Below are 115,343 nucleotides of genomic sequence, written 5' to 3' on the forward strand. Positions count from 1 at the left end.
GGAATGGACAGTATTTTCCATGGATTTTCCAGGATAGATGATGAGTTTTATGAAGAGCTGGAGGAGACGCTCATCATGGGCGATCTTGGAGTCCGGGCCACAGAGAATATCCTGGACGAACTGAAGGAGAAGGTGAAAGAACGGCATATAAAGGAACCGTCAGAGTGCAGACAGATCCTGATCGACAGCATTAAGAGCCAGATGGATGTAGGGGAGACTGCTTATGAGTTTGAGAACAGGACTTCTGTGGTGTTTGTCATCGGCGTCAACGGAGTAGGAAAGACTACCACCATCGGGAAGCTGGCCGGCAAGCTGAAGAGTCAGGGGAAAAAAGTGATCCTGGCAGCCGCGGATACCTTCCGGGCGGCAGCCGGTGAACAGCTGAAGGAATGGGCGGACCGGGCAGGCGTAGATATGATCGGAGGTCAGGAGGGCGCGGATCCGGCATCGGTGGTTTTTGACGCAGTATCTGCGGCCAAAGCACGAAAGGCGGATGTCCTTTTGTGCGACACCGCGGGCAGACTCCATAACAAGAAAAATCTGATGGAAGAATTAAAGAAGATCAATCGGGTCATCGAGCGGGAATATCCCGAAGCGTTCAAAGAGACGCTGGTAGTACTCGACGCGGCGACCGGACAGAACGCGCTGGCACAGGCAAGGGAGTTCAATGAAGTGGCAGACATTACCGGGGTGATCCTGACAAAGATGGACGGGACCGCGAAAGGCGGGATTGCCGTCGCGATTCAGGCGGAACTGGGGATTCCGGTGAAGTATATCGGCGTCGGAGAGACCATTGACGATCTGCAGAAATTTGACTCAGATGAATTTGTAAACGCGTTGTTCTATCAGGAGGAAGAAAGATGATGACATTAGAGAAGTTTGAGGAAGCCAGCGAGCTGGTAAAGAAAGTGACGAATCCCACAAAGCTTATATACAGCGACTACCTGAGCGGAATGAGCGGCGGTAAAGTTTATCTGAAACCTGAGAATATGCAGCATACGGGAGCATATAAGATACGCGGAGCCTATTATAAGATCAGCACTCTTTCAGAGGAAGAGCGAAAACGCGGACTGATCACTGCGTCAGCGGGTAATCATGCCCAGGGGGTTGCCTTCGCGGCGAAGCAGTTTGGCTGCAGGGCCGTGATCGTCATGCCTACAGTTACTCCGCTGATCAAAGTCAACCGGACAAAGAGTTACGGGGCAGAAGTGATCCTCTACGGAGACGTGTATGATGACTCATACGCATATGCCTGTGAGCTGGCGGAGAAAGAGGGATACACGTTCGTACATCCTTTCAATGATATCGATGTAGCTACAGGCCAGGGCACCATCGCCATGGAGATCGTGCAGGAGCTGCCCACGGTGGACTATATCCTTGTCCCTGTGGGTGGAGGCGGCCTGCTCTCAGGAGTGGCCACTCTGGCCAAGATGCTGAATCCGAAGATCAAGGTGATCGGAGTAGAACCCGCAGAGGCGGCAAGCATGACAGCAGCTCTTAAGGCCGGGGAAGTGGTGGAGCTGGAGAGTGCCAATACGATCGCAGACGGGACAGCGGTGAAGGCAGTAGGTGAAAAAATCCTTCCCTATGTCCGGGAGAATGTCGATGACATGCTTCTGGTAGAAGATGACGAACTGATCGGCGCTTTCCTTGATATGGTGGAAAATCACAAGATGATCGTGGAGAATTCCGGACTTCTTTCTGTGGCGGCTCTGAAACAGATGGACTGCAGAGGGAAAAAGGTGGTCTGTATCCTGAGCGGCGGCAACATGGATGTGATCACAATGTCTTCTATCGTACAGCATGGTCTGATCCAGAGAGACCGTATCTTCTCTGTATCTGTGCTCCTTCCCGACAAGCCCGGAGAGCTGGTCCAGGTGGCCAAGACCATCGCGGATGAGCAGGGAAATGTCATTAAACTGGAGCACAATCAGTTTGTCAGCACAAACCGCAATGCCGCGGTGGAACTGAGGATCACGATGGAGGCATTCGGTACAGAACATAAAAACAGGATCCTGGATGCGCTGGAGCGGAAAGGGTTCCGGCCGAAACTGATCAGCGCGAAGTTGTATTAATTGAGCCGAAATTGCATCGGGGACGTAGTCATTTTCAAAATGACTACGTCCCAAACCGGAAATGACTATGTCCCAAACAGGACCAGACAGGACGACAGAAGGAAAGGAGCTGCACATGGCGAGGCGAATTCCGAAACCGGGAGAAATTTACAGACATTTCAAAGGGAAAAGTTATAAGATCCTCTATATCGCTACTTGTACGGAAACCGGGGAAGATATGGTGATCTTTGAATCTGTGGAAGGAGAGCATCGGGTTTACGCAAGTGAGCTGGACGCGTTTCTGACGCCTCTTGATCCCCGCAGATATCCCCAGGAGGAGCAGAAATACCGCTTCGAACTGTGCCGGGATTTGAAAGATAACAGCGGGCTCCGGCTGAAGCATTATGGGAATACAACGGAAATGATTCTGGAATTCCTTGATCTGGACAGCAATGAAGAGCGGATAAAATTTCTTCAGAGCCATCAGTCTGAGATTGACGCACGTTTTCTGACCGCCGCGGCGGAGAGCATGGAATTTGCCGAAACCGGTGAGAGCGTGGAGGAAAGGTATGCGTCGTTTATCAGATTCCTGAAAATGAAGATGAAATACGAAAGCCGGAGGCAGAATTAAATCTGCCTCCGTATCTTTTTCTATATTTTTTCTCCGCGGGCCCTTTTTTCCAGCAGAGCATGGATCTTGTCCGTCGGATTGAGGACGGATCCGATGGTGATGTCATGATTCAGGGAATCGATGATCAACGCCAGGAATTTGCTCATGTCAGCCAATACAAAATAAGGTTTTTCGTATAGCTCCGGCGGAAGATATGTAAGGTTTGTGGTGATCACCTTGTTGATGTAACCTTTGTTATAGTATTCATCAAATTTTTCAAAGCCGTCCGTGAACAGGCCAAATGTAGTACACACGAAGACCCGGCCGGCTTTCCGGTCTTTCAGCTGTTTTGCCACATCCAGCATACTGCCACCGGAAGAGATCATGTCATCGACGATGATCACATCTTTCCCGGACACATCATCTCCCAGAAATTCATGAGCGACGATGGGATTTTTCCCGTTTATAATAGTAGAATAGTCACGGCGCTTATAGAACATACCCATGTCCACGCCGAGAACATTGGAGAAATAGACGGCACGGTGCATGGCCCCTTCATCCGGGCTGATGATCATCAGATGTTCTTTGTCAGGAACAAGATCCGGGACAGCGCGGAAGAGCGCCTTCATAAACTGATAAGGCGGATTGAAGCTGTCAAATCCGCTCAGTGGGATAGCGTTCTGCACACGGGGATCATGGGCGTCAAAGGTGACAATGTTGGTGACTCCCATATTGGTCAGTTCCTCCAGGGCGAGGGCGCAGTCCAGAGACTCTCTCTTGGTCCGTTTGTGCTGGCGGCTTTCGTAGAGAAACGGCATGATCACATTGATGCGGCGGGCTTTGCCGGTGGCCGCGGAGATGATCCGCTTCAGATCCTGGTAATGATCATCCGGCGACATATGGTTCAAATGTCCGTTTACCGTGTATGTAAGGCTGTAGTTGCAGACATCTGTCATGATAAAGAGGTCGGTTCCCCGGATCGTTTCCCGGAGGACACCTTTTGCCTCTCCCGTTCCGAAACGGGGACAGCAGCAGTCCACGAGATAATTGTTCGATTTGTAATTGACATACAGGGATGATTCAGAGGCTTCATTGATCGTGTTTTCCCGGAAGGAGACAATATAATCATTGACTTTTTTCCCCAGCGCCCGGCAGCTCTCCATTGCTACGATTTTCAGGGGAGCGGCAGGCAGAGTTCTTTCTAAGAGTTCGATATTGGACATGGTTTTCTCCTGTTGGTGAATTTATTCTGATTTTACATCTCTTTTATAACACCTTTCCCGGGGAAATTCAAGACGTTTTCAGCGTGGATGCTTTGCGGGAGACGGGAATTATGTTATACTTGATAAGTGTCCGGGAAAGAACGGGCAGAAGAACAGGACGAGGAGCTTTTGGCAGACGGATGGGAAAGCGTCAACATACAACAAAGACACATAAACATATCGTGCAGACAGTGGAACAGGGAAGTATCGCGGAAGAGATGGGGATCGAGCCCGGTGATGTGCTGCTGTCAGTCAATGGGAATGAAATCGAGGATATTTTTGACTACCAGTATTATGTGGAGGACGAGGAGATCCTTCTTCTCATAGAAAAGCCCGACGGCGAACAGTGGGAGCTGGAAATCGGGAAAGATGCGGATGAACAGCTGGGCATCGGATTCGGGGAAGGTCTGATGGATGAGTACCGATCCTGCTGTAACAGGTGTATCTTCTGCTTCATTGACCAGATGCCGCCGGGAATGCGGGATACGCTTTATTTTAAAGATGATGACTCCCGTCTGTCTTTTCTTCAGGGAAACTATGTTACGCTGACCAATATGACGGACCATGATGTAGAACGGATCATAAAGTACCGTCTGGAGCCGATTAATATTTCGTTCCATACAACCAACCCGGAGCTTCGGTGCCGGATGCTGCACAACCGGTTTGCGGGGGACGCGCTGAAAAAGGTGGACGCGTTCTATCAGGGCGGGATCGAGATGAACGGACAGATTGTACTGTGCAGGGGGATCAATGATAAAGACGAGCTGGAACGTTCCATCCGGGATCTGACCAGATATATCCCTCTTTTGAAAAGTGTGTCGGTTGTCCCTGTGGGGCTTACCAGATTCCGGGACGGCCTCTGTCCGCTGGAACCGTTTACCCGGGAGGACGCCAGGGAGGTGCTCGCGGTTATCCACAGATGGCAGGAGAAACTGTTTGAGGAATATGGGATGCATTTTATCCACGCAGGAGATGAATGGTACCTTCTGGCCGGGCAGGAAGTCCCGGAAGAAAGACGATATGACGGATATCTCCAGCTGGAGAACGGAGTGGGGATGCTGCGCCTTCTGATGGATGAATTTGAAGAGGGTTACCGGTCTCTTACAGGAGACAAAAGAGAGGAAGAACTGTCCATTGCCACCGGAAAGCTGGCGTACCCTTATATCCGGAAGATGGCAGCCAGGATGGAGGAAAGATTTCCCGGGATACGGATCCATGTGTATGCCATTGAAAACCGGTTTTTCGGGGAACGGATCACAGTGGCCGGCCTGATCACCGGACAGGATCTCACCGGACAGCTGAAAGGAAAGAATTTGGGGAAACGGCTTCTGATCCCGTGCAGTATGCTCCGGGCGGACGAAGATGTGTTTCTGGATGATTACACGGTGGAACAGGCAGCAGAAGCTTTACAAGTTCCTGTCGATATTGTAAAATCAAGCGGACAGGATCTGATCGACGCAATTTTAAATTAAGATAGAAAGGCTGAATAAGAGATGAGCAAACCGGCAGTTGCCATTGTAGGACGTCCCAACGTGGGAAAGTCAACATTGTTCAATGCACTGGCAGGAGAAAAGATATCTATAGTAAAAGACACCCCGGGGGTGACCAGGGACCGGATCTATGCAGACGTGACATGGCTGGACAAAGAGTTTACGATGATCGACACCGGCGGCATCGAGCCGGACAGTAAGGATGTGATCCTTTCCCAGATGAGAGAACAGGCGCAGATCGCGATTGAGACGGCGGATGTGATCCTGTTTATGACCGATGTAAGACAGGGGCTGGTGGACGCTGATTCTAAAGTGGCGGACATGCTCCGGCGTTCCGGAAAACCGGTCGTCCTGGTAGTGAATAAAGTAGACAACTTTGACAAATATATGGCGGATGTGTACGAATTCTACAATCTTGGGATCGGAGATCCCATCCCCATATCGGCCGCATCCAGGCTCGGACTGGGAGACATGCTGGAAGTCATCGCAGAGCATTTTCCACAGGCGGACGCCGGGGAGGAAGAGGATGACCGGCCTCGGATCGCCATTGTAGGAAAGCCCAATGTCGGAAAATCTTCTATTATCAACCGTCTTCTGGGAGAAAACCGGGTGATCGTCTCTGATGTGGCAGGGACAACAAGGGATGCCATTGATACAGAGATCGTCCATAACGGAAAGGAATATATCTTCATTGACACAGCCGGGCTTCGGAGAAAGAGCAGGATCAAGGAAGAGCTGGAACGGTACAGCATTATACGGACTGTGACCGCGGTTGAGCGTTCGGACGTGGTGCTGATGGTCATCGATGCCACAGAGGGCGTGACAGAGCAGGACGCCAAGATCGCCGGCATTGCCCACGAGAGGGGAAAAGGCGTGATCATCGTGGTGAATAAGTGGGATGCCATTGAAAAGAACGACAGGACCATGCGGGAGTATGAGGGCAACATCCGGCAGGTACTGTCCTATATGCCCTATGCGGAGATCATGTATGTGTCCGCCCGGACAGGGCAGAGACTGAATAAACTGTACGATATGATCGATATGGTGATCGAGAACCAGACCCTGCGCGTGGCCACCGGTGTTTTGAACGAGATCATGACGGAGGCCGTCGCGCTTCAGCAGCCGCCGTCGGACAAAGGAAAACGTTTGAAACTGTACTACATCACTCAGGTTTCCGTAAAGCCTCCTACTTTTGTCATTTTTGTAAATGACAAAGAGCTGATGCATTTCTCCTACACAAGATATCTTGAGAATAAGATCAGAGAGGCATTCGGGTTTCGGGGGACATCATTGAAGTTTTTTATAAGGGAGAGAAAGGAAAAGGAGCAGTAAAGGTATGGAACGGTTGATCTGTCTTGCGGTCGGGTATGTGTGCGGGCTTCTGCAGACGGGGTATCTGGTCGGGAAAATGAGCCATGTGGATATCAGAAAGAAGGGAAGCGGCAACGCGGGCACTACAAACGCGCTGCGGGTCCTGGGCTGGAAGGCCGGCATCATGACATTTGCGGGGGATGTGCTGAAATGTGTGGCGGCGTTCCTGATCACGTATTTCATGTACCGCGGGAGCGATTATTTTCCGCTTCTTGCTATGTATGCAGGGGCGGGGGTCACCCTGGGGCACAATTTTCCGTTCTATATGAGTTTCAAAGGAGGAAAGGGGATCGCAGTGATGGCGGGCCTGGTAGTTCTCAACAGTTTCTGGCATCTTCCCGGGAGCCTGCTGATGATCCTGGTCACACTGGCATTTTTCCTGGTTCCGGTGGTGATCACAAGATACATATCTGTCGGTTCCCTGTCGGCCTATACAGTATTTCTGATCGAAATGATCCTGATGGGACAGATGGGCTGGCTGGATATGGAGGCGCCCAGGTGTTATGAGCTCTATGTGGTGCTTTTCCTGCTGACGGCTCTTGCGTGGTACCGTCACCGGGCAAATATCGGGCGGCTGATCAGTGGAACGGAAAACAAATTCGGGTCTAAGAAACAGTAAAGGAGTAGCAGATTATGGCAAATGTAGGTGTGTTTGGCGCCGGAAGCTGGGGCACGGCGCTCTCTGTCCTTCTCCATGATAACGGGCATCACGTGGAAGTCTGGTCCATTGACGGAGAAGAAGTGAAGATGCTCAATGAAAAGAAAGAACATGTGCTGAAACTGCCGGGAGTGAAGCTGCCGGACGACATGAAGGCCACAACGGATATGGAGTCCGTGATCGCGGGGAAGGATTTCCTGGTACTGGCAGTACCGTCTACGTTTACCCGGGAGACGGCACGGAAGATGAATCCATATGTGAAAGAGGGACAGATCATCGTAGATGTGGCAAAAGGGATCGAAGAGGCCACCCTTATGACCCTCTCACAGCAGATCGAACAGGAAATCCCGCAGGCGGATGTGGCAGTCCTTTCAGGGCCCAGCCATGCGGAGGAAGTGGGGCGCAGGCTGCCTACAACCTGCGTGATCGGGGCCAGAACAAAGAAGACGGCGGAATATCTGCAGTCGATGTTTATCAGCAGGGTGTTCCGCGTGTACACCAGTCCGGATATCCTGGGGATGGAACTGGGCGGCTCTCTGAAAAATGTTATTGCCCTTGCGGCAGGTATCGCTGACGGTCTGGGGTATGGGGATAATACAAAGGCTGCCCTTATCACAAGGGGGATCGCGGAGATCGCCCGCCTGGGTGTTAAGATGGGCGGAAAGATCGAGAGCTTTACGGGACTGACAGGGATCGGAGATCTGATCGTTACCTGTGCCAGTGTCCACAGCCGGAACCGCAAGGCAGGATATCTGATCGGACAGGGCCGGACCATGCAGGAGGCCATGGATGAGGTGAAAATGGTGGTAGAAGGCGTCTATTCCGCAAAAGCGGCGGCGCGGCTGGCGCGGAAGTATGATGTTTCCATGCCTATTGTGGACGAGGTCAACGCAGTGCTGTTCGACGGGAAATCTCCGGCAGAGGCTGTGGATGATCTGATGCAGAGAGAATCCCGGAGCGAGAGCCTGGCTCTGAAATGGGAGAACTGAAAAAAAGAGTGTCATACCCCCTTTGGTATCTGCATACACTGTATCAGCAGAACAAGGGGGTATTTTTATGGATTCATTTCAGGTATACAGAGATATGAAAGCACGAACGAACGGGGAGATCTATATCGGGGTAGTCGGTCCGGTGCGGACAGGCAAGTCAACATTTATCAAGCGCTTTATGGATCTCCTGGTCCTGCCCAACATGACAGATGAACATGCAAGAGAACGGACACAGGATGAGCTTCCCCAGTCTGCGTCGGGGACGACGATCATGACAACAGAGCCGAAATTTGTGCCGAAGGAGGCGGCCTTAGTTCACCTTTCTGATGATGTGGAAGTAAAGATCCGGCTGATCGACTGTGTGGGCTATATGGTGGAGGGCGCTTCCGGGCATACGGAGAATGACGCAGAACGGCAGGTGAAGACCCCCTGGTTTGAGTATGAGATCCCGTTTACCAGAGCGGCGGCCATCGGTACCCAGAAAGTGATCCATGACCATGCCACCATCGGGTTTGTCGTGACAACAGACGGAAGCGTGACAGATCTGCCCCGGGAAAACTATGTGGCGGCTGAGGAAAAGACAGTGAAAGAGCTGCAGTCCATCGGAAAACCGTTCCTGATCCTGCTGAACTGCCAGAAGCCGTATACAGAGGAGGCAAAAAAGATGAAGGAGGAGCTGGAACAGAAATACAAAGCCTCGGTTATTCTCGTAAACTGTGAGCAGATGAAGACCGAGGATATCCATGAGATCATGCGGCAGATCCTCTACGAATTTCCCATTACAGAAGTGGAATTCTATGTACCCAAATGGGTGGAGATGCTCTCCCGGGATCACCGGATCAAACAGGACCTTCTGGACAATGTCCGGTCAGTGATGGAGGATCTGGACGACGTAAGGAGCATCGTGTCCCGTGATATCGGCACAGAAAGCCCGTACATAGACAGTATTTCCGTAGACCGGATCGACATGGACTCGGGACGGGTGGCCATACGGATCGGATTTGAGCAGAAATACTACTATGAAGTACTCAGCGAGCTGACCGGGGCTGATATCAGAGGAGAATATGAGCTGATATCAACCATGAAGGAACTTGCGTCCATGCGGGAAGAATTCAGCAGGATCCGGGACGCATTTACAGATGTGAAGATGAAAGGATACGGCGTGGTGACACCGTCCAAGGAGGATATCCGGCTGGAGGAACCGGTGATCATCAAGCAGGGCAGCAAGTACGGGGTGAAGATCCGCTCCGAGGCTCCTTCCATCCACATGATCCGGGCCAACATAGAGACAGAGATCGCGCCCATTGTGGGCAGTGAAAAGCAGGCGGAGGACCTGGCGGAATATATTAAGAAGGAGAGCAGCACTTCGGAGGGTGTCTGGGGAACCAACATTTTCGGGAAGACGGTGGAAGAGCTGGTTATGGACGGTATGAGGAATAAGATTTCCATGATCAACGACGAAAGCCAGGTAAAACTTCAGGATTCCATGCAGAAGATCGTAAACGACTCAAACGGCGGTCTCGTCTGCATTATCATCTGAACCGGTCTGGACGTAACAGAGAAAACAGAGACGCGGCGGGATCTGATCCCGCCGTACTTTTTTTATTTTCCCTCGACTTATAAAGGAGGGGATAGTATAATAAAACAGAATATTGAATTGTAAGAAAGAAGGGAAAAGCAGATGAGCAGACCGTATGAAAAACTGGAGAAATGTTATGAATACTACAGATCTGTGACGGATTTTGCCCCGGTGACAGGGCTGATCCTTGGATCCGGTCTGGGAGGATACGCCCGCAACATGCGGGTCATCAAAGAGATCCCGTACAGCGATATTCCAGGATTCCCTGTATCCACAGTCCAGGGACATGAAGGGAAATTCCTGCTGGGATATATTGGAGACGTTCCGGCGGTTGTCATGAAGGGCCGGGTACATTATTATGAAGGTTATCCGATGGAGGAGGTAGTTCTTCCTGTCCGTCTGATGAAACGGATGGGGATCCGGACTCTCTTTGTGACAAATGCTTCCGGCGGCATGAACCGTCAGTTTCAGGTGGGAGATTTTATGCTGATCACGGATCAGATCTCGAGTTTCGTGCCATCGCCTTTGATCGGGGAAAATGTATCGGAGCTGGGAGAGCGTTTCCCGGACATGACACATATCTATGATCCGGAACTGGCGGATGTAATCCGGAAGACGGCGGAGCAGGAAAAAATCCCGCTGAAGGAAGGGGTATACCTGCAGACTTCGGGTCCCAATTTCGAAAGTCCGGCTGAGATCCGGATGTACGCGGCTCTGGGGGCGGACGCTGTGGGGATGAGCACAGCCTGCGAGGCGATCGCGGCCCGCCATGCGGGGGTACGCGTATGCGGGATCTCCTGTATCTCCAATATGGCCAGCGGGATGTCCGACCAGGAACTGAGTCACCTGGATGTGCAGAATGTAGCGGACAGGCGGGCAGGAGAATTCGAGCGGCTGGTCACAAAGAGCATCCAGAAAATAGGACTATGGGAGAAAAGACAATGAAAACAAGGATCTATAACGCAAGAATACTGACGATGGAGCCCGGACGTCCGGTATTTCAGGGAGAAGTACAGATAGTGGACGGCCGGATCACCTGTGTGGGAACTCCTGACAGCGAGAAGACAGACAGCTGGGACGAGGAGATTGACGCAGAAGGCAATCTGATCATGCCCGGATTCAAGGATGCCCACACCCATTCTCCCATGACGTTTCTGCGCTCGTACGCAGATGACATGAAACTTCAGGAATGGCTGTTTGAGAAAGTATTTCCCGCAGAGGCGGAGCTGACCGGGGAAGATATCTACTGGCTGACCAAGCTGGCGGTGATGGAATATCTGACCAGCGGCATCACTTCTGTGTTTGACATGTATAAGAGGAAAGACAGCAGCGCCAGGGCAGTGGAGGAGACCGGCTTCCGGATGGTATTCTGCGGGGATATCAATGATTACGGCGGGACTCTGGAAGAGATGGAGAGGGATTACCTGGATTATAATAAAGACGGGAACAGCCGGCTTTCTTACCAGATCGGTTTCCATGCGGAGTACACCACCAGTCGGGAGCTGATGGAGGGGATCGCCGCTCTCTCTGAAAAATATAAGGCTCCGGTATACGTCCACTGTTCCGAGACAAAAAAGGAAGTGGAAGAGTGCCGCGGCCGTTCGGGGATGAGCCCGGTGGCCTATATGGATTCGCTCGGACTGTTCCGCCATGGCGGCGGACTGTTCCACGGCGTACACATGGATGAGTCAGATTTTGACCTGATCAGAAAACGAGGTCTTTATGTGGTGACGAATCCGGCGTCCAATCTGAAACTGGCAAGCGGGATCGCCCCGGTAAAACGATATCTGGACATGGGGATCCCGGTGGCTGTGGGCACAGACGGACCGGCCAGCAATAACTGTCTGGACATGTTCCGGGAGATGTTCCTTGTCACAGGACTGCAGAAAGTCCTGCGGGATGATCCCGAGGCCGTGCCGGCAATGGATGTGCTGCGGATGGCCGTCCCCACAGGAGCCCATGCCATGGGGCTTGCAGACTGCGATATCCTGGCGGAGGGGAAGCGGGCAGATCTGATCATGATCGATCTGATGCAGCCCAATATGCGGCCGCTCCACAGCATCGAAAAGAATCTCGTGTACAGCGGGAGCAAACAGAATGTGAAGATGACCATGGTGGACGGGAGAGTACTGTATCGGGACGGGATCTTTTATATCGGAGGGGAGCCGGGGGAGATCTATGAGAACGCGGAAAGAATCGCAGACAGGATCCTGGGGGACAGCTGATCTTAGAAACTGAAAACAGAAAACGGGGGAAACGAAAGGGGTACACAAGATGAAAGCAGCAATATTTACGATCGATACTGGAATATACAGAGCAAAAGCACAGAGTGCCGCGGCGTTCTCGCTGAAACGGATGCTGGAACAGGCAGGCTTTGAGGTGAAGGCGGCGGGAGTGCTCCCACAGGAAAAAGAAGTAGTCTCCTCGGTCATGCGGCAGCTGTCGGATTCCGGGGCAGTGGAGCTGATCCTGACCACCGGGGCGGCCGGATGCCGGCCGGATGACTGCGCGCCAGACGCGGCCGCCAGTGTGGCAGATGTGCTGATCCCGGGGATCCCGGAAGCGCTTAGGGCGTACAATCTGAGATACTCAAAGAAGGCCATGCTGGACCGGCTGACCGCGGGGATCCGGAAAAATACTCTGATCATCAATCTGCCGGAAAGCGCGAAGACGGCAAAGGAGGATATGGAATATATCCTTTCGGAGGCGGTACAGGTTCTGGAGGGGCTTCAGTCATGATGAAAGTGACCTATCTCGAGCACAGTGGATTCCTTGTGGAGCTGGAGGACAGCTGTCTGCTGTTTGATTATTACAGGGGGGAACTGCCCGGACTGGATCCGGACAAAAAGATGCTTGTTTTTGTCAGCCACGCCCACTATGACCACTATAACAGGAAAATATTTGACATGTTCGGCGGACGGCCTGATGTACGGTTTATCATATCATCTGATATATATCCGGCAGGCCTTCCTGACCGGGAAGACATTATTTCCGTGGGGCCCGGAGAAGAGTATCCGGTCCTGGATGCTTCTGTGCGGACGCTGCGTTCCAATGACGAAGGCGTGGCATTTGTGGTACACTGCGAAGGAAAAACCATCTATCACGCGGGAGATCTGAACTGGTGGCACTGGAAGGGAGAACCGGAAGCGTTTAATGTTATGATGCGGCGTTCCTATCAGTCCCAGATCAACAAGCTCCAGAATGAAAAGATTGATGTCGCCTTTGTGCCGGTAGATCCCCGTCTGGGAGAGCAGTACTTCTGGGGTCTGGACTGTTTTATGAAACGGGTATGGAGCAGATGGGTATTTCCCATGCATTTCTGGGGGAATTATGAAATCTTTGACCGCCTGGCGCTTGAGAAATCTACGGAAGAATACAGGGACAGGATTGTAAAGATTGAAAGAGCGGGACAGACATTTGTCCTGCAGGAACCGGAAAGAAAAGGAGAGTAACATGCTGGTCAGAATATATACAGACGGCGCGGCCCGCGGGAATCCGGACGGCCCCGGAGGATATGGGACTGTTCTTGAATACGTGGATACAAAGGGGGAGCTTCATGTAAAGGAGATCTCTCAGGGGTATGTCAGGACCACCAATAACCGGATGGAACTGATGGCTGTGATCGCGGGACTGGAGGCTCTGAACCGTCCGTGTACAGTGGAGGTGTATTCAGATTCCCAGTATGTAGTAAACGCGTTTAATCAGCACTGGGTAGACGGATGGCTGAAGAAAGGATGGAAACGGGGGAAAAATGAGCCGGTCAAGAACGTGGATCTCTGGAAACGCCTTCTGAAGGCAAAGGAACCCCACGAGACCAGTTTCCACTGGGTCAGAGGCCATAACGGACATCCTCAGAATGAACGGTGTGATGAACTGGCCACGTCAGCGGCAGATGGAGAAAACCTTATTGAAGACAAAGGGCTTATAAAACTGGACTGGTAAGAAAAAGGATTTCTGGCTATTTTAAACCAAACCATATTTGATATACTCTTTTGTAAGAATTACAGAAGAGAGGGATATCATTATGAAACGGATCGTAACACTGCAGGATATATCCTGCGTAGGATGCTGCTCTATCACGGTGGCGCTGCCCGTAATATCCGCCATGGGCGTGGAGTGCGGGATCCTTCCCACAGCCGTATTATCCAATCATACAATGTTCCGGCAGTTTACCTGCGTGGATCTGTCTGATCAGATCGGACCGATCTCGGACGCATGGGAACAGCAGGAAATTTCATTTGACGGAATCTACACCGGCTATCTGGCCTCGAAAGAACAGTGCGGCCAGATTATAAAGTTTTTCGAACGCTTTGGAGGGGACGGCGTATTGACCGTAGTCGATCCGGCAATGGCGGATGACGGCAGGCTTTATCCGGCATTTGACGATACGTTCCCGGCGGCCATGGCCGAAGTCTGCAGGAAAGCGGACGTGATCCTGCCCAATATTACAGAGGCGTCACTTCTTACCGGGATGCCCTACCGGACCACATACGACCACTCCTATATCCGGGAGCTTCTGGAAAGACTTCTGGAACTGGGATGCGGTACGGCGGTCCTGACCGGTGTCAGCTATGAGCCGGACCGGCTGGGCGTGGCATATCTTGACCGCAGCGGAAAGGGATTTTCTTATTTTACAAAATACTGCGAACAGTCCTATCACGGGACAGGAGATATCTTTGCGTCCACTGTGACGGGCGCGCTGATGAGAGGGCTTGATCTGGGGGATGCACTGTCTTTGGCCGCGGATTATGTCGTGGCCTGTATCGAGGGAACGGCAGCCGCCGGGGAGGCCAGATGGTACGGGGCAGAGTTTGAGCCTCAGATCCCCTGGCTGTGCAGGACGCTTGACAGATACCTGGATCAAAAGAAACAGTAGCAATTTTTATTTTGATATAGTATAATCAAATACTGTGTTAAGTAAGACAGACGATCGCGGCTGCAAGTGCCGAAAGGCCGCAGACGAGGAAAGTCCGGGCTTCACAGGGCAGGATGCCGGATAACGTCCGGTGGAGGTGACTCCAAGGCCAGTGCAACAGAAATAAACCGCCGGGGCAGGCTCTGAAAGTGGAGAAGAGATGCTCTACTTTCAGAACCTGCCCCGGTAAGGGTGGAAAGGCAGTGTAAGAGACTACCGCCTCGCTGGTAACAGAGAGGGCACATGTAAACCCCATCCGAAGCAAGACCGGACAGAAGCAATGTGGCTGCCCGCCACGCTTCAGGTTGGTCGCTTGAGCGCAGCGGTGACGCTGCGTCTAGACAGATGATCGTCCACGACATAACCCGGCTTATCGTCTTGCTTAACACATTTTTTATATCTTTTAATCGTGTCTGTGATATTTTTCTTCGCAGTACTTGCATCTGTAGATCTGATTTTCCTCATCGGTGAGTACAAAGACATGGTCCAGCCCCTGCTCGATGGAAGTGATGCATCTCGGATTCTTGCACCGGATCACATTGCGGATCTCTTTTGGCAGCGTGAGCTGTTTCTTATCTACGATCTCCTCATTTTCAATAATATTAACGGTGATATTGTGGTCAATGAACCCAAGAATGTCCAGATCCATAAAATCGATCGGGCACTCGATCTTCATGATATCTTTTCGTCCCATCTTGCTGCTCCTGGCGTTTTTGATGATGGCCACACAGCAGTCCAGCTTGTCCAGATGAAGATAGCGGTAGATCTCCATACTTTTTCCGGCTTCAATGTGATCCAGTACAAAACCTTCCGAAATACGTCCGACATTGAGTGTATTTTTTACCATATTGTTTTCCCTTTCTTTGCAGAATAAAATCGTTCTGTTCCGTTCCCTGTCTGTGGATGTGACACAGTGATGTCTGTCCGTCAGTCTACATGAATGTCGAGCAGCGTCAGGATCAGAGCCATGCGTACATAGACACCGTACTGTACCTGGCGAAAATATGCCGCCCGGGGATCATCGTCGACTTCGACAGCGATCTCATTGACCCGGGGAAGCGGATGAAGAACATACATATCCTCAGGCGCCAGTTTCATTTTTGCTTTGTCCAGGATGTAGAAATCCTTCATGCGCACATAGTCTTCTTCATTGAAGAACCTTTCCTTCTGGACCCGGGTCATATAGAGGATGTCCAGTGACGGCATTGCTTCTTCCAGGCGGACGACTTCTTTATATGGAATATTGTTCCGGTCCAGAACGTCTTCCCGGATATATCCCGGAAGTCTCAGCTCCTCCGGAGAGATCAGGATAAAGCGGATTCCCTCATACCGTACCAGCGCATTGATCAGAGAATGAACAGTACGTCCGAATTTCAGGTCGCCGCACAGCCCGATCGTCAGGTTATTAAGACGTCCTTTCACATTCCGGATGGTCAGCAGGTCTGTCAGTGTCTGAGTGGGGTGCTGGTGTCCTCCGTCCCCGGCATTGATCACGGGAATGGAAGAGTGCTGGCAAGCCACCATGGGAGCTCCTTCTTTCGGATGCCTCATGGCGCAGATGTCCGCGTAACAGGAGATGGTGCGGATCGTATCAGACACACTCTCTCCCTTTGCCGCGGAGCTGGAATCTGCGGAAGAAAATCCCATGACGCTTCCCCCGAGGTTCAGCATGGCGGCCTCGTGACTCAGACGGGTCCGGGTACTGGGTTCATAGAAGAGGGTCGCCAGTTTCTTTCCTGTACATGCGTGCGAGTATTTTTTCGGATCCGATTCAATATCCTGGGCAAGATCCAGAAGTTTGTCCAGCTCTTCCACAGAAAAGTCCAGCGGGCTCATTAAATGTCTCATAAATAACCTCCTTGCAGGATGCCTGCGCATCCAGTAAATTTATCATTGTACCTGTATATGTAACTGTTGTTTTCAAAAGCCGGTGTTTTTCAGATCTTCTGATCCGGGAAACTCCGTCACCGGTACCGGAGCAGTTCTTCCACCGGTTTCCGCCCGGGGGCCTCAGGGCTGATGTCGGGGTATCCCACAGCGATGAGGGCAGCAAGCTCCTGATCCTTTGGAAGCTCCAGTAATGCTGAGATCCCATCCTCATCAAACACTCCCATGATCACAGTGCCCAGACCTGCCTCCCATGCGGAAAGGCAGAAGCTCTGACAGGCGATCCCGGCATCAAACATCTGCCAGCGATCTCCTTTTTTGGTCGTAAAAGATCCGTCCCGCTCATAACCGCATCTGCCTTTTATAAAAGTGACGGCGACAAGAACGGGCGCCTGACGGATAATATTTGAATTAAACTCCGGGGTGAATTTATCCGCGATCTCTGCAAGAAGAGAAGAATCTTCGATCGCAGTATAGCGGGTGATCTGAGTGTTTTTCCAGGAAGGGGAATAAGAAGCTGATGAAACCACTGATTCGATCTTTAAGTGATCTACAGGGTCCGTTTTAAACTTACGGATACTCCTGCGGGTCTTCATGCATTCCGTAACGTTCATTTTAGTACCTCCCTAAATTCTCCACCTAATCATATACTAAAATGTTTTGATTTTCAACTCTAATCTGTCCGGCCGGCAGTGATTTTTCCACATGGACTGCAACGAATTTAAATCCAGAAGTAGATTTTGACGGGAAAATGTAATATACTAACTGAGTGTATGTGAACGTATAAGCCGCGCGGAGAGCTGGCGCGAAGTACAAGACCAAAAAGATGCGATACGCAGATAAGGGAAAGGGAGAATTTCAATGGCGGCATTGGATGAACTGAGAGACAGACTGGACAGGATAGATGACCAGATGGCGGCACTTTACCAGGAGAGAATGGAAGTCTGCAAAGAGGTCGGAGAATACAAGGTAAAGACAGGACGGAAGGTATTTGACCGGCAGAGGGAGAAGGAAAAGCTGGCGGACGTGGCTTCTAAAATCACCGGAGATTTCAACAAAAAAGGCATACAGGAGCTGTATCAGCAGCTTATGTCCTTGAGCCGGAAACTGCAGTACCAGCAGCTTGTGGAGGCAGGAGCTCTGGGAAGGCTTCCGTTTATCCGTATCGATGATCTGGACAAGAAGAATGCCAGAGTTGTTTTCCAGGGAACGGAAGGAGCATACAGTCAGGCCGCTATGCAGCAGTTTTTCGGGAAAGAAGTAAAATCCTTCCATGTCCGGACTTTTCGGGAAGCCATGGAGGCTATCGAAGAAGGAGCCGCGGATTACGCGGTGCTTCCTATTGAAAATTCCACCGCGGGTCCTGTCATTGAGATGTATGATCTGCTGGATGAGTTTGAGAATTACATTGTGGCAGAGACGATTCTTCCTGTTGTACATACGCTTTCCGGACTGCCCGGAGCGTCGTTGTCTGATATCCGGAGAGTATACTCCAAGACGGAAGCGCTTATGCAGACGACAACATTTCTTGACGAACATCCGGGATGGGAGAGAATGAGTGTAGTCAACACGGCAGTTGCGGCACAGAAGGTGCTCAAAGATCAGGATATGGCTCAGGCGGCTGTCTGCAGTTCCTATGCGGCGGAAGTATATGGGCTTACCGTCCTTGTGGATGACATCAATGATGACGATGACAATTCGACCCGGTTTATCGTGGTGACAAACCAGAAAATCTTCCTCGGGAACGCGTCGAAGATCAGTATCCGGTTCGAGCTGCCCCATCAAAGCGGATCTTTGTACGGGATCCTGTCACATTTTATCTATAATGACCTGAACATGACAAAGATCGAGTCCCGTCCGATCAAGGGCAGACCTTGGGAATACCGTTTTTTTGTGGATTTTGAGGGAAATCTTGAAGACGCGGCAGTGAAGAATGCCATCCGGGGACTGCGGGAAGAGTGTAAGAATCTGAAGATTCTGGGGAATTATTAAAATTCCGAAAACCCGGGAAGGTTCTGTGTAAGAGATACGCACAGACAAAGAGGCGGGAGAAGAAAAAGGAGAAGAACAGAGACATGCGTACCAATGAGCTGATGTTATATAAAAATATGGATTACGGAAATATACTGGAAGATATGACCTTCCTTATGGAGAACCATGGAAGCGTCCGGTATGATAAAGAAGAATTGAGAAGCCGGCTTTTTATCTGTGTCAATGAACTGCTGGAACTTTCGGTAAGCCATGGATTCTACGGGAATCTTTGGCATACGTATCTGACTTTCCTTCTGGTAAATGACGAAAACGCCTACAGCACTTCCTGTGAGATCGTTGGAGAAGTGGATGGGAGTATCAATGAGATTGCCCTTCATGATTTCGGGGTATTCAAAGAGCTGTTTGATTATGACTTTTCTATTCTTGAAAAGGATCTTCAGGCAGGCTGCATCGGTGTGCTTCTGACTTATGAAAATACATCCGGCAGCGGAAAAGTATTCAACCGCCGGATCCGTGACAGGATCTGTACTCTGGCCGTTTCTCTTAAGAGCGCGGCAGACGCGGAGGATTTCAAGGGGAAAATGACCCAGTTCTACCGGGAATTCGGTGTGGGAAAACTGGGACTTCACAAAGCCTTTCGGGTCGAACATCCGAAGGGACAGAAGATGGAGATCGTTCCCATTACGAATATCGCCCATGTACATCTGGATGATCTGGTGGGATATGAGATCGCGAAGAAGAAACTGATCGAGAATACAGAAGCTTTTGTGAGGGGCAGAAAAGCGAACAACTGCCTTCTGTTCGGGGACGCGGGGACAGGAAAGTCTTCCTCCATCAAAGCAATCCTGAACCAGTATTATGATCAGGGACTCCGGATGATCGAAATCTACAAGCATCAGTTCCAGGATCTGAATGATGTGATCGCCCAGATCAAGAACAGGAATTATAAATTTATCATCTATATGGATGATCTGTCTTTTGAAGAATTTGAAATCGAATACAAATATCTGAAGGCTGTCATCGAGGGCGGGCTTGAGCGCAGGCCGGAAAATGTACTGATCTATGCCACCTCCAACCGCCGTCATCTGATCCGTGAGACGTTTAAGGACAAGGCGGACCGGGATGAAGAACTGCACACCAATGATACGGTCCAGGAGAAACTTTCCCTTGTCGCAAGGTTCGGCGTGACCATCTACTTCGGATCTCCCGACAAGAAAGAATTTCAGGAGATCGTGCGGGTTCTGGCCCGCAGGGGCGGAGTGGACATGCCGGAAGAAGAACTGCTTCTGGAGGCGAACAAGTGGGAGCTCTCCCACGGAGGTCTGTCAGGCAGAACAGCGCAGCAGTTTGTGGACTATCTTCTGGGAAAAGAATGATCAGAACGCGGGATCAGAGAACTTCCTGTATGCCGCTGATATCGCTGTCGATCACCATGGAGTAATTCGTATAATATACGACGAAGCCGGGCTTTGCCCCTCTGGGTTTCTTGACCTGCTTTTTCTCCACATAATCGATCTCCACTTTGCTGCTTCCCCGCATACTGGAATAATAGGCTGCCAGGCGGGCAGCCTCTTCAAAGGTGGAATCCGGAAGCTCTTCCCCGTTGGTCTTTACGATCACGTGGGAACCGGGAGCCTGTTTGGCGTGGAACCACCAGTCATTGCCGACGGCGAAACTGAAGGTGAGCTCATCATTCTGGAGATTATTTTTCCCCACGTACATATGGTATCCGTCACGGGAGATATAGTGCAGAGGGGTATTCTTGATCTTGATTTTTTTGCGGGCCGCTTTCTGCTTCATATATCCGGCATTTACAAGTTCTTCTTTAATGCCGGCAAGATCATCTTCGCCACGGGCGATGTCAAGAGATGTCTGTACGGATTCCAGATAGTCGATTTCTTCCTTGGTTTCTACACAGAGTCTGGACAGGGCCTCAAAGGTGCGCTTTTGCTTATTGTATTTGGCAAAATATCTCTGGGCATTCTCCCGGGCAGTCTTTGTCGGATCCAGAGGAATGGTCACAGGTCTGTCTGTATAATAATTTACGGCACGGAGTTCTTTTGCCCCCTCGGCCGTGTTGTAGCCGTACGTATTGATCAGTTCTCCATAGACTTTGTACTTCTCCCGGCCTTCGGTATCCTTCAGCTGACGGATCTGAAGGTCGTATTTTTTTCTGCTGCGTTCCAGCGCGGTCTGAACGATATGGCGCAGATCGGCAGATTTCTGACGAATGCGGGTGATCGTGCTGCGGGAGGCATAATAGTTACGGATGACTTCCGATATCGAGTCCATTTCCTTTCTGGTATAGGTGGAGAAATGGGTCATCGGCAGAGCGGCAAACTCTTTCGGCTCACGCCCGTCATAATAAATAGCAGGCGAGAAGTTCCCATCCTTTACCGCAGAAAGATAAATCTGGAACTGGGTATACAGATGAAAAAGGATATCTTCCGAGTATTCCTGCGCCGGAACGGAAGGATCCAGTCCCGCCAGATGGCAGATCTCCTCAGCCGTTACAGGGCTGATCCCGGTGAAACTGGTGTAGACCGCTTTGGCCAGCGGCATGGGCTTCCCAGTGAGCAGATCCGGGAATTCCTCCCGGGAGACTGTCAGAGGATCCGCCTTGTGCATGGTGTCCGGAATAAAATATTCCCGTCCGGGCAGGACCTCCCGCACGGAGCTGACATGGGCGGAGACGTGCTTGATGCTGTCAATGATCTTCCCGTCTTCTGAGCAGAAGATGATATTGCTGTGTTTTCCCATGATCTCCGCGATCAGATCTTTGCGGGAGAGATCCCCCATTTCATTCAGGTGTTCAACTGTAATGACGATGATCCTCTCCAGCCCGGGCTGGCGGATATCCACGATCCGTCCGTTGTTGATATGTTTGCGCAGCAGCATGCAGAAATTGGGCGCCGCGGTCGGACCGGGCCTGTTCGTATCTGTCAGGCAGATCAGAGGAAGCGACGCGTTGGCCGAGATCAGGAGGCGCTTCTGACCCGCGGGAGATTTTAAGGTGAGCAAAAGCTCCTCGTTTTCGGGCTGAGCGATCTTTGCGATACGTCCGTTTATCAGTTCTTTTTTTAATTCGTGGACAAGGGATGCCACGACGATTCCATCAAATGCCATAACTATTTCTCCGTTTTTGTTTCTGTTATAGAGTATAACACAACTGTTACAGGAGAAAAAGAGCTGTTGACCATTTGTGCGGCCAGGAGGTATAATACAGAATGTATTCTGGACAGTTATGTATATAGATAAGTAGAATGACAGAGGATGATAAAATATGATAAAGAGCATGACAGGTTTCGGCAGGTGCGAGGTACAGAAAAATGAGAGGAAATTTACAGTCGAGATAAAGAGTGTGAACCATCGCTATCTGGATGTAAACATCCGAATGCCGAAAAAACTGAATTTCTTTGAGACTTCGATCCGGTCGCTTTTAAAATCCTACGCGGCCAGGGGAAAGGTGGATATCTTTATTACTTATGAGGATCTTTCTCAGTCACAGGTCTCTGTGAAATACAATCGGGCTCTGGCGGCGGAATATCTGGGGTATTTAAGACAGATGGAAGAAGAGTTCGGCCTGGAAAATGACGTCCGTGTTTCCATACTCTCCCGCTTCCCTGAAATATTTACCATGGAAGAACAGAGCGAGGACGAGGAGGAACTCTGGAATGGACTGAAAGAAGCGCTTGAAGGAGCTTTTGTCCAGTTTGTAGAGACGAGAAAAGCTGAAGGAGAGAACCTGAAGCAGGATATTCTTGCCAAGCTGGATTATCTGGGCGGGCAGGTCTCATTTATAGAAGAGCGTTCTCCGCAGATTGTCGCGGAATACCGGGCCAGGCTGGAAGAGAAGATGAAAGAGTTCCTTGCTGACACACAGATCGAGGAAGGCCGGATCGCGGCAGAAGTGATCCTTTTCGCAGATAAAATCTGTACAGACGAAGAAGTCGTCCGTCTGAAGAGTCATATCCAGCATATGAAAAATACCCTGGAGGAAGAAGAGGGAATCGGCAGAAAGCTTGATTTTATCGCTCAGGAGATGAACCGGGAGGCCAACACGATCCTGTCCAAAGCAAATGATATTGAAGTGTCCGACTGCGCGATCAGTCTGAAGACAGAGATCGAGAAGATCAGGGAGCAGATCCAGAATATCGAATAAAAGGAAGAGAGTTATGGAAAGAAAAGGAATTTTAACGGTCGTCTCCGGTTTTTCCGGATCGGGCAAGGGAACATTGATGAAAAAGCTTCTGGGAAAATATCCGGATACATATGCGCTTTCTGTTTCCGCTACGACAAGAGCCCCCAGAGACGGAGAACAGCATGGAAGAGAATACTTTTTCATCACAAAAGATGAATTTGAAAAAATGATTGCCAAAGGCGAACTGATAGAGTATGCTAGATACGTGGAAAATTACTACGGGACGCCGAAAAGATATGTCGAGGAACAGCTGGCAGAAGGAAAAGACGTGATCCTGGAGATCGAGATCCAGGGCGCGCTGAAAGTCAGAGGGACATTTCCGGATACGCTGCTTCTGTTTGTCACGCCGCCCAGTGCAAAAGAGCTGAGAAAACGGCTGGTGGGCAGGGGGACGGAGACCATGGAGGTGATCCGATCCAGGATAGCCCGCGCGTGCGAAGAGGCAGAAGGAATGGACCGTTACGACTATCTGATCATTAACGATGATCTGGATACCTGTGTGGAGGAAATGCACGCAATTATCCAGGGAGAACACCACAGAAGCTTCCGTAATGAAGCATTTGTAAAGATAATTAAAGAAGATTTGAGAAAATTGTGACACTGCAAAGTGCGTCCTGTGCCGGGAACAACCCGGCAGAGGAAAGAAAGGAGAAGAGAAAAATATGCTGCATCCATCATACACAGATCTGATGAAAGTAGTAAACAAAGATGTCGAGGAAGGAGAGACTAAGATTGTCAACAGCCGGTATTCCATCGTGATGGCCACATCCAAGCGGGCAAGGCAGATCATAGCGGGCGATATTCCTCTTGTTGACGCGAAAGAGGGGGAGAAGCCGTTGTCTATTGCCATTGAAGAGCTGAATGAAGGCAAATTAAAGATCATGGCGGAGAACGCGGGAGAGTAGAAAAGACAGGGCAGATGCACATGTGGTATCTGCCTTTTTTGGAGGAGTGATATGAAGATACTGTTTATCTCTCTTGGATGCGATAAAAACCTTGTGGATACCGAATTTATGCTGGGTCTGCTGGCATCCAGAGGATATGAGATGACAGATGACGAGGCGGAGGCCGACATCATCGTGATCAATACCTGCTGCTTTATTCATGACGCCAAGGAAGAGAGCATCCGGAACATTCTGGATATGGCAGAATATAAAAAACAGGGGAAGGTGAAAGCTATCATCGTGACAGGCTGCCTGGCGGAGCGGTACAGGCAGGAGATCCTGGATGAGATTCCGGAGGTGGATGAAGTGCTGGGCACGACGGCCTATGACCGGATTCTGGACGCGGTGGACCGGGCGCTTGACGGACAACATTCCGTTATACTCTCTGATATCAATGCCCTTCCTCTGCCGGAGACGAAACGGCTGGTGACCACAGGCGGCCACTTCGCCTATCTGAAGATCGCGGAGGGATGCGATAAGCACTGCACTTACTGTATCATACCGAAAATCCGGGGGAATTTCCGCAGCGTGCCCATGGAACGTTTAATAAAAGAGGCGAAAGCGCTGGCAGAACAGGGGGTCCGGGAGCTGATCCTTGTGGCTCAGGAGACAACGCTCTACGGAATGGACCTGTACGGAGAAAAATCACTGCACAAACTTCTAAGAGAGCTTTGCCGCATCAGCGGATTTAACTGGATCCGCATCCTTTACTGTTATCCGGAGGAAATCACAGATGATCTGATCCGGGTGATGAAAGAAGAACCGAAGATCTGCCATTATCTGGACCTTCCGATCCAGCATGCCAACGATCAGATCCTGAAGCGGATGGGGAGGAGAACCTCCAAACAGGAACTGGTGGATATTATCGAAAAACTGCGGCGCGAGATTCCCGATATCTGTCTGCGTACCACGCTGATCACCGGATTTCCCGGAGAGACGGACGAGCAGCATGAGGAGCTGATGGAATTTGTAGATGAGATGGAATTTGACCGGCTGGGCGTGTTTACGTATTCTCCCGAGGAAGGGACCCCTGCGGCCGGGATGCCGGACCAGATCGATGAACAGGTGAAAGAGGAACGCCAGGCCAGGCTGATGGAACTTCAGCAGGAGATTGCCTTTGAAAATGCCGGGGAAATGACAGGCAGGGAAGTACTGGTGATGATCGAAGGAAAGGTGGCGGATGAGAATGTTTACGTGGGGAGAACTTACCGGGATGCTCCAAACGTGGACGGACTGATTTTTATCAATACGGATGAGGAACTGTTGTCCGGCGACTTTGCGAAAGTGAAAGTAACCGGGGCTGTAGATTATGATCTGATAGGAGAATTGATATGAACTTACCAAACAAACTGACTGTATTAAGAGTAATCCTGGTGCCGTTCTTTGTGTTTTTCATGCTTACGGATGTGGGCGGCGCCGCCAACAAATGGATCGCGCTGGGGCTTTTTATTATTGCCAGCCTGACGGATATGCTGGACGGAAAGATCGCCAGAAAGTATAACCTGGTGACTAATTTCGGGAAATTTATGGATCCGCTGGCAGATAAGCTTCTTGTCTGCTCTGCCATGATCTGTCTGATCCCCGCCGGGAAACTGGACGCGGTCATTGTTATTGTTATTATCGCAAGAGAGTTTATCATCAGCGGATTCCGGCTTGTGGCTTCTGATAATGGGATCGTTATCGCGGCCAGTTACTGGGGCAAATTCAAGACGGTATTCCAGATGCTGATGATTATCGTGCTCATCGCGGACTTTGGCGGTGTGTTTGATCTGGTGGGAACGGTTCTGATCTGGATTGCCACGGCGCTGACAGTTATTTCCCTGATCGATTATGTCTGGAAGAACCGTCAGGTACTTACCCAGGGCGGGATGTAGAATGCCGGTACAGTGACGGAAGAACGAAAAGCCAAGTGGCAGAGATGAATAGAAATTGAAAAAACCGGGAGGAGTCAAGAGATGGATCTTGGGTGGAGACTGGCAGAGCGGGTATCCGAAGAAAAAAGCCTGGAAGAGACAGTGGTGGAGCTCCTGGCAAAGAACAGGCTGTCCGTGACGACCGCAGAATCATGTACCGGAGGTCTGATCGCCGGAACGATCGTCAACGTGGCAGGGGCTTCTGATGTGCTGAATGAAGGGTATGTGACCTACTCCAATGAAGCAAAAGAGCGGCTTGTAGGGGTCAGACACGAGACCCTTGAAAGATTCGGGGCGGTCAGCGAAGAGACTGCCAGGGAGATGGCGGAAGGAGCCGCCCGAAGAGCAGGGGCAGACGCTGCCCTGAGCGCCACCGGGATCGCAGGACCCGGAGGCGGAACAGAAGAAAAACCGGTGGGTCTGGTGTATATTGGCTGCTGTCTGAAGGGAAAGACCATGGTAAAAAAATGTCATTTTGCCGGAAACCGGTCGGAAAACCGGCTGGATACAGTCCGGGCGGCGCTTACCATGCTCAAAGAGGCGATACAGGACATGTGTCCTTCAGGCAAAGATCCGGTGCAGGCTGAAAAGACAGGAAAGGCCGGAAAAGATTGAGAAAAAACAGACAAACTCATGATTGACGAATATTGTAAATTGTGCGAAAATAGCTTATATATGGTGTGGATGAGGCTGTGTGCGGCAGGTGGCGCGCGGCTGGCCCGCGCAGACAGTTCGGTGGAGAAATAACAAAAGCACGGGACTGTCGATTTTTGTGCGAAAATAGTCCTATACCGTATAAGGAAGAAAATCATACATATTGAAAGGAGTTTTAACATGATTTATTCACATGAAGTAGAAATGATGTGCCCGGTAGCACAGGGCGCAAATCACGGACCAGCTCCAATCCCGGAAGAGGCGAAATGGGTACAGGCAAAGGAGATCAAGGATATTTCCGGTCTGACACACGGCGTAGGCTGGTGTGCACCTCAGCAGGGAACCTGCAAACTGACCCTGAATGTGAAAGACGGTATCATTCAGGAGGCGCTGGTAGAGACAATCGGATGTTCAGGCATGACACATTCTGCAGCTATGGCATCTGAGATCCTTCCGGGAAAGACTATTTTAGAGGCACTGAACACAGACCTTGTCTGTGATGCGATCAATACAGCAATGAGAGAACTGTTCCTTCAGATCGTATACGGAAGAACACAGAGCGCGTTTTCTGAGGACGGGCTTCCGATCGGAGCAGGACTGGAAGACCTTGGAAAAGGACTTCGTTCTCAGGTTGGTACAATGTACGGTACATTGGCGAAAGGTCCCCGTTACCTTGAGATGGCAGAGGGCTATGTAACAGGTATTGCTCTGGATGAGAACAATGAGATCATCGGATATCAGTTCGTAAGCCTTGGGAAATTTACGGACTTCATCAAAGCTGGCGATACACCGAACGATGCCTGGGAGAAGGCAAAAGGACAGTATGGCCGTGTGGACGATGCAGTGAAGATCATTGACCCGCGTAAAGAGTAGGCGCGGCAGTTAGATTGTTCTTAATCGAAAATCTCAGGAAAGGTAAATAATCAGGAGGATATATAAATGGCTTTATTTGAATCTTATGAAAGAAGAATTGATAAAATCAATGAAGTTTTAAACAGCTACGGCATCGCTTCCCTGGAAGAGGCTGAAAAGATTACAAAGGATGCCGGACTGGACGTTTATAATCAGATCAAGGGGATCCAGCCGATCTGTTTTGAGAACGCATGCTGGGCATATATTACAGGCGCTGCGATCGCCATCAAGAAAGGCTGTACAAGAGCTGCAGACGCTGCCGCTGCTATCGGAGAAGGCCTGCAGGCATTCTGTATCCCGGGATCTGTGGCTGATCAGCGTAAAGTAGGACTTGGCCATGGAAATCTCGGAAAGATGCTTCTCGAGGAGTCGACAGACTGTTTCTGTTTCCTGGCCGGACATGAGTCCTTCGCAGCGGCAGAGGGCGCGATCGGGATTGCGGAGAAGGCAAACAAGGTCCGCAAGAAACCTCTTCGTGTTATCCTCAACGGACTTGGAAAAGACGCTGCAAAGATCATTTCCAGGATCAATGGATTTACATATGTACAGACAGAGTATGACTACTATACCGGGGAACTGAAAGAAGTTTCCAGGACAGCTTATTCTGACGGACTTCGTTCAAAAGTAAACTGCTATGGCGCGAATGATGTCCGCGAGGGTGTTGCGATTATGTGGAAAGAAGGCGTGGATGTTTCTATTACAGGTAATTCTACGAACCCGACCCGTTTCCAGCATCCGGTTGCAGGCACATATAAGAAAGAGTGCGTAGAGGCAGGGAAGAAATATTTCTCTGTTGCGTCAGGCGGTGGTACAGGACGTACCCTTCATCCGGACAATATGGCGGCAGGACCGGCTTCTTACGGTATGACAGATACAATGGGACGTATGCATTCTGACGCACAGTTTGCAGGATCCTCATCTGTACCGGCTCATGTTGAGATGATGGGTCTGATCGGTGCAGGAAATAACCCGATGGTGGGTATGACTGTTGCAGTGGCAGTTGCCATTGAGGAAGCTGCTAAGGCTGGCAAGTTCTAAAAAATCCAGTAAAATCAAGGGTTTCCGTTGATGCAAAAAGTCAGCGGGAGCCCTTAATTTTGCCACGTAGCACACAGATAGCACACAAGTAGCACACAAGCGGTAGCACACAAATTTTCACATATAAAAAGGATACGGAATTAAGCCGCATCCTCTAGTGTTTGCCTGTTGTATATATGTAGTCTATATAGTCATATACTGATTGTTTATGTTTATCATTAATTTTTTCTATCTTTTCTATACATTCCTCAGTATCATTATCCACTACAAATAAATGAAAATTCAATACATTACATATCTTTGCAATCGTAGATAGTTTGATATCCTTTCTTTCCCCATATAAAATTGATTGTAAATTCCTATATGATATGTCGCACTGAATTGCCATTTCTGTCATGTCCCAGTGCCTTTTTTCCATTTCTTTTATAATAAGACATCTTAGATTTTCAAGGAATGATGACCCTTTTATATCTTCCATTTTCAACCTCTCCTTTTATTCTTTGAGCAATTTAAATTTCATTTTTCCGTTTGTGAGATTAAACTTTCTCATTTCTCTTTCCAATAATTCATTATCATCAATGTCAAATATATCAGCATAAGAGATATGAGCGTTCTCGCAGATTTTAATAAAAGTAGAAAAGTTAATATCGTTTACATTTCCGTTTACAATATTGCACATCCCATGGTAAGAAATATGGCACATAGTTGACAATTGAGCTATACTCCAGTGATTTTCGTCCATTTTACTTATAAGTTCACTACTTAGTCTTGACAAATATTTTTTCATGGCTTATGTATTTCCCCTCTCGTTACTCCGAAATCTTCCGGATTTCTGCCTTTAATTGCTCAACGGTTCTATGGGTATATACGTTTTCGGTTATGTCTGATATAGCGTGTCCCACGATGAGCTTCAAGACATATTCATCCATGTTGCAGGCTTTAGCCTTTGTTATAAATGTGTGTCTGGTTTCATGCGGGCGGTGGTTCATATTCAAGCATTTCATAACCTTTTCAAATCGTTTACGGTATTTATCATATGTCATGTGCGTGCCCTGCTGCCCGTTCGGATCATTAAACAGATACTCAGATTGTAAGCCGGTTGCCTCCTGTAAACGGTTTTTTATTAACGGCTTTATTAATGGATGAATTGGCACAATCCGGTTTTTTCCGGCATCAGTTTTTAATCCGCCTTTCATTGTCTCAGCTTCCAGATCAATATTTTCCACTTTTAAAATAGACAACTCCTGTGGTCTCCATCCGCTGTATATTCCGATCAGCACCATATCAGAAAATGGAATAGTGTCTTTAACCGTCCATAATTGCTCGATTTCTTCAGATGAAAATGGAACAACTTCTTTTGTCCGCTGATGCTTTATCGGATTCCCATTAGCGAACATTACTGAAGCATAGTCCTTATCCACAATGTCGTGTGCTACAGCATATTTATACATCATATTAAATAAACTTTTAATTCTGCTTTTCGTACTGTCTCCGACGTCTGCATTCAAGATTGTACCCTCTAAATGGGAGACTCTTATATCTTTCATACGCATATCATAGAGACCGTTACAATAAGCGTATGCAGCCGTAATTGTTCTGATGCTGGACGGATTCGACAGAGTGGGAAAGTAGCCCTCACTCCATTTGTCGTATACTTCAGAAAAAGTGATACTGTCAGCTTTAATATCGTAAGGATTCTCATTATAATCGGCCAGAGCGATCATGGCTTCCTCTCGAGTAGAGTAATAGCCTATAGTAAAGCGAATCTGCTTACTTTTTCCTGTAACGGTATCTAATACCCATTTATCAGTTTTAACCGCTCTATAAGGCTTAGAACGCTTGCCAGAGAGCTTGTAGACAGTACCAAAGCCATTAGGTAATTTTGTGGGTTTCCCATTTCTTATACGCGGTTTAGTACTTGTGGGGCTATTCATAGGATAACCGCAATGAGGGCAGGCGGCTGCTTTGTCAGATACATCATGTTGACATTCAGGACATTTTAATAACGACATTTAATCACTTCCTTTTTTGTATTCTTTCTTCCATTCGTCAAGTTGTTTTTGAATACAGTGTAGTGCATGAGATTCTAATATAGATACAGGAACGTGTATTGTACCATACGCAGGAGAGCCGAGAACTTCGTAATTCAGCTTTTTACCTATTGTAACTGTCTTTTCTCCATTTGTTAGCATGATGCTTTCTCCTGGTTCTTCTGATTCTACATAGGTCTGAAGATGCTGGTCAAAATGTACGGGAGTATCGTAATCGTTATCTAAATATAGTGATAAGTTACTTAAAAAGCTACCATATATAGCGTAATCTCTCATGATAAAGTTGATGAGATCTACTATATAACCACTTCTTTTTAAAATTTTTAGAGTTTGGATAGCATTATCATCTAATCCAGTTTTTTCGCTTATGTATGAATCTTCAATACGTCTACAATTTGAACGACCAAGTAAATAATCTATGCTTACATTGTAAAGATTTGCTAATTTGCTTGCATATTCAAGAGTAGGATAATTATGTCCTTGTTCATAATTTTGATATGTCTTTAGCACACATCCTATTTTTTCTGATACTTGTGTCTGGTTATATCCAGATTCTTTTCGCAGTTCAACTATTCTGTTTTTTTTATACCAAATAGGAATATCTATTACTTTTCTCATTGATTCAAACCTCTTTTTACGTTTAATTTAGGAATATGAATTCCTTATTGATACTGCTATTATAAGATTACAACGAACGTTCGTCAAGTAATAACTATTGATATTATTATTTTGGAGGTATGGCATGAAGAATCTTGATATAAGAAACTATGCAAAAGAACGCGGGGTCAATCTGTGGGAAGTATCAGAACAATTAGGATATGCACATGAAACAGCTTTTTCAAGAGTATTAAGGCATGAACTCCCAGAGGATAAAAAAGCAGAAATCAAAGCAATAATTGACGAACTGGCAACAGAAGCAGGACGGTGATTTATATGTCAGATATTACATTTGACTGCGCGAATGTTCCGGTATCAGTAGCGGCGCAGGCTCTAAAAATGGATAGTCAGACTGTTCGGCTGCTGCTTCAACAGGGCGTTGTTTCATGGGGGTGTGCATACAAAAGGACACCAAAAAGCCAGCATTATTCTTATCTGATCTATCCTAAAAAATTCTATGAGGAAACAGGCTTTGTTTACAAAGGGGGTGCGGAATCATGACGATAAAGGCAAATAGGATACTGCTAGAGAGACAGGCATCTATAGAGGTAGAATGCATCCATTGGAAAACAATGCAGACAGATTATAGTTATGATCTCGATTTCTACAGATTTTGTGACTGGAAAATAAATTCTTTAAATGAAGAAGCAGAGCAGATACGTTATGTGTTAGAAACGGGGTACTGTGAATGACTGACAATGAAATTTTTGAGAATAACCTGCAGTTTTTTGATGTAAAGAACCGTTACGAGAATAAAGCGCAATGCAGGTGTCCGGCGCATGATGATAAACACGCTTCTTTAACTGTCACAAAGGGGAGAAAATGTACATTGTTTTACTGTCATGCGGGTTGTAAGGTAGATGCAGTTTTACGGGCAGCAGGACTTATGAAGAAAGATACGTTTTATGATGCGGCACCGAGAAGCCCGAACTGGCGAGCCTATGTGGAGGGGAGAGAGAAACGCCGGATTGAAGCAGTTTACCACTACTATTCTATTAACGGTGCATATGCTTTTACCAAGATTAGGCTTGAGGGCAAAAAAATTTTATATGGTAAGTTGGAAAACGGGCGTTTTACTTATGGTATCGGCAGGACAGGAAGGAAGAGCTATAAAGCTATCTATGGTAATGCACAAGCCTTAAATAAGACGATTGCAGAGGGAAATCCTATATTTATACCCGAGGGTGAAAAAGATGTCGATACACTCACAAAACAAGGCTATACAGCGATAACTTACGGCGGGGTTAATGATTGGCAAGCAGATTTCGCACCATTGTTTAAAGATGCCATTGTATATGTCTTGTCAGATAATGATGAGCCAGGGCGTAGAGTTGCAGATAAAATATGTGCTGATCTACAGGAAATTGCTAAGAGCGTAAAAGTAATACTTCCTGTGCCGGATATTGCCAAAGGAGATATAACAGACTACTTTGAAGCAGGGCATAGCAAAGAAGAGTTTGAGAGGCTTCTTCCTTGTGAAATACCCGTTACAGATAACAACCGCATGACAGCAGAAAATCAAGTGAATGATGTCCGTCAAATGCTCATGTACAAGGTTGAATACGACAAGGACGGAAACGAGAAAAGCAGAAAGCTGATCCAGAATGTAAAAAATTTTGAGATAGTGCTAGAGAATGACGGCAGATTCAGAGATAAGATTAAATTTGACGAATTTTCACAGCAAACATATTTAATGGGTAATACACCGTGGGAAGATTCCAGAAATAACTATAGGGCGTGGAGCTCATTTGATGATTCAGCACTGTTTTCTATCTTGCAGTCCGATTATGGACTGACAGGACGTAATGATTATTTTGACGCCGTAAAAAATGTGGCTATGAGGCATAGATTTCATCCGGTCAGAGAATTGCTAGATTCATTTGAATGGGATGAGCAAGAACATATAAGAAAACTGTTACCAGATTATCTGGGGACTGAAGATTCTGACTATAACTATCAGGTCTGGCGGTTGTGGATGCTGGGGGCGGTATCGAGAATTTATCATCCGGGATGCAAATTTGATTACACAGTTATTCTTCAGGGGAGACAAGGGCTCGGGAAGAGCACATTTCTTCAGCTCATGGCTTTAAATGATAGCTGGTTCAATGATTCTCTTGATAGCCTAGATTCGGATAAAGCGGCGCAGTCGCTTATGGGATCATGGATTATAGAACTTGCAGAACTCAAATCTCTCGCACGGACTGCCGGAGGTGTGGATTCAGTGAAGCGATTCTTGACAGCTACACAGGATAAATACCGCGTACCATATGAGCGCAGGGCCGATATATTTCTCAGACAATCGGTATTTGCAGGCACAACGAATAAAAGTGACTTTCTGCAGGATGAAACAGGAAACAGGCGTTTCTTAATTGTTCAGACAGGAGTGAAAGAACCGAAGAAAAGTCTGTTTGATCCGCAAGCCATGGACGATATTAAAGCTGCATGGGCGGAAGCTGTTCATATTTATAAAACTGAGAAACCTAAATTACTGCTGCCTGAATCATGTAAGAAACGTGCTGAAGAATTACAGGCAGAAAGTATGTTAGATGATGGCAAGGTGGGAATCATTCAAGAGTATCTGTCAGACAAACATAGGACGTGTGCAATCGAGATATGGCAGAAAGCATTGAACGAATCGGGACGCCCCGCAAAGTGGCAGGCATCAGAGATTAATAACATTATTCTTAGTTTACCAGATTGGGAGCGCATACCGAATCCAGTTAAATTTGGAGAGTACGGAAGTCAAAGAGGTTTCCGGAGACGTACTACAAACACGTTACTAGAAAAAGATTGTGGTTTCAGTTTGAAAGATTGTAGCAGTGATTTTATGGAAATTTCAGAAACAGAGCTTCCAGGATTACCGTTTGATTAAGATTGTAGCCGAAAATGTAGTAAGAATGTAGACGGCTCAAACCCTTGATTTTCCTATATATTCTACTATTACTACATTCTCTACAAAGAAATAAAAGAGTTATAAGAAATAATAGAGAAGAGGATATATACAGTTATATAAAAGTCTTTGAGATTGTGACCGTAGTTTGTAGTCATTGTAGAAACGGTTTTTATTGTAACGGTTTTTGGAGGTTATTAATGTGAATTACTGGAATTTATACAAAGATGTCTGGGATTTTCACAAGAAGTATGCAGAGGTAAAAAACACGGATGATTATTATTCGGCTCTAGCTGAAGAAAGTTCTGGAATAGCAAAAAAATATGAAAACCATAAATTTGCAGTTGATCTGCTGCTTGCCGTTGTGAATGAGTTGGAGCGTAAGTGTAAGGAGATGGCTAATAATGCAGACAAAACAGTATAAGGATTATATGCGAAGTAATAAATGGAAGCGCAAGAAACAGGAACGCATAGCCATAGATGGTGGCTGTGTGATGTGTGGCAGACCACTTGATAAGATTAGAAGCGTACAGGTGCATCATATCACTTATGCAAGACTGGGGAATGAAAATGTACTTACAGATCTGTGTACATTGTGTGGTTCGTGTCACAAGAAGATTCACGCATATTATAACCGGCGTAGAGCTTAGTGCAACGAATAAGGTGACATCACAAAAAAGGAACTAAAAAACAGCCGTTAAAGGCAGAAAAGAGGTTAAAGATGGGAAAACGTAATTATCCGCAAGCCGGATTAGACAACATGGAACCGTCAACAGTACAGGAAATAGTTGGATCGCTCAAAGAATTGTACGATTTAGGCAGGCCGCAGACGGACGAAGAAACAAAACAGAGAATTGATGATTACTTTTCGTTTTGTGAACGTTCTTCAATTCGTCCCGGGATTGAGTCGCTCTGTATGGCGTTACATATAAGCAGAACAACGCTTTTTCGGTGGAGCCATGGCGAAGACTGTTCGGAATGTAAGAAAGATTTGATTCTTGCGGCAAAGGCTTTTATCGGCGCTTTTCTTGAGCAGGCTATGCTCGGTGGGAAAATTTCTCCACCGTCAGGAATATTCCTTATGAAAAATTGGCTGTCATACAAAGATGCTATCAGTATTGAGGAAAATATACCTGATACACCTACAAGAAAGGTTCTGACTGCTGCCGAATTGCCAACATTAGGAGATACCGCACAGATTAAAACAGAAGAACTTCCGAAGTTGGGGGAGGTACTGGAATGAGTATGAAACGGATTGAAGATATTGTATATTCTGAAATGGAAAATACTATATCTAGTAATGGATACATTCTGGAAACGGTTTTTAGTAACGCTCTTCATATGAAATACGGGTATTCCAGGAGTGCAATAATGCTTGCTATGCGGCGCTTATATGGGAGAATGGCACTAATTAAGCGGAGACTGTCAAATGATTTGAAGAGAGTTTATAAAATTGATCAAAGCGGCTGTCCGATAGTGTATGTGCCAGAAAATGATTTTGACATTAACGAAACTAAATCTATGAATTGAGAAAGGATGGAACACAATATATGCGATACAAGAAATATGTAAAAAAAATTACAGAGACACTGGAGCAGTACAAGAAAGAAGTTGACACATTGGAGGCAGGGCTTTTGTTGGGCAAACAAAAGTTAGATGCAAAAACAAAAGAAATGGAGGGGAAATGGACAGAGGAATATATTCAAAAGTATAGGATAAATAATAACCCTGATATAAATTGTAAGGCTCGATTTCAGGGCTTGAGAGCATGGGCAGAACCTATAATTCTTCATTATCTCGAGGAAATTAAGAAAAGTCTGGATCAGTATTTTAACGCACCAGTAAAGGTCGATTTTGCAAATAAGATTACGACCATAAAATTATCAGGACTGCAGTTGACAGATCTTGAATTCAGCATACTGCAGGAGGGAGCAACGAGTTATATGGAGCGGCGCTTACTTAACCAGTTAGCTGAAAGCAGAACAAAAGAAGCAAGCGTTGCAAAAGCAAAAGATAACGGGCAAATTGAATATGAAAAAGGAACTGTAAAAGATCCGTATATACATCTTGACCTTCCGAATATAGAAGAAATTTATGAAGCCTTTAATAACTATAAGAGGGCGGTTACCGGGTTGCTGTATTCATATGCCGGGCAAAATGCAAAAATGGCGCATTTGCTCGATAATAAGACACCGGATTATGTGGCTATAAACATGGATGTCTATTTTAGAAAAGATGAAGCAGGAAAGTTTTCTACAATTATGGATCAGGCCAATAGTATATTGCCGGAGAATAAGATTAAACGTGAACTCACGGAGAACGACAAACGCTTAATTGATATATTGATAAATCCGCAGTATCCTACTCTTGCAAGAGATAAGGTGATAAAAATTGCTCAGTGCAATGAGGATATTGGAGAACTGTTACGCTTAGATGAACGCTATAAAGATTATCTTCAGGACGAAGAATCTTAAGACGTATGCTTGAGGGAGTAGTGTTATGCTACCCCCTTTTTTTTCAAGTATTAAATCTGACGTATATAAAAATGGTATCAAAAGTAATTGACAACAACAATAATAAGATATAAAATAATAGTATCAAAATTAATGAACGTTAGATTTGATATTAAAAAGGAGCGTCAAATATGTGTATATATGGATATTGCAGGATTAGTACAAAGCAGCAGAGCATTGATCGTCAAATACGGAATATAAAAGCCGAATATGGAGATGCGGTTATTGTAACGGAGATTTACACAGGAACAAAGCAAGATAGACCGGAATGGAATAAATTATACAAAAAAGTAAAGTCGGGAGATACGATTGTGTTTGATAGCGTATCTCGTATGAGCAGGAACGAAGATGAGGGGTTCTGTTTATATGAAGATTTATATACAAAGGGGGTAGAGTTGGTCTTCTTGAAAGAACCGCATATAAACACCGTTACATATAAACACGCATTACAAAGCAATATAGCTCTTACAGGAACGAATGTGGATTATATTTTAGAGGGCGTAAATAAGTATCTTATGGCACTTGCTAAAGAGCAGATAAGACTTGCTTTTGAACAGTCAGAGAAAGAGGTACAGGACTTGCATCAACGTACTAAAGAGGGAATAGAAACAGCAAGATTAAACGGCAAGCAGATCGGACAGCGAAGAGGAGCAAAGCTTACAACAAAGAAATCAATAGAGGCAAAACAACAAATTCAAAGATATAGTAAAGATTTTGATGGATCTTTGTCTGATGTGGATTGTTTAAAACTGACGGGGCTTGCTCGTAACACATATTACAAATACAAAAGAGAATTGAAAGTAGAACTGCAGGGCTGAATGTCCTGCTTTTCTTATGTGTATTTTGGATACCGCCTAGGGGTCTGTAAGGAATGTTTGCATGGCTAGACTAAGTACGTCTTTCTGACTCAAATTTTCAAAAAGGACTATTCATTATTGAATTCAAAATAAAAAGTTGAAAAAGGATATGTTGTGGTAAAATAAAAGAGAAGCTACAAATTATGGAATCAGCTTCTCTTTGGCGAATTGCATCTATCTGTATTATATCAAAAAGGTAGGTGCTGTACAATGACGAATGAACAAATTGTATCCCAGGTAAAAAAAGGTATTTCTGTAACGGAAAATATGCAGCTTTTGTATGAGAAGAATCTGCCTTTAATAAAAAAATTTATACATCCATATATACATTATGAATCAGAAGAGGATTTACTGCAGGAGGCTTATTTTGGATTATGGGAAGCAGTACAGCATTATGAATCTTCGGGAAAGGTTCTATTTATGACTTATGCTCAATATTGGGTGCGTCAGAATGTGCAGCGATATATAGAAAATAATAGCTTCGCAATCAGGATTCCGAGTGCATATAGACAAAAGATAGGTCGTTACAAGAAAGCAGTGCAAGAGCTTAAGCAGGATTTAGGCAGGATGCCAACGGATGATGAAATTTCAGAATATAGTCTGTTGTCTACGTCCGTAATACAGAAGATAAGAATTTATATGCGTGATGTCGTTAGTCTGGATGCTCCGTTAAAAGAAGATGAAAACTCGAGCCTGTCCGATATGGTATCAGATGATTACAACCTTGAAAATGATACAGTTGATAGAATATTCAATGAATATCAAAAAAATGAGATCTGGAATATTGTAGAGCGTTACACAGATAAACAACAAGATCGGATCATTAATGAATATTACAGAAAAGGAAAAACATTATTACAGATTGCTCGGGAGACTGGCTTGAGTTGGGGAAAAGTACGTCAATGCAGGGATGCAGGGATCCAGCGACTTAGAATGACCAAAGCTCAGAGAGAAATAAAACAGAAATTTGAGATTGTTAATGCATCAGTTTATAGAACCGGACTCAATGGATTTAAAGCGCACGGAGATTCAATAGTAGAATATATAGCAGTACGCAATGTAGAATTGGAAGAAAGCTTAAAGCGTGCATATTGACTTAACAAAAGATAAGGAGTATAGTAATAACAGTTGTAAAAAATAGTGGTAAAAGTTGTTTGGTAGCGCGCAGGTAGCACACAAATAATAAGAAAAAGCCAACAAATTAGACATCGACAGTTTCCATTGAGGAAGCAGCAAAGGCAGGTAAGTTCTAGACTGACGATTCATAAATCTGAATCACAGAAACCGCGCTGGCCATATCAGGCCGGTGCGGTTTTTATAAAAGCAAAGAAGCGGGAGGTATGAAATATGAAAGTACTGATGATCAACGGTAGCCCTCACGCCAGAGGAAATACATACATCGCCTTGCGTGAGATGGAAAAGGTATTTGAACAGGAAGGAATAGAGACAGAGATCTTGCATATCGGGAATCAGGCGATCAGGGGATGTGTTGCCTGCGGCTCCTGTGCGAAGGCGGGAAAATGTGTTTTTGAGGACGCCGTGAACGAAGCAGCTTTGAAGTTTGAGAAAAGTGACGGCCTGGTGGTGGCCAGCCCGGTCTACTATGCCTCTGCCAACGCAACACTGGTGGCCTTCCTGGACCGGCTGTTCTACAGCACACATTTTGATAAGACAATGAAAGTAGGAGCCGCTGTGGCGGCGGCCAGAAGGGGCGGGTTATCCGCTGCTTTCGACGAATTGAACAAGTATTTTACGATCTCAGGCATGCCGGTGGCGTCCGGACAATACTGGAACAGTATACACGGCGCTGCTCAGGGAGAGGCCAGTCAGGATCTGGAAGGTCTTCAGATTATGCGGACGCTTGCGAGAAACATGTCCTTTCTTATGAAGAGCATAGAACTGGGAAAAGAAAAATACGGGCTTCCGGAAAAGGAAGAATTCTGCAGGACAAATTTTATCCGCTAGGAAAATAGACAGTATATCGACAGAAATCTGGCTTTTTCCAGAGACATCCGGAGGATTATGAAAAACAGCTGAAAAATTTCGGCTGTTTTTTCTTTACAAGAAGGAAATAAAATGATATCATAAAGATATCAAAAGTATATTCCTTAATCTGAAGGAGGACGTTACAATGGAAGAAAAAGTTCTGAAGAATAAAAAACATGGAATGCTGGCGCTGATCCTGACAACTCTTTTGTATGCGGCGGCGATCGCAGGTTGTGTGTTCGGCGGAATGCTGATCAGTGACGGCGGAAGCGCGGCACTTCTGGTAGTCAGTATCATCTGGCTCTGTATCGGATGGATTCCGTACTGCGGGCTGAAAGTATTAAAACCCCAGGAAGCACTGGTACTTACCTTATTTGGCAAATATGTAGGCACCCTCAAGGATGACGGATTCTATTTTGTGAATCCTTTCTGTACAAGTGTGAATCCGGCCGCGGATACCCATCTGCACCAGAGCGGAGACGTGGACAACAAGGTATCCAAGCCGGCTATGTCGCTGTCATTCAATATGGGAAAGACAGAGGTGGATCTTTCCGGAAAAAGGATCTCTCTGAAGATTATGACTCTGAACAATAACAGGCAGAAAATCAATGACTGTCTTGGCAATCCGGTGGAGATCGGGATCGCAGTCATGTGGCGGGTGGTGGACACGGCCAAAGCTGTGTTCCGTGTGGATAATTATAAGGAATATCTTTCCCTGCAATGTGATACGGCTCTTCGGAATATCGTCCGTATTTATCCGTACGATGTGGCGCCGAATGTGGATACGACAGGAGACGGTATTGCAGATGAGGGCAGTCTGAGAGGCTCCAGCGAGGTTGTGGCAGCCAGAATCCGGGATGAAATCCAGAACAGAGTGAAAGAAGCCGGACTGGAGATTATAGAGGCCAGGATCACCTATCTGGCATATGCTCCGGAGATCGCGGCTGTGATGCTCCAGAGACAGCAGGCGTCGGCGATCGTGGATGCCAGAAAGATGATCGTGGACGGAGCGGTCGGAATGGTGGAGATGGCTCTGGACCGGTTGAGCCAGAATGGAGTTGTGGAACTGGATGAAGAGAGAAAGGCCGCGATGGTATCCAACCTGCTTGTCGTGCTCTGTGGCAATAGGGAGGCGCAGCCGGTAGTGAATTCAGGCAGCCTTTATTAGATTTGAAAGTAGAGATGGTTTTATGGCCGATTCAAAGAAAAAACAGATTCCGTTAAGACTTTCCGCTAAGTTGTACGACGCTCTCGCAGCCTGGGCAGAAGATGATTTCCGTTCCGTCAACGGGCAGATCGAATATCTGTTGACAGAGTGCGTGCGTCAGAGAAAGAAAAACGGGAAATATGTATCCGAACATCTGGATGAACCTCCGGATCTGGATATTAAATGAATTCAACATGTGAAAATGTGAAAAATCTGTGAACGGGGCCGTGTACCTTTTAAAAGGTACACGGCCCCGTTCACAGAATGCTTGTGTGAAAATCCAGAATAAGTTATAATATAAAAGTGTCTGTTTCGGAGAAGTGAGTAAATGATAAAAATATAAGTGGAAAGGAATAGATGAAAATGCGCAAAACAACAATAAATCTGACTTTGACGGCCATGTTCCTGGCTATCGGAATGGTACTGCCGTTTCTGACAGGACAGATCCCTCAGATCGGAAATATGATGCTTCCCATGCACATACCGGTTTTGTTGTGCGGGCTGATCTGTGGATGGCAGTATGGGGCGGTGCTGGGATTTATCCTGCCGATCGTGAGATATTTTGTCTTCGGCATGCCGGTATTATTCCCAACGGGGATTGCGATGGCATTTGAGATGATGACATACGGTCTGGTGATCGGACTGATGTATGGTCTGTCCAGGTGGAAATGTATCGTATCTCTTTACAGGGCGCTGATCACAGCCATGATAGCAGGACGCCTTGTCTGGGCAATTGTTCAGATGATTCTTCTTGGGATATCCGGCGGGGCCTTTACGATGAAGATGTTTCTGGCAGGGGCGTTTTTTAATGCGGTGCCGGGCATCCTCATCCAGCTTATCCTGATCCCTGCCGTTATGGCGGCTCTGAACCGCACCGGACTGGTAACGTGCCAGATGCGGCATTCACCAAGGCCGGAGGAGTCATAGTTTCAGGATCCTGTCAGGAGAAGTATCTGCGGATAAGGCACGATACAACTCCGGCAGCGCACAGTCCAAAGAGGGCATTGTGCATGGAGCCGTATACTTCAAGAGCCCCTTTGAGGCCGTACAGAAATTCCGGAGATTCCGGAAGAAAACGATAGAGCAGGAAAGAAAGATAGGAGGACAGAAATACCAGAAGAAAAGAGAAAAGTCCTCTTCCAGTATCTTCTTTCCATGTATCCCTGCCATCTCTTACGCGCACTTTGGTCATGGACCACAGAAGAGAAATAAATTCGAACAGAAGGAAAATAGCCATAATACAGACATAGGGTGCAAGAGACGGAGAAAGTTGCCGAGTATTGAATGCCTCTGCAATATCTCCGTACGGAGCGCTGGCTCTCCAGAAAGTATAGGTTACATATATGGCGACAGCCAGGATCAAGGCAGCTGTCAGGCTCCGTATAGCGGCTGCCGTGACTCGTGACAGAACACGGCCGCCTTTTTGGATGGGAGCGGCGAGCGGGACTAAGCGGCGGCGTTTCTGACGTCTGCTGTCCCTTATATCAGTTCTTTTGTTATCTTCCGGATCGTATTCGTTAAGAGGAGCAAAAGAATCTGTTCTGTCTTGATCATTTCTTCTGTTTTTTGTGATGATTTCATCAGTATCCGCCCAATCCGTTTTCGTTTCGTCGTAGACGACTTCAAAATCATCATCAAAAAAATCCGAAATGTTTTTTCTATGCCTCATAGAAAACCTCGCTTTCTGAAGATCTCTTCATCCGAAGATGATTTACATGGGAAATATCTCTAATGGTATAACTTTTTAGCCTATTGTACAAGTAAAGACCAGTAATTTAAAAAAATTTTTATTTTTCGATAAAGTATTACAAAAGTGTAAGCCGGACTGAGGAAATTGTAAGCTGTCTCGATGGAAATCCGGAAGAGCCCCTGATAGGATAGAGTTGTAAAGATAAAACAGGATTTCCGGACAGGAGGGACAGAAATGGAAAAAGGGGAAATCAGAGAGAAAAGGAGCAAAAGCAGGAGGATACCGCGTATGCTCAGCTGGGTTATGCTGGCACTTCTGGTCATGATCGTAGTTCCCGTCGGCGCGCTGATGTTTGTAATATCCGGAGTCTGGTCCGCGGTGGACCGGGTTCTCCTTAAGTTCAGTAAGTAGATTTAACAGGATATACATTCTTTTTACAGGATTATAGAATTCTTTTCAAAATCTTAAGAAATACCTTCCTGTTATCTTAAGAACACTTTTTTACAATAGGACCATATGATGAAAGGAAGGATTTACATTATGAAATATATTACATTTGCCGTTCCCTGCTATAATTCTCAGGACTATATGAGACGGTGCGTGGATTCCCTCCTTCCGGGAGGAACAGATGTAGAGATTATTCTGATCGATGATGGTTCTTCAGACGGCACCGCGAAGATCGCGGATGAATATCAGTTGTTGTATCCTGACATTGTCAGGGTCGTACATAAGGAAAACGGCGGCCACGGTTCCGGAGTAAACAAAGGGTTGGAGCTGGCAGAAGGCCTTTATTATAAAGTGGTGGATTCTGATGACTGGCTGGATGTGGAGGCATGCGGTAAGCTTCTTGACAGGATCCGGCTGTTATGCACCCGAATTTCCGGAGGCATTGGCTGTGAAAAGGAAGAAAACGTTCTGTCAGAGATTCCGGATCTTTTTGTCTGTAATTATGTTTATGACCATCTGGATGAAGGAACCTGTCGTGTGATGGACTACCGGAATATCTTTCCGGTGGATCAGATGTGTTCCTGGGATGAGATCGGCCGCTTCAGACCCTCTCAGTATCTGATCATGCATTCGCTGATGTTTCGGACAGAAGTGCTGCGCAGATCAGGAGTCAGGCTTCCGGAACATACATTCTATGTAGATAATCTGTTTTCCTACCAGCCGCTTCCATACGTAAAAGGGATCTATTACATGGATATCGATCTGTATCATTACTATTTGGGGCGGGAAGATCAGTCTGTGAATGAAAAGGTACTGATGAAGCGCATTGACCAGCAGATCCGGGTAACAGAACTTGTAGCCCGCAGTGTGGATCTGGCTCAGGTGAAAAAACAATATCCGAAACTGGCGTCCTATATGACCAGGAATATTTCTATCATGCTGGCTATATCCTCTATCCATCTGCTTCTCATACAGACCGCGGAGGCGGAAAAAAAGCGAAAGGATATGTGGGAGAATATCCGGAGATATAATGCCGCGCTTTATTACAGGCTGCGTTATTCAACTCTGAGCGGGCTGACTTATCTTCCAGGAAAGCTGGGAGGGAAGCTGACGGTAGGAGGATATCGTTTCGCCAGAAAGATTTATCAGTTTCAGTGATGATATTACAAAATATACAGAAGAGGGAGATTGGAAGTTATGGCACAGATTTATATTGCTTTTGTAGATACTCCCGGCTTTTTTGCCGGTATTATACGCAGAGTTATAAAGCAAAAGTATATTCATGTGGTCCTGTCACTTGATCCATATCTTGAAGAGGCTTACAGTATCGGCAGAAGACATCCCAGCGTTCCCCTTATTGCCGGATTTGAAAAGGAAGATAAAAAGAAGATTTTGCGGGCATTCCCTACGGCCGATTATATGATCTGCAGTGTGGAGTGTACAGTGGAACAGAAGAAATATATTGAACAAGAGCTGAAAAAAGCGATGAAGAGGCGATTCCAGTATCATTATGCGGTGATCGGACTTCCGTTTATTCTTATGCAGCGTCCTTTTTTTCAGAAAGGGCATTATACATGTTCCTCCTATGTGGCCAAACTGCTGGAAGAAGCGGGAATCTGCAGTCTGGGAAAACATTTTTCCCTGGTGACTCCAAAAGATTTCTATGAGTATGAGAAAAAAGAAAAGATTTTCGAGGGAAGGCTGAGTGAGCTTGTGGGATCCAAAAGACCGGTGTATGCTCCGGGATCCGGCCCGGTCCTGCCTGCGGTACGTCCTGCGTTCGCAGGATCTGTTTACATGCGTGGCCCCGTAAGTCGGAGGGAGAAAGCATGAGTGTAAAAAAGCGGGCCCTGCAGATCGTGCTGTTCCTTGTAATTATGCTGCTGACATTTTATGCCTTGTTCAGCGGCCGCAATTTGACGCAGATTGCCCGTTCAGTGTCGGAAATGTCGCCGCTGTATCTCATTCCCGCGGTGGGACTGGCTGTTTTTTTTGTGTGCGCTGAAGGTTACATGATCTGGTATCTTCTTCGTTCTATGAAAGCTCAGAAAAACGGCGGAAGGGCAAGCACACTTTTCCGTTGTATTCAGTATTCTTTTATCGGATTCTTTTATTCCGGAATTACTCCCTCCGCATCAGGGGGACAGCCGATACAGCTTTATTATATGAACAAGGACGGAAACCGCGGGTCTGACAGTACAGTCGTCCTTATGACCGTGGCGGTGGCCTATAAATTTGTGCTGGTGGTGATGGGATTCGGGATCCTCTTGTTCTGGTTTCGTCCGCTTACGGGAGAACTAGGGAAATATTTTCCACTGTATCTTCTCGGACTGGGACTGAATGTGATCCTTGTCATCGTGATCCTGGGGGTGATGCTGTTCCCGAAGATCATGTTGAAAGCGGCGCTGTTTTTTGAACGGCTTTTTATCCGGATGAAGATATGGAAGCCATCCGATCAGAGAGAAGAGAAGATCCTGACATTTATTGACAGTTATCAGAACGCCGTGGCCTGGCTGAAGGAACATAAGGGAAAACTTCTCATTGTGATACTTGTTACTTTTATCCAGAGATGCAGTGTGTTCGTTCTGACGTATATGGTCTATCTTGGATTCGGCCTGGAAGGAACCGGCGCGGCAAAAGTGATCCTTCTGCAGGCATCTGTGTATATTGCCGTGGACATGCTTCCTCTGCCAGGAGCACAGGGGATTACAGAGCTTATGTATCAGGCGGTGTTTGCCCGTGTGTTTACCGGAACATACCTGATCCCGTCGATGCTGGTCAGCCGGGGAATTAATTTTTATTTTCTTCTTGTGGTGAGCCTGGCAGTAGTAATTGCCGTGCGAGTCGCAGAAAAGAGGAAAAAACATTAAGGGAGGTTTTGCGATGCAGTACAGAGAACTGGGAAGGACGGGTTTAAAAGTCAGCGAGATCGGTCTGGGAGCTGAGTGGCTGGAGCGCCATAACGCAGAAGAAGTCAAAGAAGTCATTGACTGCTGCGAAAGGTTCGGGATCAATATCCTGGACTGCTGGATGTCAGAGCCCAATGTCCGCACAAATATTGGAAAGGCACTGGAGGGGAAAAGAGACCGGTGGATCATACAGGGGCACTTTGGCTCCACATGGCAGCAAGGCCAGTACGTCCGGACCAGAGAGATGGACAAAGTCAGAATAGCGTTTGAAGATCTTCTGATCCGCCTTAAAACAGATTATATTGATCTGGGAATGATTCATTTTGTGGATGAAGAGACAGAATTTCACCGCATTATGGAAGGAGAATTTCTGGACTATGTAAAAGAACAGAAGGAGAAAGGAGTCATCCGCCATATCGGGATGAGTACCCATAATCCGAGGGTGGCGAAGCTGGCGGCTTTAAGCGGGGAGATTGAAATGATCCTGTTCAGTATCAATCCGGCGTTTGATCTGCTTCCCGCAAGCGAGGACCTGAATACATATTTTGCAGAGACCTATGAGGAAAATCTGGGAGGCATCGATCCCGAGAGGCAGGAACTTTATCAGATCTGTGAGCAGAGAGGAGTCGGCATTACAGTGATGAAAGGATATGCGGGAGGAAGACTGTTCTCTGCGCAGACGTCACCTTTCGGTGTGGCTCTCACTCCGGTCCAGTGCATCCATTATGCCCTGACAAGACCGGCAGTGGCCAGCGTACTGGCAGGATATGATACGCCGGAACATGTAAAAGCGGCAGTCGCGTACGAGACTGCTTCGGAAGAGGAGAAGGACTATGCCAGCGTTCTCGCAAATGCGCCGCATCATGCCTATTCAGGGCAGTGTACCTACTGCGGTCACTGCGCTCCTTGTCCTGCGGGAATCGATATCGCCATGGTCAATAAGCTTTATGACCTTGCCACAATGCAGGAAGAAGTTCCCGAGGCCGTCCGAGGGCATTATACTGCTCTCTCCGCAAACGCAGGAAACTGTATTGCCTGTGGCGGATGTGAAGAGCGCTGCCCCTTTGACGTGCCTGTTATCGACAGGATGAAAAAAGCAGACGCGTTATTTCAATAGACGCGGAGGGGGAGTGCATGAAACAGAGGATCCTGGTCGTGGATGACGAGAAAGGCATCGTGTCTCTTCTGAAAGATTATTTTGAGATTCAGGGATATGAGGTGATAACAGCAGGCGGAGGTCTGGAGGCGGTAAAGAAGGCTGACGCCGGCCCGGACATGATCCTGCTGGATATCAATATGCCGGATCTGGACGGCTTGAGTGTCTGCCGCCAAATCCGGGAAAAGGTTTCCTGTCCGATCCTGTTCCTGACGGCACGTGTGGAAGAAAAAGACCGGATCACCGGGCTGATGACAGGAGGGGATGATTATATCATAAAACCCTTCAGCATAGAGGAACTCGGGGCGCGGGTAATGGCGCATTTTCGCAGGGAGGAACGGAAAAGGCATCCGGGAGCGGTCAAAAAAGAGGGAGAACTGACGATTTATTATCAGGAACGGACTGTGTTCTGTGGTTTGCGCAGAATTGAGCTGACGCGTACGGAATACGATATCCTGGCGTTTCTTTCCCTGCATTCTGGACAGGTATTCAGCAAGGAGAAGATTTATGAGAGAGTAAGGGGGTATGACGCTGCCGGCGACAGTTCCATTGTAGCCGAGCATGTCCGGCGGATCCGGGGCAAGATCGCGCAATACACAGATCAGGAAGTGATACGTACAGTGTGGGGAGTGGGCTATCAGTGGATTGGCTGGACGAAAAAATAGAACAGATAAAAAAGAGAATACAGGATCTGTCTTTAAAATGGGCGCTGGCGGCATATCTGCTGCTGGCCCTTTTTGCTGCATTTCTATTTACCTGGATCATACAGCAGTTCTGTATCTTATGCTGCAATGAGGTTCTGCGTCCATATGGAGTGGATCTGTACCAGGAAAGGATCATGGGGAATCTCTATTATACCGGGGCAAAGTCAGTCTGGTATAACCTGACTGAAGGCGAGCAGATAAAAGTCAGAATCTGTCTGACTTTTGAACAGATGCGAAAAGAGATCGTCTCAGACCGTGAAGAGCTCTGGCGCCAGATTGGAGAGCAGAAGGAAGTGAATGCGGCCTTCGCCCATGATATGCGTACCCCCCTGACTGTGCTGAGAGGGTATGCCGAGCTTTTATACCGTTATACACCGGAGGGGAAAATCAATGAGGAAAAACTGACTTCCACGTTAAAACTCATGTCCAGGCATCTAAGACGCCTGGAGGATTACACGAAAACAATGAGGCAGATCCGGAGTTTTGAAGAGATCGAGCCACGAAAAGCTCAGATCTCGGTGAGATCTCTGTGGAAGCGCATTGACGGGATCGCCGGATCCCTCAATGCTGTGGGGGATATCCAGATCGTGCAGGAACAGGAGGGAGCGCTTCCAAATGAGAGCTTGTGGCTGGATGAATCTCTGTTTCTTGAAGTTCTGGAAAACCTGCTTTCAAACGCACTGCGGTATGCCGGAAGCAAGGTGGAGCTTTCACTTGAATATGAGAGAGAAACAGGCATGCTTTTTCTTTTTGTGCATGACGATGGAAGCGGATTCGATGAGGAAAGCCTCAGATCGGCGGCAGAACCGTATTTCAGAGGCGAGGAAAAGGATCCGGGGGAACATTTTGGGATCGGTCTGCATGTCTGCCGGATGATCGCCGGGAAGCACGGAGGTGAACTGAGCCTGGCCAACAGTATGGACGGCGGCGCTTTTGCCAGTGTTTCCTTTTTCTGCAGAAAATCTTAAAACTTTATAGAAGAAAAATAGGATTTTGAGCGCTATGGTAAGAACAGAACGAAAAGAAAGGACTGAAGAAATGAAAACAGAGATCATAATCCGGGATCTGAACAAATCCTATGGAAAGAAACAGGCGCTCAAAAATGTGGACCTGCGCATCGGTAAAGGGATGTTCGGACTGCTCGGAAGGAACGGAGCCGGGAAGACTACTCTGATGAAAGTACTGGCTACCCTGCTCGAAAAGAACAGCGGAAAAGTAGAAATATGCGGCATACCCGTAAGCCATGCCGCAGAGATCCGGAAGATCACGGGGTATCTTCCCCAGGAATTTTCTATGTACCCGAATATGAGAGTCGGGGAAGCAATGGATTATCTGGGCGTGCTTTCCGGACTGACAAAACAGCAGAGACAAGAACGGATCCCTTTGCTTCTTGAACGGGTAAACTTATCAGACAATGCCAGGACGAAAGTAAAGGCGCTTTCCGGAGGAATGAAACGAAGGTTGGGGATCGCCCAGGCAATCCTCCATGATCCGAAAGTGCTGATCGTGGATGAACCTACTGCCGGGCTGGATCCGGAGGAGAGAGTGCGGTTCCGGAATCTGCTCTGTGAGATTGCGGATGAACGGATCGTGATTCTGTCCACACATATTGTAGGAGATGTGGAAGCAACCTGTGAGGAGATCGCGGTCCTGGATGGAGGAAAGATCCTGTTCCGCGGAACAGTAGAAGAGCTGCTGTCTTTGGTTGAGGGAAGAGTGTACAAGGCTGAGGTCAGCAGAAAAGAGCTGGATCGGATCAAATCGTCTTATACGGTGACAAGTATGATCACGCTGGGCAATAATGTGAGAGTCCGTTTCCTGACAGACCGGCAGCCTTTTACAGGGGCCAGAAACTGTGACGCCGGAGTGGAAGACGCTTATATGTATCTGATAAACAGAGAGGGGGATGTTTTATGATACTGACCCTTTTCAGGAAAGAGTGTTCACAGACGGCGAAAAGTCTGATCTACTGGCTCTATGTAGCGTGCCTTGTGCTGTTTTTTTTCAGCCAGATGGGAAGTATGCAGATTCTTCCCCCACCGGTGGAAGGACAGGAGGATTACAGTAACTATGGATTTCGTACGGATATTACGGAGAAAGAGATTATGGAGGCCGGTGCCGGGAGCCTGGTGTGGGCATACTATTATGATGATTATGTGACCTATCCGGTGGGATATGCAAAGCATATCTCTCTGAACAACAAAGAAAAATCGGAGATAGAGGATATCATTTACAGACTGACCGGACTGAAAGCGGACGAGATCGAGGCGGATATTGCGGACTTTTTTGAGGCGAATGCCATTCAGACAACACAATATGAAGTAAAGGTGAAAGACGGACTGACCTATGAGGAGTTCCTGAAGGAGATGGACCGGGTGGCAGAGATTCTGGGGCCGGGCTCAGATTATACGGAAGAACGTCTCAGAGAAAATGTAAGGATCCCTGTGGACTACGAAGGAGCAGTAAAAAATTACCGTGATCTGACAGAAAAGGACGGACTTACCGGTGGATATGCCAGACTGTTCTGTGACTATATGGGAGTGGTGCTGGGAATCCTGCCTGTTTTTGTAACAGCAGTGCGAATGCTCCGAGACCGGCGTTCCCGGATGCAGGAACTGATCTATTCGCGAAGCGCATCCTCTTTTCGGGTCATGGGAAGCCGGTATGCGGCGCTGATCTGTATGCACATGCTGCCAGTCCTGCTTTTATCACTGTTCCCTGCCGCAGAATGTATCCGGGCAGGGATCCAGGGGGCGGATCTGGGTTATCTGGCATGGCTGAAATATGATCTGGGATGGCTGCTGCCGACTGTGATGGCGGTAGTCGCTGTGGGAATGTTCTGCACGGAACTGACAGAGACCGCTCTTGCCGTTCTTGTGCAGGGGGCCTGGTGGTTTATGAGTGTGATGATGGGAGCAGAGGGCATGAAAGGCGGAAGCTATGGCTGGAATCTGATCCCGCGGCATAATACAGAACTGAATTACACCGGATTTGCGGAGGAATTTTCACAGCTGGCCGTGAACCGACTGGCCTATGTGGCTTTGTCACTGTGTCTGGCGGCACTGACGATTTTTATATATGAAAGAAAAAGAAAGGGGTATTTAAGACGTGGCAGGAAAGTATCTGGAGATCACAAAAGTCCAGTTGAAGCATAATGTGTGGCAGCATCTTCTGGTCAGCCTGCTTCTTCTGGCAGCCGCGCCCCTGGTGATGGGGATCTCAAATCTGGATATAGTCCAGAGCGCGAAAGTCCTGGAAACGTATGTGGCACTGATCGGAATTATCCTTTTTGTCCCGGTATTTTTGCCGGAACAGGACAGGGATCTTTGGGATGTGGTAAAGGCACGGTACACAGAATTTACAGCTGTTTATCTGATCCGGATCCTGGTCAGTCTGGTATTTTCCGCGGCTCTGGTGTTCGGCTGTCTTGTTGTGATGAAAGCAGGAAAATGTGAACTGGAACCGATGAAATACTACTTCGGTACCATGGCTGAGGTAATCGCATTTGGAGGAGCAGGGATCTTCACCTATGGGATCACAGATAATCTGATCGCCGGATATATGATCCCGCTGGGATATTATATGGCAGCCCTGGGAGGCGGATACCCGTATCTGAAAAAACTGTATCCTTTTGGCATGCTCACGGATTATGAAACGAAGTACTGGATCCTGACCGTCGGGATCCTGCTTATGGCCTGTGGCCTTTTCCTTTACAGACGAAGGAGATAGGCCCTAGGATTTTTCTTGACAACTCCTTAGAAACTCTTCAAAATGATCTGTGTGCGGACAGCGGGATAAAGGATCATTATCAGAGTTTATAAGGAGTTTTTTATGAACATTATTAATATCGAACATATCAGTAAGGTATATGGAGAAAAAACCATTTATGAGGATGCTTCGTTCGGGATCCAGCAGGGGGACAAGATCGGTATCGTGGGTATCAACGGGACAGGAAAGTCTACTCTTCTCAGGATGACAGCAGGAGAGGAGGTGCCCGACACAGGTAAGATCATCCGGCAGAATGGTTTAAAGATCGGATATATCCGGCAGAATCCTTTCTTTCCCGAAGACGCAGATATCCGTACCTATGCTTTTCGTGGAGACCCGGAAGCGGACTGGCGGGTGGAGAGCGCCTTGATGGAACTGGGGATCACGGATTTTGAACAGAAACTCAAACATCTTTCCGGCGGGCAGAAGAGAAGAGTCGCGCTGGCCAGGACCCTGGCAGAAGAATCAGATGTCCTTCTGCTTGACGAGCCTACCAATCATCTGGATGAAGGAATGATCCGTTGGCTGGAGGAATATCTCAGGGATTACCGGGGAACGCTTCTTATGGTGACCCATGACCGGTATTTCCTGGATCGGGTCACCAACCGGATTCTTGAGATCAGTCATGGAAAGCTGTACGGGTATGAGGCAGATTATTCGGGATTTCTGGAATTAAAGGCGGCCAGAGAGGAGATGGAGCTGGCCTCTGAACGAAAACGAAGGAGCATTCTCCGGATGGAACTGGAGTGGGCAAAACGAGGCTGCCGTGCCAGATCGACGAAACAAAGAGCCAGACTGGAGCGTCTGGAGACGCTGAAAAACGGAAGTTCCCCCGCAGTGGATCGGACAGTGGAGCTGGATTCAGCAGAGACACGGATGGGCAGGAAGACCATCGAACTTCATCATGTGAGTAAAAGTTTCGGCAAGATAAAGATCCTGGAGGATTACAGTTATATCGTACTGCGGAATCAGCGGCTCGGTATCATCGGACCAAACGGGTGTGGAAAATCTACTGTCATGAAAATGCTTGCAGGTATCATCAGCCCGGATGCGGGGCAGATCGAGGTAGGAGAGACCATACGGATCGGATATTTAGCCCAGGAAGAACAGCATATGGATGACTCTCAGCGTGTCATCGACTATGTGAAGGATATTGCGGAATATATCACGACCAGGGAGGGAAAGATCAGTGCTTCCGCTCTGCTGGAACGTTTTTTGTTTACACCGGATATGCAGTACGCGCCGATCGGAAAACTGTCCGGAGGTGAGAAACGCCGCCTGTATCTGCTGGGCGTGCTGGCTGAAAATGCCAATGTCCTTCTTCTGGACGAGGCGGGAAATAATCTGGATATCCCCACCCTGACGATCCTTGAGGATTATCTGAATTCCTTCTCGGGCATCGTGATCGCGGTGTCTCATGACCGGTATTTCCTGGATAATGTGGTGGACAGGATCCTGGAGCTGGACGGGGAAGGGCATGTCACCCAGTATGAAGGAGGATATACAGAATATCTGGAGGCAAAGAAAGGGCGTAAGCCAGAAGCGCTCCGGGAAGATGGCGCCTTTCCTGAGAGGACAGCGGGCCGGACAGGATCGGAAAAACCGTCGGAGAATACAGCTGAGTCACAGGAAAAGAAAGGCCGGGACTGGAAGAAAGATCAGCCCCAAAAACTGAAATTTTCATACAAAGAGCAGCGGGAATATGAGACGATAGACGAGGATATCGCCTCTCTTGAGGAAAAAATAGAGAGCATTGGCCGGCAGATCGAAGCCAATGCCACCAATTCGGTCAGACTGAAAGAATTGATGGAAGAGCAGGAAAAGACGCAGAAAGTGCTGGAGGAGAAGACTGAACGATGGGTGTATCTCAATGATCTCGCGGACAGGATCGCAAAACAGGAATGAAATTGTTTCGAACGCTTGACAAAGAGAGAGACTGTTGGTAATATTATAGAAGATAAAACAGATTGCACTCTGTTTTTTGGGTGAGAAAGGAAGAGAACCATGAGAAGTCAGGTATTTTCACTGCTGGTAGACAACAATCCCGGTGTCCTGAGCCGCATTGCAGGGCTGTTCAGCCGCCGTGGGTACAGCATCGACAGTATCACTGCCGGTATGACGGCGGATCCCAGATTTACCAGGATCACAGTCGTATCTTCCGGGGATGAGCTGATCCTGTCCCAGATCGAGAAACAGGTCAGAAAGCTGGAGGATGTTGTAGATATCAAGGTGTTAAAAGACAAAGAGTCGGTATGCCGCGAGCTGATCATGGTAAAGCTCCGGGCAGACGCGGCGCAGAGGGGAGAGATCATCTCCGTGGCAGACATTTTCCGCGCGAAGATCGTGGATGTGGAGGAGGATTCTCTTATTGTGGAGCTCACAGGAACTCAGAGCAAGCTGGACGCTTTCCTGAACCTTCTGAAAGGGTATGAGATACTGGAACTGGCAAGGACCGGTATCACGGGACTTTCCAGGGGGAGCAAGGATGTGGCATATTTATAATCAATTATTTTAGGAGGAATGTAACATGGCAGCAAAAATTTATTATCAGGAAGACTGTAATCTTTCCCTTCTGGAAGGAAAGACGATCGCGATTATCGGTTATGGCAGCCAGGGACATGCACATGCGCTGAACCTGAAGGAATCCGGATGCAATGTCATCATCGGTCTCTATGAAGGCAGCCGCTCCTGGGCGAAAGCTAAGGCGCAGGGATTTGAAGTCTACACTTCAGCAGAGGCCGCGAAAAAAGCGGATATCATCATGATCCTGATCAACGACGAGAAACAGGCTGCATTATATAAGAATGACATCGAGCCGAACCTGGAAGAAGGAAATATGCTTATGTTTGCTCACGGGTTCAATATCCATTTCGGACAGATCGTACCGCCGGCGAATGTGGATGTTACCATGATTGCGCCGAAGGCTCCGGGACATACCGTAAGAAGTGAATATCAGGCAGGAAAAGGAACTCCGTGCCTGGTGGCCGTAGAGCAGGATTATACAGGAAAAGCACTTGACAAAGCTCTGGCGTACGGACTTGCCATCGGCGGAGCGAGAGCCGGTATCCTTGAGACTACATTCCGTACAGAGACAGAGACAGACCTCTTTGGTGAGCAGGCTGTTCTGTGCGGTGGTGTCTGCGCTCTGATGCAGGCAGGGTTCGAGACTCTGGTAGAGGCAGGATATGATCCCAGGAACGCATATTTTGAGTGTATCCATGAGATGAAACTGATCGTTGACCTGATCTATCAGTCAGGATTCTCCGGAATGAGATATTCTATTTCCAACACGGCTGAGTATGGTGATTACATAACCGGACCGAAGATCATCACAGAAGATACAAAGAAAGCTATGAAGAAAATCCTTTCTGATATTCAGGATGGTACGTTCGCAAAAGATTTCCTTCTGGATATGTCAGAGGCCGGCGGCCAGGCGCACTTCCGCGCTATGAGAAAGCTTGCGGCTGAGCATCCGGCAGAGAAGATCGGTGAAGAGATCCGGAAGCTGTACAGCTGGAGCGACGAGGATAAACTGATCAACAACTGATCAGCTGATTTTGAAAAACAGAAGATGCCCACCGGAACCATGACTGCATCGCAGCTTTTGAGGGAGTGTATGCTCTACATGCTGTCTGTGCGGTGCAGGTGCCGGGGGCATCTTTTTTATCCCGCCCGGACGGGGCGGGGGAATGGAAATACTGCGGAAATGAGAAACAAAGTAGGAGGGACAGAATGTCTGGAAGGACTCAGGCAGAGGAGAATAACAATGACGGCAGGAGCGGCAATGACTTCAGCAGGGGAAGCATCGCCCGGAATATTCTGAACCTTGCGATTCCCATGACATTGGCACAGCTCATCAATGTCATGTACAGCATCGTGGACCGGATCTATATCGGACACATTCCACATGCTTCTATTGAAGCTCTGACCGGAGTGGGACTCTGCCTTCCTATCATCACGATCATCACCGCATTCGCAAATCTCTTTGGCATGGGAGGGGCGCCTCTGTGTTCCATTGCCAGGGGCGGGCATGAAGAAGAAAGAGCGGAGAAAGTGATGGGGAATTCCTTTACCCTTCTTCTTCTGTCAGGGGCTGCCCTGATGCTGGCCTGCCTGATCTTTCTGAAGCCGCTTCTGTATCTGTTTGGCGCGGATGCCGCGTCTTATCCATATGCGCAGGAATATATCACAATCTATCTCTGGGGAACCCTGTTTGTCATGACCAGCCTGGGAATGAATAATTTTATCAACGCGCAGGGGTTTGGAAAGATGGGAATGCTTACGGTCCTGCTTGGAGCTGTGCTTAATATCATACTTGATCCTGTATTTATCTTTACCCTGGGAATGGGAGTCAGAGGAGCGGCTGTCGCTACGGTTCTGTCTCAGGGAGCGTCCGCGTTCTGGGTCCTTCGATTCCTGACTGGAAAGAAAGCGCTTTTGAAACTGAGCAGAAAGGGAATGAAACTGGAATGGCCTCTGGTAAAGCAGATCACTCTCCTGGGCACTTCGGGATTTGTCATGTCCGTCACCAACGGGCTGGTGCAGATCGCGTGCAATGCGGTACTGGCACGAAAGGGAGGCAGCCTCTATGTGAGCATCATGACAGTCATCAATTCTGTTCGTGAGATCATCACCATGCCCATCACCGGACTGACTTCCGGCGCGCAGCCGGTGATCGGATACAACTATGGAGCGGGATGCTTTTGCCGGGTAAAGTCCGCGATTAAATTCATGAGTGTGGGCTGTATCGTATTTTCTCTGGCAGTCTGGGCGGTGCTGTTTTTCGAACCCGGTTTTTTTATTCATCTGTTCAGTCAGGAGAACGAGCTGATCCGGGAAGGGGTTCCCGCCATGCGCATTTATTTCTGCGGTATCTTTATGATGGCCCTGCAGTTTGCCGGGCAGTCCACCTTTGTGGCGCTGAACCGTCCGAAGCAGGCAGTGTTCTTCTCTTTGTTCCGCAAGGTGATCATCGTGATCCCGCTGACCCTGATGCTTCCGATGATCAGCGGACTGGGGATCCACGGCGTGTTCCTTGCCGAACCTATTTCAAATGTAATCGGCGGAACCGCCAGTTTTGTTACGATGCTGATCACAGTCTGGCCGGAGTTAAAAAAGAGTACAAAAAAGACATCCGTCTGACGGTGAACGGATGTCTTTTTCGTTACTTTATGTTGATAAACGACAGGATCATGCGATCCCATTTACAGCTTTTGACAGACGGGAGATTTTCCTGGAAACGGTCTTTTTATGGTAGACACCTTTGCTTCCTGCCTTGGAAATCTCAACGATCGCTGCGTGCAGGGCCGTCTTAGCGGACTCAGCGTCCTTCTGTGCGACTGCAGTCTCAACTTTCTTGACCGCTGTTTTCACTTTGGACTTGATTGCCTTGTTCCTTGCAGCTTTTGTCTCGTTTACTAAAATTCTCTTCTTAGCAGACTTAATGTTAGCCAATCTGTACACCTCCAAATATCACTCGAAATTCAAATTATGGATATGTGTTCCGGCAGATTCGGACACGGACGCTCCGCTGAAACATACTCATTCATTTTATGCTAACTGGAAAGGGTTGTCAATACATATTTTAAGAAATGTTGAGAAAACTACTGATGAAATGAAAGATAAAGCGAGGATGAGAAATGTTGAGAAATTACAGTGTAAGGACAGATCTTGCCCTGGAGGAAAAAGAGCAGTTTGAGTCGGATAATGTGGAGATCCCTGGAGTAGTTCTGGAAGAAGATTATGACGAAAAAAGCGAGATCCGGGTGACTCGGGTGGAAATCGAGACAGAAAACGGCGCGAAAGCGATGGGAAAACCAGTGGGGACCTACTTAACACTGGAGACTCCGAACCTGGCGGTGCCCGACGAGGAAAGTCATGTGGAAATCGCGGAAAAACTCTGTGGTTATATCCGGGAGCTGATCGATAAAAATGATGTCAGGAAAGACAAAGACCTGTCTGTTCTCGTGGTAGGGCTCGGAAACAGAGAGGTGACACCGGATGCGCTGGGTCCGTATGTGGCTGACCATCTGTCCGTTACCCGTCATATCGTAAAAGAATATGGAAAATACGCCATGGGCATGGAACGCGCGGACATGATCAGCGCCATTGTGCCGGGAGTCATGGGACAGACCGGAATGGAGAGCGCGGAGATCGTCCGGGGGATCATCCGGGAGACCCACCCGGATATCGTGATCGCGGTGGACGCGCTGGCAGCCCGCAACAGCAGGAGACTGAACCGTACGGTCCAGATCGCGGATTCGGGGATCCATCCCGGCTCCGGAGTAGGAAACCACAGAATCGGGATGACAAGGGAATCTCTGGGTGTGCCGGTGATCGGAATCGGAGTCCCCACAGTAGTGGACGCGGCCACGATCGTAAATGATACGATGGAAAATTTTATCCGTGCTCTGGAGTCTTCCCAGTCTTTAAAGGGAGTGGGAGAGGTGCTCAAGTCCTATAACGAGGGAGAAAAATATGAATTTGTAAAGGAACTGATCGCGCCCCATCTGAACGGAATGTTTGTGACGCCCAAAGATGTGGATGAAATGGTACATCATATCAGCCATACAATTTCAGAAGCAATCAATATGCTTTTTGCGTCCGGAAGAGAGATGGAGAGTGCAGACAGGGCTTAAGGATAAGAAATGGAGGATTATCTTCTGCCAGTCAGATGGCGTCAAAGGTATATCCGGCGTTTTAACCGCATAGAATTTCAGGAGGATGACCGGAGTCTTCCTGAAAATCCCATGCCGGAAAGGAATGCTGCTTATATGGACAGATTGAGGAAGGGAAAGATTACGCAGGTAAAGATGACAGTCTTAGCAGTTTTTTCCCTTGTCTGTGTCGCCTGGATCATGGCGGACGGATTTGACGGGAACTGGCGTTATCATTTTCAGAAACAGCTTTTTACAAATGTAGAAGAAATGTACATGCCGGGGCTTGCCTATCTGAACCATACTCCGGGAAAGGGAGTACAGGAATGGGTGAAGGAGAAGGCACTGGCATGGTTCCCTCTGGCAAGCTACGCCGAGGATCACGCTTACAAAGATCCCTCGATCGAAGACGAAGAGACAGTGGCGAAAATACTGGAGGCCCAGGCAGGAGATGAAAACGCAGTGGACGAAAACGGAAAGCTGATCGGAGATCCGGATGAATCAGAGGCAGCGGCACAGTCGGTTACTCCGACGGTAGACATGTCGATCGAGAAACTGCGGGATTTCGATTATCTTCTCAGTAATTTCTATACAGTGGACAGTTCTACCATGATCGGACCGGACCAGCTGAACGCCGATGATCTCCTGGGCAGGAGCATGAAGATCGACAACACGACAGGGGGCCCGAAAGTCCTGATTTTTCATACGCACTCTCAGGAGGAGTTCGCAGATTCTACACCGGGAGATCCTGCCACCAGCATTGTAGGCGTGGGTGAATATCTTACCCGGCTGCTAAACGAAAGAGGCATTGAGACGATCCATGATACCGGCGTCTATGATATCATCAACGGACAGCTGGACCGTAGCAATGCCTATGAAAACGCGGAGGCTTCCGTACGTCCTATCATCGAGGCAAATCCGACTCTCGAGGTGGCGATCGACCTTCACAGGGACGGAGTAGCGGAGGATACGCATCTGGTCACGGAGATCAATGGAAAACCAACCGCGAAGATCATGTATTTTAACGGTCTGAGCCGGTCACGGACAAACGGCGACATCGATTATCTGTACAATCCCTATATTCAGGATAATCTGGCTTTTTCCCTGCAGATGCAGCTTGCGTCCGAAAGTCTGTATCCGGGATTTGTCCGGCATATCTATCTGAGAGCCTATCGGTATAATCTGCATCTGCTTCCGAAGTCGCTTCTGATCGAGGCCGGTGCGCAGACGAACACTGTGGAAGAGATGATGAACGCAATGGAAGTGCTGGCTGATACTCTGTGCCATGTGATCACAGAGGAATCATAAAAGGAATCAAAGAACCTGCACTACAACCACTATATTCGCCGTTTTTTGTATTTACAACCACAAAAACTAGTGGTATATTATGTAATGGCATGCTCTGTTCATCAGAGCAGAAGGGAGAATATAAATGGCAGACAAGAATACATATGATGCAGGCAGTATCGCGGTACTGGAAGGTCTGGAAGCGGTCAGAAAACGGCCGGGCATGTATATAGGAAGTGTGTCCACAAAAGGACTGAATCATCTGGTCTATGAGATCGTGGATAACGCGGTGGATGAGCATTTGGCAGGATATTGTTCCGAGATCCATGTGACACTGGAAAAGGACGGATCTGCCACCGTGTCAGACAATGGGCGCGGAGTTCCGGTAGACATGCATGAGAAGGGAGTGTCAGCGGCCCGTCTTGTCTATACGACGCTCCACGCGGGAGGAAAATTTGACGGGTCTGCCTACAAAACAAGCGGAGGACTGCACGGCGTCGGCTCTTCCGTGGTAAATGCGCTTTCCGCTTATATGGATGTGAAGATCAGCAAAGACGGTTACATCCATCACGACCGATATGAGCAGGGAATTCCCGTGATCGAACTGGAGGACGGACTGCTTCCCAGGATCGGGAAGACGAGAAAAACCGGGACAACCGTTAATTTTCTCCCGGATGACACGATTTTTGAGAAAACTGTTTTCCGCGCGGAGGAGATCAAGAGCAGGCTCCACGAGACGGCATATTTAAATCCGGAACTCACCATTATTTTTGACGATAAAAGGCCAGAGGCACCGGAACATATCGAATACCACGAGCCGGATGGAATCCTTGGATTTATAAAGGATTTGAACAAAAAAAAGGAGATCCTTCATGAGCCGGTTTATTTTAAAGGAGAATCGGACGGCATTGAAGTGGAGGCGGCTTTTCAGTATGTGAATGAATTTCATGAAAATGTGCTTGGTTTCTGTAACAATATCTATAATTCAGAGGGAGGCACACATCTGACAGGGTTCAAGACTACATTTACTACAGTTATGAACCAGTATGCCAGAGAGCTGGGAATCTTAAAAGAAAAGGACGCGAATTTTACCGGAGCGGATATCCGGAACGGCATGACAGCTATCGTCTCCATCAAGCATCCGGATCCCCGATTCGAAGGACAGACAAAGACAAAGCTGGACAACCCTGACGCCGCGAAAGCGGTCAGCAAGGTGGCCGGAGAGGAGATCGTCCGTTATTTTGACCGGAATCTGGATATTCTGAAAACAGTCCTTTCCAGCGCGGAGAAAGCTGCGAAGATCAGAAAGACCGAGGAAAAGGCCAGAACGAACCTGCTCACAAAACAGAAGTATTCTTTTGACAGCAACGGAAAGCTGGCCAACTGTGAAAGCCGGGATCCGAAAAAATGCGAGATCTTTATCGTAGAGGGAGATTCGGCGGGAGGTTCCGCCAAGACTGCAAGGGACCGGAATTTCCAGGCCATCCTTCCTATCCGCGGCAAGATCCTGAACGTAGAGAAGGCCAGCATCGACAAAATTCTTGCCAACGCGGAGATCAAGACGATGATCAATGCCTTTGGATGTGGATTTTCTGAAGGGTACGGAAATGATTTTGATATTACGAAACTGCGGTATGACAAGATTATCATTATGGCAGATGCTGATGTGGACGGAGCCCATATCTCGACCTTGCTGCTGACCCTGTTCTATCGTTTCATGCCGGAGCTGATCTATGAGGGACATGTTTATATCGCCATGCCTCCACTGTATAAGGCTATGCCGAAAAATGGGGAGGAGGAATACCTCTATGATGACAAGGCGCTGGAAAAATACCGGAAGACCCATTCAGGTCCGTTTACACTGCAGAGATACAAAGGACTGGGCGAGATGGATGCCGAACAGCTCTGGGAGACGACGCTGGATCCTGAGAGGCGTCTTTTGAAACTGGTGGAGATCGAGGATGCCAGGATGGCTTCCAGTGTGACAGAGATGCTCATGGGTACAGAGGTCCCTCCGAGACGCACCTTTATCTATGAGAACGCGACGGAGGCAGAACTTGACATCTGAGTGAGATGCCAAAGAGGAATCTGATATTCTTAGAAGGAGACAGTACATGAACAGTGAATCACAGATCATAAGGACAGAGTACTCTGATCTTATGAAGAAATCCTATATCGATTACGCCATGAGTGTCATTATCGCCCGGGCGCTGCCTGACGTAAGAGACGGACTCAAACCGGTACAGCGCCGCACTCTGTACGACATGTATGAACTGGGGATCCGTTACGACAGGCCCTACAGGAAATGTGCCCGTATCGTAGGCGATACGATGGGAAAATACCATCCTCACGGGGACAGCTCGATCTATGAGGCTTTGGTGGTCATGGCTCAGGACTTTAAGAAAGGACAGACTCTTGTGGACGGCCATGGCAATTTCGGCTCCATCGAGGGAGACGGGGCTGCGGCCATGCGATATACGGAGGCAAGGCTGACGAAATTTACCCAGGAAGTATGTCTTGGTGACCTGGACAAGAATGTCATTGATTTTGGCCCCAATTTCGACGAGACGGAAAAAGAGCCACTGGTCCTTCCCGTGCGGGTGCCGAATCTTCTGGTAAACGGCGCGGAAGGGATCGCGGTAGGTATGGCGACCAGCATACCGACGCACAACCTGGGAGAAGTGATCGACGCGGTAAAGGCCTATATGAAAAATGACGCCATTACTACCCGGCAGCTTATGAAATATATTAAAGGACCGGATTTCCCGACAGGCGGCATCGTGGTCAACAAAGATGATCTGCAGGACATTTATGAGACGGGCCAGGGTAAGATCAAGATCCGCGGTAAAGTAGAGATCGAGGAGCAAAAAGGCGGCAGAAAACAGCTGATTATCAGTGAGATTCCCTACACCATGATCGGCACCGGGATCGGCAAATTCCTGAATGACGTGGCGAATCTGGTAGAGACTAAGAAGACCACGGATATTGTAGATATTTCCAATCAGTCCTCAAAAGAGGGAATTCGCATCGTGCTGGAGCTCAAAAGAGGAGCGGACGCGGAAAATCTGAAGAACATGCTTTATAAGAAGACCCGGCTGGAGGATACGTTCGGAGTCAATATGCTGGCCGTGGCAGACGGCCGCCCGGAGACACTGGGGTTAAAAAAGATCATTGAGCATCATGTGGATTTCCAGTTTGAGCTGGCTACCCGGAAGTACCAGACACTTCTGTCCAGGGAACAGGAAAAAAGCGAAGTGCAGGAAGGACTGATCAAAGCCTGTGATGTTATTGACCTGATCATTGAGATCCTTCGCGGGAGCAAATCCGTAAAGGATGCCAGAGCGTGTCTTGTAAACGGAGTGACAGATAACATCACTTTCAAGTCCAATATTTCAAAGAAGATGGCCGCTCTGCTCAGATTTACAGAACGTCAGGCCACCGCTATCCTGGAGATGCGGCTGTACCGGCTGATCGGGCTGGAGATTGAGGCCCTCCGTGCGGAACATGAGCAGACGCTTAAGAATATTGCCCGTTATGAGGATATCCTGAATAATTACGATTCCATGGCAGGCGTTATCATGGAGGAGCTGGACGCGTTTAAAAAGGAGTACAGCGTGAAGCGGCGTACAGTCATCGAAAATGCGGAAGAGGCGGTCTTTGAGGAGAAAAAGATCGAGGAGCAGGAAGTGGTGTTTTTGATGGACCGGTTCGGATATGCAAGGACAGTGGATACCTCTGTTTATGACAGAAACAGGGAAGCGGCGGACAGCGAGAACAGATATGTGGTCCATTGTATGAATACAGGAAAACTGTGTATTTTCACAGACAAGGGAAGAATGCATCAGGTCAAGGTGCTGGATGTGCCTTACGGTAAGTTCCGGGATAAAGGGACACCTATCGATAATATCAGCAATTATTCCACCAGTGAAGAGCAGATCGTCATGGTCTGTGATGCGGAACAGATGCGGTTTTCCCATCTTATGTTCGCTACGGCCCGGGGAATGATCAAGCAGGTAGAAGGTACGGAATTTCAGGTGGCAAAAAGAACGATCGCGGCCACCAGGCTTCAGGAAGAAGATTCCCTGATCGCGGTAAAGGTGATCAATGAGAGCCAGCAGGTGGTGCTGCAGACGAAAAATGGCTATTTTCTCCGGTTCCCGGCCCTGGAGGTGCCTGTGAAGAAAAAGACGGCAGTGGGCGTACGGGGGATTCGTCTGCAAAAAAAGGATGAGCTTGAAAATGTCTATCTGTTTGAAGAGGGAACAGAGACAAAAGTACCTTATGGCGAGAAAGAAGTCACGCTGAACAGGCTGAAAGTGGCAAAAAGGGACGGCGTGGGGATCAAATCCAGGTAAAAAGAGGTAAAATCCCGGGAAATATGCGAAAAACACTTGATTTCTATGTGAAAAGGTGTTAAAGTCTCTTATAGTTACATAAGGGATCCGGCAGAAGAGTGGACGAAAGTTCACTCTTCTTTGTTCGTGGCAGGTTTTCTATGTAAACAGTATATCAGCAGGAAAGGAAGTATAGTGTGTCGAAGAGAGAAGAATATGAACAGATGACAGAACAGCTTTTGGAACCGATCGTCACCGGCCTTGGATTTGAGGTGGTGGATGTGGAGTATGTCAAAGAGGGCGGGACCTGGTATCTGCGGGCCTTTATTGACAAACCCGGCGGAATCACCGTGGATGACTGTGAGACGGTGAGCAGACAGTTCTCCGATATTCTCGATGAGAAAGACTATATCTCGGATTCCTATGTCTTCGAGGTAAGCTCCCCGGGTCTTGGAAGACCGCTCAGGAAAGAGAAGGATTTCAGAAGGAGTATCGGGGAAGAAGTAGAGATCAGGACGTATCGGGCGATTGAGCATCAAAAAGAATTTACCGGGATACTCAGAAGATATGATGAAAATACTGTCACGATTGCCTGTGAGGATGATACGGAGCAGACATTTGAGCGGTCTGATATCGCTCTGATCCGTCTGGCCCTGGATTTTTAAGTTTTAGGAGGAAATCATAATGAATACAGAGTTAATGGAAGCATTGACAATTCTTGAGAAAGAGAAAAATATCAGCAGGGATGTAATGCTGGACGCAATAGAAAATTCTCTGCTCAGCGCATGTAAAAATCATTTCGGGACAGCGGAGAACATTAAGGTGCTCATGGACAGAGAGACATGTGATTATTCTGTCTACGCGGAGAAAAATGTGGTGGAAGAAGTAACGGACCCGGCCCTTGAGATCAGTTTAGAGGAGGCAGAGGCTATAGACTCCTCTCTGCAGATCGGCGATGTAGCGCAGATTCCGGTTCAGTCCAAGGAATTCGGCCGTATTGCCACGCAGAATGCCAAAAACCTGATCCTTCAGAAGATCAGGGAAGAGGAAAGAAAGGTTATATTTGACCAGTATTTTGAAAAAGAGAAGGACATAGTCACCGGTATCGTACAGCGGTATGTCGGGGAAAATATCAGCATCAATCTGGGAAGAGCTGACGCCATGCTTACAGAAAGCGAGCAGGTAAAGGGAGAGCGCTTCCGGCCGACAGAACGGATCAAGCTGTACGTCGTGGAGGTTAAGAATACACCAAGAGGGCCGAAGATCCTTGTGTCCCGTACTCATCCGGAACTTGTAAAGCGTCTTTTTGAGGCAGAGGTTTCCGAAGTCCGGGACGGTATCGTAGAGATTAAGAGCATAGCCCGGGAGGCCGGTTCCCGTACAAAGATGGCCGTGTGGTCCAATGATCCCAATGTGGATCCGGTAGGTGCCTGTGTCGGCATGAACGGGGACAGAGTAAACGCGGTAGTACAGGAACTCCGGGGAGAAAAGATCGATATTATTAACTGGGATGAGAACCCCGCGCTCCTTATAGAAAATGCTCTGAGCCCGGCCAAAGTTATTTCTGTAATGGCGGATCCGGAGGAGAAAATAGCCAATGTCATTGTTCCGGACTACCAGCTTTCGCTGGCCATTGGAAAAGAAGGTCAGAACGCGAGGCTCGCGGCCCGTCTGACAGGCTATAAGATCGATATTAAAAGTGAGACTCAGGCGATCGAGGCAGGGGATCTTCCGGAGAATTATATGGAGCAGATGGGACTTATGGGCGAAGAAGGATATACCGGCGACTACGACGACGGATATGACGAATACAGTGAAGATGCAGTCTATGATTCCTATGATGAAAACTACGACGCGGCATACAACGATTATGAAGAAGACCACGAGGAAGAGTCAGAGGAGATCGAGTTTACAGAGACAGACGGTCAGTAAGATCTTAAAGGAGTGGATGATTTGGCAGGAAAGAAAAGAATTCCGATGAGAAAGTGCGTGGGATGCGGGGAGATGAAGCCCAAGAATGAGCTGATCCGTATTCTGAGGACAGAAGACGGGAACTTCGTTGTGGATGCCGGCGGAAAGAAAAACGGACGGGGAGCGTATCTGTGCAGGTCTGTGGAATGTTTTCACAGCGCTGTTAAAAGCAAAGGCCTGGAGCGTTCTTTTAAGCAGGGAATCCCGCAGGAAGTATATGGCAGACTGGAAAAGGAGATGGGAGATATTGGCAGTGAATAGAGATAAAATCCTGTCCCTGATCGGGCTGGCAGTGAAAGCGGGAAGATGCATCAGCGGCGAGGTTATGACGGAAAGTGAGACGAAGTCAGGAAAGGCAAAGCTCGTGATCGTTGCGCGGGACGCGTCAGACAATACAAAGAAGAAGTTTCGGGATATGTGTAAATTTTACAGGGTTCCAATTTGTTTTTACGGAGATAAAGATACCTTAGGGCATGCAATGGGAAAAGAATTCCGTGCATCTCTGGCGATATTGGACGAAGGATTTGCAGACGGGATTCAGAAAGAGATTAAAAACCGAGAGAATATTGCATAAGGAGGTAGTAAATATGACAAAAATGAGGGTACACGAGCTGGCGAAAGAGCTGGGAATAGAGAATAAAGAGCTTCTGGAGATCCTCCAGAAGAAAAACGTGGAAGTGAAAAATCATATGAGTACATTGGAGGACAGTATCGCAGAAGAGATCCGCCGTGAAGCTGCGGGGAAAAAAGATATGAAAGCCGCGGCGGATGAGGAGAAGCCCGCAGGGCAGAGTGATACAAAGGAGGCGCCCGCAAAAAAGAAGAATCTTGCGTTTGTAATACGCCCGCAGAATTCAAAAAACAGCAGCCGGATCCAGGGCAGCCGTCCGCCACAGCGTCAGCCGCGTCCGGGTCAGCCCGGAATGCGGGCACATCAGAGTGGACGCCCGGCAGGAGAGCGCCCGGCGCGCACAGAGAGACCGGCACAGGGAGCCCGTCCGGCAGGAGAGCGTCCGGTACGCACAGAGAGACCGGCACAGGGAGTCCGTCCGGCAGGAGAGCGTCCGGTACGCACAGAGAGACCGGCACAGGGAGCCCGTCCGACAGGAGAACGTCCATCTGCTTCCGACAGGCCGGCACAGAGCATACATCCGGCGGGAGAGCGCCCGGCGCGTCAGGAGAGACCGGCGCAGGGAGCCCGTCCGGCAGGAGAACGCCCGGTACGCACAGAGAGACCGGCACAGGGAGCCCGTCCGGCAGGAGAACGTCCGGCACGTTCCGAAAGGACGCAGGGAGGACATTCCTATGGTGACGGGAAAACAGGACGTCCGGAAAGAGGCGGACGGGATCAGCGTTCAGGCGGCGCAGGTCCTCGGGGAGACAGGCGAGATTCCCGCAGAGATGACATGGGCGCTTCCATGGTGGAACAGCAGAAAAGTCAGAGAAATAAAGTAAAAGACAAAGAACGGGACAACAAGAAAAAAGAATACAGAGATGAAGCTTTTGAGGGAAAAGGAAAGAAAGGAAGAAAGCAGAAGCAGGTAGCCGAGGTAAAGAAGCCGCAGCCGAAGCAGGAGGAAAAGAAAGAGGAGAAGATCAAACAGATCGTGATCCCCGAAGTCCTCACGATCAAAGAACTTGCAGATAAGATGAAAGTTGTGCCTTCCGTTATTGTTAAGAAACTGTTCCTTCAGGGCAAAGTCGTAACAGTCAATCAGGAGATCGATTTTGACACAGCGGAAGAAATCGCAATGGAGTTTGACGTTCTCTGTGAAAAGGAAGAAGTAGTCGACGTAATCGAGGAACTTCTGAAAGAAGATGAAGAAGATGAAAGCCTGATGGTAAAACGTCCTCCGGTCGTCTGTGTTATGGGCCATGTAGATCACGGAAAGACATCCCTTCTGGACGCGATCCGCCACACAAATGTAACAGACCGGGAAGCCGGCGGCATCACTCAGCATATCGGTGCTTATGTGGTTGAGATAAACGGTGAGAAGATCACCTTTCTGGACACTCCGGGACACGAGGCTTTTACCGCGATGCGTATGCGGGGAGCCAGTTCCACAGATATCGCCATCCTGGTGGTAGCCGCGGATGACGGTGTGATGCCCCAGACGATAGAGGCGATCAATCATGCGAAAGCGGCAGGAGTTGAAATCATCGTGGCCATCAACAAGATCGATAAACCCGGCGCCAATGTGGAGAGGGTAAAACAGGAGCTTACCGAGTATGAGCTGATCCCCGAAGACTGGGGCGGGAGCACAGTGTTTGTTCCGGTATCTGCTCATACAAAGGAAGGAATTCCGGAACTGCTGGAAATGATCCTGCTTACCGCGGAAGTGATGGAACTGAAGGCAAATCCGAACCGCGCGGCCAGAGGCCTCGTGATCGAGGCAGAGCTGGACAAAGGAAAAGGCTCCGTGGCCACTGTCCTTGTCCAGAAAGGTACGCTCCATGTGGGCGACGCGATCGCGGCGGGAAGCGCCCACGGCCGTGTCCGCGCCATGATGGACGACAAGGGAAGAAGAGTCAAAGAAGCGGGGCCGTCTCAGCCGGTGGAGATCCTGGGACTGAACGATGTTCCCAACGCAGGCGAAGTCTTTGTGGGATGTGACTCGGAGAAAGAGGCAAGAAACTTCGCGGAGACTTTTATCGCCCAGAATAAAGTGAAGCTTCTGGATGAGACGAAATCCAGAATGTCCCTGGATGATCTCTTCAATCAGATCCAGGAGGGCAATCTGAAAGAACTGAATATCGTGGTCAAGGCGGATGTCCAGGGATCAGTTGAGGCACTGAAACAGAGCCTGCTGAAGCTTTCCAATGATGAAGTCGTGATTAAAGTCATACACGGCGGCGTGGGAGCGATCAACGAGTCAGACGTGATCCTGGCATCGGCTTCCAATGCAATCATTATCGGCTTCAATGTGCGTCCCGATGCACTGGCAAAAGAGATCGCGGACCGTGAAGGCGTGGACCTGCGGCTGTACCGGGTCATCTATAATGCCATCGAGGATGTAGAAGCGGCAATGAAAGGCATGCTGGATCCTGTATTTGAGGAGAAAGTGCTGGGCCATGCGGAAGTGCGCCAGACGTTCAAGGCTTCCGGCGTCGGCACCATCGCGGGCGCCTATGTCCAGGACGGAATATTTGAGAGAAACTGCTCTGTCCGCCTGATCCGTGACGGCGTTGTCGTATTCGACGGCCCGCTGGCATCCCTGAGACGTTTCAAGGATGACGTCAAAGAGGTCCGGGCAGGATACGAGTGTGGTTTTGTCTTTGAAAATTATAATGACATCAAGGAAGGGGACCAGGTTGAAGCCTACAAGATGGTAGAGACAGAAAGGAAATAGTAAGCGGCAATGAGAAAGAACAGTATTAAAAACACGCGGGTGAATGCCGAAGTCCAGCGGGAGCTGAGCAATATCCTGCGCGGCGGGATCAAAGATCCCCGGGTGGCGCCCATGACTTCCGTTGTGGCTGTCGAGGTGGCCCCGGATCTGAAAACCTGCAAGGCATATGTCAGCGTGTTTGGAGACGAAAAGGCTCAGCAGGATACGATCAGAGGGCTTCAGAGCGCAGAGGGGTACATCCGCCGGGAACTGGCCCGCACCGTGAATCTGCGCAATACGCCGGAGATCCGATTTATCCTGGATCAGTCGATCGAATATGGGGTAAACATCAGCAGAAAGATCGATGAGGTGACAAGAGATTTGAATGATGGAGCAGAGGAATAGCATGAAAATTGTGTTGGAAGATATTTTAAAGGAGAAACAGAAGATCGCTCTGGGCGGCCATGTCCGCCCGGACGGCGACTGTGTCGGTTCATGTATGGGACTGTATCTGTATCTGAAAGAGCAGTATCCGCAGATCAGCGCGGACGTATATCTGGAGACGGTCCCGGAGGCATATCGCATGATCGCGGGGACAGATGAAGTGAAAAGCCAGCTCCGGGAAGAAATGTCCTATGATCTTTTTATCTGTCTGGACTGTGGGGATCTGGACCGTCTGGGCTTCTCGCAGCCGCTGTTCGAGTCTGCCCGGGAAACAGTGTGCATCGATCATCATATCAGCAATGAAGCTTTCGCGGATCTGAATTACATCGTGCCGGATGCCAGCTCTACCTCGGAGCTGATATACACGATCCTGGATCCCGACAGGATCAGCAGGAACGTGGCAGAGGCGCTTTACATGGGCATTGTCCACGATACGGGGGTGTTCCAGTATTCCTGTACATCTCCGGAGACGATGGAAATCGCCGCCGCCCTGATGCGCAAAGGGATCAACGGCAGCGAGATCATCGACAGAACCTATTATGAGAAGACATACATACAGCTGCAGATTTTGGGGAGAGCCCTGCTGGAGAGTATGCTCATCATGGATAAACGCTGTATTGTATCCGTGATCCGCCGACAGTCCATGGAATTTTTCCAGGCACAGCCTTCAGATCTGGAGGGCATCGTCAGTCAGCTCAGACAGACAAAAGGGGTAGAGGTGGCGATCTTCCTGCATGAGACAGAACCTCAGAATTATAAGGTGAGCCTGCGCTCGAAAGGGATCGTGGATGTCAGCGCCGTGGCGAAACACTTCGGCGGAGGCGGGCATATGCGGGCCGCGGGAGTCACGATGAAGGGATCCAGTCATGATGTTATCAATAATATTACCGAACAGATCGCACTTCAGCTGGAACATGGGGAAAATGGAGTGAACAGGGAAGAGACGGATGGTAAACGGAATACTGAATATTTATAAAGAAAAGGGATATACCTCTCACGATGTTGTGGCCTGCCTGCGCAGGATCGTCGGGCAGAAAAGGATCGGGCATACAGGTACCCTTGATCCGGAGGCGGAAGGGGTGCTTCCTGTCTGTCTCGGTCAGGCCACCAGAGTCTGTGACATGCTGACAGAAAATGACAAGAGTTACGAGGCGGTCCTTCTGCTGGGAGTGACAACCGATACACAGGACATTACAGGTACGGTACTCAGGACCCGGAGTACGGATCATCTGACGGATGAGCGGGTTATAGAGTGTATCAGAGACTATATCGGCAGCTACGATCAGATTCCGCCGATGTATTCCGCGGTCAAAGTCAACGGAAAGAAACTGTATGAACTGGCCCGGCAGGGGAAGACCGTGGAACGCGCAGGCCGCAGGGTGACGCTCCATGATATCCGGATCCTGGATATAGATCTTCCAAGAGTCCGCATGGCGGTCGACTGTTCAAAGGGGACCTACATCCGGACCCTCTGCCATGATATCGGGGAAAGCCTGGGGGCCGGCGGGTGTATGGAGTCCCTGCTCCGGACCCGGGCAGGACAGTTCTCTCTGGCGGAGAGCATCAGGCTGGCTCAGGCAGCGGAAGCGGCAGCAAAAGGACAGCTGGGGCAGTATCTGATCCCCACGGACAAAGTGTTTTCCGGAATGCGGGCGCTTGTCCTGAGCGGAAGGCAGATACAGCTGGCCCGCAACGGAAATCCCTTTTCCATGGATCAAATGGCGGCATCTCCCGGGAAAGGCGGAACGGATCCGGAGGCTGCTCCGGGAGAGCAGTTCCGGGTATATGACGCCGAGGGCAGGTTTATCGCCGTCTATCATTATGACAGCGGGAAAGAACAGTTCCGGATCACGAAAATGTTCTTTGACCCGTCAGAAACAGACTTCAAAAAAGAGGGCTGAAACAGACATGAAATATATTACCGGAATTGAACGTTACCATGAAACAAAAAAGACTGCAGTAACGCTGGGAAAATTCGACGGACTTCACAGAGGGCATCAGAAACTGGTGGACAGGATCAGAGGATATGCATCCGCTGAATGTGAAAGTGTCCTCTGTGCTTTTGACATGGGACAGAAGTCGCTTATGACACGCCGGGAACGCCGGGAACGTCTGGAGGGACAGATCGACTGTCTGGTGGACTGGCCTTTTACAGATTCTCTGCGCAGAATGGACGCGGAAGAATTTGTCAGGGACATTCTGTGCGGGACGTTCCATGCCGCTCATATCGTGATCGGCACAGATTTCTGCTTCGGGTACGAGAAAAAAGGAAACGCAGAATTGCTCTCCCGTCTGGCCCCGGGATACGGCTATACCCTTGACGTGATCGAAAAGGAGCGGTACAAGGATCATGTGATCAGCAGCACGTATATCCGGGAGGCTCTGGCACAGGGTGATGTGAAGCTGGCGGCCGCTCTGCTGGGCTGTCCCTATGAGCTGACAGGGATTGTGCGGCACGGGAAGCAGCTGGGGCGGACGCTGGGATTCCCCACTCTGAATATCGAGCCCGCTCCGGAGAAGATCCTGCCGCGCTACGGGGTTTATGCCTGCAGGGTGAAGATTGACGGAATCTGGTATAATGGCGTGGGAAATGCGGGAGTAAAACCGACGGTGACGGATGAGCAAAGGCGGCTGCTGGAAGTGTTTGTCTATGGATACGAAGGAAATGCCTATGGGAAAGAAGTTACCGCCCAGTTCTGTGATTTTGAACGTCCGGAGGTAAAGTTCGGATCCAGGGAAGAGCTGAAAGAACATGTAGAGAGAGATATGGCATACGGCAGAAATTTTTTCGGGATCCGTTAAAATGTTTCCGGCCCGCCGGCTCCGGCAGTCAGGGACCGTTATGGCCTGTGTTAAAAATTCTTTACAATTACAATGTGATATGCTATACTATGCAAGGTTACAAAATACAGCCGATGTTCGGTAATCGGATCACTCCGGCCATTACTTAATATCCGGCGTTTATCAAAGTATTTCAGGAGGAGAAAAAATGATCGCAAAGGAAAAGAAACAGGCAATTATCAAAGAGTATGGAAGAACAGAGGGAGACACAGGTTCTCCGGAAGTGCAGATCGCGATCCTGACAGCAAGGATCAATGAGCTGACAGAGCACTTTAAGGCAAATCCGAAGGACCACCATTCAAGAAGAGGACTTCTTAAGATGGTAGGACAGAGAAGAGGACTTCTCGCGTACCTGAGGAAGATCGACATTGAGAGATATCGTTCTCTGATCGAAAGACTTGGACTGAGAAAATAAGCCCGGGGATCAGTCAGAATGACAGCAGAGGGGCTATCGGGAAATAGATAGTTCCAAACAGGGGCAGGTGTGACTCGCGCGAGTCACACCTGCCCCTGAGTTTATCTCCTAAAAAAAGAGAAAGATGGCTAACGACAACCATCCTTCTCTCCGTTCCATGTTATAATGGAACTATGCAAAAACAAGATTATTATAACGACTTTTTTGAAATTGGGCAACAAAAAATTAACTTCAGTTTCTTCGAATTGAATTTACCCGATGACGATCCAGTCTATACCCTGAAAAACGTGATGGAGGAATTAGATTTTTCAGGCCTGTTGGCCTGTTATTCAGATAAGGGAAGAACCGGGTATAATCCAATCATGCTGTATGCTGTTGTTACCTACGCAAACATGCGCGGGGTCAGGGCAGTTGACCGTATTGTAGACTTATGCCAGAGAGATCTTGCCTTTATCTGGCTGACCAAAGGGCAGAAGCCTCAGCGGGATGTTTTTTACGATTTTAAAGGGAAAAAGCTGACGGGAGAAGCGTTAGATGAATTGAACTATCAGTTCATGCGCCGTCTGGAAAAAGAAGGGCTGATCACGCTGAAAGAGCTTTATATCGATGGGACAAAGATCGAAGCGAATGCAAACAGGTATACGTTCGTCTGGCGGGGCAGCCTGAACTATCACCTTGTCAAACTGCTGGACAGCATAGATGCCCTTTACGCAAAGTATAATGCCTTTCTGCTTGAGAATGGATATGGCCCCAAATACGACCTCGGGGATGCCCATATGTTCGTGATCGAAGGAATGGATAAAGTCAGGAAGGTTATCGCGGAAAACAGGAAACGGAAGCTGACAAAGCATAAGAAGATCTCCAATAACACCATCATCGAGATCGATCATTGCTCCCCGCTTGAGATCCTGAAACTGCAGAAGAACCTGATGCGGATTGCAGAAGGAGAAGGGATCCGGTTCTTTTTTGGAAAGGGAAAACATAAGCCAGAAATCCAGAAGCTCTACGAGGAACTGGAAGAATGCGGGAGCCGGCTGATGGAATACAAGGAATGCTTTGAGATCATGGGGAAAGAGCGGAACAGCTATTCAAAAACCGACCTGGAAGCAACCTTCATGCGGATGAAAGAAGACCATATGCTGAATGGGCAGCTGAAACCGGCATACAATGTCCAGATCGCGGTAGAGAACTACTTTATTGTCCACGGATATGTAAGTAATGACCGGACAGACTACAATACGCTGATCCCGGTTCTGGAAAAGCATCGGAACGCGTTTGGGGATACCCTGGAGGCAGTGACGGCTGACAGCGGCTATTGCAGTGAAAAGAACCTGGTATACCTGAAAGAGAATGAGATCCGGAGTTATATCAAACTTCAAGACCATGAGAAGCGTAAGACACGGGCGTACAAAGAGGACATCGGGAAGTATTCCAACATGACATACACCGTCTTTGAAGATGAGCATTATTATATCTGCCATGATGGAAGGGAGCTGCGCCATATCCGGACGGAAAGCAAAGAGCAGGACGGCTATACCCAGACGGTAGAGGTATACGGCTGTGCGGACTGCAGCGGCTGTGAGCAGAAATCCAGATGTCTTTCTAAATACGAAGCCGAAAAAAATCCGGACCGGAATAAGGTCATGAAGATCAACGAACGCTGGGAAGAACTGAAGGAAGAGTCCAACAGGAATATCCAGAGTGAAGAAGGAATGCTGAAACGGCAGACACGGTCGATCCAGACGGAAGGGCACTTTGGAGATATCAAAGAGAATGAAAACTTCCGGCGGTTTAACTACCGTTCAGAGGAGAAGGTATATAAAGAATTCATGCTGTATGCGATTGGCAGGAATATCATGAAATACCATCGATTTTTACATCATGAGATTGAGAAATACGAAGGGAAAAAGGAGCAGAAAACCGCTTAGCGAAAGGCGTGCTTCAAAAAATCCAGACAAGGGGATTTTGTGCCCTGAAACAAGGGTGACAAAAGAGAAGAGACAGTCCACTGGAGAATTCAGGACTTAAAAAAGTCCGAATTCCCTGGGATTGTCTCTTCCCTGCATGTCAGGGGCTAAAAATCGGTATTAACCGACAGCCCCTTTTCAAATACACCTTCCCGCGAACTTTATGAAAATATTTGCCTAAGTCTTCACAGTGTGATATAATATTTAAGATTGCGGACAGATTGGGAGTCCGAGACCACTGAAAAGTGTATTAGCCAGTCGAATAATGCCTTTTTCAGTAGTTTCGGAGACGTCTGCCTGCGCAAGAAAATGTTAAGAATAAAAGAGGAGAAAAACATGTACAAGAAGTATGAAATGGAACTGGCCGGCAGGACTCTCCGTGTGGATGTAGACCGTGTGGCAAAGCAGGCGAACGGAGGCGTCCTCATGCACTATGGCGACACTACAGTACTCTGTACGGCCACGGCGTCTGAGAAGCCCAGAGACGGGATCGACTTTTTCCCGCTCAGCGTGGAGTATAATGAGAGACTTTACGCGGTAGGGAAGATTCCCGGAGGGTTTAACAAGAGAGAAGGAAAGGCGTCTGAGAACGCGATTCTGACAGACCGTGTCATTGACCGCCCCATGCGTCCGCTTTTTCCGAAAGATTACCGGAATGATGTGACACTGGAAAATCTGGTTATGTCTGTAGACCAGGACTGCAGTCCGGAGCTGACCGCGATGCTGGGAGCGTCGATCGCCACAAGTATTTCGGATATCCCGTTTGACGGCCCGATCTCCACGACCCAGGTAGGGCTGGTAGACGGAGAGTTTGTATTTAATCCTACAGCGGCTCAGCGGGAAGTATCCGATCTGGCTCTTACAGTAGCATCCACAAAGGAAAAAGTAATCATGATCGAGGCCGGCGCCAATGAAGTGCCGGAAGACAAGATGATCGAGGCGATCTTCGCGGCCCATGATCTGAACCAGAAGGTCATCGCGTTCTTTGACACTATAGTAGAAGAGTGTGGAAAACCGAAGCATGCGTATGAGAGCTGCGCAGTGCCCCAGGAGCTTTTTGACGCGATCCGGGAGATTGTTCCTCCGGAGGCTATGGAAGAGGCCGTATTTACCGACGACAAGCAGACAAGAGAAGAGAATATCCGCCAGATCACAGAGAAACTGGAAGAGGCTTTCGCGGACAATGAGGAATGGCTGGAGGTTCTCGGCGAGGCAGTTTATCAGTATCAGAAGAAGACTGTCCGGAAAATGATCTTAAAGGATCACAAACGTCCCGACGGACGCGCCATTGATCAGATCCGTCCGCTTTCCGCGGAAATCGACCTGATCCCGAGAGTTCATGGTTCCGCCATGTTTACAAGAGGACAGACTCAGATCTGTACCGTGACTACACTGGCTCCGCTTTCTGAAGCGCAGAGGCTGGACGGTCTCGACGAGGCGGAAACATCCAAGAGATACATGCACCACTATAATTTCCCGTCTTACTCTGTGGGAGAGACGAAGCCTTCCAGAGGACCGGGACGCCGGGAGATCGGGCACGGGGCTCTGGCGGAGAGAGCGCTTCTCCCTGTGCTTCCGAGCGAGGCGGAATTCCCCTACGCGATCCGCACAGTATCCGAGACGTTCGAGTCCAACGGATCTACATCTCAGGCAAGCGTGTGCGCCTCCAGTATGTCCCTTATGACGGCAGGAGTGCCGATCAAGGCTGCTGTGGCAGGTATTTCCGCGGGACTGGTGACAGGGGAGACCGACGATGATTATATCGTGCTTACAGATATCCAGGGGCTGGAGGACTTTTTCGGTGACATGGATTTCAAAGTGGCAGGCACACATAAAGGAATCACGGCCATCCAGATGGATATCAAGATCCACGGACTGACCAGGCCGATCATCGAGGAAGCGATCGCCGCTACAAAGAAGGCCAGAACATATATTATCGATGAAGTTATGAACAAGGCGATCGCAGAGCCAAGACCGGAAGTAGGACCATATGCCCCGAAGATCATCCAGATGCAGATCGATCCCCAGAAGATCGGTGACGTGGTGGGACAGAGAGGAAAGACGATCAACGCCATCATTGAGCAGACCGGCGTGAAGATCGATATTGAAGATGACGGATCCGTATCTATCTGCGGCACAGAGAAAGAAGGAATGGACAAGGCGGCCAAACTGATCCACACGATCGTGACAGAGTTTGAGGCCGGCCAGGTGTTCGAGGGCAAAGTCGTGAGCATCAAAGATTTCGGCGCGTTTCTTGAGTTCGCTCCGGGCAAGGAGGGACTGGTACACATTTCCAAGATTGCGAAGCGGAGAGTGGAGAAAGTGGAAGATGTGCTTCAGCTTGGCGATGTAGTGAAAGCGGTATGCCTGGGCAAGGACAAGATGGGAAGGTTCAGCTTCAGCATCCGTGACGTGGCTGAGTGACCCGTACGGCATGGAACAGGCCGAATATAATATAACACGTGTTATTTCCGGAAAAAGGAAATAGGAAATAGGAAACAGAGAAAAGACAGCAGAGACAGTCCTGCTGTCTTTTCTCTGTACCTATTCCGGAAAGACTCTGCTATAATATCATTATCAAAGAGGTACGGCTCCATGCCTCCAGCAGATCCTGTATCGGGATATACAAGAAAAATGAGGGAAGGAAGAGATAATGAGAAGAAAGATAAGACCTGCGGAAGAAGAGTTCGGGAATATTATCTATACAATTCTGTTTTCCGTTGTATGGTATTCTGTCGTGCTTGCAAGTATAGCGTCGGGTGGATTCAGCCCCTTTATGATGATCTTTCTGGTGGGAGGGCTTATTCTCCCGTACACCGCCGTCAGCAATATGCGCCGGGCGCTGTTTTACCGGAGGCAGCGCGCGGAGGCCATCGCGCTGGGCCATATGACGCCGGGCAGGATCACCGGCATAGCGAGACAGGATGTGCCCTATACAACGGGGGAACATCATACGCTGCGTTACCGCCGCTATTATTTTCTTAAGGTGGAGATCTGCGACCCGGTGACCGGCGTGTCGAATACCATACAGAGCCAGGGATACCGGAAACCGATCCACAGATATCTGGCTTCCGACCGGGTGAATGTGTATACAGATCAGAGCGGATGGAAGTATTATATTGAAGATTTTCAGTGGAAAGAACACAGAAATGATCCGGATATTTTCCGGATGCCGAAGGAATTTGACGAGCTTCATCCGGGCGGCGAGGTGTTTGGCAAGGTGATCTTTGTCCTGGTGCTGATCTGGATGCTGATCGGTCTGTTCACAGGATAAGACAGGAAAGGAAAGAAGTGAAGGGATTATGGAACAGATGACACTGTTTGAAAATGACAGAGCAATGACACCGCTGGCCAGCAGACTCCGGCCGTCCTCTCTGGAAGATTTTGTAGGACAGGAACATCTTCTGGGGCAGGGGAAGATCTTAAGACAGCTCATCGAGCGGGACCAGATCTCTTCCATGATCTTCTGGGGACCGCCGGGAGTAGGCAAGACTACGCTTGCCAGTATCATTGCCGGAAGGACAAAGTCGGAGTTTATCAACTTCAGCGCGGTCACGAGCGGTATCCGGGAGATCCGGGAAGTTATGAACCGGGCGGAGCAAAGCCGCCGCATGGGGCTTCGGACCGTTCTTTTTGTGGATGAGATCCACCGCTTCAATAAAGCGCAGCAGGACGCGTTTCTCCCCTATGTGGAGAGGGGAAGTATTATCCTGATCGGCGCCACTACGGAAAATCCGTCTTTTGAGATAAACGGAGCGCTTCTGTCCCGGTGCAGGGTGTTTGTCTTGAAAGCGCTGGGAGAGAAGGCTCTGGTGCGTCTGCTGAAAAATGCCCTCAAAAATCCGGCAGGATTCGGCGGCCAGAATATAGAGATCTCGGATGAAAATATCCGGGCTGTTGCGGCGTTTGCCAACGGGGACGCGAGAACGGCCCTGAATACGCTGGAAATGGCAGTACTGAACGGAGAAATCCATCCGGACGGCATCCGGGTGACCACGGAAGGTCTTTCGCAGTGCATCAGCCGGAGATCTCTGCTGTATGACAAGAGCGGGGAAGAACATTACAATCTGATCTCCGCGCTTCACAAGTCGATGCGGAACAGTGATCCTGACGCGGCGGTCTACTGGATGATGCGTATGCTGGAAGGCGGGGAGGATCCTCTTTATATTGCGAGAAGGCTGATCCGGTTTGCCAGTGAGGATGTGGGGATGGCAGACAGCCGGGCGCTGCAGGTGGCAGTGGCGGCATATCAGGCGTGCCATTTTCTGGGGCTGCCGGAGTGTGACGTACATCTGACCCATGCCGTCGTGTATCTTTCCCTGGCGCCAAAGTCCAACGCGCTGTATACCGCGTGCGAAGAGTGCAGGCGCGATGTCCGGGAAAAGAACACCGAGCCGGTGCCCATGCAGATCCGAAACGCTCCCACCGGACTGATGAAGGAGCTGGGATATGGAAAAGGATATGAATATGCTCATGATACCGAAGAGAAGCTGACCCATATGCAGTGCATGCCAGATGGCTTAAAAGACCGCACCTATTATCACCCGACACAAGAAGGGGAGGAAGAAAAAGCGGCCAGGCGGCTGGAAGAGATCCGGAAATTCCGGGAAAAGCCATAAAATTTCCATTCATAAAATGGCCGGAATCTGCTCAGACTATCCATAAAAACGGAAGAAAAAGAGGGCATTTATAGTGAAAAAGCTAAGTGAATACTTATTCCTGTGGACTCTGGGAGGCGTGATCTACTATTCCCTGGAGATGATCTTCCGGGGCTTCTCCCACTGGTCGATGTTCCTGCTGGGAGGATTCTGCCTTGTTTTTTTTGCGCAGCAGGGGATATGGACCGGCTGGCGGGCTCCGCTGTGGAAGCAGGTGGGCTGGAGTGTTCTTTTTGTGACGTCCTGTGAGTTCATTACCGGAATATTTGTCAATAAGATTATGGGCTGGAATGTGTGGGATTATACAGATCAGCCATTCCAGATTTTAGGGCAGGTCTGCCTTCCCTTCACGATTATTTTTTCCGGGCTGTGCGCGGCCGGAATCCTTCTGAGCGGTTATCTCCTTCATTTTCTGTACGGAGAAAAAAGACCGGAATTTCATGTACTGTAGGATGCAGGGAGAGAGATCTGCGTATTGTCTGAAAATTTTGATTTCAGCTTCTTCAGTTGAACACATTTCTCAAAAATGCTATAATACATCCGCAAAACAATGAAACATATTTTTATAAAGGAGTAAGAATGTGGCGGAATTAACACCAATGATGAAGCAGTATATGGAGACCAAGTCTCAGTATCAGGACTGCATTCTGTTTTATAGATTGGGAGATTTTTACGAAATGTTCTTTGATGATGCTCTGACCGCGTCAAGAGAACTTGAGATCACGCTGACCGGAAAGAGCTGCGGACAGGAAGAGAGGGCACCCATGTGCGGTGTCCCTTATCATGCTGTGGAGGGCTATCTCAACCGTCTGGTATCAAAGGGATACAAAGTAGCCATCTGTGAGCAGGTAGAAGATCCGAAATCCGCGAAAGGAATTGTAAAGCGGGAAGTTGTCCGCATCGTAACGCCGGGGACCAACATGGATCCTCAGGCTCTTGACGAAACGCGGAACAATTATATCATGTGCATCGTTTATATCGCGGACCGGTACGGGGTCTCAGTCGCGGATATATCCACGGGAGACTATTTTGTGACGGAGATCCCGGACAGTTCAAAACTGACGGACGAGATCTATCGTTTCTCACCTTCCGAGATCATCTGCAATGAAGCGTTCTACATGAGCGGCATGGATCTGGACGGCCTGAAAGACCGGTTTGGCGTCACGATTTATTCTCTGGATCCCTGGTATTTTGACGATGCCGTCTGCCGGCAGAAACTTCTGGAACATTTTAAGGTTTCTTCTTTTGCCGGGCTGGGACTGGAAGATTACGACTGTGGCCTGATCAGCGCGGGGGCGCTTCTTTCGTATCTGCTGGAGACCCAGAAGAATTCGCTCTCCAATCTGACTCATATCACGCCTTATTCGGCGGGAAAATATATGATGCTGGACAGCTCCACCCGGAGAAATCTGGAACTGTGCGAGACGCTCCGGGAGAAACAGAAGAAAGGGTCCCTGCTCTGGGTGCTGGACAAGACAAAGACAGCCATGGGCGCGCGGACACTGCGAAAATATGTGGAACAGCCTCTGATCGACAGAAAAGAGATCCTCATGCGCCTGGATGCCGTGGAGGAATTAAAGGAACAGGCGATCTCCAGAGAGGAGATCCGGGAATATTTAACGCCTGTCTATGACCTGGAACGGCTTGTCACAAAGATCGCGTATGGGTCGGCCAATCCGCGGGATCTGACAGCGTTTCGCAGTTCCCTGGAGATGCTGCCGCCCATCCGCTATATCCTGCAGGAAATGCAGTCGGAGCTTCTGAAAAATATCTACAGAGATATGGATACCCTGGAAGATCTCTGTTCCCTGATCAAAGATTCGATCCGCGAAGATCCTCCCATTGCCATGAAAGAGGGAAATATCATCCGGGACGGATACAGTGAGGAAGTGGACAACCTGCGGCGGGCAAAGTCCGATGGCAAGGACTGGCTGGCAAAGCTGGAGAATGAAGAGCGGGAGAAGACGGGGATCAAAAATCTCCGGATTAAATACAATAAGGTTTTCGGCTATTATCTGGAAGTGACCAACTCCTACAAGGATCAGGTGCCGGATTACTATACACGGAAACAGACGCTGGCCAACGCAGAGCGGTATATCACTCCGGAGCTGAAAGAACTGGAGGATATGATCCTGGGAGCGGAGGACAAGCTCTACGCTCTGGAGTATGAGATCTATACAGAGATCCGGGAAAAGGTGGCTGCCGAGACAGAACGCATCCAGGCAACCGCCAAGGCGGTGGCAGCGCTGGACGTATTTGCCTCCCTTGCACTGACCGCTGAGAGATATAACTATACACGTCCGAAGATCAATGAAAAAGGAATCATTGACATCAAAGAGGGCCGGCATCCGGTGGTGGAGCGGATGATCCCGAATGAGATGTTTATTTCCAATGATACATATCTGGATGATAAGAAGCACAGGGTCTCTGTCATCACCGGGCCCAACATGGCGGGAAAATCTACTTACATGCGTCAGACCGCCCTGATCGCGCTGATGGCTCAGATCGGCTCTTTTGTTCCTGCCAGGAGCGCGGACATCGCGCTGTCGGACCGGATCTTTACCCGGGTGGGAGCTTCCGACGATCTGGCTTCCGGACAGAGTACGTTCATGGTGGAGATGACGGAGGTGGCCAACATTCTCCGCAATGCCACATCCAGAAGCCTGCTGATCCTGGATGAGATCGGCAGAGGGACCAGTACGTTTGACGGGCTCTCCATCGCGTGGGCGGTGATCGAATATATCAGTGACAGCCGTCTGCTGGGAGCAAAAACGCTGTTCGCCACCCATTACCATGAACTGACAGAGCTGGAGGGCAAGATTGAGAATGTAAACAACTACTGCATCGCGGTCAAAGAACAGGGGGACGATATCGTATTCCTGAGGAAGATCGTTCCCGGCGGAGCAGACAAGAGCTACGGCATCCAGGTGGCCAAGCTGGCTGGAGTGCCGGATCTGGTCATCAACCGGGCAAAAGAGATCGTCGAAGAGCTGAGCGATCAGGACATCACGGCCAGGGTCAGCGAGATAGCCGCGAAAGAACAGCACCCAAAGAAGAAACCCCGGACAAAGAGATATGATGAGGTAGACATCGCCCAGATCTCCCTTTTCGATACCGTGAAAGACGACGATGTGATCGAAGAGCTGAAAAACCTTGATGTGGGAAACATGACGCCCATCGATGCACTGAACACAATCTACCGTCTTCAGAACAAGCTGAAGAACCGCTGGCGCTGATAAGAAAAAGGAGGAAGGATCATGCCGCATATTCAGGTTTTAGATCAGGTGACGATCGATAAGATCGCCGCCGGGGAAGTGATCGAGCGCCCGGCATCTGTTGTAAAGGAACTGGTGGAAAATGCCGTCGACGCGGGCGCTGATTCGGTAACGGTAGAGATCCGGGACGGAGGAATCTCCCTGATCCGGGTCATGGACAATGGCTGCGGGATCCGGGCATCAGAGGTAAGGAGCGCCTTTCTGCGTCATTCCACAAGCAAGATCCGGAGTGTGGAGGATCTGTCCCGGATCCACTCACTTGGATTCCGGGGAGAGGCACTGTCCAGTATTGCCGCGGTCACCAGGACAGAGATAATCACAAAGACAGAAGAGGATCTGTACGCCACAAGATATGTGATCGAAGGGGGCAGGGAGATTTCTCTGGAAGAGACGGGCGCTCCGAAGGGAACCACCTTTCTTGTGCGGCAGCTGTTCTACAATGTGCCGGCCCGCCGGAAGTTTTTAAAAACTCCGATGACGGAGGCCGGGCATGTCCAGGATCTTCTCATGCATCTTGCCCTGTCCCATCCGGAGGTGGCCTTTCTCCTTATCAACAATGGACAGGAAAAACTGCGCACATCCGGGAACGGAAAATTAAAAGATGTGATCTACAGTGTATATGGGAGAGATGTGGCGGCAAATCTGCTGGATATCGAATTTGAGAAGAACGGGCTTCGGATCACGGGATATCTGGGAAAGCCGGTCATTACAAGAGGCAACCGGAATTTTGAAAATTTCTTCGTAAACGGGCGGTACGTGAAGAGTCCGATGATCTCAAAATCGCTGGAAGATGCGTACAAAGATTTTACCATGCAGCATAAATTTCCGTTTGCGGTCCTGCACTTTCATATCAACGGCGGGGATATCGATGTCAATGTACATCCCACCAAGATGGAACTCCGCTTTCAGAGACAGCAGGAAGTCTATAACGCAGTATTTGAGGGCGTTCACAGGACGCTGCTTGAGCCGGAACTGATCCAGAAGGCGGAAGTGCCGGACCCGGTTCCGGAAAAAGCAGAAAAAACGGGAGAAAAGCCGGAAGAAAAAAAAGAAGTACATGATGAAGATTATTTTATAAGAAAGATGAAAGAGCGGGTGACGGCCTATCATCAGCGGATGTCTTCGGCGGAAGTGACAGACCGTTCCGGGATCTATCGGCCGGAGCGACAGGCGGACCGGATCCGGGAAGCCGCCGATCAGCGCGCGCAGGAAACCATCCCCGCTGTGAGGGCTTCCGGCCGGGAGGAAGCTCCGGCCATGGAGGAGAAGCCACGGCAGCTGGATCTGTTTGAAGAGCATTTCCTGAAACGGGAAGTGCGGGCAGAATACAGACTGATCGGCCAGGTGTTTGACACATACTGGCTTGTCCAGTTCCGGGACAGCCTTTATATCATAGACCAGCACGCGGCCCATGAGAGAGTACTGTATGAACGCACGTTGAAAGGGATGAAGACAAGAGAGTTCACTTCACAGTATTTAAGTCCGCCGATCATCCTGACACTCTCGATGCAGGAGGCCGGGATCCTGGAAGAAAATATGGACCGGTTTACCAGGATCGGCTTTGAGATCGAGCCCTTCGGGGGAGAAGAGTATGCAGTCCGGGCAGTACCGGACAATCTTTTCAGCATTGCCAAGAAGGAACTGCTTATGGAGATGATTGATGATCTCTCAGAGGGACTGACCACGGCCATGACGCCGGATCTGATCGATGAGAAAGTCGCCTCCATGTCCTGCAAGGCGGCGGTGAAAGGAAACAGCCGTCTGTCTGCCCGGGAAGTGGACGCGCTGATCGGGGAGCTTCTGACGCTGGACAATCCTTATCACTGTCCGCATGGCAGGCCTACGATTATCGCGATGACAAAGCGGGAACTGGAAAAGAAATTCAAGAGGATCATCTGATATGGAAAAAAAACCTTTAGTCATACTGGCAGGACCGACGGCTGTGGGAAAGACAAAAGCTTCCGTCCTGCTGGCAAAAAAGATCGGCGGTGAGATCATATCCGCCGATTCCATGCAGGTATACCGGCATATGGATATCGGTTCTGCCAAGATCCGGCCGGAAGAGATGTCGGGGGTGCCCCATCATCTGATCGATGTCCTGGATCCGGAAGAAGACTTCAATGTCGTACGTTTCCAGCGGATGGCCCGCCAGGCATTGGCGGAGATCTGGTCCAGAGGCAGGATACCGATGGTCGTGGGCGGCACCGGATTCTATATCCAGGCCCTTCTGTATGACATTAATTTTACGGAGGACAGCGGAGAGGATGAATTCCGGGCCTGTCTGGAGCAGACTGCCAGAGAAAATGGCGGGGAATATCTCCATCAGCTTCTGGAAAACGTGGATCCGGAAGCGGCTGGGCAGATCCATCCGCACAATGTGAAACGGGTGATCCGCGCCCTTGAGTTTCACCGGCAGACCGGTGGGAAAATCTCCGAACATAATCAAAAAGAACGGGAAAAACAGTCTCCTTACCGATATGCCTATTTCGTGCTGACGGATGAAAGGAGCCGGCTTTATGAGCGGATCGACCGCCGGGTAGATGAGATGATGGAAGAAGGTCTTCTTGAAGAAGTGCGCTTCCTGAGAGACCGCGGGGTGCCAAAGACGGCCACCTCCATGCAGGGCCTGGGATACCGGCAGCTTTATGGATATCTGGAGGGCAGATACACTCTCGACGAAGCAGTACGGATCATAAAACGGGATACCCGGCATTTTGCCAAACGGCAGCTCACATGGTTCCGCAGAGAAAAGGATGTCATCTGGGCGGACCGTTCTGTGATCGGGCAGGATGAGGGAAATCTGGAAGAATTTATGCTGAAACATCTCAGAGAAAGGCAGATCCTGTAGTCTGCCGTTATTTATCATAGAAACAGAAAAGGGAATGGAAAATGAACAGTATAAGAACAGAAGAGATCTGCGCACAGCTTGGAATCTCCAGAGAGGTATGGGAATATGGGAAGAAGATTGAAGAAGAGCTGAATGAACGCTTTCAGGATTTTGACAGGACAGCGGAGTATAATCAGTTGAAAGTTATCCATGCCATGCAGGAGAACCGGGTCAGTGAAGGCTGTTTTAACTATGCCAGCGGATATGGTTACAACGATCAGGGCCGGGATACTCTGGAAGCGGTATATGCATCTGCCTTTCACACCGAAGCCGCCCTGGTGCGTCCGCAGATCACATGCGGGACCCATGCTCTGGCGCTGGCCCTGTCCGCCAATCTGCGCCCGGGAGATGAACTTCTCTCTCCGGCAGGAAAACCATATGACACTTTAGAGGAAGTGATCGGCATCCGGCCTTCCCGGGGATCCCTTGCGGAATACGGAGTGACCTACCGCCAGGTGGAGCTTCTGGAGGACGGGTATTTTGATTATCCGGCGATTGAGGCAGCCTTAAATGACCGGACGAAACTGGTCACGATCCAGCGCTCCAAAGGATATCAGACACGGCCCAGTTATTCGGTAGAAAAGATCGGGGAGCTGATCGCGTTCATCAAAGAGCGGCGGCCGGATGTGATCTGCATGGTGGACAACTGCTACGGTGAATTTGTGGAGCGGCTGGAACCAAGCGATGTAGGGGCAGACATGATCGTCGGATCTCTGATCAAGAATCCGGGAGGCGGACTTGCTCCCATCGGAGGCTATATCGCGGGAAAAGAAGAGCTGATCGAAAACTGCGCCTGCCGGCTGACATCGCCGGGACTGGGAAGAGAGGTTGGCGCTTCGCTCGGTGTGATGCAGTCCTTTTATCAGGGATTTTTCCTTGCGCCGACAGTGGTATGCGGGGCTCTGAAAGGGGCGGTTTTTGCGGCCGCTGTTTATGAAAAACTGGGATTTCCGGTTGTGCCGGGCAGCAAGGAATCCAGACATGATATCATTCAGGCTGTCACTTTAGGAAGTCCGGAAGGCGTGATCGCATTCTGCAAAGGGATCCAGGCCGCAGCTCCTGTGGACAGCTATGTGACTCCGGAACCCTGGGCCATGCCGGGCTATGACAGTGATGTGATCATGGCGGCCGGGGCGTTCGTGCAGGGATCGTCCATCGAACTCTCAGCCGACGGCCCTATCAAACCTCCCTACGCAGTTTACTTTCAGGGAGGGCTTACCTGGTATCATGCAAAACTGGGGATCCTGAAATCGCTCCAGAGCATGATCGACGCAGGCGTGCTCCCGGTTCAGAACATTCGTGAGCTGACAGAAAAAGAATCGTAAAATTCAGAAAAGGAGAGAACGATGAGAACAGTTGCAGTGATCGGAGGAGGGGTATCTGGTATGACCGCGGCGATCGCGGCGGCAGAAAAGGGCGCCCGCGTTATCATACTGGAACATAAAGACCGGATCGGGAAAAAGATCCTTTCCACCGGAAACGGAAGATGCAATTTTACAAATACCTGCCAGGAACCGATACACTATCACTCGGAAGACCCTCTTTTCCCGTGGGAGATCGTGGGAAAAGAGGGCGCTCAGGCTGTTATTTCTTTTTTTCTCGCGCTCGGGGTATATTCCAGAAACCGGAACGGTTATATCTACCCCAGCTCGGATCAGGCCTCTTCGGTGCTGGAGGCTTTCCGGATGGAGCTTGACCGTCTGGAGGTGGAGATCCGCACCGGTGTCCATGTACGGGAGATCCGGCCAAAGAAAAGAGGATTTGCGATCCGGACAGACAGCGGGGATATCGGGGCAGACAGTGTGATCCTGTGTACCGGCTCCAGGGCGGCGCCGTCCACCGGATCGGACGGATCCGGATATGACCTCGCCAGACAGATGGGCCATACGCTGATCCCGGTGCTGCCGGCACTTGTCCAGCTCAGATGCGGGGACAGTTTTTTTAAAGCGATAGCCGGAGTCCGGGTAAACGGAACGGTGTCCATTTGGGCTGATGGGGAGTGTGTCGCGAAGGATACAGGGGAGATCCAGCTGACGGACTACGGGATATCCGGAATACCGGTATTCCAGGTAAGCCGTTACGCGTCCAAAGCCCTGTATCAGAACAGAGAAGTCCGGGCAGAGCTGGATTTTATGCCGGATTTTACGGAAGAACAGACGAAAGCGTTTCTCAGCGCCAGGGCAAAGACACGTCCGGATAAACCTGCGGAGATGTTTCTGATCGGACTGTTCCACAAAAAGCTTTCAGATCTGTGGATCAGACTGTCCGGGATTCCCAGAGATAAAAAGGCCGGACAGCTTGCGGAAGAGGAGATCGGCAGACTGGTTTCACTGATCAAAAAATTCAGTGTCTGCGTGACTGCGACGAATCCGTTCACCCAGGCACAGGTCTGCTGCGGCGGAGTAAACACTGCGGAGGTGGATCCGGATACGCTGGAATCCCAATATGTTCCCGGACTCTATTTCGCAGGAGAGCTTCTTGATGTGGACGGAGACTGCGGCGGATACAATATCACCTGGGCGGTCTTAAGCGGGCACAGGGCCGGGGAGAATGCCGCGGTTCCGGCCCGGACCGGGGCAGAACACTGACCTGCCTGAAAAATGATGAGAAACGGAGTTGAAGAAATATGCTCAGGATCACGCAGCTGAAACTTCCCTCAGATCATACACCGGAGCAGCTGGAGAAAAAGCTTCTCCGGACTGCACATATAAAGAAGAATGAGCTCAAAGAATATAAAGTGAGAAAACGATCACTGGACGCGCGGAAGAAACCGGAGATCTTCTATGTCTATACCATTGATTTTTCTGTGGTCCATGAAGAACGTGTCCTGCGCCAGTCGAAGGGGAGTATACAGAAAGTAACGGATAAGGCCTATCAGGTTCCGGAACATGGCAGGGAGTCTCTTGGCCGCCGGCCGGTGGTGGTGGGAAGCGGTCCGGCCGGGCTGTTCTGTGCCTATCTCCTTGCCTCGGAAGGATACATGCCTCTTGTCATAGAGCGCGGAGCCCCGGTAACCGAACGGAAAAAGGACGTGGAGCGGTTCTGGAGAGAAGGAGTGCTCGATCCGTCCTCCAACGTCCAGTTCGGAGAGGGCGGAGCCGGCACATTTTCAGACGGGAAGCTGAACACTCAGGTAAAGGATCCGGCAGGAAGAAACCGTTTCGTCCTGGAGACGTTTGTCCGCTTTGGCGCTCCGGAGGATATCCTGTGGGAACAGAAACCCCATATCGGAACAGATATCCTGATCCGGGTGGTTGAAGCCATGCGGGAGCAGATTATCCGGATGGGAGGAGAATTCCGTTTTCACAGCCAGGTCACCGATCTTCTCCCGGAAGAGAAGTGCCTGGTGATCAATGAGAAAGAGAAGATACCGGCGGATGCGGCGGTGCTGGCCATCGGCCACAGCGCCCGGGATACATTTGAAATGCTGTACCGGCACGGCCTGCACATGGAAGCAAAGTCATTTGCCGTGGGCCTGCGGGTCGAACACCGGCAGGAGACAGTGGATAATGCCATGTACGGCCGGCAGAGAGGCGGGCTGCCTGCGGCGGCCTATAAACTGACGGCTCAGCTGGACAGCGGAAGAGGCGTCTACACCTTTTGTATGTGCCCGGGAGGATATGTGGTCAATGCTTCTTCGGAAGAAGGGTTCCTGGCAGTCAATGGAATGAGTTATCATGGAAGAGCGGGAGACAATGCCAACAGTGCGGTCATCGTCACTGTCACCAGGGAGGACTATGGGGCGGATCACCCTTTGGCCGGGATGGAGTTCCAGAGAAAGTTGGAGAAAAGAGCCTGGGAAGAGGGAAAAGGCAAGATTCCTGTGCAGCGGTTTGACGATTTCTGTTATGGAAGACTTACTCACGACTTTGGAAAGGTCGTGCCGAATATAAAGGGTTCTTATACCTTCGGAAATCTGAGAAATCTTTTTCCGGAGGAACTTGCCGGATCCCTGGAAGAGGGCATCCGTGCCATGGGAAAAAAGCTCCCCGGATTTGACGACAAGGATACGGTGCTGTCGGGAGTGGAGAGCCGGACTTCCTCGCCGGTCAGAATAATGAGAGGGAAGGATCTTACCTCGTCTGTTCCCTGGATCTATCCCTGCGGGGAGGGCGCCGGATATGCCGGCGGGATTACTTCCGCGGCGATGGACGGCCTGAAAACGGCGGAAGCGATCATCGGCAGGTACAGTTATTCACAGAATTTTAATGTATAATCCCTATACATCAAATTTAAATTGTGCTAAAATAAATCACTGTATTGTATCATCGCACTGAGTGGAAAACAAAATATGGGGAAAAGCAGTACGATCAAAGAAATGTATCACGAAGACCGTCCCTATGAAAGGTGTGAGCGTTTCGGAGCAGAAAATCTGACCGATACAGAACTTCTGGCAGTGCTTCTGCGGACCGGGACAAAAGGAGAGAACTCTCTGGAACTGGCGGGCAGGCTTCTTCATCCGGACTTCTCTGAAAAGGGAGTCCTCAGCATCCACCAGTGGACTTTAGACCGCCTGATGCAGGTCAGAGGCATAGGGAGAGTCAAGGCGATCCAGATACGCTGCCTTTCTGAGCTGGCAAAGCGGATGTCCAGGGCATCAGCCGCGGAAGGTCTGGATTTTTCTTCTCCAAAAGCGATCGCACAATATTATATGGAAGACATGCGGCATCGCGGCAAGGAAGTGATGAAGCTTCTTTTTCTGAATACACGGTCAAGATTGATCGGAGAGAGTACGGTCTCTGTAGGGACTGTAGACATGGCACTGGTTTCACCCAGGGAATTGTTTCTGGAGGCTCTTCAGAGAAATGCGGTGTCTATCATCCTGCTCCACAATCATCCCAGCGGAGATCCCTCTCCCAGCAGAGAGGATGTACAGATCACCAGAAGGGTACGCGAGGCAGGAGTATTGATCGGGATCCAGCTTCTGGATCATATTATCATTGGAAACAATCGGTATGTCAGTCTGAAAGAAAAGGGGTTCTTTCAGTAGTTACGGGAGTCATTGGCAGGGGATGTAATCATTATGTCGGGGAATGTATACGGACTTGATCTTGGAACTTATGAGATCAAAGTGTTTGATAAAAAGAAAGGATCGCTGTGGCGTGCGAAGAACGTCATAGCCATGAAAGATAAAAAATATATTTTCGCCGTGGGTGACGAGGCATATGAAATGTATGAAAAGTCTCCCCCGGACATCCAGGTGATCTTCCCTATGAAAAACGGGGTGATTGCTCATTTTGATGATATGCAGTATCTGCTGGGGACGCTTCTCGGAGCGGACAGACGGTTTACATGGGGAGCAGAGTATGTAGTGGCGGTTCCCACTGATGTGACGGAGGTAGAAAAGAAGGCATTCTATGACCTGGTCTTTCATTCTGAAGCCAGGGCAAAGAATGTGCGTGTGGTTGACAGAGGATTGGCAGACGCGGTGGGATCCGGTATTGATGTGATCGGTAAGAAAGGGATATTCGTTGCTAATTTCGGAGGCGGAACAACAGAGCTGTCTGTTCTGTCATCTGGCGGAATGGTACTCAACCGGCTTTTAAAGATCGGCGGTGAGGAGATGGATGCCGCCATATCCGGGCTTGTCCGGCATAACAAAGATTTTATGATCGGAAGGCTGACAGCGGAACGACTCCGGAGAGAGTTCGGCATTTTCGAACAGAGTACAGACAGCGTGATCCAGGTCTCAGGCAGGGATCTTATCACAGGAGTTCCCTCTCAGACAGAAGTTTCCATCAGTCTCGTACGTGCCGCCATGAAGGAGCCTTTGGAAGAATGCGTCCGTGCGGTCCGCTCGATGCTGGATCGGACTCCTCCTGATGTCAGAAGGGCGATCCAGAAAAGCGGGATATGCCTTACGGGAGGAATGGCGAATCTGAGAGGACTTTCCACGTATCTCCAGGAGAGTACGGGCCTTGTAGTGACAACGGCAAAGGAACCGGAACTGTGCGCGGCAAGAGGACTTCAGAAGATCATCTCTGACCGGGAATATTATCGAAGGCTTACGTATTCTATGATGGATGAAGATTATAGGTGGTTAAGATAATGAAGAAAAAGAATCATACATCACATACAAACAGATATATCCTTCTGGGCCTTTCCTTATTCTGTGTATTAATGATGATATTGTCATCGGTCTCAGATAAAGTAGGCGGACCGTTCAGAGTTCTGGCAAATGTTACTGTCATTCCTCTGCAGCAGGGAATCAACCAGATCGGCGGATGGATGAGTGACATGAAAGAAAATTTTTCTACCATGGAACAGCTCCGCGCGGAAAATGAAAAGCTGCAGGAACAGGTGGACGCGCTGACTACGGAGAATAATTATCTTCAGGAAGAGCAATATGAATATGAACGTCTTCAGGAGCTGTACAATCTGGATCAGAATTATGCTGACTATGAAAAGACAGCGGCTCATGTCATCGGAAAAGACGCGGGGAACTGGTTTTCGACCTTTACGATTGACAAAGGAAGCCAGGACGGAATCGCTGTGGACATGAATGTTCTGGCAGGGAAAGGGCTTGTCGGCATTGTGACAGAAGTGGGTCCTACATGGGCTAAGGTACGCTCCATTATCGATGACTCCACAAATATAAGCGGAATGGTATTGTCCACATCAGACACCTGCATCGTGAGCGGAGATCTTTCACTTATGAGCAACGGGCAGATCGCGTTCGAACAGATGGAGAATAATGACCATGTAGTCGCTGTAGGGGATCAGATCGTCACCTCCTATATCAGTGACAAATATCTGCAGGGGATCCTCATCGGATCCATCAGTGAGATTAATGTGGATTCTAATAATCTTACCCGTTCCGGGTATCTGATCCCGGCAGTGGACTTTAACAATATTCAGGAAGTTCTGGTAATTACTACCACAAAAGCGGAACTTACCGGGGAAGATCAGTCAGAGTAGGGAGGTGCCGATGAAAGCAGTAAAGATTCGGCGTATCGCCGTGAGTGCCGGGATCATTCTGGCCGCGTACCTTTTGCAGTGCTCAGTGTTTCCGGCGCTGGAGATTGCCGGAACAAGACCAAATCTGATGCTTATTATAACAGCGTCTTTTGGATTTATGAGAGGTTCCCGGGAGGGAATGCTGGTGGGATTTATATCAGGTCTTATGATCGATATCCAGTTCGGAGATATGATCGGTTTTTACGCTCTGATCTATCTAATGGCTGGATTTGTTAACGGTCTTTTTGAGCAGATGTATTTTGACGAGGATATCAAGCTGCCTTTGTTTATGATCGCGGTGAGCGATCTGATATATGGACTCGTCATCTATTTCTTTTCTTTCCTGCTCAAGAGTGATTTTGGCTTTTTTACCTATCTGAACCGGATCATTGTTCCTGAGACTATTTATACTATCGTTATAACTCTTGGAGTTTATCCCCTGCTTCTGTTTATCAATCATAAACTGGAGGCTGTAGAGAAAAGGAGTGCAAGTAAATTTGTTTAGAGAAATCATTGACAGGATCAAAGAGGCAATAGACTACATCCTGGGATCCAGGCTTGTAGTTCTTATCGTAGTATTCTGCCTGAGTTCTTCTGTCCTGATCGGACGTCTTTTCTATCTCCAGATCGTAAAAGGCGAGGATTATCTTGAGAATTATGAGCTCCAGATACGCAAGACGAAAGAAGTAGCTGCCACAAGAGGGAATATTTATGACCGGAACGGAAACCTTCTGGCTTACAATAAGCTGGCTTATTCCGTCACGATCGAAGACACCCTTTCTACAAATATTACAGAAAGTGACAGAAATAAGCTTCTCAACGATATCCTGGACAGAGTACTTACGATCGTGGAAAAAAACGGAGACTCTGTGATTGACAGTTTTGGGATCATTCTTGATTCCTCAGGAAATTATCAGTTTGCGGAGACGAATGAAACGCTGCGTCTCCGTTTTGTGGCAGATGTATTTGGCGAAAGTTATACGGATGATCTGACCGAAGAACAGCGGACACAGTCTGCCGCTGAAATTATGCATTTTCTCTGCTCAGAGCGGTATGGTCTGGATGATGAGAACAATGATCCGGCATATATCCTGAAAATGGTCAATATGCGATATGCCATGGGGCTTAACAGCTACCAGCAGTATCTTTCCACAACGCTGGCTTCCGATGTCAGTGATGAGACGGCGGCTGCCATAATGGAAAACCAGGAATCTCTGACCGGAGTTGATATTGCGGAAGATTCACTGCGGGTTTATCCGGACGGAGAATATTTCGCTTCCGTGATCGGCTACACCGGGCAGATTTCTCAGGAAGAGTACGACGCGCTGGACAGCGATGAGAAAAAACGTTATTCACTGTCAGATATCGTTGGAAAATCCGGAATTGAACAGGCATTTGACAGTGTTCTTCAGGGAGAGAAGGGAGAACGCACTTTCTATGTGGATAATCTTGGAAAAGTAACAGATGTAGTCAGTTCAACCGATCCGGAGGCGGGCAATGATGTGTATCTGACCATAGACAAGAATCTGCAGATCAGCGCCTACAGGCTGCTGGAAGAAAAACTTGCCGGTATCATCCTGAGCAAGCTGAGCAATGTACTGGATTATGATCCTTCTACAGCGGAAGATACGAAATATATCATTATTCCGGTGGGAGACGCGTACAATGCTTTTATTGCTAACGAGATCATTGATATGGATCATTTTTCCAGTGAGGATGCGGGTACTGCGGAAAAGGCCGTCTATGAGATCTTTCATGACAAAAGAGAAAGTACACTTGACGAACTTATGGCTCAGCTCCGGGACCCGAATGCTCCTGCATACAGAGAGCTTTCGGATGAGATGCAGGCATACATGGATTATATCTGTGACACGGTCCTGAAGGAGGCTGCAGGACTTCTGCTTTCGGATGAGATCGACAGTACAGACGCGACTCAGACCGCATGGGCTGTGGATGAGACGATCAGTCTGTATACGTATCTCAACTATGCCATTTCCCAGAACTGGATCGATACCTCAAAACTGGACGGGGGAACTTATTCCAGTTCAGAGGAAATCTATCAGGGAGTGTTGAACTATTTAGAAGAATATTTGAGTGAGGACAGTAATTTCGACAAACTTCTCTATGAATATCTTATAAAATCAGGTAGTGTGACCGGTGCGCAGATCTGTGCAATCACATATGAGCAGGGCGTGCTTCCCATGGATGAGACGGCCTATTACGGACTTTTAAACGGAACGACAGATCCTTACAGCTGGCTTTACAATAAGATTGAAACCCTGGAGATTACTCCCGGTGATCTGGCTCTGGAACCATGTTCAGGCGGGGTGGTGGTGACAGATCCTAATTCGGGAGATGTGCTGGCCTGCGTTTCTTATCCGGGATATGACAATAACAGACTGGCCAATACAATGGACTCAGCCTACTATAATAAGCTTAATACCGGACTGGCCAATATTTTCTACAACAGGGCGACACAGGAAAAAACTGCTCCCGGATCAACCTACAAAATGGTTTCCGCTACCGCGGCTCTGGAAGAAGGGCTGATTGATTCCGGTACTTCCGTCTACTGTGACGGAGAATTTGATGAGGTAACTCCCAGTCCCAGATGCTGGATCTATCCCAATGGGCACGGCTCTCTGAATGTAGTCCAGGCCATCCAGCATTCTTGTAATTTATTCTTCTATCAGATGGGATATGATCTGGGAATGGACGCAGACGGAAACTATGACAGTGATCTTGGGACAGACCGGCTTGCCAAATACGCGGAAATGTTCGGACTGGGCGAAAAATCAGGAGTGGAAATCCCCGAGGCAGAGCCTCAGATTTCAGATGAATATTCAATCCAGTCAGCGATCGGGCAGGGAACCAATAATTATACTGTCAGCCAATTAAATCGGTATGTGACTGCTGTCGCGAACAGCGGAACGATCTATGATCTGACTCTGATCGATAAAACCACAGATTCGGACGGAAACCTGATCAAAGACTATGAGGCCGAAGCGGTCCGAACAATGGATGAGATCAGTGCCGGCACCTGGGATATCCTTCACCAGGGAATGGAGCAGATGGTGGCAAGCGATTCCAACTTCATCGGACTGGAATTTTCTATGGCCGGAAAGACTGGAACGGCCCAGCATAACGAACTTCATGCGGACCATGTGCTGTTTGTCGGATACGCGCCTGCCCAGTCTCCTCAGATTTCGATCGCTGTCAGGATTACTTATGGGTATAATTCAGGTTATTCTGCCGAAATAGGAAGAGATATCGCGAGAATTTATTTTAATCCGGATTTATCAGGAGAGTTGATCACAGGATCCGCAGCGGACCTGGGTGCCGGAATTGCCGGAGATTAAAGGATGGGATGAGAGATGGACAGGCTGGTGACGATCAGGAGCAGCCAATACGGACTGGATATTGAACTTGATCCGACAGCAGACTTCAGTATGCTGTTGGATACACTCATCGAAAAATTCAGGAAGTCTGCCCGTTTTTTTAAAGACGCGCAGATGGCTCTGAGTTTCAGTGGGAGAAGCCTTAAGCGGCAGGAGGAGGAACAGATCCTTAAAGCGATTACGGAAAATACCCAGATAGAGATTCTGTGTATTATTGAGCGCGATGAGAAAAATGATATTATGTACAAAAGCATTGTGGAACGGACTTTATCGGATATATATAAGAGAGAAGGCCAATTCTACAGAGGAACGCTCAGGAAAAGGCAAATACTGGAATCAGATTCCAATATTGTGATTCTTGGGGATGTAGAGCCGGGAGCCCGGGTGATCGCGGCCGGGAGCGTGGTTATTGTCGGAGCTCTTTACGGAGCTGTACACGCCGGCATTTCCGGTGACAGAGATGCTTTTGTTGTTGCGCTTTCCATGCAGCCCAGGCAGCTCTGCATCGGAGATATAGAGGCAAAACGCCAGATCATCTGCCAGGAGAGCCTGAACATCAAAGGACCGAAGATCGCTGTGGTCGACGGAAAACACATCTATCTGGATCCCCTTGCGGATCAGACACCAGAACTTATTTAGGAGGAAAGCGGCATGGGAGAGGTTATTGTCATTACTTCAGGAAAAGGCGGCGTCGGCAAGACGACGACGACGGCAAATATCGGGATTGGTCTGTCCGGGCTCGGTAAAAAAGTTATTGTTATAGATACGGATCTGGGACTCAGGAATCTGGATGTGGTTATGGGACTGGAGAACAGGATCGTATATAATATCGTAGATGTAATAGAGGGGAACTGCAGACTGAAACAGGCGCTGATCAAGGATAAGCGTTTCCCCGAGCTTTATCTCCTTCCCTCCGCGCAGACAAGAGACAAATCCAGTATTTCGCCGGAGCAGATGAAAAAACTTGTGGATGACATAAGAGAAGAATTTGACTTTATCCTGCTGGATTGTCCGGCCGGAATCGAACAGGGGTTTCAGAACGCCATCGCCGGAGCTGACCGCTCAATCGTGGTCACTACGCCAGAGGTCTCGGCCATCCGGGATGCCGACAGGATCATAGGACTTCTGGAAGCGTCAGGCATAAGACGGAATGACCTTCTGATCAATCGCCTTCGTATTGATATGGTAAAGCGTGGGGACATGATGTCAGTGGATGATGTAACTGAGATTTTGGCGGTAAATCTGCTGGGAGTAATACCGGACGATGAACAGGTAGTTATTGCCACAAATCAAGGAGAACCGATTGTAGGAGAAAACTGTCTGGCCGGCAGAGCTTATTCAAATATCTGCCGCAGACTGACGGGGGAGGAGATCCCCGTGGAAGATTTCTCAAGACCGGAAGGGTTTTTTGAAAAAATATCCAGCCTTTTCCACAGAAATCAGGGGGCTTAAATATGAGTGTACGTTCTGTTTCCGTTGCGAAAGAAAGACTCCGGAATCTTCTTGTTTCAGACAGGATACAGTGTGCTCCGGACTCGGTGGACAGGCTCTCAGCCGATCTTTATCAGGCAGTTTCCAAATATGTGGAAATAAAGCCGGAAAATTTTGACATCGAAATTACACGGACAGATATACATATAAGATACACGGGAGAAAAGAATTGAAAGTGATTTTGAAAAATATAAAACTGCATTATGACCTGAAGGATTATCGCTTCAGCCTCATCATACCTGTTGTAATACTTTCAGTTATAGGTATATTTATGGTGAGAAGTGCCAGACCGGATCTGGTGAACCGGCAGATCATGGGAGTGATCCTGGGAGTGGCGGCAATGGCCGTGATCTCCCTGATCGATTATAACTGGGTGTTAAATCTGTACTGGCCCCTTTATATCCTGAACCTGCTTTTGCTGGCAGCTATCTGGATACCGGGCATCGGCGTGGAAGCAAACGGAGCCCGCCGCTGGCTGAATTTAGGAATCACCCAGCTTCAGCCCTCTGATCTTACAAAGATTTTGATGATCCTGTTTTTTGCCAGATTTTTATCCGACAGAGAGAAAAAGATCAACAGCCCTAAATTGATCTTGCAGGCTGTCGCACTGATCCTTCCCTCACTCATAATGATATATAAACAGCCGAATCTTTCCACCACGATATGCATTGCAGGTCTTTTCTGCGCGCTTATGTTCCTGGGAGGCTTAAGCTACAAATTTATCGGAACCGTGCTTGCCGTGGCGGTGCCGGCTGTTATTCTCTTCCTGGTGATCGCGGTGCAGCCGAATCAGCCGTTCCTGCATGATTATCAGCAGGGAAGGATCCTGGCATGGCTGGATCCGGAGAAATACGCGGATGATGAGTCGTACCAGCAGCTTAACTCAGTTATGGCTATCGGTTCCGGACAGCTGTCAGGAAAAGGTTATAATAACGATGAAACAACATCCGTCAAAAACGGAAATTTTGTCTCGGAGCCCCAGACAGATTTTATTTTCGCGATCATAGGTGAAGAATTAGGATTTGTGGGTTGTTGTGTCGTCATATTTTTGCTATTATTAATTGTAATAGATTGTATTTTGATCGGCTTGAGAGCAAAAGATACAGGAGGGCGCATTATCTGCGGCGGAGTTGCCGCGCTGATAGGAATACAAAGTTTTATCAATATCGGCGTGGCTACATTGATCCTTCCCAACACGGGGCTGTCGCTTCCCTTCGTAAGTTATGGACTGACTTCCGTTGTATGTTTTTTTATGGGGATCGGGTTCGTACTAAATGTCGGTCTGCAGCCTAACAAATATCAGTAAGGAGAGGGACAGTTATGAATATCGGACTGGTCGCACATGATGCGAAGAAGAAACTCATGCAGAATTTTTGCATTGCGTATCGCGGAATACTCAGTAAGCATGAGTTGTACGCGACAGAGACGACAGGGACTCTTGTCGAAAGTGTAACAAATTTAAATATCCACAAGTTTCTTCCGGGTCATCTTGGGGGAAAGCAGCAGCTTGGCGCTCAGATCGAACACAACAATATCGACCTGCTTATTTTCTTCCGGGATCCTCTTTCTCCCCGTTCCCATGAGCCGGATGTGAATGACATAGTAAAACTGTGTGACATCTACAATATACCGATCGCCACCAATATCGCTACTGCCGAGGTGCTTATTCTGGCTCTGGACAGAGGGGATCTGGACTGGAGAGAGATGTATAAATAGGACAGAACATAGGTATGGAGAGCATGAAGCAAAGAAGACGAAAAAGACAGAAGAATGGGACCAGGATCGCCGCGGTTCTGATTTGTCTTGTACTTATTGCCGGCGCCGGTGTTACAGCGGGGCTTCTTATCCTGGCACAGTCCCGGGACTACGCAAAAGAGCATGAGGCATCTGTATATAACCGGAGTTTGTATCAGGGAAACCTGTTCGCCGCGGATCTGTGTGTCACATCGGAGGAAGTTTCTCTTGAAGGATTTCAGGCTGAGTCCATATCTGCTGCGGGGCTATTTGATCTTGGACAGAAAAACGTACTTTGTGGGGACGGGATTTTTGATCGTGTTTATCCCGCCAGTACGACGAAGAGCATGACGGCGTATCTTGCGCTGAAATATGGAAATCTAGACGATACTGTGACAGTCAGCGCTCATGCCACGGATTTCAACTGGGACGAATCAGTTGCCGGACTCCAGACAGGTGACACACTTACTTTATATGATCTGATATGCGGTCTGATGATTCAGTCAGGCAATGATTGCGGGACAGCTATAGCGGAATACATCTCCGGAAGCGAAGAGGCTTTTGCCGAGCTGATGAACCAGGAGGCAGCCGCTCTGGGTGCCACTGGGACCCATTTCGTGAATCCTCATGGTCTTCATGACGATAACCATTATACGACGGCTTATGATCTGTATTTGATGTTTAACGCATGCCTGAAAGACCAGCGTTTTATAGATATTATATCTTTCGATTCGTACACAGCATCCATTACGGGAGCAGACGGCACCGTCCGTGCCGTGACATGGAATCCTACCAATTATTATTCAGCCGGGATCACGACACCTCCGGAAGGCATTCATGTGATCGGAGGCAAGACCGGGACTACGGACCAGGCAGGAAACTGTGTCGTCCTGTATGAGGAAGACAGCAGTGGAAATCCGTACATTTCTGTTATGATGGGGGCGCCGGACAAGTCTGTATTATATGAAGAAATGAACCTTCTCCTGGCAGCCGGGATCACAGGATAAACATAAAACTTAAGCCGCACGTAGAAACGTGCGGCTTAATTATCTTTATTCTGACATACTTCTGATTCGTCCGTACAGACTGATAAGATACAGGCCGCACAGACCTACGATCGTATAGATGATCCTTGACAGCCAGCTCAGGTTTCCGAAAAGAAATGCCACGAGGTCAAATCTGAAGATGCCGACGAGAAGCCAGTTGATGGCGCCTATGATCACGATCGTCAAAGCCGTATTGTCAAACCATTTCATGTGATTTCCTCCTTTACCATGTCAATATTTTTATTATTTCCTTAAAAACTGGAAATATACATCAGAAAATGATATACTGATTAAGTTATAAATTTCAGGAGGTGCAGTCTGATCTTGGCATCGCGGAAAAAGAAATCGATCAGTATTAAAAAATACCGTAACAGAAGAGAACTGAATTTGGGAATATTTCTTTTTGCCATTGTTTTTGTCTACCTTATTATTACAATTGTCATGTACTTTACCGGTGACAGGATATCTGTCTATGAAGTCAGAGAAGGCAGCATCGTAAGAGATAATTCATATACAGGTCTGATTATCCGGCAGGAGACAGCGGTAAACGCAGAAGCGGATGGATATATAAGCTATTATCAGAACGAAAACAGTAAGGTGAGGGCAGGCACTAATATTTATGCACTTTCTCCCCAGAAACTGGAGACAGAGAGCAGCAAAGAAGAGACGGTCTCCGGAACACTGAGTCCAGAAGCAGAATCCGCAATGGTGCTCCAGATTCAGAATTTTAATGAAAATTATAGCGCTAATAATTTTTCGGCTGTCTATTCTCTGAAAAATGAAATTTCATCCACTCTTCAGAATGCTTTCAGCGATACGAAAATGAATCAGTTAGATGAGATTATTGCGTCCAGCGGACAGGACGTTTCATCCTACGCGACATCACAGGACGGGGTCGTGGCATTTACAGTAGATGGATTGGAATCTCTGACAAAGGATTCTTTTACGGCACAGAATTTTGATCGTTCAGAATATGAAAGTACGGTTCTGGCGGATCAGATGCAGATTTCTGCCGGGGATCCCGTTTACCGTCTGATCACAGATGAAGACTGGTCTGTCATTGTACAGCTTGACAGGGAGACAGCAGAAGAACTTAAGGCAGATGAGGTCAGCAGTATCCGGGTAAGGATCGATAAAGACAGTGAAACTCTCTGGGCAGATTTTTCCATAATCGAAAAAGACGGGGATTATTATGGATGTCTTGACTTCGACAATTCTATGATACGCTATGCGGAAGAACGGTTCTTAAACGTGGAACTGATTCTGGAAGATGAAAGCGGGCTGAAGATACCAAAATCATCTGTTGTGGAAGAAAAGTTTTACATCATACCTCAGGATTATATCACAACAGGAGGAAACAGCACATCAGATGGCGTGATGGTCCAGGACAATAATGGAAATGTTACCTTTACGCAGGTGGACATTTATGATATTTCAGAAGAGGGAGAAGCTTTTATAAGCAGGGATGACCTGGCTGAGGGAACCGAGATCGTGAAACCAGAATCATCCGAGACATATACGATCGGAAAAACGAAGACGCTGGAAGGTGTTTATAATATCAACAAAGGGTACGCCGTATTTAAAAAGGTAACTATTCTCTGTGAGAATGATGAATATTATATCATTCAGGAGGGAGAGGATTACGGACTGTACAATTACGATCACATTGTGCAGGAGGGATCCAGCGTAGGGCCGGACGAAGTCGTATTTCAATAGAAGGGAGCGATTTGTGATATGTTGAAAGAGAATCTGGAAGAGGTAGAAGAAAGGATACAGGCAGCCTGTCGTCGTGCCGGAAGAAGCCGCGGGGAAGTTACACTGATCGCTGTCAGCAAGACAAAACCTGCGGAGATGATAAAAGAAGCGTACGATCTTGGCATCCACACATTTGGTGAAAATAAGGTACAGGAGATCAGAGATAAATATGAGATCCTTCCAAAAGACATTGAATGGCATATGATCGGTCATCTTCAGACAAACAAGGTAAAATATATTATAGATAAAGTAAAACTTATTCATTCGGTGGATTCTCTGAAGCTGCTTAATACAGTGGAAAAGGAAGCGGAAAAACACGGACTGACAGCAGATATCCTTCTGGAGGTCAACGTGGCGGAAGAGGATACAAAATTCGGTTTAAAGGCTGAGGAGGTCTTCCCACTTGCAGAGAGGGCTGCGGCGCTTCCGCATGTCTGTCTGCGCGGTCTGATGACAGTTGCTCCTTTTGTTGAAAATCCAGAAAAAAACAGAACAATTTTCGCAAATTTACATAAATTATATGTTGACATTAAAGAAAAAAACATTGATAATGGTACTGTGAGCATACTTTCGATGGGAATGACCAATGACTATGAAGTTGCGATCGAAGAGGGAGCTACCATGGTCCGCATAGGGACTGGTATCTTTGGGGCCAGGGACTACAGCACACGGTAAGGTAGAGTGCCCGAACGGGAGTATAAAATAATAAAATTGTGCGGGGATATAAAGCACAAGAAGGAGTGTAAAAATGGGTGTATTTGATAAGTTTCTGGACATCATGAAACTGAACGACGATTATGATGACGACGACTTTTATGATGATGATGAGTATTTTGAAGATGAGGAATATGAAGAAAAACCCCATCGTCGTTCTCTGTTCGGAAAGAAAAATACAAAAGAAGATGATTATGAAGACTTCGATATGGAGGAAAAGAAGTTTCAGCCTTCAGCGGGCAATAAAATAACGCCGATGAGACAACCGGCGGCCAGAAAAAGTGGAAATATGGAAGTCTGCGTGGTTAAGCCGACTTCTGTGGATGATTCCAGAGAAATTACAGAAACATTGCTGTCAGGACGAACAGTGATCCTCAATCTGGAAGGAATGGATCTTGAGATCGCGCAGCGGATCATAGATTTTGTATCCGGCGCCACATTCGCCATCAGCGGAAACCTCCAGAAGATTTCCAATTATATCTTTCTTGTGACACCTACAAATGTGGATATTTCCGGGGATCTTCAGGATCTTCTGGGAGGCTCCATGGAAACACCGAGTGTCAGGGGACGGTTCTGACCTGATATGCAGAAGATGAACAAAGAGAAAGATGTCCGGCTTCTGGAAAAGCGTTTTACGGAACTTTCCAGGATCGCGTATCAGCGTGATATTATAACATATTCCGATTTTCTGGATCTGTATGAACAGAATATTTTACATACGCTGCCAAAAGATCTGTTATCTTCAAGATATATATCTTTTGGCGGCTATGATATGGCAGAGCGTCAGATGGCGGCATTCATCCCTGATGCTCTTTATTTACGTTACAGGAACGATCAGCCTTCTTTCGATACTTTGGATTATCCCTTTGATGTCCTTAAGATTTCTCCTCTGAACCGGAAATTTTCAGATCGGCTCTGTCACAGAGATTATCTGGGGGCAGTTTTAAATCTCGGGATCGAACGATGTAAGATCGGTGATATCCTTGCAGACGGAACTGATGCGCTGATTTTCGTCCATCGGGATTTAAAACAGCTGGTTTGTGAAGAGTTAGTAAGGGTACGTCATACGTCTGTCGTGACCTCCCAGATCGATCCCGGGGAGATCAATCTTTCTCCTGAATACAGAGAGATCAGAGGAACAGTGGCTTCTGTCCGTCTCGACAGTCTTCTGGGGCTGGCATTTTCTACTTCCCGTTCCCGAATGACCGGCCTGGTGGAAAGCGCTAAGGTTTATGTCAACGGCAGACTGGTCACAAGCAACGGGTATCAGCTTTCCGAAGGAGATGTGATCTCCGTACGGGGGATGGGAAAATTCCGATATGCGGAAGAAGGTTCCTGTACAAAAAAGAACAGGATCAGTGTCATAGTTCATCGATATGTTTAGAATGTTCAATGAAAAGAAAGGTATCAGTAAAAATGACGGGACATAAGAATACTTCCTCAACCATAAACCTGCTCAAAGTGTATGGACCGGCTTTTTCCGGATTTGTGGCAGCTCTTTTTTTTGATCAGTTTACAAAATATCTTGCAGTTTTCTGTCTTAAAGACAAACCCGCCCGCCCGGTTATAGACGGAGTCTTTGAATTCCGATACCTGGAAAACAGAGGCGCTGCTTTCGGCATAATGCAGAATAAACAGTACATTTTTGTGGCAGGAGCGGTCCTGATCTGTATTGTTCTTCTTATTCTTTATCGCAGAATCCCCCCGGCAAAAAAATATATTCCGCTGCGTATATGCGCAGTTCTCCTGGCTGCGGGCGCGGCCGGGAATATGATTGACCGCATAAGATTTGACTATGTGATCGATTTCCTGTATTTTCGCCTGATTGATTTCCCGATTTTTAATGTGGCCGACTGTTATGTGGTGATATCCTGTATTGTGTTTGCGCTGCTTATATTGTTTTATTACAGAGATGAAGATGACTTTTCTTTTTTAAGAAAGAAAAATGGGCAGGAAGGAAAGAAGAAGCAAGATGGATAAAATGGACGAATTTAGGATTACAGTGTCCTTAAGCGGCGAGAGGATCGACAGATTTCTGAGCAGAGAACTCAGCAGCCTTTCGCGTTCCTATATCCAGAAATTGCTGAAAGAGGAACACATCCATGTTAATGGAAGTCCTGTTCGGGCAAATTACAAGATCACTGAAGGCGATGAGATACAGATCTGTGTGCCTGAGCCGGAAACGATGGATATTCTGCCGGAGGATATTCCCCTTGACATTCTGTATGAAGACGAGGATATCCTGATCGTTAATAAACCCAAGAATATGGTAGTGCATCCCTCGCCGGGACATTACAGTCATACACTGGTTAACGCCGTATTATATCATTGTAAAGGGGAGCTTTCAGGGATCAACGGAGTTCTGCGGCCGGGGATCGTTCACCGTATTGATATGGACACCACCGGTTCCCTGATGATCTGCAAAAATGACAGATCTCATCAGATCCTTGCTCAGGAACTGAAAGAACATTCGATCACGAGACGCTATCATGCTATCGTCTGCGGAAATATAAAAGAAGATGCAGGGACTGTGAACGCGCCCATAGGAAGACATCCGGTTGACAGGAAGAAAATGAGCACAAAGACAGCCAATGGAAGAAACGCAGTCACGCATTATCAGGTCCTGGAGCGGTTCGGAGACTATACTTATATTGAGTGCTCTCTCGAGACCGGCCGGACTCATCAGATCCGCGTCCATATGGCAAGTATCGGGCATCCGGTGCTGGGTGATAAAGTATATGGACCTTCCAGGTGTCCGTTTCATCTGGAGGGGCAGACGCTCCACGCAAAGATCCTGGGGTTTCGGCATCCATCCACCGGAGAATATATGGAATTCGACGCGCCCCTGCCTGAATATTTTACGGACCTTCTGGATACACTTCGGAAAAGATATCATTCCGGAAGATGATTTCTTTTAATAAAATGAGAATTATACGTTGTAATCATTAAGAATTTTAGCTATAATAGTCATATAAAATGTGATTGAGCAATTGTTTTTTATGCAAAATCACAGTTATATAAAATTAATTTGTTTGAGGCAAAGGAGTGAGACTGTTATGAAAACAAATACGATTATTACTATCGGAAGAGAATTTGGCAGCGCCGGAAGAGAAATCGGTTATAAAGTCGCGGAAGCTTTCGATATCAGGCTGTATGACAAAGAGCTGCTTGCCCGTGCGGCCAAAGAGAGCGGTATCTGTGAAGAAATATTCGAATCTCATGATGAAAAACCTACAAACAGTTTCCTGTATTCTCTTGTAATGGATACATATTCCATGGGTTACTCGGGAAATACATACACGGATATGCCAATCAATCATAAAGTCTTTCTTGCCCAGTTCGACGCGATTAAAAAAATCGCGGATGAGGGCCCCTGTATCCTGGTCGGGCGGTGTGCGGATTACGCTCTGGAATCTTACAAGAATGTAGTCAGTGTATTTATCCATGCAGATCTGAACGCCAGGATCCGCCGGATCGCCCGGATCTATGACCTGACGGACGCAAAAGCAAAGGAAATGATCCTTAAAACTGATAAAAAGAGAGCCAGCTATTATAACTATTACACAAATAAAAAATGGTCAGAGGCAGAAAGCTATGAACTCTGTCTGACCAGTTCCGAGCTTGGCATCGAAGGGACAGCCAAGGCCATTATAGATTATGTAAAGCTAAAAGAGAGTATCAAAAGAGAGGACCGGAAAATCTGAGAATATTTATCGTGATCGGGGGATACGCTCCGGCCATCCGGAGATATTCCCGGTCACGATGGCGTGAAACATCCTTTCCCGGACTCCGGGATGTTCGATGTTGAGCTTTTTCAGTAATTCTTTGGCATACTCTCGTTTTGTGTAGCCATCTACGGGACATTTGCTCTTTACTACCGGTAGATCATATTTGTTTTTAAATCCGATCACATCCATTTCGTCGACAAACATCAGGGGACGAATCACTGTCAGATCCATGCGGTCCAGATAGGTGCGGGGGGAGAAAGAGTGAAAACGGCCCTCGAAGATCAGGGAAAGCAGCATCGTCTCTATGATATCATCTTTATGGTGAGCATAAGCCACCTTATTACAGCCCATTTCTTTTACAGCCTGATTCAGCGCGCCTTTACGCATTTTAGCACAGAGGGAACACGGATTACTCTCTTTGCGCACATGAAAAAGAATCTCATAAATGTCAGAATCCACGATCCTGTAGGGGATTTCCAGTTCACGGCATAGTTTTTCGATAGGAGTCAGATCAAAATTCTCAAACCCAAGGTCCACGGTTATGGCACTGAGTTCAAATTTTTCGGGATAGAAACGCTTCAGACCATGAAGGGCATAAAGAAGCGTCAAACTGTCTTTTCCTCCGGAAATGCCGACAGCAATATGGTCTCCCTCCTGAATCATGCCATATTCATCCACGGCTTTTCGTGTATAGCTCAACAAACGCTGTAAATCCATTATATTTTAAGTCCTTTCGTATTCTTTTTACAATGTATCAAATTTCCCTCAGCCTGACGGCATCAGCGGCTTTTTTCCGCCGGTTTTCGTCAATGGCGGCATAATGTTTCTTTGTTGTATTTACGTCTTTATGGCCAAGCACATCTGCCACAAGATAAATGTCGCCGGTCTCTTTGTAAAGGGATGTACCATAGGTACTTCGAAGTTTATGTGGCGTTATTTTTTTATTCGGAGTGATCCGGCGGGCATATTTCCTGACCATATTTTCAACAGCCTGTACCCCCATGCGTTTTCGCTGCGTAGAGAGGAAAAGAGCATTTTCATGTCCGGGCAGTGGGAGAGTGGTCTTTCTGGTCGTATACAGATAGCTCTTTAATGCCTGTTCCACTTCGTCTCCAAAATAGACCACCATCTCATTTCCGCCCTTACGAGTCACCTTGATCCCATTATTCTTAAAATCTACGTCCTGGATATCAAGGCCGACACACTCGGAAACTCGGATCCCGGTGCCCAGCATAAGGGTCAGGATCGCAAGATCGCGGGTCTTAGTCTTTTCAAAATAAGCCCTCCGCTGACCGGTAAGATCATCTCCTCCATGATCCACATAATCAAGCAGTTTTGCCACTTCGTCGGTATCAAGACGTATAATTGCCTTTTCATGGAGCTTCGGCATATCTACAAGAAGCGTAGGATTCTTCGATATAGCCTGCCGTTTATAGAAATAACCGTAAAAGCTGCGGAGAGCAGACATTTTGCGCGCCAGTCCTTTCTCAGTATTCGTAATCTGACGATCGTCACTGTGATATACTTTTAAATACTCCTGATATTCTTCAATATCCACCGGTTCCAGACGCTCAAGGTCAGAAAGAGAAAACTGATCTATCGTGTAATCCTTATAGACCGGATTCTTCTCCATTAAAAAATGAAAAAATACCCTTATATCATATGCATAAGAAATGCGGGTCCTGGCTGATGTCGTGGGTTCAATGGCCCTGAAATAATCTCTGGCGAAAGCCGGCAGCGTCTTCAGGATGGACCGCAGACGCAAAGTATTGTCAATATATTTTTGTTCATGATAAGTTTTCGTATCAGTTGTTCCCATAACTGTTTACCTCTTGAGATTCTCGACAGATTCAAAATTCCCGGATACTTAAAAAGTATAACATATTATGGATTTTCTGTCCATATCTTTTGGAAAAATCAGTATTTGTCGTATAGATTAATCTGTATATAGGACAGGCCAGAATATGCTCTCCTTCATTAGATAAGACATATTCTGGCCTGTCCGGGAGTATATATATCAATACATGGGTGTATATTGATATCAATTACTGTATGCGATGATCAGATTTTGTCCGGCCTGTATGTTATCTGTTGTAAGTCCGTTCATATCTTTAAGGACTTCTACATAAACGGCTGTGGAATCATATCCGGAAGGCATTGTGTCCTCTGCAATATCCCACAATGTATCTCCGGGCTGTATCTCAACACTTTTGTAATATGTATAGGCCGTTTCAGCTCTGTTCTCATGCGCATAAACAAAAAATGTACTGAAAGTCAGGCACACACAAAGAATCACAAAAAATCCGGCAGCTATCCTCCGAGTACGCTTTTGAGTCTTATGTTTTGCGGCGGACCTTCTCTTTTCTTCATTTGTTTTTTTCATGATCTTTTCTCCCCTTTTCGGAATAGCGTTCCGTTTATCCGGAATAATCTTTTCTTTCCTGAGTTAATTCCCGTATTTCCCGCATCCGGTAAATAAAAAATGTGATCGTATACAAGTATGCATTACACAGAACATGTATTCGCCAGAACAATTGTTCTATATTTGCCATTATACAGCACGAACGTTTGTTTGTCAACAAAGAAATCGAACATATTTTCGCAACAAGTGTTTGCTTTTTTTGCAATCCTGTGCTATCATTAACACAGAATAATTATCGGAGGAAATTATGGCACAGGGTAAGATCAGTAAGAAGCAACAGGAAATACTGGAATATATTAAGATGCAGATCCTTCAAAGAGGATTTCCGCCTGCTGTCCGGGAAATATGTGAAGCGGTGAATCTTAAGTCCACCTCTTCTGTCCACTCCCACCTTGAGACACTGGAGAAGAATGGATATATCCGTCGGGATCCGACGAAACCGAGAGCGATTGAGATCCTGGATGATACATTTAATCTGATGCGCCGGGAAATGGTCAATGTACCTGTCATCGGTCAGGTCGCCGCAGGAGAACCGATTCTCGCGCAGGAAAATATTGAAGATTACCTTCCTCTCCCGATGGAACATCTGCCGAACAAACAGACCTTTCTTTTAAAAGTAAAAGGGGAAAGTATGATCAACGCAGGCATATTGGACGGGGACTTGGTCCTTGTGGAGGAGGCCGATACAGCCGGCAACGGAGACATGGTTGTGGCGCTGATCGAGGACGGGGCTACTGTTAAGACTTTTTATAAGGAAGAAGGAGTGTTCCGTCTTCAGCCGGAGAATGATTTTATGGACCCTATCATCGTAAAAGATGTTTCCATATTAGGCAAGGTAATCGGGGTCTTACGATTTTTTAAATAAGATATGAATTTTCAAAATAAGATATGAAGCGCGGCATTGTTGGATGTATGACGCAAAAGGAACCGGGTATATTCCGTAAAAGAGAATATACCCGGTTCCTTTTGCGTCAGTCCTTTTGCAATTCTTCCGGACTTATATCTTTGCCGTCTTTCCAGATTCTCTCCAGATCATAAAAGAGACGGTTTTCTTTATCAAATACATGTACAATCACATCTCCAAAATCAAGAAGCACCCAGCTGCCGGATGACTGACCTTCCCTCTGGCGCAGATGATATCCTGATCTGTGCAGCTGCTCTTCCACATTATCTACAAGAGCGGTTACCTGACTTTCACTGTTTCCATTCGCTATGATGAAGTAATCGGCAAGCACAGAAATGCCTGTAATATCGATGATCTTTATATCTTCGCCTTTTTTGTCGCAAAGCGCGTCATAGGCAATGCGCGCCATATTTTTTGACTGATCCATTTTTCCCTCCTGAATCTTTTTTGTTTTTCTCAGAGTTTACCGGTACTCCCCTATTTTTTATAAAACTCATAAGTTCTGACTGTCATAGGATCAACAGGCCTTCCGATATCGTTTAAATATTTTACAGTTCCCAGAGCAGACAAGTATACTGCCCTGTCGATATCCTTAAATACAATCCCGCGTATTTCCCGAAGACCGGGGATCTCTTTCCTGTTTGGTTCGATATAGTCCGCGATATAGATGATCTTTTCCAAAAGACTCATTTCCGGGCGGCCGGTAGTATGATACAGGATAGCCCCCAGAATTTCCGGATCTTTTATCCCATATTCATGTTCCGCAAGGTAAGCTCCCAGTTTTGCGTGGATAAGCGCAGGCATCTCCCGTTCAGAACCCGTCAGAGGGATCTGATGATTTTCACAAAACCGGAGTTGCTCTTTTGGGGAACAGTATTTCCCACTGTCATGAAGCAGCCCGGATGTCAAGGCACTTTGAATATCGGCGCCATAGCACATGGCAAGTGCCGATGCTGTATACATAACACCTGTAGTGTGCTCACAACGGTCCTTTTTTAATTTTTGAAACAGGTCTTTACGGATTTCTGATAATTTTTCTGTCATAACTGTCCTGTTCGCCTCACTTCTCACTTCCCGTCCCGGTTTTGGGGGTATTTTTGTAAAGATGATGTTTTTTAATATATTCTTCCACAGTTTCCGGTACCATGTAGCGCAGACTGAGACCTTTTTCTGCCCTTTTCCTGATCGTGGTCGAAGAAATCTCCACAAGAGGAGCCTGGAGCAGTTCGATCCGGGCCTGATACTTTTTATACAGATATCGGATATGCTCTTTCATAGCATCCGCGTTTTTGTCATCCCGCATGGCCGCAAGGATCGTGCAGGTGGGAAATATCTCGCGGAAATATTTCCATTCTTCAATAGAAAACAGAGAATCCGCACCCAGGATAAAGTAAAATTCATCCTCCGGACAGAGCCTGTTGAATTCCTGCATGGTACGATATGTGTAGGAATGACGTTCCACATCCGCCTCATACAGATTCACACGAAAATAGGGCACATCTTCTATTGCAAGTTTTACCATTTCTATCCTGTGCTGAAGCGCTTTTTTTGTATCGTCGGTTTCCTTATGAGGTGGGTTCCCATTGGGAAGATACCAGATTTCATTCAGTCCGAAATCCTCATAGGCAAATTCTCCAAGAAGAAGGTGACCGATGTGGATCGGATCAAATGTCCCGCCCATTACACCTATTTTCATATAAATCTCCATTCCGCCGCCTTTCAGTTGGCGGCACAAATAGTAATGAAAGTTTCGACTTCCTCTGTCTTTTGCTTTATATTGAAAGCGAGAAGCTATACTACAAAGCACGGGAGGAGGAGTCGTAAAAACTCCCTCGTTTTAGACAGCATGTAAATCAGTGTAAGTTCCACCTTGCAAGCACAAATAAGTGGCTCTGTTAGACCGTACACTAAGAATTGTTTTAACTCTTGTTAAATGTGTGGTGGTTCAGTCAATGGCTTCTCTCTATTTTTCAGAAAGGAGCTTTTGTCTATGAAAGTTGTTTATCAAACCTGCTGTGGCGTCGATGTCCACAAATCTTTTCTCGTTGCCACCATCATCAAAACTACTTCCGGAGTTCAGCCTTCTTATCAGAAGAAACGCTTCTCCACCTTCAACAACTCCATTCTTGAGTTTAAAAAGTGGCTGTTGGATAATTCCTGCCGTGATGTCTGTATGGAATCTACCGGTAAATATTGGATTCCTGTGTTTAACCTTCTGGAAGACGAATTAAACGTCACTATCGCCAACCCCAAATGGGTCAAAGCTGTCAAAGGGAACAAGGATGATACCAAGGATTCCAAATGGATTGGGGATCTGTTCAGACTGGGGCTTGTGCCGGGAAGTTACATACCGTGTAAACCCATCCGTATTCTCAGAGAGTTTACGAGATACCGGTATAAACTGACTTCCTGCAGGAGCAGTGAGAAAAATCGGTTTCAGAATGCGCTTACCGTCTGTAATGTCGCATTAGATTCGGTTGTTTCCGATATTTTCGGGAAATCAGCCACCTCTGTGATTGATTACCTTCTCGAACAGTCCGACAATTCCATCAACCACGAAGAAATATCCTCCAGACTGCTTCGTTCGCTTAAGAAGAAGTCCGAGAGTGTCATTGAGTCCATCGAAGGTTATCAGATGACTGACGCCCAAAAATATCGCATGCGCCTCGTCCACGCACACATGGATTATATCACATCCACGATTTCAGATATAGACTCTATGATTGATTCGTTGGTTGAACCTTATGAAAATGCTGTCCAGTTACTGTGTACCCTCCCCGGAGTAGACCGCAGCAGCGCGATCACGATTATCTCTGAGATTGGTACGGATATGACACAGTTTTCAAACTCCAAACGTTTATGCTGCTGGGCTGGCCTGACTCCCGGTAATCATGAGTCAGCCGGTAAGAAGAAATCTGTCCGGATTACACGTGCCGGCGTCTACCTTAAACCTGCATTGGTACAAGTTGCCCATGCAGCCGTGAAATCCAACAAATCTCCTTATTACAAAGCCAAATATGAACACATCATGAAACGTCGGGGTAAGAAGCGTGCCATTATTGCGGTCGCCCGGATGATCCTCACGGCTATCTACCATATGCTGTCTACAGGAGAAGCCTGGAATCCAACCGACCTTTACCAGATTGATATGCCTGAGCCTCTGAAAAACAAACAGAAGGAAAAGGCTGTCAAACAGGCTATGAAACTTTTAATTGCTGAGGGACTTATAAAAGAGTCGCAGCTTGTTTCTTAGCGTATTTCAACAAAATCAACCCTGTTTCAAATGGCTATTTTTCAATAGCTTGTTTCAGTGCGCCATTTTTCGGCTGTTCTCTACTTTCTTTCACACTAAACTCCTTTAATCCTGATCATTCTTTTTCGGTGGCTGACTCTATTATACTTTTATAATGGGAGATTGATCTTCTTCTTTTCATCTTTTCCCTCTTTGTACAGAATGATCTTTTTTCCGATGATCTGGACGATCTGTGAACGGGTGCGCTCGGATATGATCTCGGCCAGTTCCCTGGGATCATCGGCACAGTTCTTTAAAACACTGATCTTGATCAGTTCCCTGGCATCCAGAGCTTCCGAAATCGCCTGAGTCAGTCCCGGTGTCATGCTGGATTTCCCGATCTGAAAGATCGGCTCCATGGTCATGGCAAGACTTTTCAGATAGGCCCTTTGTTTTGTTGTCATTTCTCTTTTCTCCTTCTTCTGAGTACACTGACCGGATGATCCTCATCCTGCCAGATTTATTTTCCTGTCAGAGCTTCCTGTGTTTTACTTGTAATAGTCAAACTGAAGGCCATACATCTTCACAGTATCCCCCTCCTGGATCCCTTTTGACTCGAGCTCGTCCAGTATTCCTGTCTCTTTTAAGAATCTCTGGAAGAAAGCGAACCCTTTTTCTGAATCCAGGTTTGTATATCCAAGCATTTTCTCGATCTTTGGTCCTTCAACGACATACATGCCCTCTTCCACTTCCACTGTATACGGAAGTTCTTCATAGATAAGCTCATCTTCCGGAAAATATTCCTGTTCAAAGATTACCGGGGGCGTCTTAATCTCCTCCAGACACGAACTTACATAATAAAGCAGATCGGATATCCCTTTCCCTGTTGCACCGGAAATGGGAAAAACACGAATTCCCTGAGGCTCAAATTCTTTTTTCAGTCGCTCTACCGGATCCGTCTCTGGTTCGTAGATAAGATCTGTCTTATTTGCGGCGATGACCTGTGGACGCTGCGCGATTTCAGGATTGTAGGCTTTCAGTTCTTCATTGATCTTATAGATGTCATCCACCGGATCCCGTCCCTCTGTACCGGCTGCATCTACTACATGGATCATAAGCTTTGTTCTTTCAATATGGCGGAGAAATTCATGACCAAGACCGATCCCTTCGGATGCGCCCTCTATCAGTCCCGGGATATCCGCCATAACAAATCCCTTGGCTCCGTCCAGATCTACCACTCCAAGATTTGGGTTCAGTGTCGTGAAGTGATAATTGGCGATCTTTGGCTCCGCATTTGTCACCCGGGAAAGGAGTGTTGACTTCCCCACGTTAGGGAACCCGATCAACCCCACATCGGCAATGACTTTTAATTCCAGGTTTACTTCCAGCTCACGAGCAGGCTGTCCCGGCTGTGCATATTTGGGTACCTGCATGGTGGCAGTGGCGAAATGCTGATTGCCAAGTCCGCCTTTTCCGCCTTTCAGTATGACCTGTCTGCGATTTTCACCGGACATATCAGCGATCACTTTCCCTGTGACGGATTCTTTGATCACGGTTCCTTCCGGAACATAGAGGATTAGATCTTTTCCGTCTTTTCCGTGACATCTCCGTTTCCCTCCGGGTTCTCCGTCTCCGGCGGCATATTTTCTTCTGTGGCGATAGTCGGCCAGAGTGTTCAGTCCGTCATCCACCTCGAAGATCAGATCTCCACCCCGTCCGCCGTCCCCGCCATCGGGTCCGCCATTGGGGACATAGAGCTCTCTTCGGAAACTGCAGTGCCCGTCTCCGCCTTTTCCGGAACGGATATATATTTTTGCTCTGTCTGCAAACATAATCTCTCCCTGCCTTAACGGCCTTTCCTTTCTGATGATCCATCAGATGATTTGTCAGTTACAAAAGCCCCAGACTTTTGTCTGGGGCTGTATCTGCCTGTCATGCGAGCGAAAAGTTCCGGCCGGACTTTTCTGTCCGATTATTCGGCTGCCGGATAGATAGAAACCTGTTTCTTATCTCTTCCTTTTCTTTCATATCTCACAACTCCATCTACAAGAGCAAACAGAGTATCATCTCCGCCGCGTCCTACATTCACGCCCGGATGGATCTTTGTTCCGCGCTGCCTGTAGAGGATGTTTCCAGCCTTGACAAACTGTCCGTCAGCTCTCTTGGCACCCAGTCTCTTGGACTCGGAATCACGACCGTTCTTTGTGGAGCCGACTCCTTTTTTATGAGCAAAAAACTGAAGATTCATTTTCATCATGGTACTTACACCTCCTTGAAAATAATATCAATGTATGATTCATATTCACTGCCGTCTTCTATTTCTTCCAGTCCGAGGACCATGGAATCTAGGAGCAGCGAGGCATCATGGGACGGGATCTGTTCAAAACGGAAAATAATCTCACCGTTGTCCTCATCCGTTACACAGCTGGTCTTATCACCGGTAAAATGCTCAACAGAGTTCACCGTATTGATGACCAGCGCAGAGACAGCGGCACATACGATATCTCTGCCGGAATCGTTGTACCCTGCGTGTCCGGACACGTCGAATCCTGTGTATTCATGTCGCCTGTTTTTGTAAATCGTTACTTTGATCATAC

120 protein-coding genes and 1 other RNA gene (1 of these 121 cut by a window edge) are annotated in these 115,343 nt (G+C 48.2%); 99 read left to right on the plus strand and 22 right to left on the minus strand.

Annotated features, from left to right (window positions below):
* From ftsY to BQ7367_RS11215, 3 genes are all read left to right on the plus strand, one after another.
* A protein-coding gene (gene ftsY / locus BQ7367_RS11205) for a signal recognition particle-docking protein FtsY (RefSeq protein WP_072525507.1) crosses the window boundary here: on the plus strand, positions 1–864 show its 3' portion. It extends 72 nt beyond the left edge of the window; only the last 864 of its 936 coding nucleotides appear in the window; its start codon lies off the left edge, out of view; the stop codon is at positions 862–864.
* Positions 861–2,075, plus strand: coding sequence for a threonine ammonia-lyase (gene ilvA / locus BQ7367_RS11210; protein ID WP_072525508.1), 1,215 nt, complete (start codon positions 861–863; stop codon positions 2,073–2,075). The genes ftsY and ilvA overlap by 4 nt, the downstream gene beginning before the upstream one ends.
* Before the next feature lie 115 nt (positions 2,076–2,190).
* Positions 2,191–2,685, plus strand: a complete 495-nt coding sequence (locus BQ7367_RS11215; RefSeq protein ID WP_072526197.1) for a DUF1653 domain-containing protein — start codon at positions 2,191–2,193, stop codon at positions 2,683–2,685.
* 20 nt (positions 2,686–2,705) lie between these two features.
* On the opposite strand, the gene BQ7367_RS11220 is transcribed toward BQ7367_RS11215, so the two are convergent.
* On the minus strand, positions 2,706–3,887 hold the full coding sequence (locus tag BQ7367_RS11220; protein ID WP_072525509.1) for a ribose-phosphate pyrophosphokinase: 1,182 nt from the start codon (positions 3,885–3,887) through the stop codon (positions 2,706–2,708).
* A 110-nt stretch (positions 3,888–3,997) separates the two neighbouring features.
* On the opposite strand from BQ7367_RS11220, the gene BQ7367_RS11225 reads away from it, so the two are divergent.
* The 12 genes from BQ7367_RS11225 (at position 3,998) to rnpB (ending at position 15,317) form a co-directional block, all read left to right on the plus strand.
* A complete protein-coding gene (locus BQ7367_RS11225) occupies positions 3,998–5,398 on the plus strand; it encodes a DUF512 domain-containing protein (protein WP_268874771.1) in 1,401 nt (466 codons plus the stop codon).
* Between the two features lie 21 nt (positions 5,399–5,419).
* A complete protein-coding gene (der, locus tag BQ7367_RS11230) occupies positions 5,420–6,748 on the plus strand; it encodes a ribosome biogenesis GTPase Der (RefSeq protein WP_072525510.1) in 1,329 nt (442 codons plus the stop codon).
* Positions 6,749–6,752: 4 nt separating this feature from the next.
* The gene (plsY, locus tag BQ7367_RS11235) at positions 6,753–7,406 is read left to right on the plus strand and encodes a glycerol-3-phosphate 1-O-acyltransferase PlsY (protein ID WP_072525511.1); all 654 of its coding nucleotides are present in this window, start codon (positions 6,753–6,755) and stop codon (positions 7,404–7,406) included.
* A 14-nt stretch (positions 7,407–7,420) separates the two neighbouring features.
* Positions 7,421–8,434: an NAD(P)H-dependent glycerol-3-phosphate dehydrogenase gene (locus BQ7367_RS11240; RefSeq protein ID WP_072525512.1), complete on the plus strand. Its 1,014-nt coding sequence runs from the start codon at positions 7,421–7,423 to the stop codon at positions 8,432–8,434.
* Between the two features lie 67 nt (positions 8,435–8,501).
* Positions 8,502–9,974 (plus strand): stage IV sporulation protein A, encoded by a 1,473-nt coding sequence (spoIVA, locus tag BQ7367_RS11245; protein ID WP_072525513.1) that lies wholly within the window; start codon positions 8,502–8,504, stop codon positions 9,972–9,974.
* A 141-nt stretch (positions 9,975–10,115) separates the two neighbouring features.
* A complete protein-coding gene (locus BQ7367_RS11250; protein WP_072525514.1) occupies positions 10,116–10,958 on the plus strand; it encodes a purine-nucleoside phosphorylase in 843 nt (280 codons plus the stop codon).
* Entirely contained in the window at positions 10,955–12,238 is a 1,284-nt protein-coding gene (locus BQ7367_RS11255; protein ID WP_072525515.1) for an amidohydrolase family protein, read from the plus strand. Before BQ7367_RS11250 ends, BQ7367_RS11255 begins: the two co-directional genes overlap by 4 nt.
* A gap of 49 nt (positions 12,239–12,287) precedes the next feature.
* On the plus strand, positions 12,288–12,752 hold the full coding sequence (locus BQ7367_RS11260) for a MogA/MoaB family molybdenum cofactor biosynthesis protein (protein ID WP_072525516.1): 465 nt from the start codon (positions 12,288–12,290) through the stop codon (positions 12,750–12,752).
* A complete protein-coding gene (locus tag BQ7367_RS11265) occupies positions 12,749–13,465 on the plus strand; it encodes an MBL fold metallo-hydrolase (protein ID WP_072525517.1) in 717 nt (238 codons plus the stop codon). The genes BQ7367_RS11260 and BQ7367_RS11265 overlap by 4 nt, the downstream gene beginning before the upstream one ends.
* Position 13,466: 1 nt before the next feature.
* A complete protein-coding gene (gene rnhA, locus BQ7367_RS11270; protein WP_072525518.1) occupies positions 13,467–13,955 on the plus strand; it encodes a ribonuclease HI in 489 nt (162 codons plus the stop codon).
* 82 nt (positions 13,956–14,037) lie between these two features.
* Positions 14,038–14,889 carry a pyridoxamine kinase gene (locus tag BQ7367_RS11275; protein WP_072525519.1) on the plus strand — a complete coding sequence of 284 codons (852 nt, stop codon included), beginning with the start codon at positions 14,038–14,040 and terminating at the stop codon, positions 14,887–14,889.
* Positions 14,890–14,927: 38 nt separating this feature from the next.
* Positions 14,928–15,317: RNase P RNA component class A (rnpB, locus tag BQ7367_RS11280), an RNA gene on the plus strand.
* Positions 15,318–15,331: 14 nt separating this feature from the next.
* On the opposite strand, the gene BQ7367_RS11285 is transcribed toward rnpB, so the two are convergent.
* The 3 genes from BQ7367_RS11285 to BQ7367_RS11295 all read right to left on the minus strand — a co-directional run bounded on the left by BQ7367_RS11285 (position 15,332) and on the right by BQ7367_RS11295 (position 17,429).
* Positions 15,332–15,775: an aspartate carbamoyltransferase regulatory subunit gene (locus BQ7367_RS11285; protein WP_072525520.1), complete on the minus strand. Its 444-nt coding sequence runs from the start codon at positions 15,773–15,775 to the stop codon at positions 15,332–15,334.
* An 80-nt stretch (positions 15,776–15,855) separates the two neighbouring features.
* The gene (gene pyrB / locus BQ7367_RS11290) at positions 15,856–16,776 is read right to left on the minus strand and encodes an aspartate carbamoyltransferase (protein ID WP_072525521.1); all 921 of its coding nucleotides are present in this window, start codon (positions 16,774–16,776) and stop codon (positions 15,856–15,858) included.
* A 116-nt stretch (positions 16,777–16,892) separates the two neighbouring features.
* Complete coding sequence (locus tag BQ7367_RS11295; RefSeq protein WP_072525522.1) at positions 16,893–17,429, minus strand: nitroreductase family protein; 537 nt, start codon at positions 17,427–17,429, stop codon at positions 16,893–16,895.
* 247 nt (positions 17,430–17,676) lie between these two features.
* Here BQ7367_RS11295 and pheA point away from each other — a divergent pair, with 247 nt between their 5' ends.
* Positions 17,677–18,807, plus strand: coding sequence for a prephenate dehydratase (pheA, locus tag BQ7367_RS11300; protein WP_072525523.1), 1,131 nt, complete (start codon positions 17,677–17,679; stop codon positions 18,805–18,807).
* A gap of 101 nt (positions 18,808–18,908) precedes the next feature.
* Complete coding sequence (locus BQ7367_RS11305; RefSeq protein WP_442855378.1) at positions 18,909–20,183, plus strand: ATP-binding protein; 1,275 nt, start codon at positions 18,909–18,911, stop codon at positions 20,181–20,183.
* A 13-nt stretch (positions 20,184–20,196) separates the two neighbouring features.
* On the opposite strand, the gene BQ7367_RS11310 is transcribed toward BQ7367_RS11305, so the two are convergent.
* Positions 20,197–21,933 carry an Rqc2 family fibronectin-binding protein gene (locus BQ7367_RS11310; RefSeq protein ID WP_072525525.1) on the minus strand — a complete coding sequence of 579 codons (1,737 nt, stop codon included), beginning with the start codon at positions 21,931–21,933 and terminating at the stop codon, positions 20,197–20,199.
* Positions 21,934–22,090: 157 nt separating this feature from the next.
* On the opposite strand from BQ7367_RS11310, the gene BQ7367_RS11315 reads away from it, so the two are divergent.
* The 8 genes from BQ7367_RS11315 (at position 22,091) to BQ7367_RS11350 (ending at position 28,469) form a co-directional block, all read left to right on the plus strand.
* Positions 22,091–22,969, plus strand: a complete 879-nt coding sequence (locus BQ7367_RS11315) for a YicC/YloC family endoribonuclease (protein ID WP_072525526.1) — start codon at positions 22,091–22,093, stop codon at positions 22,967–22,969.
* 13 nt (positions 22,970–22,982) lie between these two features.
* Positions 22,983–23,606, plus strand: a complete 624-nt coding sequence (gene gmk / locus BQ7367_RS11320; RefSeq protein WP_072525527.1) for a guanylate kinase — start codon at positions 22,983–22,985, stop codon at positions 23,604–23,606.
* 64 nt (positions 23,607–23,670) lie between these two features.
* Positions 23,671–23,913 (plus strand): DNA-directed RNA polymerase subunit omega, encoded by a 243-nt coding sequence (rpoZ, locus tag BQ7367_RS11325; protein ID WP_072525528.1) that lies wholly within the window; start codon positions 23,671–23,673, stop codon positions 23,911–23,913.
* A 51-nt stretch (positions 23,914–23,964) separates the two neighbouring features.
* A complete protein-coding gene (rimO, locus tag BQ7367_RS11330) occupies positions 23,965–25,287 on the plus strand; it encodes a 30S ribosomal protein S12 methylthiotransferase RimO (protein ID WP_072525529.1) in 1,323 nt (440 codons plus the stop codon).
* Complete coding sequence (gene pgsA, locus BQ7367_RS11335) at positions 25,284–25,826, plus strand: CDP-diacylglycerol--glycerol-3-phosphate 3-phosphatidyltransferase (RefSeq protein ID WP_072525530.1); 543 nt, start codon at positions 25,284–25,286, stop codon at positions 25,824–25,826. The genes rimO and pgsA overlap by 4 nt, the downstream gene beginning before the upstream one ends.
* A gap of 81 nt (positions 25,827–25,907) precedes the next feature.
* Positions 25,908–26,480, plus strand: coding sequence for a CinA family protein (locus BQ7367_RS11340; RefSeq protein WP_072525531.1), 573 nt, complete (start codon positions 25,908–25,910; stop codon positions 26,478–26,480).
* A gap of 219 nt (positions 26,481–26,699) precedes the next feature.
* Complete coding sequence (locus BQ7367_RS11345; protein ID WP_072525532.1) at positions 26,700–27,392, plus strand: iron-sulfur cluster assembly scaffold protein; 693 nt, start codon at positions 26,700–26,702, stop codon at positions 27,390–27,392.
* A 66-nt stretch (positions 27,393–27,458) separates the two neighbouring features.
* On the plus strand, positions 27,459–28,469 hold the full coding sequence (locus tag BQ7367_RS11350) for a GGGtGRT protein (protein WP_072525533.1): 1,011 nt from the start codon (positions 27,459–27,461) through the stop codon (positions 28,467–28,469).
* Between the two features lie 154 nt (positions 28,470–28,623).
* On the opposite strand, the gene BQ7367_RS11355 is transcribed toward BQ7367_RS11350, so the two are convergent.
* From BQ7367_RS11355 to BQ7367_RS11370, 4 genes are read right to left on the minus strand one after another with little or no spacing between them, the layout of a single operon-like run.
* Entirely contained in the window at positions 28,624–28,947 is a 324-nt protein-coding gene (locus BQ7367_RS11355; RefSeq protein WP_072525534.1) for a helix-turn-helix domain-containing protein, read from the minus strand.
* 15 nt (positions 28,948–28,962) lie between these two features.
* On the minus strand, positions 28,963–29,256 hold the full coding sequence (locus BQ7367_RS11360) for a helix-turn-helix domain-containing protein (RefSeq protein ID WP_143142986.1): 294 nt from the start codon (positions 29,254–29,256) through the stop codon (positions 28,963–28,965).
* Positions 29,257–29,278: 22 nt separating this feature from the next.
* The gene (locus BQ7367_RS11365) at positions 29,279–30,481 is read right to left on the minus strand and encodes a tyrosine-type recombinase/integrase (RefSeq protein ID WP_072525536.1); all 1,203 of its coding nucleotides are present in this window, start codon (positions 30,479–30,481) and stop codon (positions 29,279–29,281) included.
* Positions 30,482–31,138 carry a helix-turn-helix domain-containing protein gene (locus BQ7367_RS11370; protein ID WP_072525537.1) on the minus strand — a complete coding sequence of 219 codons (657 nt, stop codon included), beginning with the start codon at positions 31,136–31,138 and terminating at the stop codon, positions 30,482–30,484.
* A 124-nt stretch (positions 31,139–31,262) separates the two neighbouring features.
* Between BQ7367_RS11370 and BQ7367_RS11375 the strand changes: the two genes are divergently transcribed.
* From BQ7367_RS11375 to BQ7367_RS11445, 15 genes are all read left to right on the plus strand, one after another.
* Positions 31,263–31,448 carry a hypothetical protein gene (locus BQ7367_RS11375; protein ID WP_072525538.1) on the plus strand — a complete coding sequence of 62 codons (186 nt, stop codon included), beginning with the start codon at positions 31,263–31,265 and terminating at the stop codon, positions 31,446–31,448.
* A gap of 5 nt (positions 31,449–31,453) precedes the next feature.
* Positions 31,454–31,678: a hypothetical protein gene (locus BQ7367_RS11380; RefSeq protein ID WP_072525539.1), complete on the plus strand. Its 225-nt coding sequence runs from the start codon at positions 31,454–31,456 to the stop codon at positions 31,676–31,678.
* The gene (locus BQ7367_RS11385) at positions 31,675–31,869 is read left to right on the plus strand and encodes a hypothetical protein (RefSeq protein WP_072525540.1); all 195 of its coding nucleotides are present in this window, start codon (positions 31,675–31,677) and stop codon (positions 31,867–31,869) included. Before BQ7367_RS11380 ends, BQ7367_RS11385 begins: the two co-directional genes overlap by 4 nt.
* On the plus strand, positions 31,866–34,049 hold the full coding sequence (locus BQ7367_RS11390; RefSeq protein ID WP_072525541.1) for a virulence-associated E family protein: 2,184 nt from the start codon (positions 31,866–31,868) through the stop codon (positions 34,047–34,049). The genes BQ7367_RS11385 and BQ7367_RS11390 overlap by 4 nt, the downstream gene beginning before the upstream one ends.
* Before the next feature lie 220 nt (positions 34,050–34,269).
* Positions 34,270–34,491: a hypothetical protein gene (locus tag BQ7367_RS14355; RefSeq protein ID WP_072525542.1), complete on the plus strand. Its 222-nt coding sequence runs from the start codon at positions 34,270–34,272 to the stop codon at positions 34,489–34,491.
* Positions 34,472–34,717 (plus strand): HNH endonuclease signature motif containing protein, encoded by a 246-nt coding sequence (locus BQ7367_RS11400; protein ID WP_072525543.1) that lies wholly within the window; start codon positions 34,472–34,474, stop codon positions 34,715–34,717. The genes BQ7367_RS14355 and BQ7367_RS11400 overlap by 20 nt, the downstream gene beginning before the upstream one ends.
* A 71-nt stretch (positions 34,718–34,788) precedes the next feature.
* Positions 34,789–35,310 (plus strand): hypothetical protein, encoded by a 522-nt coding sequence (locus tag BQ7367_RS11405; RefSeq protein WP_072525544.1) that lies wholly within the window; start codon positions 34,789–34,791, stop codon positions 35,308–35,310.
* Between the two features lie 2 nt (positions 35,311–35,312).
* The gene (locus BQ7367_RS11410) at positions 35,313–35,597 is read left to right on the plus strand and encodes a hypothetical protein (protein ID WP_207647045.1); all 285 of its coding nucleotides are present in this window, start codon (positions 35,313–35,315) and stop codon (positions 35,595–35,597) included.
* Positions 35,594–36,541, plus strand: coding sequence for a hypothetical protein (locus tag BQ7367_RS11415; RefSeq protein WP_207647046.1), 948 nt, complete (start codon positions 35,594–35,596; stop codon positions 36,539–36,541). The genes BQ7367_RS11410 and BQ7367_RS11415 overlap by 4 nt, the downstream gene beginning before the upstream one ends.
* Before the next feature lie 170 nt (positions 36,542–36,711).
* Complete coding sequence (locus BQ7367_RS11420; protein ID WP_072525547.1) at positions 36,712–37,398, plus strand: recombinase family protein; 687 nt, start codon at positions 36,712–36,714, stop codon at positions 37,396–37,398.
* 249 nt (positions 37,399–37,647) lie between these two features.
* On the plus strand, positions 37,648–38,532 hold the full coding sequence (locus BQ7367_RS11425; RefSeq protein ID WP_072525548.1) for a sigma-70 family RNA polymerase sigma factor: 885 nt from the start codon (positions 37,648–37,650) through the stop codon (positions 38,530–38,532).
* A gap of 252 nt (positions 38,533–38,784) precedes the next feature.
* A complete protein-coding gene (locus BQ7367_RS11430; RefSeq protein ID WP_072525549.1) occupies positions 38,785–39,402 on the plus strand; it encodes a flavodoxin family protein in 618 nt (205 codons plus the stop codon).
* Positions 39,403–39,568: 166 nt separating this feature from the next.
* On the plus strand, positions 39,569–40,591 hold the full coding sequence (locus tag BQ7367_RS11435) for an SPFH domain-containing protein (RefSeq protein ID WP_072525550.1): 1,023 nt from the start codon (positions 39,569–39,571) through the stop codon (positions 40,589–40,591).
* A 22-nt stretch (positions 40,592–40,613) separates the two neighbouring features.
* Complete coding sequence (locus BQ7367_RS11440; protein WP_072525551.1) at positions 40,614–40,817, plus strand: type II toxin-antitoxin system antitoxin; 204 nt, start codon at positions 40,614–40,616, stop codon at positions 40,815–40,817.
* Positions 40,818–40,993: 176 nt separating this feature from the next.
* Positions 40,994–41,557: an ECF transporter S component gene (locus tag BQ7367_RS11445; RefSeq protein ID WP_083588935.1), complete on the plus strand. Its 564-nt coding sequence runs from the start codon at positions 40,994–40,996 to the stop codon at positions 41,555–41,557.
* Between the two features lie 13 nt (positions 41,558–41,570).
* Here the strand turns inward: BQ7367_RS11445 and BQ7367_RS11450 are convergent, their stop codons facing one another.
* A complete protein-coding gene (locus tag BQ7367_RS11450) occupies positions 41,571–42,299 on the minus strand; it encodes a hypothetical protein (protein ID WP_072525553.1) in 729 nt (242 codons plus the stop codon).
* 255 nt (positions 42,300–42,554) lie between these two features.
* On the opposite strand from BQ7367_RS11450, the gene BQ7367_RS14505 reads away from it, so the two are divergent.
* The 14 genes from BQ7367_RS14505 to BQ7367_RS11515 all read left to right on the plus strand — a co-directional run bounded on the left by BQ7367_RS14505 (position 42,555) and on the right by BQ7367_RS11515 (position 56,446).
* Positions 42,555–42,731 carry a hypothetical protein gene (locus BQ7367_RS14505; protein ID WP_159431656.1) on the plus strand — a complete coding sequence of 59 codons (177 nt, stop codon included), beginning with the start codon at positions 42,555–42,557 and terminating at the stop codon, positions 42,729–42,731.
* 129 nt (positions 42,732–42,860) lie between these two features.
* Positions 42,861–43,925 (plus strand): glycosyltransferase, encoded by a 1,065-nt coding sequence (locus BQ7367_RS11455; protein ID WP_072525554.1) that lies wholly within the window; start codon positions 42,861–42,863, stop codon positions 43,923–43,925.
* Between the two features lie 39 nt (positions 43,926–43,964).
* Positions 43,965–44,600, plus strand: a complete 636-nt coding sequence (locus BQ7367_RS11460; protein ID WP_235837594.1) for a hypothetical protein — start codon at positions 43,965–43,967, stop codon at positions 44,598–44,600.
* A complete protein-coding gene (locus tag BQ7367_RS11465; protein ID WP_072525555.1) occupies positions 44,597–45,637 on the plus strand; it encodes a lysylphosphatidylglycerol synthase transmembrane domain-containing protein in 1,041 nt (346 codons plus the stop codon). Before BQ7367_RS11460 ends, BQ7367_RS11465 begins: the two co-directional genes overlap by 4 nt.
* A 13-nt stretch (positions 45,638–45,650) precedes the next feature.
* Positions 45,651–46,793, plus strand: a complete 1,143-nt coding sequence (locus BQ7367_RS11470; RefSeq protein WP_072525556.1) for an aldo/keto reductase — start codon at positions 45,651–45,653, stop codon at positions 46,791–46,793.
* Positions 46,794–46,810: 17 nt separating this feature from the next.
* The gene (locus BQ7367_RS11475; protein ID WP_072525557.1) at positions 46,811–47,497 is read left to right on the plus strand and encodes a response regulator transcription factor; all 687 of its coding nucleotides are present in this window, start codon (positions 46,811–46,813) and stop codon (positions 47,495–47,497) included.
* Complete coding sequence (locus BQ7367_RS11480; protein WP_072525558.1) at positions 47,473–48,504, plus strand: sensor histidine kinase; 1,032 nt, start codon at positions 47,473–47,475, stop codon at positions 48,502–48,504. Before BQ7367_RS11475 ends, BQ7367_RS11480 begins: the two co-directional genes overlap by 25 nt.
* Positions 48,505–48,574: 70 nt before the next feature.
* On the plus strand, positions 48,575–49,453 hold the full coding sequence (locus tag BQ7367_RS11485; protein WP_072526199.1) for an ABC transporter ATP-binding protein: 879 nt from the start codon (positions 48,575–48,577) through the stop codon (positions 49,451–49,453).
* The gene (locus BQ7367_RS11490; RefSeq protein ID WP_072525559.1) at positions 49,450–50,691 is read left to right on the plus strand and encodes an ABC transporter permease; all 1,242 of its coding nucleotides are present in this window, start codon (positions 49,450–49,452) and stop codon (positions 50,689–50,691) included. The genes BQ7367_RS11485 and BQ7367_RS11490 overlap by 4 nt, the downstream gene beginning before the upstream one ends.
* Complete coding sequence (locus BQ7367_RS11495; RefSeq protein WP_072525560.1) at positions 50,645–51,265, plus strand: hypothetical protein; 621 nt, start codon at positions 50,645–50,647, stop codon at positions 51,263–51,265. The genes BQ7367_RS11490 and BQ7367_RS11495 overlap by 47 nt, the downstream gene beginning before the upstream one ends.
* A gap of 102 nt (positions 51,266–51,367) precedes the next feature.
* Complete coding sequence (locus BQ7367_RS11500) at positions 51,368–53,209, plus strand: ABC-F family ATP-binding cassette domain-containing protein (protein ID WP_072525561.1); 1,842 nt, start codon at positions 51,368–51,370, stop codon at positions 53,207–53,209.
* Positions 53,210–53,308: 99 nt separating this feature from the next.
* Positions 53,309–53,806, plus strand: a complete 498-nt coding sequence (ilvN, locus tag BQ7367_RS11505; protein WP_072525562.1) for an acetolactate synthase small subunit — start codon at positions 53,309–53,311, stop codon at positions 53,804–53,806.
* 25 nt (positions 53,807–53,831) lie between these two features.
* Complete coding sequence (ilvC, locus tag BQ7367_RS11510) at positions 53,832–54,851, plus strand: ketol-acid reductoisomerase (RefSeq protein ID WP_072525563.1); 1,020 nt, start codon at positions 53,832–53,834, stop codon at positions 54,849–54,851.
* 185 nt (positions 54,852–55,036) lie between these two features.
* Positions 55,037–56,446 carry an MATE family efflux transporter gene (locus tag BQ7367_RS11515; RefSeq protein WP_072525564.1) on the plus strand — a complete coding sequence of 470 codons (1,410 nt, stop codon included), beginning with the start codon at positions 55,037–55,039 and terminating at the stop codon, positions 56,444–56,446.
* A gap of 48 nt (positions 56,447–56,494) precedes the next feature.
* Here the strand turns inward: BQ7367_RS11515 and rpsT are convergent, their stop codons facing one another.
* A complete protein-coding gene (rpsT, locus tag BQ7367_RS11520; protein WP_072525565.1) occupies positions 56,495–56,758 on the minus strand; it encodes a 30S ribosomal protein S20 in 264 nt (87 codons plus the stop codon).
* A 185-nt stretch (positions 56,759–56,943) separates the two neighbouring features.
* Here rpsT and gpr point away from each other — a divergent pair, with 185 nt between their 5' ends.
* The 36 genes from gpr to BQ7367_RS11700 all read left to right on the plus strand — a co-directional run bounded on the left by gpr (position 56,944) and on the right by BQ7367_RS11700 (position 99,952).
* Complete coding sequence (gpr, locus tag BQ7367_RS11525; RefSeq protein WP_072525566.1) at positions 56,944–57,942, plus strand: GPR endopeptidase; 999 nt, start codon at positions 56,944–56,946, stop codon at positions 57,940–57,942.
* Positions 57,943–58,077: 135 nt separating this feature from the next.
* Positions 58,078–59,268 (plus strand): stage II sporulation protein P, encoded by a 1,191-nt coding sequence (gene spoIIP / locus BQ7367_RS11530; RefSeq protein WP_072526200.1) that lies wholly within the window; start codon positions 58,078–58,080, stop codon positions 59,266–59,268.
* 124 nt (positions 59,269–59,392) lie between these two features.
* A complete protein-coding gene (locus tag BQ7367_RS11535; protein WP_072525567.1) occupies positions 59,393–61,315 on the plus strand; it encodes a DNA gyrase/topoisomerase IV subunit B in 1,923 nt (640 codons plus the stop codon).
* Positions 61,316–61,361: 46 nt separating this feature from the next.
* Positions 61,362–63,602, plus strand: coding sequence for a DNA gyrase/topoisomerase IV subunit A (locus BQ7367_RS11540; protein ID WP_072525568.1), 2,241 nt, complete (start codon positions 61,362–61,364; stop codon positions 63,600–63,602).
* 176 nt (positions 63,603–63,778) lie between these two features.
* Complete coding sequence (gene rimP / locus BQ7367_RS11545) at positions 63,779–64,246, plus strand: ribosome maturation factor RimP (RefSeq protein WP_072525569.1); 468 nt, start codon at positions 63,779–63,781, stop codon at positions 64,244–64,246.
* 19 nt (positions 64,247–64,265) lie between these two features.
* Complete coding sequence (gene nusA / locus BQ7367_RS11550; RefSeq protein ID WP_072525570.1) at positions 64,266–65,513, plus strand: transcription termination factor NusA; 1,248 nt, start codon at positions 64,266–64,268, stop codon at positions 65,511–65,513.
* Positions 65,514–65,534: 21 nt separating this feature from the next.
* A complete protein-coding gene (gene rnpM, locus BQ7367_RS11555) occupies positions 65,535–65,813 on the plus strand; it encodes an RNase P modulator RnpM (protein WP_072525571.1) in 279 nt (92 codons plus the stop codon).
* Positions 65,806–66,126: a L7Ae/L30e/S12e/Gadd45 family ribosomal protein gene (locus tag BQ7367_RS11560; protein ID WP_072526201.1), complete on the plus strand. Its 321-nt coding sequence runs from the start codon at positions 65,806–65,808 to the stop codon at positions 66,124–66,126. Before rnpM ends, BQ7367_RS11560 begins: the two co-directional genes overlap by 8 nt.
* A 13-nt stretch (positions 66,127–66,139) precedes the next feature.
* Entirely contained in the window at positions 66,140–68,902 is a 2,763-nt protein-coding gene (gene infB / locus BQ7367_RS11565; protein WP_072525572.1) for a translation initiation factor IF-2, read from the plus strand.
* 9 nt (positions 68,903–68,911) lie between these two features.
* Complete coding sequence (gene rbfA / locus BQ7367_RS11570) at positions 68,912–69,286, plus strand: 30S ribosome-binding factor RbfA (protein ID WP_072525573.1); 375 nt, start codon at positions 68,912–68,914, stop codon at positions 69,284–69,286.
* A gap of 1 nt (position 69,287) precedes the next feature.
* Positions 69,288–70,301, plus strand: a complete 1,014-nt coding sequence (locus BQ7367_RS11575) for a DHH family phosphoesterase (RefSeq protein ID WP_072525574.1) — start codon at positions 69,288–69,290, stop codon at positions 70,299–70,301.
* Positions 70,273–71,226, plus strand: coding sequence for a tRNA pseudouridine(55) synthase TruB (truB, locus tag BQ7367_RS11580; protein ID WP_072525575.1), 954 nt, complete (start codon positions 70,273–70,275; stop codon positions 71,224–71,226). Before BQ7367_RS11575 ends, truB begins: the two co-directional genes overlap by 29 nt.
* Positions 71,227–71,233: 7 nt before the next feature.
* A complete protein-coding gene (ribF, locus tag BQ7367_RS11585) occupies positions 71,234–72,127 on the plus strand; it encodes a riboflavin biosynthesis protein RibF (RefSeq protein ID WP_072525576.1) in 894 nt (297 codons plus the stop codon).
* Between the two features lie 187 nt (positions 72,128–72,314).
* Positions 72,315–72,581, plus strand: coding sequence for a 30S ribosomal protein S15 (rpsO, locus tag BQ7367_RS11590; RefSeq protein WP_072525577.1), 267 nt, complete (start codon positions 72,315–72,317; stop codon positions 72,579–72,581).
* 173 nt (positions 72,582–72,754) lie between these two features.
* Entirely contained in the window at positions 72,755–74,509 is a 1,755-nt protein-coding gene (locus BQ7367_RS11595; protein WP_072525578.1) for an IS1182 family transposase, read from the plus strand.
* 375 nt (positions 74,510–74,884) lie between these two features.
* Positions 74,885–76,972 carry a polyribonucleotide nucleotidyltransferase gene (locus BQ7367_RS11600; protein WP_072525579.1) on the plus strand — a complete coding sequence of 696 codons (2,088 nt, stop codon included), beginning with the start codon at positions 74,885–74,887 and terminating at the stop codon, positions 76,970–76,972.
* Between the two features lie 229 nt (positions 76,973–77,201).
* Entirely contained in the window at positions 77,202–77,822 is a 621-nt protein-coding gene (locus BQ7367_RS11605; RefSeq protein ID WP_072525580.1) for a hypothetical protein, read from the plus strand.
* A 28-nt stretch (positions 77,823–77,850) separates the two neighbouring features.
* Positions 77,851–79,167, plus strand: coding sequence for a replication-associated recombination protein A (locus BQ7367_RS11610; protein ID WP_072525581.1), 1,317 nt, complete (start codon positions 77,851–77,853; stop codon positions 79,165–79,167).
* Between the two features lie 73 nt (positions 79,168–79,240).
* Complete coding sequence (locus BQ7367_RS11615) at positions 79,241–79,657, plus strand: putative ABC transporter permease (protein ID WP_072525582.1); 417 nt, start codon at positions 79,241–79,243, stop codon at positions 79,655–79,657.
* Between the two features lie 148 nt (positions 79,658–79,805).
* Positions 79,806–82,442, plus strand: coding sequence for a DNA mismatch repair protein MutS (gene mutS / locus BQ7367_RS11620; protein WP_072525583.1), 2,637 nt, complete (start codon positions 79,806–79,808; stop codon positions 82,440–82,442).
* Between the two features lie 21 nt (positions 82,443–82,463).
* Complete coding sequence (gene mutL, locus BQ7367_RS11625; protein ID WP_072525584.1) at positions 82,464–84,380, plus strand: DNA mismatch repair endonuclease MutL; 1,917 nt, start codon at positions 82,464–82,466, stop codon at positions 84,378–84,380.
* 1 nt (position 84,381) lies between these two features.
* Complete coding sequence (gene miaA, locus BQ7367_RS11630; RefSeq protein ID WP_072525585.1) at positions 84,382–85,329, plus strand: tRNA (adenosine(37)-N6)-dimethylallyltransferase MiaA; 948 nt, start codon at positions 84,382–84,384, stop codon at positions 85,327–85,329.
* A 41-nt stretch (positions 85,330–85,370) separates the two neighbouring features.
* A complete protein-coding gene (locus BQ7367_RS11635) occupies positions 85,371–86,693 on the plus strand; it encodes a methionine gamma-lyase family protein (RefSeq protein WP_072525586.1) in 1,323 nt (440 codons plus the stop codon).
* A gap of 21 nt (positions 86,694–86,714) precedes the next feature.
* A complete protein-coding gene (locus BQ7367_RS11640; protein ID WP_072525587.1) occupies positions 86,715–87,956 on the plus strand; it encodes a BaiN/RdsA family NAD(P)/FAD-dependent oxidoreductase in 1,242 nt (413 codons plus the stop codon).
* A 38-nt stretch (positions 87,957–87,994) separates the two neighbouring features.
* Positions 87,995–89,584 carry an NAD(P)/FAD-dependent oxidoreductase gene (locus tag BQ7367_RS11645; RefSeq protein ID WP_072525588.1) on the plus strand — a complete coding sequence of 530 codons (1,590 nt, stop codon included), beginning with the start codon at positions 87,995–87,997 and terminating at the stop codon, positions 89,582–89,584.
* Positions 89,585–89,659: 75 nt separating this feature from the next.
* The gene (gene radC, locus BQ7367_RS11650) at positions 89,660–90,358 is read left to right on the plus strand and encodes a RadC family protein (RefSeq protein ID WP_072525589.1); all 699 of its coding nucleotides are present in this window, start codon (positions 89,660–89,662) and stop codon (positions 90,356–90,358) included.
* A 12-nt stretch (positions 90,359–90,370) separates the two neighbouring features.
* Complete coding sequence (locus tag BQ7367_RS11655; protein WP_442855379.1) at positions 90,371–91,417, plus strand: rod shape-determining protein; 1,047 nt, start codon at positions 90,371–90,373, stop codon at positions 91,415–91,417.
* Complete coding sequence (gene mreC, locus BQ7367_RS11660; RefSeq protein ID WP_072525591.1) at positions 91,417–92,286, plus strand: rod shape-determining protein MreC; 870 nt, start codon at positions 91,417–91,419, stop codon at positions 92,284–92,286. The genes BQ7367_RS11655 and mreC overlap by 1 nt, the downstream gene beginning before the upstream one ends.
* A 10-nt stretch (positions 92,287–92,296) precedes the next feature.
* Entirely contained in the window at positions 92,297–92,830 is a 534-nt protein-coding gene (mreD, locus tag BQ7367_RS11665; RefSeq protein ID WP_072525592.1) for a rod shape-determining protein MreD, read from the plus strand.
* Positions 92,823–95,681 carry a penicillin-binding transpeptidase domain-containing protein gene (locus BQ7367_RS11670; protein ID WP_235837595.1) on the plus strand — a complete coding sequence of 953 codons (2,859 nt, stop codon included), beginning with the start codon at positions 92,823–92,825 and terminating at the stop codon, positions 95,679–95,681. The genes mreD and BQ7367_RS11670 overlap by 8 nt, the downstream gene beginning before the upstream one ends.
* A gap of 15 nt (positions 95,682–95,696) precedes the next feature.
* On the plus strand, positions 95,697–96,359 hold the full coding sequence (locus BQ7367_RS11675; protein WP_072525593.1) for a septum site-determining protein MinC: 663 nt from the start codon (positions 95,697–95,699) through the stop codon (positions 96,357–96,359).
* 12 nt (positions 96,360–96,371) lie between these two features.
* Entirely contained in the window at positions 96,372–97,172 is an 801-nt protein-coding gene (gene minD / locus BQ7367_RS11680; RefSeq protein WP_072525594.1) for a septum site-determining protein MinD, read from the plus strand.
* A gap of 2 nt (positions 97,173–97,174) precedes the next feature.
* Positions 97,175–97,384: a cell division topological specificity factor MinE gene (locus BQ7367_RS11685; RefSeq protein WP_072525595.1), complete on the plus strand. Its 210-nt coding sequence runs from the start codon at positions 97,175–97,177 to the stop codon at positions 97,382–97,384.
* 8 nt (positions 97,385–97,392) lie between these two features.
* Positions 97,393–98,517 carry an FtsW/RodA/SpoVE family cell cycle protein gene (locus BQ7367_RS11690; protein ID WP_442855380.1) on the plus strand — a complete coding sequence of 375 codons (1,125 nt, stop codon included), beginning with the start codon at positions 97,393–97,395 and terminating at the stop codon, positions 98,515–98,517.
* Between the two features lie 14 nt (positions 98,518–98,531).
* Entirely contained in the window at positions 98,532–98,927 is a 396-nt protein-coding gene (locus BQ7367_RS11695) for a methylglyoxal synthase (protein ID WP_072525597.1), read from the plus strand.
* A gap of 23 nt (positions 98,928–98,950) precedes the next feature.
* Entirely contained in the window at positions 98,951–99,952 is a 1,002-nt protein-coding gene (locus BQ7367_RS11700) for a D-alanyl-D-alanine carboxypeptidase family protein (protein WP_442855381.1), read from the plus strand.
* Positions 99,953–99,997: 45 nt separating this feature from the next.
* On the opposite strand, the gene BQ7367_RS11705 is transcribed toward BQ7367_RS11700, so the two are convergent.
* Positions 99,998–100,201 (minus strand): DUF378 domain-containing protein, encoded by a 204-nt coding sequence (locus BQ7367_RS11705; protein WP_072525599.1) that lies wholly within the window; start codon positions 100,199–100,201, stop codon positions 99,998–100,000.
* A 114-nt stretch (positions 100,202–100,315) separates the two neighbouring features.
* On the opposite strand from BQ7367_RS11705, the gene BQ7367_RS11710 reads away from it, so the two are divergent.
* The 7 genes from BQ7367_RS11710 to BQ7367_RS11740 all read left to right on the plus strand — a co-directional run bounded on the left by BQ7367_RS11710 (position 100,316) and on the right by BQ7367_RS11740 (position 106,164).
* Positions 100,316–101,707, plus strand: coding sequence for a biotin/lipoyl attachment domain-containing protein (locus tag BQ7367_RS11710; protein WP_072525600.1), 1,392 nt, complete (start codon positions 100,316–100,318; stop codon positions 101,705–101,707).
* A gap of 18 nt (positions 101,708–101,725) precedes the next feature.
* The gene (locus BQ7367_RS11715; RefSeq protein WP_072525601.1) at positions 101,726–102,421 is read left to right on the plus strand and encodes a YggS family pyridoxal phosphate-dependent enzyme; all 696 of its coding nucleotides are present in this window, start codon (positions 101,726–101,728) and stop codon (positions 102,419–102,421) included.
* Positions 102,422–102,494: 73 nt separating this feature from the next.
* The gene (locus BQ7367_RS11720) at positions 102,495–103,037 is read left to right on the plus strand and encodes a cell division protein SepF (RefSeq protein WP_072525602.1); all 543 of its coding nucleotides are present in this window, start codon (positions 102,495–102,497) and stop codon (positions 103,035–103,037) included.
* Between the two features lie 6 nt (positions 103,038–103,043).
* On the plus strand, positions 103,044–103,844 hold the full coding sequence (locus tag BQ7367_RS11725) for a YlmH family RNA-binding protein (RefSeq protein WP_072525603.1): 801 nt from the start codon (positions 103,044–103,046) through the stop codon (positions 103,842–103,844).
* Positions 103,845–103,852: 8 nt separating this feature from the next.
* A complete protein-coding gene (gene lspA, locus BQ7367_RS11730) occupies positions 103,853–104,440 on the plus strand; it encodes a signal peptidase II (RefSeq protein WP_235837596.1) in 588 nt (195 codons plus the stop codon).
* Between the two features lies 1 nt (position 104,441).
* Positions 104,442–105,368, plus strand: coding sequence for an RluA family pseudouridine synthase (locus tag BQ7367_RS11735; protein ID WP_072526203.1), 927 nt, complete (start codon positions 104,442–104,444; stop codon positions 105,366–105,368).
* A 148-nt stretch (positions 105,369–105,516) separates the two neighbouring features.
* Positions 105,517–106,164: a cytidylate kinase-like family protein gene (locus BQ7367_RS11740; RefSeq protein WP_072525604.1), complete on the plus strand. Its 648-nt coding sequence runs from the start codon at positions 105,517–105,519 to the stop codon at positions 106,162–106,164.
* Positions 106,165–106,170: 6 nt separating this feature from the next.
* Here the strand turns inward: BQ7367_RS11740 and BQ7367_RS11745 are convergent, their stop codons facing one another.
* The 3 genes from BQ7367_RS11745 to BQ7367_RS11755 form a co-directional block, all read right to left on the minus strand.
* Positions 106,171–106,905 (minus strand): tRNA 2-thiocytidine biosynthesis TtcA family protein, encoded by a 735-nt coding sequence (locus tag BQ7367_RS11745; protein WP_072525605.1) that lies wholly within the window; start codon positions 106,903–106,905, stop codon positions 106,171–106,173.
* 37 nt (positions 106,906–106,942) lie between these two features.
* On the minus strand, positions 106,943–108,007 hold the full coding sequence (locus BQ7367_RS11750; protein ID WP_072525606.1) for a tyrosine-type recombinase/integrase: 1,065 nt from the start codon (positions 108,005–108,007) through the stop codon (positions 106,943–106,945).
* 222 nt (positions 108,008–108,229) lie between these two features.
* Positions 108,230–108,571 carry a LysM peptidoglycan-binding domain-containing protein gene (locus tag BQ7367_RS11755; RefSeq protein ID WP_072525607.1) on the minus strand — a complete coding sequence of 114 codons (342 nt, stop codon included), beginning with the start codon at positions 108,569–108,571 and terminating at the stop codon, positions 108,230–108,232.
* Positions 108,572–108,857: 286 nt separating this feature from the next.
* Here BQ7367_RS11755 and lexA point away from each other — a divergent pair, with 286 nt between their 5' ends.
* The gene (gene lexA / locus BQ7367_RS11760) at positions 108,858–109,475 is read left to right on the plus strand and encodes a transcriptional repressor LexA (RefSeq protein ID WP_072525608.1); all 618 of its coding nucleotides are present in this window, start codon (positions 108,858–108,860) and stop codon (positions 109,473–109,475) included.
* Between the two features lie 106 nt (positions 109,476–109,581).
* Here lexA and rsfS read toward each other — a convergent pair whose 3' ends face one another.
* From rsfS to nadD, 3 genes are read right to left on the minus strand one after another with little or no spacing between them, the layout of a single operon-like run.
* Positions 109,582–109,941 carry a ribosome silencing factor gene (gene rsfS / locus BQ7367_RS11765; RefSeq protein WP_072525609.1) on the minus strand — a complete coding sequence of 120 codons (360 nt, stop codon included), beginning with the start codon at positions 109,939–109,941 and terminating at the stop codon, positions 109,582–109,584.
* 50 nt (positions 109,942–109,991) lie between these two features.
* Positions 109,992–110,558 carry a bis(5'-nucleosyl)-tetraphosphatase (symmetrical) YqeK gene (gene yqeK, locus BQ7367_RS11770; RefSeq protein ID WP_072525610.1) on the minus strand — a complete coding sequence of 189 codons (567 nt, stop codon included), beginning with the start codon at positions 110,556–110,558 and terminating at the stop codon, positions 109,992–109,994.
* 16 nt (positions 110,559–110,574) lie between these two features.
* A complete protein-coding gene (gene nadD / locus BQ7367_RS11775; protein WP_072526205.1) occupies positions 110,575–111,210 on the minus strand; it encodes a nicotinate-nucleotide adenylyltransferase in 636 nt (211 codons plus the stop codon).
* Between the two features lie 294 nt (positions 111,211–111,504).
* Between nadD and BQ7367_RS11780 the strand changes: the two genes are divergently transcribed.
* Positions 111,505–112,767, plus strand: a complete 1,263-nt coding sequence (locus BQ7367_RS11780; RefSeq protein WP_072524512.1) for an IS110 family RNA-guided transposase — start codon at positions 111,505–111,507, stop codon at positions 112,765–112,767.
* A 149-nt stretch (positions 112,768–112,916) separates the two neighbouring features.
* On the opposite strand, the gene yhbY is transcribed toward BQ7367_RS11780, so the two are convergent.
* The 4 genes from yhbY to BQ7367_RS11800 all read right to left on the minus strand — a co-directional run bounded on the left by yhbY (position 112,917) and on the right by BQ7367_RS11800 (position 115,341).
* Complete coding sequence (gene yhbY, locus BQ7367_RS11785; RefSeq protein WP_072525611.1) at positions 112,917–113,210, minus strand: ribosome assembly RNA-binding protein YhbY; 294 nt, start codon at positions 113,208–113,210, stop codon at positions 112,917–112,919.
* An 84-nt stretch (positions 113,211–113,294) separates the two neighbouring features.
* Entirely contained in the window at positions 113,295–114,578 is a 1,284-nt protein-coding gene (gene obgE, locus BQ7367_RS11790) for a GTPase ObgE (RefSeq protein ID WP_072525612.1), read from the minus strand.
* Between the two features lie 140 nt (positions 114,579–114,718).
* Positions 114,719–115,003, minus strand: coding sequence for a 50S ribosomal protein L27 (gene rpmA / locus BQ7367_RS11795; RefSeq protein ID WP_072525613.1), 285 nt, complete (start codon positions 115,001–115,003; stop codon positions 114,719–114,721).
* 5 nt (positions 115,004–115,008) lie between these two features.
* Complete coding sequence (locus tag BQ7367_RS11800; RefSeq protein ID WP_072525614.1) at positions 115,009–115,341, minus strand: ribosomal-processing cysteine protease Prp; 333 nt, start codon at positions 115,339–115,341, stop codon at positions 115,009–115,011.
* Positions 115,342–115,343: the final 2 nt, after the last annotated feature.

This window comes from Clostridium sp. Marseille-P3244 (assembly GCF_900120155.1).
GTDB lineage: Bacteria > Bacillota > Clostridia > Lachnospirales > Lachnospiraceae > Mediterraneibacter.

Coding starts and splice junctions, on each gene's coding strand:
- ilvA (WP_072525508.1), top strand. CDS start 861: ATGATGACATTAGAGAAGTTTGAGGAAGCCAGCGAGCTGGTAAAGAAA.
- BQ7367_RS11215 (WP_072526197.1), top strand. CDS start 2,191: ATGGCGAGGCGAATTCCGAAACCGGGAGAAATTTACAGACATTTCAAA.
- BQ7367_RS11220 (WP_072525509.1), bottom strand. CDS start 3,887: ATGTCCAATATCGAACTCTTAGAAAGAACTCTGCCTGCCGCTCCCCTG.
- BQ7367_RS11225 (WP_268874771.1), top strand. CDS start 3,998: ATGTTATACTTGATAAGTGTCCGGGAAAGAACGGGCAGAAGAACAGGA.
- der (WP_072525510.1), top strand. CDS start 5,420: ATGAGCAAACCGGCAGTTGCCATTGTAGGACGTCCCAACGTGGGAAAG.
- plsY (WP_072525511.1), top strand. CDS start 6,753: ATGGAACGGTTGATCTGTCTTGCGGTCGGGTATGTGTGCGGGCTTCTG.
- BQ7367_RS11240 (WP_072525512.1), top strand. CDS start 7,421: ATGGCAAATGTAGGTGTGTTTGGCGCCGGAAGCTGGGGCACGGCGCTC.
- spoIVA (WP_072525513.1), top strand. CDS start 8,502: ATGGATTCATTTCAGGTATACAGAGATATGAAAGCACGAACGAACGGG.
- BQ7367_RS11250 (WP_072525514.1), top strand. CDS start 10,116: ATGAGCAGACCGTATGAAAAACTGGAGAAATGTTATGAATACTACAGA.
- BQ7367_RS11255 (WP_072525515.1), top strand. CDS start 10,955: ATGAAAACAAGGATCTATAACGCAAGAATACTGACGATGGAGCCCGGA.
- BQ7367_RS11260 (WP_072525516.1), top strand. CDS start 12,288: ATGAAAGCAGCAATATTTACGATCGATACTGGAATATACAGAGCAAAA.
- BQ7367_RS11265 (WP_072525517.1), top strand. CDS start 12,749: ATGATGAAAGTGACCTATCTCGAGCACAGTGGATTCCTTGTGGAGCTG.
- rnhA (WP_072525518.1), top strand. CDS start 13,467: ATGCTGGTCAGAATATATACAGACGGCGCGGCCCGCGGGAATCCGGAC.
- BQ7367_RS11275 (WP_072525519.1), top strand. CDS start 14,038: ATGAAACGGATCGTAACACTGCAGGATATATCCTGCGTAGGATGCTGC.
- BQ7367_RS11285 (WP_072525520.1), bottom strand. CDS start 15,775: ATGGTAAAAAATACACTCAATGTCGGACGTATTTCGGAAGGTTTTGTA.
- pyrB (WP_072525521.1), bottom strand. CDS start 16,776: ATGAGACATTTAATGAGCCCGCTGGACTTTTCTGTGGAAGAGCTGGAC.
- BQ7367_RS11295 (WP_072525522.1), bottom strand. CDS start 17,429: ATGAACGTTACGGAATGCATGAAGACCCGCAGGAGTATCCGTAAGTTT.
- pheA (WP_072525523.1), top strand. CDS start 17,677: ATGGCGGCATTGGATGAACTGAGAGACAGACTGGACAGGATAGATGAC.
- BQ7367_RS11305 (WP_442855378.1), top strand. CDS start 18,909: ATGTTATATAAAAATATGGATTACGGAAATATACTGGAAGATATGACC.
- BQ7367_RS11310 (WP_072525525.1), bottom strand. CDS start 21,933: ATGGCATTTGATGGAATCGTCGTGGCATCCCTTGTCCACGAATTAAAA.
- BQ7367_RS11315 (WP_072525526.1), top strand. CDS start 22,091: ATGATAAAGAGCATGACAGGTTTCGGCAGGTGCGAGGTACAGAAAAAT.
- gmk (WP_072525527.1), top strand. CDS start 22,983: ATGGAAAGAAAAGGAATTTTAACGGTCGTCTCCGGTTTTTCCGGATCG.
- rpoZ (WP_072525528.1), top strand. CDS start 23,671: ATGCTGCATCCATCATACACAGATCTGATGAAAGTAGTAAACAAAGAT.
- rimO (WP_072525529.1), top strand. CDS start 23,965: ATGAAGATACTGTTTATCTCTCTTGGATGCGATAAAAACCTTGTGGAT.
- pgsA (WP_072525530.1), top strand. CDS start 25,284: ATGAACTTACCAAACAAACTGACTGTATTAAGAGTAATCCTGGTGCCG.
- BQ7367_RS11340 (WP_072525531.1), top strand. CDS start 25,908: ATGGATCTTGGGTGGAGACTGGCAGAGCGGGTATCCGAAGAAAAAAGC.
- BQ7367_RS11345 (WP_072525532.1), top strand. CDS start 26,700: ATGATTTATTCACATGAAGTAGAAATGATGTGCCCGGTAGCACAGGGC.
- BQ7367_RS11350 (WP_072525533.1), top strand. CDS start 27,459: ATGGCTTTATTTGAATCTTATGAAAGAAGAATTGATAAAATCAATGAA.
- BQ7367_RS11355 (WP_072525534.1), bottom strand. CDS start 28,947: ATGGAAGATATAAAAGGGTCATCATTCCTTGAAAATCTAAGATGTCTT.
- BQ7367_RS11360 (WP_143142986.1), bottom strand. CDS start 29,256: ATGAAAAAATATTTGTCAAGACTAAGTAGTGAACTTATAAGTAAAATG.
- BQ7367_RS11365 (WP_072525536.1), bottom strand. CDS start 30,481: ATGTCGTTATTAAAATGTCCTGAATGTCAACATGATGTATCTGACAAA.
- BQ7367_RS11370 (WP_072525537.1), bottom strand. CDS start 31,138: ATGAGAAAAGTAATAGATATTCCTATTTGGTATAAAAAAAACAGAATA.
- BQ7367_RS11375 (WP_072525538.1), top strand. CDS start 31,263: ATGAAGAATCTTGATATAAGAAACTATGCAAAAGAACGCGGGGTCAAT.
- BQ7367_RS11380 (WP_072525539.1), top strand. CDS start 31,454: ATGTCAGATATTACATTTGACTGCGCGAATGTTCCGGTATCAGTAGCG.
- BQ7367_RS11385 (WP_072525540.1), top strand. CDS start 31,675: ATGACGATAAAGGCAAATAGGATACTGCTAGAGAGACAGGCATCTATA.
- BQ7367_RS11390 (WP_072525541.1), top strand. CDS start 31,866: ATGACTGACAATGAAATTTTTGAGAATAACCTGCAGTTTTTTGATGTA.
- BQ7367_RS11400 (WP_072525543.1), top strand. CDS start 34,472: ATGCAGACAAAACAGTATAAGGATTATATGCGAAGTAATAAATGGAAG.
- BQ7367_RS11405 (WP_072525544.1), top strand. CDS start 34,789: ATGGGAAAACGTAATTATCCGCAAGCCGGATTAGACAACATGGAACCG.
- BQ7367_RS11410 (WP_207647045.1), top strand. CDS start 35,313: ATGAAACGGATTGAAGATATTGTATATTCTGAAATGGAAAATACTATA.
- BQ7367_RS11420 (WP_072525547.1), top strand. CDS start 36,712: ATGTGTATATATGGATATTGCAGGATTAGTACAAAGCAGCAGAGCATT.
- BQ7367_RS11425 (WP_072525548.1), top strand. CDS start 37,648: ATGACGAATGAACAAATTGTATCCCAGGTAAAAAAAGGTATTTCTGTA.
- BQ7367_RS11430 (WP_072525549.1), top strand. CDS start 38,785: ATGAAAGTACTGATGATCAACGGTAGCCCTCACGCCAGAGGAAATACA.
- BQ7367_RS11435 (WP_072525550.1), top strand. CDS start 39,569: ATGGAAGAAAAAGTTCTGAAGAATAAAAAACATGGAATGCTGGCGCTG.
- BQ7367_RS11440 (WP_072525551.1), top strand. CDS start 40,614: ATGGCCGATTCAAAGAAAAAACAGATTCCGTTAAGACTTTCCGCTAAG.
- BQ7367_RS11445 (WP_083588935.1), top strand. CDS start 40,994: ATGCGCAAAACAACAATAAATCTGACTTTGACGGCCATGTTCCTGGCT.
- BQ7367_RS11450 (WP_072525553.1), bottom strand. CDS start 42,299: ATGAGGCATAGAAAAAACATTTCGGATTTTTTTGATGATGATTTTGAA.
- BQ7367_RS14505 (WP_159431656.1), top strand. CDS start 42,555: ATGGAAAAAGGGGAAATCAGAGAGAAAAGGAGCAAAAGCAGGAGGATA.
- BQ7367_RS11455 (WP_072525554.1), top strand. CDS start 42,861: ATGAAATATATTACATTTGCCGTTCCCTGCTATAATTCTCAGGACTAT.
- BQ7367_RS11460 (WP_235837594.1), top strand. CDS start 43,965: ATGGCACAGATTTATATTGCTTTTGTAGATACTCCCGGCTTTTTTGCC.
- BQ7367_RS11465 (WP_072525555.1), top strand. CDS start 44,597: ATGAGTGTAAAAAAGCGGGCCCTGCAGATCGTGCTGTTCCTTGTAATT.
- BQ7367_RS11470 (WP_072525556.1), top strand. CDS start 45,651: ATGCAGTACAGAGAACTGGGAAGGACGGGTTTAAAAGTCAGCGAGATC.
- BQ7367_RS11475 (WP_072525557.1), top strand. CDS start 46,811: ATGAAACAGAGGATCCTGGTCGTGGATGACGAGAAAGGCATCGTGTCT.
- BQ7367_RS11485 (WP_072526199.1), top strand. CDS start 48,575: ATGAAAACAGAGATCATAATCCGGGATCTGAACAAATCCTATGGAAAG.
- BQ7367_RS11490 (WP_072525559.1), top strand. CDS start 49,450: ATGATACTGACCCTTTTCAGGAAAGAGTGTTCACAGACGGCGAAAAGT.
- BQ7367_RS11500 (WP_072525561.1), top strand. CDS start 51,368: ATGAACATTATTAATATCGAACATATCAGTAAGGTATATGGAGAAAAA.
- ilvN (WP_072525562.1), top strand. CDS start 53,309: ATGAGAAGTCAGGTATTTTCACTGCTGGTAGACAACAATCCCGGTGTC.
- ilvC (WP_072525563.1), top strand. CDS start 53,832: ATGGCAGCAAAAATTTATTATCAGGAAGACTGTAATCTTTCCCTTCTG.
- BQ7367_RS11515 (WP_072525564.1), top strand. CDS start 55,037: ATGTCTGGAAGGACTCAGGCAGAGGAGAATAACAATGACGGCAGGAGC.
- gpr (WP_072525566.1), top strand. CDS start 56,944: ATGTTGAGAAATTACAGTGTAAGGACAGATCTTGCCCTGGAGGAAAAA.
- spoIIP (WP_072526200.1), top strand. CDS start 58,078: ATGGACAGATTGAGGAAGGGAAAGATTACGCAGGTAAAGATGACAGTC.
- BQ7367_RS11535 (WP_072525567.1), top strand. CDS start 59,393: ATGGCAGACAAGAATACATATGATGCAGGCAGTATCGCGGTACTGGAA.
- BQ7367_RS11540 (WP_072525568.1), top strand. CDS start 61,362: ATGAACAGTGAATCACAGATCATAAGGACAGAGTACTCTGATCTTATG.
- nusA (WP_072525570.1), top strand. CDS start 64,266: ATGAATACAGAGTTAATGGAAGCATTGACAATTCTTGAGAAAGAGAAA.
- infB (WP_072525572.1), top strand. CDS start 66,140: ATGACAAAAATGAGGGTACACGAGCTGGCGAAAGAGCTGGGAATAGAG.
- rbfA (WP_072525573.1), top strand. CDS start 68,912: ATGAGAAAGAACAGTATTAAAAACACGCGGGTGAATGCCGAAGTCCAG.
- BQ7367_RS11575 (WP_072525574.1), top strand. CDS start 69,288: ATGAAAATTGTGTTGGAAGATATTTTAAAGGAGAAACAGAAGATCGCT.
- truB (WP_072525575.1), top strand. CDS start 70,273: ATGGTAAACGGAATACTGAATATTTATAAAGAAAAGGGATATACCTCT.
- ribF (WP_072525576.1), top strand. CDS start 71,234: ATGAAATATATTACCGGAATTGAACGTTACCATGAAACAAAAAAGACT.
- rpsO (WP_072525577.1), top strand. CDS start 72,315: ATGATCGCAAAGGAAAAGAAACAGGCAATTATCAAAGAGTATGGAAGA.
- BQ7367_RS11595 (WP_072525578.1), top strand. CDS start 72,755: ATGCAAAAACAAGATTATTATAACGACTTTTTTGAAATTGGGCAACAA.
- BQ7367_RS11600 (WP_072525579.1), top strand. CDS start 74,885: ATGTACAAGAAGTATGAAATGGAACTGGCCGGCAGGACTCTCCGTGTG.
- BQ7367_RS11605 (WP_072525580.1), top strand. CDS start 77,202: ATGAGAAGAAAGATAAGACCTGCGGAAGAAGAGTTCGGGAATATTATC.
- BQ7367_RS11610 (WP_072525581.1), top strand. CDS start 77,851: ATGGAACAGATGACACTGTTTGAAAATGACAGAGCAATGACACCGCTG.
- mutS (WP_072525583.1), top strand. CDS start 79,806: ATGATGAAGCAGTATATGGAGACCAAGTCTCAGTATCAGGACTGCATT.
- mutL (WP_072525584.1), top strand. CDS start 82,464: ATGCCGCATATTCAGGTTTTAGATCAGGTGACGATCGATAAGATCGCC.
- miaA (WP_072525585.1), top strand. CDS start 84,382: ATGGAAAAAAAACCTTTAGTCATACTGGCAGGACCGACGGCTGTGGGA.
- BQ7367_RS11635 (WP_072525586.1), top strand. CDS start 85,371: ATGAACAGTATAAGAACAGAAGAGATCTGCGCACAGCTTGGAATCTCC.
- BQ7367_RS11640 (WP_072525587.1), top strand. CDS start 86,715: ATGAGAACAGTTGCAGTGATCGGAGGAGGGGTATCTGGTATGACCGCG.
- BQ7367_RS11645 (WP_072525588.1), top strand. CDS start 87,995: ATGCTCAGGATCACGCAGCTGAAACTTCCCTCAGATCATACACCGGAG.
- radC (WP_072525589.1), top strand. CDS start 89,660: ATGGGGAAAAGCAGTACGATCAAAGAAATGTATCACGAAGACCGTCCC.
- mreC (WP_072525591.1), top strand. CDS start 91,417: ATGAAGAAAAAGAATCATACATCACATACAAACAGATATATCCTTCTG.
- mreD (WP_072525592.1), top strand. CDS start 92,297: ATGAAAGCAGTAAAGATTCGGCGTATCGCCGTGAGTGCCGGGATCATT.
- BQ7367_RS11675 (WP_072525593.1), top strand. CDS start 95,697: ATGGACAGGCTGGTGACGATCAGGAGCAGCCAATACGGACTGGATATT.
- minD (WP_072525594.1), top strand. CDS start 96,372: ATGGGAGAGGTTATTGTCATTACTTCAGGAAAAGGCGGCGTCGGCAAG.
- BQ7367_RS11685 (WP_072525595.1), top strand. CDS start 97,175: ATGAGTGTACGTTCTGTTTCCGTTGCGAAAGAAAGACTCCGGAATCTT.
- BQ7367_RS11695 (WP_072525597.1), top strand. CDS start 98,532: ATGAATATCGGACTGGTCGCACATGATGCGAAGAAGAAACTCATGCAG.
- BQ7367_RS11700 (WP_442855381.1), top strand. CDS start 98,951: ATGAAGCAAAGAAGACGAAAAAGACAGAAGAATGGGACCAGGATCGCC.
- BQ7367_RS11705 (WP_072525599.1), bottom strand. CDS start 100,201: ATGAAATGGTTTGACAATACGGCTTTGACGATCGTGATCATAGGCGCC.
- BQ7367_RS11715 (WP_072525601.1), top strand. CDS start 101,726: ATGTTGAAAGAGAATCTGGAAGAGGTAGAAGAAAGGATACAGGCAGCC.
- BQ7367_RS11720 (WP_072525602.1), top strand. CDS start 102,495: ATGGGTGTATTTGATAAGTTTCTGGACATCATGAAACTGAACGACGAT.
- BQ7367_RS11725 (WP_072525603.1), top strand. CDS start 103,044: ATGCAGAAGATGAACAAAGAGAAAGATGTCCGGCTTCTGGAAAAGCGT.
- lspA (WP_235837596.1), top strand. CDS start 103,853: ATGAAAAGAAAGGTATCAGTAAAAATGACGGGACATAAGAATACTTCC.
- BQ7367_RS11735 (WP_072526203.1), top strand. CDS start 104,442: ATGGACGAATTTAGGATTACAGTGTCCTTAAGCGGCGAGAGGATCGAC.
- BQ7367_RS11740 (WP_072525604.1), top strand. CDS start 105,517: ATGAAAACAAATACGATTATTACTATCGGAAGAGAATTTGGCAGCGCC.
- BQ7367_RS11745 (WP_072525605.1), bottom strand. CDS start 106,905: ATGGATTTACAGCGTTTGTTGAGCTATACACGAAAAGCCGTGGATGAA.
- BQ7367_RS11750 (WP_072525606.1), bottom strand. CDS start 108,007: ATGGGAACAACTGATACGAAAACTTATCATGAACAAAAATATATTGAC.
- BQ7367_RS11755 (WP_072525607.1), bottom strand. CDS start 108,571: ATGAAAAAAACAAATGAAGAAAAGAGAAGGTCCGCCGCAAAACATAAG.
- lexA (WP_072525608.1), top strand. CDS start 108,858: ATGGCACAGGGTAAGATCAGTAAGAAGCAACAGGAAATACTGGAATAT.
- rsfS (WP_072525609.1), bottom strand. CDS start 109,941: ATGGATCAGTCAAAAAATATGGCGCGCATTGCCTATGACGCGCTTTGC.
- yqeK (WP_072525610.1), bottom strand. CDS start 110,558: ATGACAGAAAAATTATCAGAAATCCGTAAAGACCTGTTTCAAAAATTA.
- nadD (WP_072526205.1), bottom strand. CDS start 111,210: ATGAAAATAGGTGTAATGGGCGGGACATTTGATCCGATCCACATCGGT.
- BQ7367_RS11780 (WP_072524512.1), top strand. CDS start 111,505: ATGAAAGTTGTTTATCAAACCTGCTGTGGCGTCGATGTCCACAAATCT.
- yhbY (WP_072525611.1), bottom strand. CDS start 113,210: ATGACAACAAAACAAAGGGCCTATCTGAAAAGTCTTGCCATGACCATG.
- obgE (WP_072525612.1), bottom strand. CDS start 114,578: ATGTTTGCAGACAGAGCAAAAATATATATCCGTTCCGGAAAAGGCGGA.
- rpmA (WP_072525613.1), bottom strand. CDS start 115,003: ATGATGAAAATGAATCTTCAGTTTTTTGCTCATAAAAAAGGAGTCGGC.
- BQ7367_RS11800 (WP_072525614.1), bottom strand. CDS start 115,341: ATGATCAAAGTAACGATTTACAAAAACAGGCGACATGAATACACAGGA.